The organism is Streptomyces microflavus, from assembly GCF_014650075.1.
GTDB lineage: Bacteria > Actinomycetota > Actinomycetes > Streptomycetales > Streptomycetaceae > Streptomyces > Streptomyces microflavus.
Map to the genome: position 1 here is coordinate 341,746 of NZ_BMUG01000003.1, position 115,343 is coordinate 457,088.

Annotated in this window: 91 protein-coding genes, 1 tRNA gene and 6 pseudogenes (2 of these 98 only partly in view); 44 read left to right on the forward strand and 54 right to left on the reverse strand. The window is 71.9% G+C overall.

The genetic code is table 11. The features are described 5' to 3' along the window. From IE264_RS10515 to IE264_RS10540, 6 genes are all read right to left on the reverse strand, one after another. Positions 1-592 carry the start of a CHAT domain-containing protein gene (locus IE264_RS10515; protein ID WP_051821809.1) on the reverse strand. 3,440 nt of this gene lie to the left of the window's left edge, so the window shows 592 of its 4,032 coding nt (coding positions 1-592); its start codon is at positions 590-592; the stop codon falls past the left edge of the window. Then, complete coding sequence (locus IE264_RS10520; RefSeq protein ID WP_190167620.1) at positions 589-3,948, reverse strand: protein kinase domain-containing protein; 3,360 nt, start codon at positions 3,946-3,948, stop codon at positions 589-591. The genes IE264_RS10515 and IE264_RS10520 overlap by 4 nt, the downstream gene beginning before the upstream one ends. A gap of 89 nt (positions 3,949-4,037) precedes the next feature. Beyond that, positions 4,038-4,592, reverse strand: a complete 555-nt coding sequence (locus IE264_RS10525; protein WP_158706525.1) for an FHA domain-containing protein — start codon at positions 4,590-4,592, stop codon at positions 4,038-4,040. Positions 4,593-4,807: 215 nt separating this feature from the next. Then, complete coding sequence (locus IE264_RS10530; protein ID WP_032756865.1) at positions 4,808-5,497, reverse strand: 4Fe-4S single cluster domain-containing protein; 690 nt, start codon at positions 5,495-5,497, stop codon at positions 4,808-4,810. Continuing rightward, entirely contained in the window at positions 5,488-7,764 is a 2,277-nt protein-coding gene (locus tag IE264_RS10535; protein WP_032756864.1) for an AAA family ATPase, read from the reverse strand. The genes IE264_RS10530 and IE264_RS10535 overlap by 10 nt, the downstream gene beginning before the upstream one ends. After that, positions 7,754-9,103, reverse strand: coding sequence for a hypothetical protein (locus IE264_RS10540; RefSeq protein ID WP_032756863.1), 1,350 nt, complete (start codon positions 9,101-9,103; stop codon positions 7,754-7,756). The genes IE264_RS10535 and IE264_RS10540 overlap by 11 nt, the downstream gene beginning before the upstream one ends. A 305-nt stretch (positions 9,104-9,408) precedes the next feature. Here IE264_RS10540 and IE264_RS10545 point away from each other — a divergent pair, with 305 nt between their 5' ends. The 3 genes from IE264_RS10545 to IE264_RS10555 all read left to right on the forward strand — a co-directional run bounded on the left by IE264_RS10545 (position 9,409) and on the right by IE264_RS10555 (position 13,167). After that, positions 9,409-10,224, forward strand: a complete 816-nt coding sequence (locus IE264_RS10545) for a serine/threonine-protein kinase (RefSeq protein ID WP_051821808.1) — start codon at positions 9,409-9,411, stop codon at positions 10,222-10,224. Between the two features lie 4 nt (positions 10,225-10,228). Further along, a complete protein-coding gene (locus tag IE264_RS10550) occupies positions 10,229-10,921 on the forward strand; it encodes an RES family NAD+ phosphorylase (protein ID WP_032756862.1) in 693 nt (230 codons plus the stop codon). A gap of 185 nt (positions 10,922-11,106) precedes the next feature. Beyond that, the gene (locus tag IE264_RS10555) at positions 11,107-13,167 is read left to right on the forward strand and encodes a phosphocholine-specific phospholipase C (protein WP_190167621.1); all 2,061 of its coding nucleotides are present in this window, start codon (positions 11,107-11,109) and stop codon (positions 13,165-13,167) included. Between the two features lie 128 nt (positions 13,168-13,295). Here the strand turns inward: IE264_RS10555 and IE264_RS10560 are convergent, their stop codons facing one another. From IE264_RS10560 to IE264_RS10570, 3 genes are all read right to left on the reverse strand, one after another. Then, the gene (locus IE264_RS10560) at positions 13,296-14,216 is read right to left on the reverse strand and encodes a DUF2510 domain-containing protein (RefSeq protein WP_078657456.1); all 921 of its coding nucleotides are present in this window, start codon (positions 14,214-14,216) and stop codon (positions 13,296-13,298) included. A gap of 119 nt (positions 14,217-14,335) precedes the next feature. Further along, on the reverse strand, positions 14,336-15,025 hold the full coding sequence (locus tag IE264_RS10565) for a response regulator (RefSeq protein ID WP_032756858.1): 690 nt from the start codon (positions 15,023-15,025) through the stop codon (positions 14,336-14,338). Positions 15,026-15,027: 2 nt separating this feature from the next. Next, positions 15,028-15,981 carry a HAMP domain-containing sensor histidine kinase gene (locus IE264_RS10570; RefSeq protein ID WP_015612758.1) on the reverse strand — a complete coding sequence of 318 codons (954 nt, stop codon included), beginning with the start codon at positions 15,979-15,981 and terminating at the stop codon, positions 15,028-15,030. A gap of 409 nt (positions 15,982-16,390) precedes the next feature. Between IE264_RS10570 and IE264_RS10575 the strand changes: the two genes are divergently transcribed. The 5 genes from IE264_RS10575 (at position 16,391) to IE264_RS10595 (ending at position 20,757) form a co-directional block, all read left to right on the forward strand. Continuing rightward, entirely contained in the window at positions 16,391-16,732 is a 342-nt protein-coding gene (locus IE264_RS10575) for a DUF3040 domain-containing protein (protein ID WP_015612759.1), read from the forward strand. 203 nt (positions 16,733-16,935) lie between these two features. Continuing rightward, positions 16,936-17,667, forward strand: a complete 732-nt coding sequence (locus tag IE264_RS10580) for a FadR/GntR family transcriptional regulator (protein WP_032756856.1) — start codon at positions 16,936-16,938, stop codon at positions 17,665-17,667. 95 nt (positions 17,668-17,762) lie between these two features. Beyond that, positions 17,763-18,530 (forward strand): (Fe-S)-binding protein, encoded by a 768-nt coding sequence (locus tag IE264_RS10585; protein WP_032756854.1) that lies wholly within the window; start codon positions 17,763-17,765, stop codon positions 18,528-18,530. Beyond that, on the forward strand, positions 18,527-20,128 hold the full coding sequence (locus tag IE264_RS10590; protein WP_032756852.1) for a lactate utilization protein B: 1,602 nt from the start codon (positions 18,527-18,529) through the stop codon (positions 20,126-20,128). Before IE264_RS10585 ends, IE264_RS10590 begins: the two co-directional genes overlap by 4 nt. Beyond that, positions 20,125-20,757, forward strand: a complete 633-nt coding sequence (locus tag IE264_RS10595) for a LutC/YkgG family protein (RefSeq protein ID WP_032756850.1) — start codon at positions 20,125-20,127, stop codon at positions 20,755-20,757. The genes IE264_RS10590 and IE264_RS10595 overlap by 4 nt, the downstream gene beginning before the upstream one ends. A 49-nt stretch (positions 20,758-20,806) precedes the next feature. Here IE264_RS10595 and IE264_RS10600 read toward each other — a convergent pair whose 3' ends face one another. The 3 genes from IE264_RS10600 to IE264_RS10610 all read right to left on the reverse strand — a co-directional run bounded on the left by IE264_RS10600 (position 20,807) and on the right by IE264_RS10610 (position 24,000). Continuing rightward, the gene (locus tag IE264_RS10600) at positions 20,807-22,723 is read right to left on the reverse strand and encodes a DUF2264 domain-containing protein (protein WP_032756848.1); all 1,917 of its coding nucleotides are present in this window, start codon (positions 22,721-22,723) and stop codon (positions 20,807-20,809) included. 158 nt (positions 22,724-22,881) lie between these two features. Next, a complete protein-coding gene (locus tag IE264_RS10605) occupies positions 22,882-23,433 on the reverse strand; it encodes a hypothetical protein (RefSeq protein WP_032756846.1) in 552 nt (183 codons plus the stop codon). 87 nt (positions 23,434-23,520) lie between these two features. Continuing rightward, positions 23,521-24,000, reverse strand: a complete 480-nt coding sequence (locus IE264_RS10610; RefSeq protein WP_015612766.1) for a DUF309 domain-containing protein — start codon at positions 23,998-24,000, stop codon at positions 23,521-23,523. A 111-nt stretch (positions 24,001-24,111) separates the two neighbouring features. On the opposite strand from IE264_RS10610, the gene IE264_RS10615 reads away from it, so the two are divergent. The 4 genes and pseudogenes from IE264_RS10615 to IE264_RS10630 all read left to right on the forward strand — a co-directional run bounded on the left by IE264_RS10615 (position 24,112) and on the right by IE264_RS10630 (position 28,981). Beyond that, positions 24,112-26,766, forward strand: coding sequence for an ATP-binding protein (locus IE264_RS10615; protein ID WP_190167622.1), 2,655 nt, complete (start codon positions 24,112-24,114; stop codon positions 26,764-26,766). A 50-nt stretch (positions 26,767-26,816) separates the two neighbouring features. Then, positions 26,817-26,890, forward strand: a tRNA-Pro gene (locus tag IE264_RS10620). Positions 26,891-26,927: 37 nt separating this feature from the next. After that, positions 26,928-27,786, forward strand: a pseudogene (locus IE264_RS10625) (cryptochrome/photolyase family protein). A gap of 19 nt (positions 27,787-27,805) precedes the next feature. Further along, positions 27,806-28,981, forward strand: a complete 1,176-nt coding sequence (locus tag IE264_RS10630) for a spore photoproduct lyase family protein (RefSeq protein WP_032756843.1) — start codon at positions 27,806-27,808, stop codon at positions 28,979-28,981. 33 nt (positions 28,982-29,014) lie between these two features. Here the strand turns inward: IE264_RS10630 and IE264_RS10635 are convergent, their stop codons facing one another. The 7 genes from IE264_RS10635 to IE264_RS10665 form a co-directional block, all read right to left on the reverse strand. Next, positions 29,015-29,509: an ATP-binding protein gene (locus IE264_RS10635; protein ID WP_015612770.1), complete on the reverse strand. Its 495-nt coding sequence runs from the start codon at positions 29,507-29,509 to the stop codon at positions 29,015-29,017. A 115-nt stretch (positions 29,510-29,624) separates the two neighbouring features. After that, positions 29,625-30,029, reverse strand: coding sequence for an SHOCT domain-containing protein (locus tag IE264_RS10640; RefSeq protein WP_015612771.1), 405 nt, complete (start codon positions 30,027-30,029; stop codon positions 29,625-29,627). Between the two features lie 86 nt (positions 30,030-30,115). Then, a complete protein-coding gene (locus IE264_RS10645) occupies positions 30,116-30,616 on the reverse strand; it encodes a nucleotide triphosphate diphosphatase NUDT15 (protein WP_032756840.1) in 501 nt (166 codons plus the stop codon). Between the two features lie 138 nt (positions 30,617-30,754). Continuing rightward, entirely contained in the window at positions 30,755-31,654 is a 900-nt protein-coding gene (locus IE264_RS10650; protein WP_015612773.1) for a hypothetical protein, read from the reverse strand. Continuing rightward, the gene (locus IE264_RS10655) at positions 31,651-32,664 is read right to left on the reverse strand and encodes an SPFH domain-containing protein (RefSeq protein ID WP_015612774.1); all 1,014 of its coding nucleotides are present in this window, start codon (positions 32,662-32,664) and stop codon (positions 31,651-31,653) included. Before IE264_RS10655 ends, IE264_RS10650 begins: the two co-directional genes overlap by 4 nt. Positions 32,665-32,729: 65 nt before the next feature. Then, positions 32,730-33,527 (reverse strand): SDR family oxidoreductase, encoded by a 798-nt coding sequence (locus IE264_RS10660; protein ID WP_032756837.1) that lies wholly within the window; start codon positions 33,525-33,527, stop codon positions 32,730-32,732. Between the two features lie 327 nt (positions 33,528-33,854). Further along, positions 33,855-34,484, reverse strand: coding sequence for a TetR/AcrR family transcriptional regulator (locus IE264_RS10665; protein WP_032756836.1), 630 nt, complete (start codon positions 34,482-34,484; stop codon positions 33,855-33,857). A 160-nt stretch (positions 34,485-34,644) separates the two neighbouring features. Between IE264_RS10665 and IE264_RS10670 the strand changes: the two genes are divergently transcribed. Further along, positions 34,645-35,544: a phosphatase PAP2 family protein gene (locus tag IE264_RS10670; protein ID WP_032756835.1), complete on the forward strand. Its 900-nt coding sequence runs from the start codon at positions 34,645-34,647 to the stop codon at positions 35,542-35,544. After that, positions 35,541-36,521: a DMT family protein gene (locus IE264_RS10675; RefSeq protein WP_032756834.1), complete on the forward strand. Its 981-nt coding sequence runs from the start codon at positions 35,541-35,543 to the stop codon at positions 36,519-36,521. The genes IE264_RS10670 and IE264_RS10675 overlap by 4 nt, the downstream gene beginning before the upstream one ends. 43 nt (positions 36,522-36,564) lie before the next feature. Here IE264_RS10675 and IE264_RS10680 read toward each other — a convergent pair whose 3' ends face one another. Continuing rightward, positions 36,565-37,098, reverse strand: coding sequence for a PadR family transcriptional regulator (locus tag IE264_RS10680; protein ID WP_032756833.1), 534 nt, complete (start codon positions 37,096-37,098; stop codon positions 36,565-36,567). Between the two features lie 68 nt (positions 37,099-37,166). After that, complete coding sequence (locus IE264_RS10685) at positions 37,167-39,182, reverse strand: NADPH-dependent 2,4-dienoyl-CoA reductase (RefSeq protein WP_032756832.1); 2,016 nt, start codon at positions 39,180-39,182, stop codon at positions 37,167-37,169. A 204-nt stretch (positions 39,183-39,386) separates the two neighbouring features. Between IE264_RS10685 and IE264_RS10690 the strand changes: the two genes are divergently transcribed. Together IE264_RS10690 and IE264_RS10695 are read left to right on the forward strand one after the other, a co-directional pair. Next, positions 39,387-39,932 carry a DoxX family protein gene (locus IE264_RS10690; protein WP_015612781.1) on the forward strand — a complete coding sequence of 182 codons (546 nt, stop codon included), beginning with the start codon at positions 39,387-39,389 and terminating at the stop codon, positions 39,930-39,932. Further along, positions 39,929-40,381, forward strand: a complete 453-nt coding sequence (locus IE264_RS10695; protein ID WP_190167623.1) for a DUF7144 family membrane protein — start codon at positions 39,929-39,931, stop codon at positions 40,379-40,381. The genes IE264_RS10690 and IE264_RS10695 overlap by 4 nt, the downstream gene beginning before the upstream one ends. Here IE264_RS10695 and IE264_RS10700 read toward each other — a convergent pair. The 3 genes from IE264_RS10700 to IE264_RS10710 form a co-directional block, all read right to left on the reverse strand. After that, a complete protein-coding gene (locus IE264_RS10700) occupies positions 40,345-42,468 on the reverse strand; it encodes an MMPL family transporter (RefSeq protein WP_032756831.1) in 2,124 nt (707 codons plus the stop codon). The two genes, IE264_RS10695 and IE264_RS10700, sit on opposite strands and share 37 nt — an antisense overlap. Positions 42,469-42,667: 199 nt before the next feature. Continuing rightward, complete coding sequence (locus IE264_RS10705; RefSeq protein ID WP_015612784.1) at positions 42,668-43,183, reverse strand: MarR family winged helix-turn-helix transcriptional regulator; 516 nt, start codon at positions 43,181-43,183, stop codon at positions 42,668-42,670. A gap of 106 nt (positions 43,184-43,289) precedes the next feature. Beyond that, the gene (locus IE264_RS10710; protein WP_015612785.1) at positions 43,290-43,868 is read right to left on the reverse strand and encodes a fasciclin domain-containing protein; all 579 of its coding nucleotides are present in this window, start codon (positions 43,866-43,868) and stop codon (positions 43,290-43,292) included. A gap of 556 nt (positions 43,869-44,424) precedes the next feature. On the opposite strand from IE264_RS10710, the gene IE264_RS10715 reads away from it, so the two are divergent. After that, positions 44,425-45,267, forward strand: coding sequence for a DUF1206 domain-containing protein (locus IE264_RS10715; protein WP_190167624.1), 843 nt, complete (start codon positions 44,425-44,427; stop codon positions 45,265-45,267). A 9-nt stretch (positions 45,268-45,276) separates the two neighbouring features. Here the strand turns inward: IE264_RS10715 and IE264_RS10720 are convergent, their stop codons facing one another. Next, entirely contained in the window at positions 45,277-45,858 is a 582-nt protein-coding gene (locus IE264_RS10720) for a DUF4383 domain-containing protein (protein WP_015612787.1), read from the reverse strand. A 101-nt stretch (positions 45,859-45,959) separates the two neighbouring features. Continuing rightward, positions 45,960-46,574: an RNA polymerase sigma factor gene (locus tag IE264_RS10725; protein ID WP_032756829.1), complete on the reverse strand. Its 615-nt coding sequence runs from the start codon at positions 46,572-46,574 to the stop codon at positions 45,960-45,962. 135 nt (positions 46,575-46,709) lie between these two features. On the opposite strand from IE264_RS10725, the gene IE264_RS10730 reads away from it, so the two are divergent. Next, a complete protein-coding gene (locus IE264_RS10730; RefSeq protein WP_032756828.1) occupies positions 46,710-47,756 on the forward strand; it encodes a MerR family transcriptional regulator in 1,047 nt (348 codons plus the stop codon). Here IE264_RS10730 and IE264_RS10735 read toward each other — a convergent pair. Then, on the reverse strand, positions 47,743-48,735 hold the full coding sequence (locus IE264_RS10735) for a helix-turn-helix domain-containing protein (protein WP_032756826.1): 993 nt from the start codon (positions 48,733-48,735) through the stop codon (positions 47,743-47,745). The genes IE264_RS10730 and IE264_RS10735 overlap by 14 nt on opposite strands. A 153-nt stretch (positions 48,736-48,888) precedes the next feature. On the opposite strand from IE264_RS10735, the gene IE264_RS10740 reads away from it, so the two are divergent. Beyond that, on the forward strand, positions 48,889-49,947 hold the full coding sequence (locus tag IE264_RS10740) for a saccharopine dehydrogenase family protein (protein ID WP_032756825.1): 1,059 nt from the start codon (positions 48,889-48,891) through the stop codon (positions 49,945-49,947). A gap of 27 nt (positions 49,948-49,974) precedes the next feature. On the opposite strand, the gene IE264_RS10745 is transcribed toward IE264_RS10740, so the two are convergent. Beyond that, the gene (locus IE264_RS10745; protein ID WP_032756824.1) at positions 49,975-51,180 is read right to left on the reverse strand and encodes a cysteine desulfurase-like protein; all 1,206 of its coding nucleotides are present in this window, start codon (positions 51,178-51,180) and stop codon (positions 49,975-49,977) included. 608 nt (positions 51,181-51,788) lie between these two features. Between IE264_RS10745 and IE264_RS10750 the strand changes: the two genes are divergently transcribed. From IE264_RS10750 to IE264_RS10780, 7 genes are all read left to right on the forward strand, one after another. After that, positions 51,789-52,730 (forward strand): sterol desaturase family protein, encoded by a 942-nt coding sequence (locus IE264_RS10750; protein WP_032756823.1) that lies wholly within the window; start codon positions 51,789-51,791, stop codon positions 52,728-52,730. A gap of 60 nt (positions 52,731-52,790) precedes the next feature. Continuing rightward, positions 52,791-62,171 carry a non-ribosomal peptide synthetase/type I polyketide synthase gene (locus IE264_RS10755; RefSeq protein WP_032756822.1) on the forward strand — a complete coding sequence of 3,127 codons (9,381 nt, stop codon included), beginning with the start codon at positions 52,791-52,793 and terminating at the stop codon, positions 62,169-62,171. Then, complete coding sequence (locus IE264_RS10760) at positions 62,161-63,861, forward strand: phytoene desaturase family protein (protein WP_032756821.1); 1,701 nt, start codon at positions 62,161-62,163, stop codon at positions 63,859-63,861. Before IE264_RS10755 ends, IE264_RS10760 begins: the two co-directional genes overlap by 11 nt. Continuing rightward, positions 63,858-65,555 (forward strand): phytoene desaturase family protein, encoded by a 1,698-nt coding sequence (locus IE264_RS10765; RefSeq protein WP_032756820.1) that lies wholly within the window; start codon positions 63,858-63,860, stop codon positions 65,553-65,555. The genes IE264_RS10760 and IE264_RS10765 overlap by 4 nt, the downstream gene beginning before the upstream one ends. Beyond that, complete coding sequence (locus IE264_RS10770; RefSeq protein ID WP_015612797.1) at positions 65,552-66,607, forward strand: MDR family NADP-dependent oxidoreductase; 1,056 nt, start codon at positions 65,552-65,554, stop codon at positions 66,605-66,607. The genes IE264_RS10765 and IE264_RS10770 overlap by 4 nt, the downstream gene beginning before the upstream one ends. A gap of 56 nt (positions 66,608-66,663) precedes the next feature. After that, complete coding sequence (locus tag IE264_RS10775) at positions 66,664-67,860, forward strand: cytochrome P450 (protein WP_015612798.1); 1,197 nt, start codon at positions 66,664-66,666, stop codon at positions 67,858-67,860. Positions 67,861-68,013: 153 nt separating this feature from the next. Beyond that, on the forward strand, positions 68,014-68,817 hold the full coding sequence (locus IE264_RS10780) for a phosphatase PAP2 family protein (protein ID WP_051821806.1): 804 nt from the start codon (positions 68,014-68,016) through the stop codon (positions 68,815-68,817). Between the two features lie 22 nt (positions 68,818-68,839). On the opposite strand, the gene IE264_RS10785 is transcribed toward IE264_RS10780, so the two are convergent. Further along, a complete protein-coding gene (locus IE264_RS10785; protein ID WP_015612800.1) occupies positions 68,840-69,421 on the reverse strand; it encodes a TetR/AcrR family transcriptional regulator in 582 nt (193 codons plus the stop codon). 199 nt (positions 69,422-69,620) lie between these two features. Here IE264_RS10785 and IE264_RS10790 point away from each other — a divergent pair, with 199 nt between their 5' ends. From IE264_RS10790 to IE264_RS10805, 4 genes are read left to right on the forward strand one after another with little or no spacing between them, the layout of a single operon-like run. Further along, positions 69,621-70,199 carry a (2Fe-2S)-binding protein gene (locus IE264_RS10790; protein ID WP_015612801.1) on the forward strand — a complete coding sequence of 193 codons (579 nt, stop codon included), beginning with the start codon at positions 69,621-69,623 and terminating at the stop codon, positions 70,197-70,199. Then, the gene (locus IE264_RS10795; protein WP_032756817.1) at positions 70,196-71,188 is read left to right on the forward strand and encodes an FAD binding domain-containing protein; all 993 of its coding nucleotides are present in this window, start codon (positions 70,196-70,198) and stop codon (positions 71,186-71,188) included. Before IE264_RS10790 ends, IE264_RS10795 begins: the two co-directional genes overlap by 4 nt. Further along, a complete protein-coding gene (locus IE264_RS10800; protein ID WP_032756816.1) occupies positions 71,185-73,380 on the forward strand; it encodes a xanthine dehydrogenase family protein molybdopterin-binding subunit in 2,196 nt (731 codons plus the stop codon). The genes IE264_RS10795 and IE264_RS10800 overlap by 4 nt, the downstream gene beginning before the upstream one ends. Beyond that, positions 73,373-74,503: an XdhC family protein gene (locus IE264_RS10805; protein ID WP_032756813.1), complete on the forward strand. Its 1,131-nt coding sequence runs from the start codon at positions 73,373-73,375 to the stop codon at positions 74,501-74,503. Before IE264_RS10800 ends, IE264_RS10805 begins: the two co-directional genes overlap by 8 nt. 37 nt (positions 74,504-74,540) lie before the next feature. Here IE264_RS10805 and IE264_RS10810 read toward each other — a convergent pair whose 3' ends face one another. The 5 genes and pseudogenes from IE264_RS10810 to IE264_RS10825 form a co-directional block, all read right to left on the reverse strand. Continuing rightward, entirely contained in the window at positions 74,541-74,813 is a 273-nt protein-coding gene (locus tag IE264_RS10810; RefSeq protein WP_032757063.1) for a DUF3253 domain-containing protein, read from the reverse strand. A gap of 147 nt (positions 74,814-74,960) precedes the next feature. Beyond that, positions 74,961-75,062, reverse strand: a pseudogene (locus IE264_RS38795) (DUF5655 domain-containing protein); the annotation flags it as partial. A gap of 471 nt (positions 75,063-75,533) precedes the next feature. Continuing rightward, positions 75,534-76,181: a class F sortase gene (locus tag IE264_RS10815; protein WP_032756811.1), complete on the reverse strand. Its 648-nt coding sequence runs from the start codon at positions 76,179-76,181 to the stop codon at positions 75,534-75,536. Between the two features lie 52 nt (positions 76,182-76,233). Next, entirely contained in the window at positions 76,234-76,866 is a 633-nt protein-coding gene (locus tag IE264_RS10820) for a hypothetical protein (RefSeq protein ID WP_032756810.1), read from the reverse strand. Positions 76,867-77,270: 404 nt separating this feature from the next. Continuing rightward, positions 77,271-78,596 carry an APC family permease gene (locus IE264_RS10825; RefSeq protein WP_032756809.1) on the reverse strand — a complete coding sequence of 442 codons (1,326 nt, stop codon included), beginning with the start codon at positions 78,594-78,596 and terminating at the stop codon, positions 77,271-77,273. A 129-nt stretch (positions 78,597-78,725) separates the two neighbouring features. Between IE264_RS10825 and IE264_RS10830 the strand changes: the two genes are divergently transcribed. Both IE264_RS10830 and IE264_RS10835 read left to right on the forward strand, forming a co-directional pair. Beyond that, complete coding sequence (locus IE264_RS10830; protein WP_015612809.1) at positions 78,726-79,181, forward strand: SRPBCC family protein; 456 nt, start codon at positions 78,726-78,728, stop codon at positions 79,179-79,181. A gap of 72 nt (positions 79,182-79,253) precedes the next feature. Continuing rightward, positions 79,254-80,870: a phytoene desaturase family protein gene (locus IE264_RS10835; RefSeq protein WP_032756807.1), complete on the forward strand. Its 1,617-nt coding sequence runs from the start codon at positions 79,254-79,256 to the stop codon at positions 80,868-80,870. Between the two features lie 37 nt (positions 80,871-80,907). Here IE264_RS10835 and IE264_RS10840 read toward each other — a convergent pair whose 3' ends face one another. Continuing rightward, positions 80,908-81,804 carry an SDR family oxidoreductase gene (locus IE264_RS10840; RefSeq protein ID WP_032756806.1) on the reverse strand — a complete coding sequence of 299 codons (897 nt, stop codon included), beginning with the start codon at positions 81,802-81,804 and terminating at the stop codon, positions 80,908-80,910. Positions 81,805-82,069: 265 nt separating this feature from the next. Here IE264_RS10840 and IE264_RS10845 point away from each other — a divergent pair, with 265 nt between their 5' ends. Beyond that, positions 82,070-83,548, forward strand: a complete 1,479-nt coding sequence (locus IE264_RS10845; RefSeq protein ID WP_032756805.1) for an aminotransferase class I/II-fold pyridoxal phosphate-dependent enzyme — start codon at positions 82,070-82,072, stop codon at positions 83,546-83,548. Positions 83,549-83,640: 92 nt separating this feature from the next. Here the strand turns inward: IE264_RS10845 and IE264_RS10850 are convergent. The 3 genes and pseudogenes from IE264_RS10850 to IE264_RS10860 form a co-directional block, all read right to left on the reverse strand. Then, positions 83,641-84,777 (reverse strand): annotated as a pseudogene (locus IE264_RS10850) (FAD-dependent oxidoreductase); the annotation flags it as partial. Between the two features lie 4 nt (positions 84,778-84,781). Further along, positions 84,782-85,249: an MSMEG_6728 family protein gene (locus tag IE264_RS10855; protein WP_015612817.1), complete on the reverse strand. Its 468-nt coding sequence runs from the start codon at positions 85,247-85,249 to the stop codon at positions 84,782-84,784. A gap of 290 nt (positions 85,250-85,539) precedes the next feature. Further along, positions 85,540-85,683 (reverse strand): annotated as a pseudogene (locus IE264_RS10860) (glutathione-dependent formaldehyde dehydrogenase); the annotation flags it as partial. Positions 85,684-85,806: 123 nt separating this feature from the next. Here IE264_RS10860 and IE264_RS10865 point away from each other — a divergent pair. Continuing rightward, positions 85,807-85,959 (forward strand): annotated as a pseudogene (locus tag IE264_RS10865) (cysteine hydrolase); the annotation flags it as partial. Between the two features lie 97 nt (positions 85,960-86,056). On the opposite strand, the gene IE264_RS10870 reads toward IE264_RS10865, so the two are convergent. Next, entirely contained in the window at positions 86,057-86,452 is a 396-nt protein-coding gene (locus IE264_RS10870; RefSeq protein WP_032756802.1) for a VOC family protein, read from the reverse strand. Between the two features lie 229 nt (positions 86,453-86,681). Next, a pseudogene (locus tag IE264_RS10875) lies at positions 86,682-87,292 on the reverse strand (LLM class flavin-dependent oxidoreductase); the annotation flags it as partial. Positions 87,293-87,934: 642 nt separating this feature from the next. Here IE264_RS10875 and panD point away from each other — a divergent pair. Both panD and IE264_RS10885 read left to right on the forward strand, forming a co-directional pair. Next, complete coding sequence (gene panD, locus IE264_RS10880) at positions 87,935-88,360, forward strand: aspartate 1-decarboxylase (protein WP_031124841.1); 426 nt, start codon at positions 87,935-87,937, stop codon at positions 88,358-88,360. An 87-nt stretch (positions 88,361-88,447) separates the two neighbouring features. Then, a complete protein-coding gene (locus IE264_RS10885) occupies positions 88,448-88,801 on the forward strand; it encodes a GNAT family N-acetyltransferase (protein WP_015612838.1) in 354 nt (117 codons plus the stop codon). A 60-nt stretch (positions 88,802-88,861) separates the two neighbouring features. Here IE264_RS10885 and IE264_RS10890 read toward each other — a convergent pair whose 3' ends face one another. The 7 genes from IE264_RS10890 to IE264_RS10920 all read right to left on the reverse strand — a co-directional run bounded on the left by IE264_RS10890 (position 88,862) and on the right by IE264_RS10920 (position 96,812). Further along, positions 88,862-89,632 (reverse strand): PIG-L family deacetylase, encoded by a 771-nt coding sequence (locus IE264_RS10890; RefSeq protein WP_032757062.1) that lies wholly within the window; start codon positions 89,630-89,632, stop codon positions 88,862-88,864. 84 nt (positions 89,633-89,716) lie between these two features. Beyond that, positions 89,717-90,685 carry an NUDIX hydrolase gene (locus IE264_RS10895; protein ID WP_032756801.1) on the reverse strand — a complete coding sequence of 323 codons (969 nt, stop codon included), beginning with the start codon at positions 90,683-90,685 and terminating at the stop codon, positions 89,717-89,719. A gap of 536 nt (positions 90,686-91,221) precedes the next feature. Then, positions 91,222-92,643 (reverse strand): type III PLP-dependent enzyme domain-containing protein, encoded by a 1,422-nt coding sequence (locus tag IE264_RS10900; RefSeq protein ID WP_051821803.1) that lies wholly within the window; start codon positions 92,641-92,643, stop codon positions 91,222-91,224. Positions 92,644-92,678: 35 nt separating this feature from the next. Beyond that, positions 92,679-93,476, reverse strand: coding sequence for a family 1 encapsulin nanocompartment shell protein (locus IE264_RS10905; RefSeq protein WP_032756800.1), 798 nt, complete (start codon positions 93,474-93,476; stop codon positions 92,679-92,681). Further along, positions 93,476-94,546 carry a Dyp-type peroxidase gene (locus IE264_RS10910; RefSeq protein ID WP_032756799.1) on the reverse strand — a complete coding sequence of 357 codons (1,071 nt, stop codon included), beginning with the start codon at positions 94,544-94,546 and terminating at the stop codon, positions 93,476-93,478. Before IE264_RS10910 ends, IE264_RS10905 begins: the two co-directional genes overlap by 1 nt. 117 nt (positions 94,547-94,663) lie before the next feature. Further along, positions 94,664-96,106, reverse strand: a complete 1,443-nt coding sequence (gnd, locus tag IE264_RS10915; protein WP_015612845.1) for an NADP-dependent phosphogluconate dehydrogenase — start codon at positions 96,104-96,106, stop codon at positions 94,664-94,666. Positions 96,107-96,236: 130 nt separating this feature from the next. Next, positions 96,237-96,812, reverse strand: a complete 576-nt coding sequence (locus tag IE264_RS10920; protein ID WP_032756798.1) for a DUF5709 domain-containing protein — start codon at positions 96,810-96,812, stop codon at positions 96,237-96,239. Positions 96,813-97,228: 416 nt separating this feature from the next. On the opposite strand from IE264_RS10920, the gene IE264_RS10925 reads away from it, so the two are divergent. The 3 genes from IE264_RS10925 to IE264_RS10935 all read left to right on the forward strand — a co-directional run bounded on the left by IE264_RS10925 (position 97,229) and on the right by IE264_RS10935 (position 100,815). Further along, positions 97,229-97,369 (forward strand): hypothetical protein, encoded by a 141-nt coding sequence (locus IE264_RS10925; protein WP_158706524.1) that lies wholly within the window; start codon positions 97,229-97,231, stop codon positions 97,367-97,369. A gap of 295 nt (positions 97,370-97,664) precedes the next feature. Next, the gene (locus IE264_RS10930; RefSeq protein ID WP_032756797.1) at positions 97,665-99,140 is read left to right on the forward strand and encodes a UDP-N-acetylmuramoyl-L-alanyl-D-glutamate--2,6-diaminopimelate ligase; all 1,476 of its coding nucleotides are present in this window, start codon (positions 97,665-97,667) and stop codon (positions 99,138-99,140) included. A gap of 133 nt (positions 99,141-99,273) precedes the next feature. Next, positions 99,274-100,815, forward strand: a complete 1,542-nt coding sequence (locus IE264_RS10935) for a carboxylesterase/lipase family protein (RefSeq protein ID WP_032756796.1) — start codon at positions 99,274-99,276, stop codon at positions 100,813-100,815. 49 nt (positions 100,816-100,864) lie between these two features. Here the strand turns inward: IE264_RS10935 and IE264_RS10940 are convergent, their stop codons facing one another. After that, on the reverse strand, positions 100,865-101,980 hold the full coding sequence (locus IE264_RS10940) for a MerR family transcriptional regulator (RefSeq protein WP_032756795.1): 1,116 nt from the start codon (positions 101,978-101,980) through the stop codon (positions 100,865-100,867). Positions 101,981-102,081: 101 nt separating this feature from the next. Continuing rightward, positions 102,082-102,357, reverse strand: coding sequence for a hypothetical protein (locus IE264_RS10945; RefSeq protein WP_078657443.1), 276 nt, complete (start codon positions 102,355-102,357; stop codon positions 102,082-102,084). 150 nt (positions 102,358-102,507) lie between these two features. Here IE264_RS10945 and IE264_RS10950 point away from each other — a divergent pair, with 150 nt between their 5' ends. After that, positions 102,508-103,167, forward strand: a complete 660-nt coding sequence (locus IE264_RS10950; protein ID WP_032756794.1) for an MSMEG_1061 family FMN-dependent PPOX-type flavoprotein — start codon at positions 102,508-102,510, stop codon at positions 103,165-103,167. Between the two features lie 82 nt (positions 103,168-103,249). Here the strand turns inward: IE264_RS10950 and IE264_RS10955 are convergent, their stop codons facing one another. Further along, positions 103,250-104,281: an SCO7460 family lipoprotein gene (locus IE264_RS10955; protein ID WP_051821802.1), complete on the reverse strand. Its 1,032-nt coding sequence runs from the start codon at positions 104,279-104,281 to the stop codon at positions 103,250-103,252. A gap of 296 nt (positions 104,282-104,577) precedes the next feature. Between IE264_RS10955 and IE264_RS10960 the strand changes: the two genes are divergently transcribed. The 3 genes from IE264_RS10960 (at position 104,578) to IE264_RS10970 (ending at position 109,094) form a co-directional block, all read left to right on the forward strand. Continuing rightward, a complete protein-coding gene (locus tag IE264_RS10960) occupies positions 104,578-105,726 on the forward strand; it encodes a S1 family peptidase (RefSeq protein ID WP_032756793.1) in 1,149 nt (382 codons plus the stop codon). A 371-nt stretch (positions 105,727-106,097) separates the two neighbouring features. Beyond that, positions 106,098-107,204, forward strand: coding sequence for a DUF1996 domain-containing protein (locus IE264_RS10965; RefSeq protein WP_032757059.1), 1,107 nt, complete (start codon positions 106,098-106,100; stop codon positions 107,202-107,204). A 120-nt stretch (positions 107,205-107,324) separates the two neighbouring features. After that, a complete protein-coding gene (locus tag IE264_RS10970; protein WP_032756791.1) occupies positions 107,325-109,094 on the forward strand; it encodes a discoidin domain-containing protein in 1,770 nt (589 codons plus the stop codon). Positions 109,095-109,377: 283 nt separating this feature from the next. On the opposite strand, the gene IE264_RS10975 is transcribed toward IE264_RS10970, so the two are convergent. The 4 genes from IE264_RS10975 to IE264_RS10990 are packed head-to-tail and all read right to left on the reverse strand — an operon-like array spanning position 109,378 to position 113,975. After that, the gene (locus IE264_RS10975; protein ID WP_032756789.1) at positions 109,378-110,736 is read right to left on the reverse strand and encodes a GH1 family beta-glucosidase; all 1,359 of its coding nucleotides are present in this window, start codon (positions 110,734-110,736) and stop codon (positions 109,378-109,380) included. A gap of 20 nt (positions 110,737-110,756) precedes the next feature. Then, positions 110,757-111,650, reverse strand: a complete 894-nt coding sequence (locus tag IE264_RS10980; protein ID WP_015612856.1) for a carbohydrate ABC transporter permease — start codon at positions 111,648-111,650, stop codon at positions 110,757-110,759. After that, the gene (locus IE264_RS10985) at positions 111,643-112,653 is read right to left on the reverse strand and encodes a carbohydrate ABC transporter permease (RefSeq protein ID WP_015612857.1); all 1,011 of its coding nucleotides are present in this window, start codon (positions 112,651-112,653) and stop codon (positions 111,643-111,645) included. Before IE264_RS10985 ends, IE264_RS10980 begins: the two co-directional genes overlap by 8 nt. Positions 112,654-112,664: 11 nt before the next feature. Then, positions 112,665-113,975, reverse strand: a complete 1,311-nt coding sequence (locus IE264_RS10990) for an ABC transporter substrate-binding protein (RefSeq protein ID WP_015612858.1) — start codon at positions 113,973-113,975, stop codon at positions 112,665-112,667. Positions 113,976-114,116: 141 nt separating this feature from the next. On the opposite strand from IE264_RS10990, the gene IE264_RS10995 reads away from it, so the two are divergent. Further along, positions 114,117-115,343, forward strand: partial view of an ROK family transcriptional regulator gene (locus IE264_RS10995; RefSeq protein ID WP_078657442.1) — the 5' portion only. It continues 120 nt past the right edge of the window; only the first 1,227 of its 1,347 coding nucleotides appear in the window; it begins with the start codon at positions 114,117-114,119; its stop codon lies off the right edge, out of view.

Consider the following 115,343-nt stretch of genomic DNA (forward strand, 5'->3'; position numbering starts at 1 on the left):
GGTGGGGGGCCTCGTCGAGCAGGGGCACGCCTTCGTCGAAGGCGAGGACGGCCTCGTCCAGGTCGTCGTCGCGGGCGTCGGCGCCGCCCACCGCGTGCGGGCCCTCCCCCTCGCCCTCGCCGTCGTCCTCGGCATCATCGCCCTCGAATCGGTCGTGCAGCAGCAGACCGTGGCGTACGCAGGCGGTGGCGTACGCCGGGGTGTCCTGCGGCAGGGTGGCCCGGGCGAGGGCGAGCAGCCCGGCCGCAGTACTCCGTACGCCGAGCCGGTCGCTGACGCCGTAGGCCTCCGCCTGACCCGCCGAAGCCTGCCAGTACCCCACCGACAGGGTGAGACCCAGCAGGAACCGGGCGCGGGCCAGCGCCGCCGGATCGGCCCCCGCCGCCTCGTCCTCCAGCAGGTCGCGGGCGCGCAGCAGCACCTCACGGCACCGCTGCCAGGCGTTGCCCGCGTCCTCGGGCCGCTCCTGGGCGTCGTGGTGCTCCAGCAACTGCTCGGCGTGGTCAAGCAGTTCGGCGGGCCCGGCCCCGGGCGGCGGCTCCGGCGGGCCGGCCGGGGGAGGCGGGGCGGTCCCGTAGTCCTGGGCGGTCATCGCGCGGCCCGCCGCGAACGGTGTGCGGCGAAGCCACCCGCGTACAGGCTCAACGGCAGGGCCAGGAGCAGCGCCGCCCAGAACGCGCCGTGTCCCCAGGTGGCGGCGAACTCCGCGAACAGCTGCGGGGTCACGGGGAGGCTCACCGAGCGCGCGGGCTGCACCGGCGGCGGCCAGAAACCGAGCACCATGACCACGACGGCGGTCGATCTGAGCATCCGGCGGGCCCCTTGAGGGGAGAAGAGCGCGGCGACCACGCAGACGGCCGCGCAGGCGAGGACGTACTGCGACTGGTACGCGGCGCCCTGCTGGCCGGTGCCCCACGAGGCGAGCGTGGGGTGTTCCCCGGTGTGCGCGACGCGGATCTCGACCACGGCCCACAACAGCGTGACCAGCGCGAGGAGGGCGGCCACAGCGAACAGGAGACGGTCCAGCAGGCCCGGCCGGCCGGTGCGCCACCGCTCCGGGTTCTGGTACGGACGCCGGGGCAGACCCATCCGGGCGCGGCGCTGCTCCGCACGCTCGCGGCGGAGGCCGGCCTGCTCCGTCTCGGCGACCCTGGCCGTCTGCAACTGCCGGGCGGCCAGGGCCAGCAGCAGGCCGGCCGGCACCACGAGCGCGAAGGCCGCCAGACCGTTCCAGCTCTGCCAGCCGCCCAGAAGGTCCCGCAGGCGCTCGACCACCCAGTCCGGCGCGTGCAGCGGGGTGAGCGGCGGAAGGTCCGGGCGCGCGTAGCCGACCCAGGCCACGAGAGCCGCCGCGGCCACGAACATCCGCGCGGAGGCCCTGGCCGGGGCGGCCGCGAAAGCCACGGCACCGGCCAGGGCCACCGCACACAGATCCGCCTGCGCCCGGGCGGCCGCGTCGGCGGCGCGTGCGAGCGGGACGACGTTCCCCTCCTCCGAGGACAGCAGTGCCCAGCCGCCGCCCATGTCCAGGACGGCCCGCACCAGCGCGCCCGACCAGATCAGCAGCCAGAACGCGGCGAACAGCACGGCCCCGGCGGCCAGCCGCCGCACCAGCGGCCGCCACGAGGCCGACCACCGCTCCCCGAGGGTGATCTCGTGGTCCTGCCCGATCGCGTCGGCGCGCAGCGCCCGGGGCAGCAGCACCGCCGCCGCGACGAGCGCCGCCCGGCCCCGCACCGTACGGACGTCGCCGTGCGCCGCCCCCCGGTGCAGCGCGGCCCACCGCCGCAGGAACGCGGCATCGGGCGATCGGCGGCCCAGCACCGCGCCCACCCGGTGCAGCAGCGCCCGCAGCAGGGCCAGGAGCACGACCACAGCGGCTGGAGCCTTGGCCACGAGCGAGGCAGGCAGGCCTGGCAGCCCGGTGAGGGGCAGCAGGACCTGCCGGCGCTGCTCGGGGTGGACGATCAACGCGGCGGCCACACCGTAGGTGGCGTCCGTCTCGCGCTGGTCGAGTTCGCCGTCGGCACTCCCGCGACGCCGCAGGGAACGGGCGCGGCCACGCACCGCATCGACCGTGTCGGCCAGTTCCGCGGCCAGGGCGAGCAGCACCGCGCAGGCGCCCTCGTCGCAGCCGGAGTGGTAGCAGCGGAAGCGGGACGCGACGGCCGGGACGTTCGCCCCGAGCAGTTCGTCGACGAACGCGACCGAGCCCTGCCCCTGGGCGATCCGGGCGATCCCCTCCGCGTCCACCCGCCTGCCCCGGTACTGCGGGGTCGCGGTCGGCGCGAACACGGCGACGAAGGAGAGCGCCGCGAGCGCGGCGCGCACGGGCCGGTCCCGGCCGCTCCGGAGGGCCAGCAGCTGGCTGTCGTCGTACGAGGTGTCCTGGAGGTCGTCGCGCAGCCAGGCCGCGAGGCGCGGGCCGCCGTCCCCCTGCAGCCAGTCGGCGGCCTCCTGCGAGTGCCGGGCCATCTCCGCCGCGAGGTTCTCGGCCTCGTGGTGGGCGACCCCGCGGAAGGAGATGGGACGGTGGGCATGGCGGGCGGCGGCCGACGGCTGGTCCACCGGGCCCGGAGGCCGGACCACGGGCGGATCCTCGCCCTTCAGCCAGCGGCGGACCTCGGGTGCCGTCCAGCGGTCGTCGGGGTCCTTGGTGAGCAGCCCCTGGAGCAGCAGGTTCTGCCGTACGTCCGTGACGGCGGACAGGTCGACCTCGTTGTTGAGGATCAGTCCCCTGGTCCAGGCCTCGTCGGTGATCAGGGCGTCGTCGCCCAGGACGTAGAGCGGGCGGCCGGTGAACACCTGGTACAGGATCAGGCCGAGGGTCCACCACGGGGTGGCCTTGAGGTTCTGGTGGACGATCTGCTCGGGCGCCATGTAGAGGGCGGTGATCTGGAAGTCGCGGTAGCTCTGGCTGGCCGTGAACCGCGCGATGCCGCCGAAGTCCGCGACGACGAACTCGTGCGGGCCCGCGCTCCGCCGGACGAGGATGTTGGCGGGCTTGAGGTCCAGCGGGTTGCGGTCGATGCGGGTCTGCCAGAAGTCCAGCAGATCGGCCAGCTCCCGGACGGTCCGCTCGGTCTGCTTCCGGTCCTGACGCGGCTTCCCGTCGCGCAGCCGCCGCGACAGCAGGTCCTCGAACGTCTCGGGCAGGTACTCCATCGCCACCCAGCCGCAGACCGAGGGGCCGACCGCGACATCGCCGAACTCATGGATGCGGGGCGTGTGCCGGCTGAACTCCGGGGTCGCCAGGTGCTCGAGGGTGTCCATGTCCATGGACTGGCCGGGGTGTGCGATCTTCACCGCCGCGTTGCTCCCGTCGGCGAGCCGCCGTACGTGCCACACGGTGCCCTCGCTCCCGGCTCCGGCGATGTTGTAGGGCTCGTAGCGGTCGAGGAGGCCCTGGGGGAATTCGGCGCGGGCCCGGTTCCCGCTCTCGCGACGGGTCGGCGGATCACTGTGCCGGGAACCGCCCGAGGGCGTCGGCGCCTGGGCGTGCTGGTGGCGGGTGGGAGGACTGGGCGGCGGTCCGGCGGCGGCCTTCTTGGCGCCGGACCGCTGGGCGCGGGTGGGCGGACTCGCGGGCGGGGAGTCCTGGCGCGGTAACGGAACCGGGTCGCCCTGGGATACGGAGTCCTGGCGCGGTAACGGAACCGGGTCGCCCTGGGATACGGAGTCCTGGCGCGGTAACGGAACCGGGTCGCCCTGGGATACGGAGTCCTGGCGCTGGACGCGGGTCGGCGGGCTTGGCGGGGCGGCGTCGGGCGTCGGGTCGGGCGTCTGCTTGCGTGTCGGGGAGCTCGGGGGTGTGGCGGCTTGGGGCTGGACGCGCGTAGGCGGGCTCGCCGGCGTGCGCCGGGAGTCCTGCTTGCGCGTCGCTGGGCTCGGGGGTCTGTTCGGCGGTTGGGCGTCGTTCGCCGGTCCGTCGGTCGCGTTGTCGGCCATGCGGGTCCTCGAAGGGGGCTGTTGCCCGGCTCGGTGCCGGGCGTCCTGCGGCTGGGGAGGGTTCTGCGGGCGCGGTGGGGACGTACGGCTCAGAGCGGTGCGCCGTACTCGTCCAGTTCGACGACGGTCACGTCCACGCCCTCGGGGTCGTCGGCCAGCCGGAGGCGGTGGCCGCCGGGCCAGAGCTGGGCGGGGCGGCTGATGCGGAGGCCGTCGACGTAGGTGCCGTTGACCGAGTCGGTGTCGGCGACGTAGAGGCGGCCCGCGTGCCAGTACAGCTCGGCGTGCGCCCGGGAGACCTGGTCGAGGGCGGCCAGACCTGGCACATGGGCGCAGTCGGGGGCCTCCCGGCCCAGCCGGGTGGGGTCCTGGCCGGCGCCGCGCACCGGGATCAGGGCGCCGGCCAGCACGAGCGCCAGGCAGGGGGCGGCGGGGGAGGGGGCCGGGGTGGGGTGGGGGCGAGTCAGGTCGGCCGGCGGCGCGGCCGGGGTCGGGCGTGGCCGACGGGCGCCGGCGGGGGCGGCGGCCTCCGGCCGGTCCCGCCGCTCGGTGTCCGAGGTCCGCAAGGCGTCCGAGGCCCGCACGGCATCGGCCGTCCGGTGCCGCAGGGGGTCCGAGGCCCGCACGGCGTCTGTTGTCCGCACGGCATCGGCCGTCCGGTCCGGCTCTCCCGTTCCCTCCGGCCCCCGTGTCCCCTCGGCCCCCTCAGGCCCCTCCGCGCCCGTCCGTTCCTGGTCCGTTCGCTCAGCCGTCAGATACGCGCGGTCCGGTACGAGCCGTTCCCACTCGTGGTTGGGGCAGAATCCCCGCCGCGGTGACGACGGGCACTCGCCCGGGGCCACCGGGCACAGGTAGCGGTTCACGGTCGCCATGTGTTCTCCCGGAAGGTCACGCCCCGAGCGGCCCATTCCCTTTCCAGGCGCCCGAGTTCGCCCGGCATCGGGACGCCGACGATGTGCACGGCATCCTCCGTCACCCGCACCTGGACATCCGGGCGTTCGGCCCGGCGTCGCAGATGAGGGGCGTAGCGGCGGCGGCCGAGCGGGGTCTGCGGGATCAGGTTCTGGTTGGCCGAGCCGCGCCAGACCAGCCGGGTCGGCTCGCCCGCGCGGTAGCGCCCGGTGATGACGGCGTCGGCCAGGCCGAGAACCGCCTGTGCGCGGGGCGACGCGCCGACCTCGGCGTCCTCCCAGCCGGTGTAGACGAGGAGGTCCGCGTCCGGCCGGTCCGCCTCACGTCGGGCCCGGTCGGCCGCCGCCAGCAGCGCGCCCAACGCCTCGGGCTGTTCCAGGGGTTCGCCCCCGCTGACCGTCAGGCCGTCGTAACCGTCGGCCAGCCCCCGGCTCCAGAGCCGGACCAGCCGCTCGACGCTGACGTCCTGCCCGCCCGCCGGGTCCCACGTCTGGCGGGACATGCACCCGGCGCAGGCGAGCGGGCAGCCCTGCACCCATACGCCGAGGCGCCTGCCCGGCCCCAGGGCCGTAATGGGCCCGAGCACCTGGGACACCCGCAGCACCGGCCCGTCCGGCGGGCCGTCCTTCACATCCATCGCCGCACCTTCAGGGTGTACGCCTCGTCCTGGCCGTCCACCGCCTCGATCTCGATGTGCTCCCCGGGCCGGGCCGGCTGGTGGAACAGCTCCCGGGAGAGGGGGTTGACGAGCGCCGACTCCACGGCGGTCACCACCCCCCGACCGCCGTGGTCCAGGCGCCGGTTGGCCTCGACCCGCAGCACCTCCCAGGGGTCGTCGGCCACCGTCAGCTCCGCGCCGTGGACCTCCCTGACCCGCCCGGTCACCGACTCCAGCGCCTTGTCGAGGATCGGCGGCACCGACTCGGGCTGGATGAAGTCCATGGGCACGAAGCTGTCCCCGAACCGGTTGCGCAGCTCGGGCCGCCCGATGTGGTCGTTGAAGAAGGAGTCGAACGCGCCCCGCAGCGCCTCGCGAACGTCCTCGGGCTTGTCATGTCGGCTCAGGCGCGACCGCCGGGAGCCACCCGCCGCCTCCTGCTCGCCGGCACTCTCGCCGTCGCCACCCGGACCGCCTTCGCCGCCGTCCGTGCTGCCCGGCGTGTCGGCACGCGCACTGCGGCGTTTTCTCGGCCGGATCACTTCCGCCGACACTCCCAGGTTCGACGTGAAGATCAGCACGCACTCGGTGAAGTGGACCGTGGCGCCCTGCCCGTCGGTGAGCCGGCCGTCCTCCAGGATCTGGAGGAACAGGTCGAACAGGCGCGGGTGCGCTTTGTCGATCTCGTCGAAGAGCAGCACGCTCATCGGGTGCGCCCGCACCGCGTTGGTCAGCTCGCCCCCCGCGCTGTGTCCGACGAAGCCGGGCGGCGCCCCGATCAGTCGGTCCCGGGCGTGCTCCTCGGCGAACTCGCTCATGTCGAAGCGGATCGGCCGGGCGTCCTCGCCGAGGATCATCTTGGCCACGCCCTTGGCCAGTTCGGTCTTCCCGACGCCGGTGGGCCCGGACAGGAAGAGCGTGCCGCGCGGCCTGCTGGGCGAACTGGACGACTGGGCGCCGGTCAGCCCGGCCGCCGACCGCATGAAGATCTCGATGGTGCGGCGCACGGCGTGCGGCTGCCCGATGACCTGGCCGTTGAGGTAGGCCTCGCCGTCGAGGATGTTCTCGCGCACGGCCCGGGTGGCCCACGGATTGTCGAGCACGCCCACCCGGTACAGCCGGGCGGCCTCGTCCAGACGGCTCAGGGGCAGCCCCCGGTCGGCGGCCATGCGGCCGACCGCGAGGATCTCGCCGACCCCCATGCCGTACGAGGAACGGGCCAGCGCCTCGGCCGCCTGCGCCCGCTCGGCCTCCGAAGCCTGCTCCCCGGCCTCCGCCCGTCTGCGCCTGGCCAGCAGGTCCACCACGTACCGGCCCGCCGCGCGGCGCTGGTCCTGCGGCGGCTCGGGCACGGTGATCACCCGCAGGGCCCGGCTGCCGATGGCGAATTCGAGCGGCAGGTCCTCCTGCTTCTCGACCACCCAGAAGACGGTGTTGTACGGGGTCACGCCGGTCCCGTCGCCACGGACCGGCCGTGCGGTGTGACCCAGCTCCTCGGCGGTGGCCAGCAGGCGCGCCGCCTCACCCGCCACGGGGCCGCGCGGTGAGCCGAGGCGGGCGGTGTACGGGATGATCAGGCCGATCGCCGGGCCGGTGTGCCGGACCGTACCGATCATGATTTCCCTGATACGGGAGATGCCCGCCTCGATGTCGTCGTCCTCGTCGTCCTCGTCCTCGTCCGCGCGACGGGCCGCCGCAGGCCCTCCGTCCCGCTGGGCACGCTCCCGCTCGGCCCGTTCCCGTTCGTTGCGGGCGTCCTCCTCGGCCATGCGGCGCAGGGCGTCCGGCATGGTGAAAGGGCCTTCGGTGAGCTTCCAGGCGATCACCCGGTCGTCGACCATGCTCTGCCGGGCCAGGGCGCCGTACCCCCGGGCCCGGCAGAGGGATTCGACGACCTCCTCCAGGCTGTACGGCATGATCGGGCGGTCGGGTTCGGCCGCGACCACACCGTCCTCGTCGTCCTCGGGCAGCAGGAACACATCGCGGACGTTGCCCGTCAGCAGGATCTGCGGATACACCGTCAGCGCCATGTCCAGTTCACGGATCCAGGCGGGGGCCGGGGCCGCGGGCTGCGGAGGCGGCGCGTCCTCGGGGGCAGGCTCCTCCGGCGCCCCGTACTCGTAGGCCGTCCCTTCGGGTGTCGCGTACCCGTGGGCCGCTTCATCGGAGGGCCCGGCCGCGGACGGTGTGTGCTCCTTGCGGAACGGCCCGCCCGGGGCGCCCGTCCCACCGGTGTCAGCGGCCACGCGTCTGATCCTGTCCGTACGTCGTGGATCGCGAGGGTCTGACCTTCTTCTTGCCGCGTCGCCTGCCCGCCGGGACCGCCTGGTCCTCCTCGTGCTCCGCCCGCTCATCGGTGGCCGGACCGCCGTCCGGAGCGCGGTCGTGGGCCAGGCCGTTGTCGGGCCAGGAGCCGTCGGGGGCGACGGCTGTAGGCCGCACCCCCGGCGGCAGCGCGGACGTACGCGCCAGGTCGACCCCGTGTTCCCGGGCCGCGTCCTCGATCGTCGGTAACTGCGTATCGCAGAACCAGCGTTGGACCTCGCCGTCGGCCCTGTCCTCCGCGTGCCCCGCGCTCCCGCCGACCCGCTCCCGGTCCTCCGCACCGGACTCCGGCGCGCGCACCAGCACGGTGGTGAGCCCGCGCCGGTCGGCCGCCAGCGCCACGCGGACGCCGTAGCCGTCGGGGACCACCCCGTCGCCGGCCGTCCCGGCCGCTTCGCCGAAGGGCACCACCACACTGCCGCTCTCCGCGAGCAGGTCGGCGAAGTCCTCACCCACCGCGTAGTCCCGCTCGCGCAGTACCTGCATCAGGGTGTCCGCGACAACGGACCGGCCCCGGGCGGCGTCGGCCCGCGCCACGGCCCGGGCGACCTCACCTTCCAGCCCGGCGGGGTCGTCGGCCTCCGCCACCGCCGCCGCCAGCCGCCGGCGGTCCTCCGGCGCGGCGTCCTCCAGCGCGTCGAGCAGCCCGGCCCGCAGCGCGGACGTGCGGGCGGCGGTCCGTTGCCGCTGTGTGGACCGGTGCACCCGCACCCCGAGATCGTGGAGGAGGGTGCGCGCCTCCTCGGCGCTCCGCGCCTGCCGTAACGCCTCCAGGCGGCGGGCGAAGAGCGGCAGCTCCTCCGGCTCGCAGGCAGGCCCGTCCCGTTCGAGGAGCGCCTCGGCCTCCACCAGGGCCGCCGCCCTGACCTGCGTGGCGCGCTCCTCTCCGGCACGGGCCGTCCGGCCGTCACCCGCCGCGGCGCGGGCCGTGGCGGGCCGTGCGGTGGGCTGCTCCTCGGTCTCGGCGGGCACCAGGGACCAGACGTCGGCGGCCGCCCGGCTGAGCTCGGCCTCCGCCTGCTGGTTGATCCTGCGGGCGGAGTCCAGGGCGAGTGCGAGCTCCGTGGAGTCGGCGGAGGCGGGCACGGTGATCACGTCCACGTCGATCTTGGCCGTGCGGTACGCGCGTCGCAGGGACTTGGCCTGCCCGCGCAGATGGTGCGAGCGGGCGGTCTCCTGGGCGAGCTGGGCGCGCAGCTCTCGCCGCCGTTCCGCCTCGACGTCGACATAGGACCACTCATACGCGGCTGAGTTGCTCAATGACCCTCCCCCGGAGCCACATGGTGAACCGCGCGGGAAGGGGGCTCCTCGTCGGTGGCCGGCCGACCGGATGCGGTCGGCAGGCGAGCGACGGCGGGCGCCGGCTCCCTCGGGCGGTATCTGCCGCCCATGATGCATCAACGGGCAGAACGGCGCTCGCCATTCGGCGATCTCCCCGCCTCCCCGCCACCCCGTTCCTCGTTCCCCGTTCTGCGTGATTCCCGCGCGGAGCACCGAGCGCGCTGTTACGGTCGCTCCCAGCGCGGGAGAGGCGGCGGAAGAGCTCGCAGGGAGGGGGTGCCGGTATGTCCTTCCTGACGGACGTGGTGGAGGCGATCCGCGCCCATCGGGCCGAGCTGGAAACCCTGTTGGACCCGCCGGCACGGGCCGAACTGCTGGAGATCCTGGCGGACGCCGAGTCCGACCCGGTGGTGGCCGCCGCCGATCTGCGGGAACTGATCAAGCCGTTCACCCCGCCGGGTCACCCGCTGCGGGCCGCGCTGACCCCCTCCGGAGTGCGCTTCCAGCCCGGTACGGCAGTGCCCCCGGACGGCGACGCACTGCTGGCGCTGCTCGTGCACCTGCGCTCGGAGGTGGAGATCGAGGGAAGCCCGGCCGACGCGCCCCGGGACGTGCACCGGCCGGCCCCCGAGAGCCATGCCGGAGATGAGAACCACCCCACCCGTGAGGGCCACACCGCGGATGACAGTCGCTCCGCCCCTGCGGACCACCCCGCCGCCGAGAACCGTTCCGCCCTTGCGGACCGCGCCGACCCCCCGTACCGCCCCGACGCCGACGACGCCTGGCTGCTCGCCGAACCGGCCCTCCAGTCGGCCTCCTTGGACCTCGTACCGGAGCAGGCCCGGGACCTGATCCGGCTGACCGTGGCGGACGAGGAGGAGCGTGTTCCGGCCTTCCAGCTCGATCCGGCGTCCGGGACGCCCTATCCGGTGGTCGTCGAGATCAACCGGCTGCTGTCGGCCGACGAGGACCCGTGGGGGGCGGCGGACTGGTGGCTCGGTCCCAACGTATGGCTGGACGCCGCGCCCGCGAGGCTGCTGGGCACCGGGGTGGACCACACCCTGCTGTCCGCCGCACGAGCAGAGATCCCGGAGTGGTGAGTACGTGCCCGACCAGATGATCCCCGCCCCGGCCGTCCGGGCGAAGCCGCACCGCCACGTGGTGCCCGCCGGAACCGAACTGTGGCGGGTCCACAGCACCCGCCGTGGCTCCACCGAGTTCAAGTCCCTCCCGGCCGACCTCCATTGGGGCGGGGGCCGGTTCTGCGACATCAGGGACGGGCTGAGCGCCGAGCCGCGCCCGTATCTGTACGCCGGACTGTCCCCGCTGACCGCCGTCCGGGAGACCCTGGCCCGCGATCTCGTGATGCGGCCGGACGGCCGGCGCCGCATCACCCGGCCCCGGGTGCGCGACATGCTGCTGTCCAAGGTCGTCGCGGCCGGTGACCTGCCGCTGGTGGACCTGACCGACGACTCCCACTTGGCAGCCGTCCACCAGGACATCTGGCTGGTCCAGTCACCGGCGCCGGAGTATCCGCGCGTACGCCGCTGGGGCTCCTGGATACGCAGCCAGGCCGACTGGGCGGTGGGCTTCCGCTGGCCGTCGCGCCAGGACTCGGGTCTGGTCTCCGGCGAGGTCGTCGCCCTGTACGACCGCCCGGACGGCCCGGCCCTCCTCAAGCCCTCATCGGATGCCCCGCTGGCGCTCGACACCCCCGAAGGCCGCGACTACCTGAACGGTGTCCTCGCGCCGCTGCGGATCCGGGTCGAACACCCCCGCCCCCGCCGGGTGACGTAAGCCCCGCTCTTCAGGACGGCCCGCGCTCGGGTCGGGCCCGCTCTTCAGTCGGGTCCCCCTTCTCGGTGCCGGACGCGGGCCGTACGCCCCCCATTCACCGGTCCGTCACAGCCCCTTCCTTTCTGTTCGGTTCTCTTGGAACATTCTGTTCGCTTCTGTTCCCCCACTCCAAGAGGCCCCCACGCATGACTGAGATGAATAGGCGCCGGTTCCTCCAGATCGCCGGTGCGACCGCGGGATTCTCCGCCTTGTCGGGCAGTATCGACCGGGCTGCCGCCATCCCCGCCCACCGGGCCGACGGGACGATCCAGGATGTCGAGCACATCGTCGTCCTGATGCAGGAGAACCGTTCCTTCGACCACTACTTCGGGGCGATGAAGGGGGTCCGAGGGTTCGGCGACCCGAGGCCTGTGACCCTGCCGAGCGGAAAGTCCGTCTGGCACCAGGCGGACGCGGCGGGCAAGGTGACGCTGCCGTTCCACCCGACCGCCGACGACCTGGGCATGCAGTTCCTCCAGGGCCTCAACCACGACTGGCCGGGCGGCCACCGGGCGTACAACGAGGGCCGATACGACCGGTGGATACCGGCCAAGACCCCGACGACCATGGCCTACCTCACCCGTGAGGACATCCCCTTCCACTACGCGCTCGCCGACCGCTTCACCGTCTGCGACGCGTACCACTGCTCCTTCATCGGAGCCACCGACCCCAACCGCTACTACCTCTGGTCGGGCCACACCGGCAACGACGGTACGGGCGGCGGCCCGGTGCTCGGCAACGAGGAACGCGGATACGGCTGGAGGACGTACCCCGAACGGCTGGAGGAGGCCGGGGTCTCCTGGAAGATCTACCAGGACATCGGCGACGGCCTGAACGCGGCGGGCCACTGGGGCTGGATCAACGACGCCTACCGGGGCAACTACGGCGACAACTCCCTCCTCTACTTCAACAACTACCGCAACGCCCAGCCCGGCGACCCGCTGTACGACAAGGCGCGCACCGGCACCGACGTGTCGGCCGGCGGCGGGTACTTCGACGCGATCACCGCCGACGTACAGGCCGGAACGCTCCCGCAGATATCCTGGGTCGCCGCCCCCGAGGCCTTCACCGAGCACTCCAACTTCCCCTCCAACTACGGTGCCTGGTACATAGCGGGCCTGCTCGACGCCCTCACCTCCGACCCCGAGGTGTGGAGCCGGACCGCCCTGTTCATCACGTACGACGAGAACGACGGCTTCTTCGACCACGTCGTCCCGCCCTACCCGCCGGCCTCGGCGAACCAGGGCCTGTCCACGGCGGACACCACCACGGAGATCTACCCGGGCGGACCCTCGTACGGAGCCGGCCCCTACGGCCTCGGGCCCCGCGTCCCCATGCTGGTCGTCTCGCCCTGGAGCACCGGCGGATACGTCTGCTCCGAGGTCTTCGACCACACCTCCGTGCTGCGGTTCATGGAACAGCGCTTCGGCGTCCACGAGCCGAACATCTCGCCCTGGCGGCGGGCGATCTGCGGCGACCTCACCTCCGCTTTCGACTTCGGCCGGTCCGCCCCGGCCCCCGGCGACCTGCCGGACACCTCGGCGTACGAGCCCCCGGACCGCGAGCGCCACCCCGCCTACCGGCCCACCCCGCCGGCGGTGGGTGCCATGCCCTCGCAGGAACCGGGCAGCCGGCCCACCCGCCCGCTCCCGTACGAGCCGTACGTCGACGGGGCCCTCAACCCGGCCACCGGGAAGATCGCGCTGACGTTCAGCCCGGGGACGGCCGCCGGGGCACAGTTCTACGTCACCTCCGGCAACCGCACCGACGCCCCGTGGACGTACACAACAGACGCGGGCAGGACGCTGACCGACAGCTGGAACTCCGCCTACTCCGGCGGCAGCCACGACCTCACCGTGCACGGCCCGAACGGCTTCCTGCGTACGTTCCGGAGCCCGGGCGCCACCGCGGGTCCCGAGGCCACCGCACGCCACAACGCCACCAACGGCAACCTGGACCTCACACTCACCAACTCCGGCCCCACGGACGGCGTACTGACGATCGCCGACGCCTACGGGGGAGCGGAACAGAAAGTCACCGTACGGGCGGGAGCCACCGTTTCACGCACGGTGGACCTGCGGGCGGGGCGGCGCTGGTACGACGTGTCCGTCACCGTCGACGGGGAGCCGGGCTTCCTGCGCAGGTTCGCGGGCCATGTGGAGACGGGGGCCGCCGGGATCAGCGATCCGGCGACCGTCACGGGCTGAGGCCCGGCGGGAGACAGGCTGAGGCCCGGCGGGAGACCGGCTGAGGCGCGGTCGGCCACCGGCTGAACGCGGCGGGAGCAGGGCGGGACCCATCGGTCCCGCCCTGCTCCCCTCGTCCAGGATGGGGCTCAGGCGGCTCCGCCGTTGCCCGCGCCCGCCCCCGACGCGGCCTTGATGCCCTTGACGATCTCGTCCAGGACGGACAGCTTCGGCGCGTCCTTGTTGATGTCGAAGCCGGACCGGACCACCACGAGCATGTCCTTGGAGGAGGGGGAGGGGAACACCAGCGATTCGACGTAACCGTCGTCGCCCTTCTCCGTCACCACCTTCCAGCGCACCGCGTAGCCCTTCTGGCCCGCCACGGTGACCGCACCGGACTTCAGCTCCTCGTGCGAGGTGATCTTCCCGTACGAGTCCCCGCCGTAGGACTCCTCGGCGTTGACGGCGATGTCCTTCTTGGCCGCCTCCTCCGGCGACCCGCCCGTGAGCTTCAGGGCGACAGCGGGGGCCGAGAACACCCCTCCGCGCACACACGTCTTGTCGGCGCCGCCGGGGCAGGCGTGCTCACCCGTCGTCAGACCGGCGCCGACCGGTGCCGACTTGCCCGTCCACCCCTTGGGCACCGGCAGGCTGATTCCGGCGGCCAGGTCCGTGGCGTAGCCAGGCTCCGTCGGCGGGAGCTGCTCGCCGGGACCCTGGCCGCCGTCCTCCTCGCCGCCGCCGTTCCCGCCGCTCCCGTTCTCGCCGTCCTTGTTCCCGCCGTCCGGTGCGCCCGAACCGTCGGGGGCGGAGGGGGTGGTGGACGGGGAGGCGACCGCGATGCCCGGCCGGCCGCCGTCGTCCTCGCCCAGCAGATACACCCCGCCCCCGATCGCGGCGAGCACCACGGCGCCGACGGTCACGCCGACGCCGATACGGATCCCACGGCGGCGGGCCGCGGCGGGCGACGCGCGGACGTGGCCGGACCACTGCGCTCCGTCCCACCAGCGTTCCTGAGCGGGGCCTTTACCTGAATGCCCGGGGTCTGGGTGCCAGCCGGGCGGGGTCATCTGGGTCACGGGTGCACTTTATGCGGGTCGAGTGAGAATCGTATGAACCGACCGCCGCGCGACGGCCTGTGCGGGGGCGAGGGGCTGTGCGGGAGTGGCGTCCTGTGCGGCGGTGGCGGTCACGGTTCGATCAGGCCCGCGCGGATCGCGTACCGGGTGAGCTCCAGACGGTCGCGCAGCCCGAGCTTCTGGAGCAGGTTGGCGCGGTGCCGCTCCACGGTCTTGACGCTGATGACCAGCAGCTCCGCGATCTCCTTGGAGGAGTGCCCCTCGGCGACCAGCTTGAGGATCTCCTCCTCGCGCTCGGTGATCGCCCGCGCCGGCAGTTCCTCGCCGTCCTTGGCCCGGTCGAGGAAGTTGCGGATGAGCGCCGTGACCGCGCCCGGGTAGAGGAACGGCTCGTCGCGCATCGCTGCCCGGCAGGCCTCCACCAGGTCCCGGTCGGCGACCGACTTCAGGACGTACCCGGCCGCCCCCGCCTTCAACGCCTCGAAGAAATACTGTTCGTTGTCGTACATGGTGAGCATCAGGATGCGCAGGCCGGGCATGACCCGGGACAGCTCGCGCGCCGCCTGCAGACCCGTCAGCCGGGGCATGGCGATGTCCAGGATGGCTAGATCCGGCCGTTCGGCGCGAGCCATGTCGATGGCCTCGGCGCCGTCGCCCGCCTCGGCCACGACCGTGAGGTCCGGTTCGCCGTCAAGGATCAGCCGGACCCCCCGGCGCACCAGGGCGTGGTCGTCCGCGAGCAGGATGCGGGTCGGCGCAGCGGTGCTGCCCCGGGAAGGGGGCGGGTAGGAGAGGGGCATGGTCACCGGCTTCCGTTCCGGACGGGCACATCGAGACGTACTTCGGTACCGCCCTGCGGGCCGGGGCCGAGGAACAGCTCGGCGCCGATCAGCAGAGCGCGCTCGCGCATGCCGCGCAGGCCCGCGCCCTCGGGGGTGTCCCCGAGGCCCCGGCCGTCGTCGCGGATGCGCAGCTCCACCCCGCAGGGGCTGCGGCGCAGGGAGAGTTCGAGCCGCGACGCACCGGCGTGACGGACCGTGTTGGTGAGCGCCTCCTGGGCGATCCGGTAGACGACCAGCTCGGCCTCGGCGTCCAGTTCGGGCAGGTCCTTGCCCATCTGCCGGCGGATCGTCAGCCCGTCGGGCGTCGGTGTCTCGGTGATGAGAGCCGTGAGCGCGCTGACCAGACCCAGCTCCTCCAGCACCCCGGGGCGCAGCCGGCGGGCGATCCGGCGGATCTCGTCCAGCGAGCCGCGGGTGATCTCCTGGACCTGGCGCAGCTCGCCGCGGAGCGGCTCGGGCGCGTGGTCGGCGACCCGCTTCAGTTCGAGGAGGACCGCCGTGAGCGTCTGCCCGACCTCGTCGTGCAGCTCCTGGGCGACCCGGCGGCGCTCGGCCTCCTGGGCGGAGAGCGCGCGGGCGCTGCTGGTGGCGCGCTCGGCCTCCAGCCGGTCCAGCATCGTGTTGAACGTCTCGATCAGCGCGGCGATCTCGCCGTGCCCGGCCACCTCGGGGCGCGGGCTCGGGCGCAGCAGGTCGGTCGTGGTCATCGCGCGGGTGACCCGCTGGAGGGGGAAGAGGCCGAGCCGGAGCAGGGCCGCGTTGGCCGCGAGCATGAAGGCGATCCCGCCGGTCAGGATCATCGCCTCCGTCAGCAGGACCGGTGTGGAGATGGTGATCGGGCCGAGCAGCAGCAGGGCGCCCGCGGCGACGAGCACCGCGGCGTTGAGCAGAAAGATCCGCCAGAACAGGGACAAGGGAGCACGGCCTCCATCGGGCGTCGGAACGATTGCGGGCGGTGAAAGGGCTGTGGGGTCGGGTCGGGGCGGGGCGGGATGGGATGGGGACGGGGACGGGGTAGGGAAGGCTGGGTGTCGACAGCCTCCACTATCGTCGCTGTGCGCGGGAAACACGCCGTCGCCCGGATACCGCCGCTCCTGCGGCTCCCGTCGCCCCCTCCACGCTTGCCGTCTCCACAGCCGGCAGGGCGCGCGGCCTGTCCCGCATCTACATGGTGCACACCCCCGGATATGGGTGCTGCCCCCGATGGTTCTTCCGGATGCCCCCGTCGACCATGAACTCAGGGCCCGGGGGGCCCTGCCCGTGCCGCATCACGGGGCCGGCGCCGGAGAGGCCGAGAGGTCTCCGTACCGGGAGGGAGACACCATGCCCACGTACGACGAACGGCTGCGCGCCCTTGAGGAGCAGTTGCATCGCGACGACCCCGGTTTCGCGGCGGCGATGTCCGACGGCACCCCGCGCAGCCCGCGCGAGTACCGGCGCCGCAACGCCTGGCTCTGCATGGCTTTCGGGCTCACAGCCCTGGGCATGGGCATCGCCATCGGCCACGGCCTCCTGATCGCCACGGGCCTCGTGGTGGCGGGAGCGGCCGCCCACCTCTTCGACCCGCAGCGCGGCCGGCTGCACGGCCGAGACATCCCCGGAGCCCCCGGAGCCCCCGGAACCCCTGGAACCCCTGGAACCTCAGGTTCCCCCAGCACCCCCTGACGCGCGGCGCCCGCACCGCCGCATCCCCGGCCCCTCCGCACGGGCCGACCGAAGGCCCCGACCGCCGAACCGGTCGGGGCCTTCGCGTGCACGGAGAATGCGACCTCAGTTCGGTCCTACCTCTGGGACTTGTACGGTCCGACCACACCGTATGTGTGACATACGCTGAACGTCCCGGAACCGGCCGAGGCAGGGAGTTGCGGATGTCCGTCGAATGGCAGCCCGTGCGGCAGTCCCGTACCCACGAACTCGTGCTCCGCTCCATCGAGGAGCGGGTCTTCGCGGGCGAGCTGAAGGCGGGCGACCGGCTCCCGCCCGAGCGGGAACTGGCCCCCGTGCTCGGCGTCAGCCGGTCCGCCCTGCGCGAGGCGCTGCGGGTGCTGGAGACGATCGGTGTCCTGGTGGCCCAGCCCGGCCGGGGCCCGGACGCCGGGGCCCGGATCGTGCGCAACCCCGACGACGCCCTGGGCCGGCTGCTGCGGCTCCACTTCGCCCTCGGCAGCTACAGCCTCCAGGACGTCCTGGAGGCCCGGATCATCCTGGAGAGGTCCAGCTTCGCGGCCGCCGCCTGTCACGCACCGTCCGAGGACCTCGACGAGGCGGAGGAGCTGGTACGGGGCATGGCGGCGCCCGGCATCGGGGTGAGCGCGTTCAACGACCTGGACACCCGCTTCCATGTGCTGATCGCCCGCAGCTCCGGCAACGCCCTGACCTCCACCCTCACCTCCGCCGTACGGGAGTCGGTGCGCCCGCTGATTCTTCGGGCTCTGGAAGAGGCCGAGGACTGGCCCGCCACCGCCCGCGCCCTCAACGCAGAGCACGACACCCTCCTGATGCTGGTGTGCGAGGGGCGGGGCGCCGAGGCGGCCGACCTGGTGGAGCAGCACATCCACGGACTGCACGGAACGCTCGTGGACGGGCCGGCCGGACCGTAGCGGTTGGTGTGGCGTCATTCCTTCGGTGGACCGAGCCTAGTATGGTCCGACCATAGAAACGTCGTAGTGAACCGGAACCCGACCGGGGAGACCTCATGCGCATCGGACTCTTCGCCACCTGTCTGGGAGACACGCTCTTCCCCGACGCTGTGCGTTCCACCGCCGTCCTGCTCACGCGCCTGGGACACGAGGTGGTGTTCCCGCCGGGGCAGACGTGCTGCGGACAGATGCACATCAACACCGGCTACCAGCGCGAACCCGTCCCCCTGGTCCGCAACTTCGCCGAACAGTTCGGGGACGGGTCCATCGAAGCGATCGTCATGCCGTCGGGCTCGTGCGCCGGTTCGGTCCGCCATCAGCACGCGATCGTCGCCGACCGCTACGGGGACGCCGCCCTGCGCGCCGGGGTGGCCACGGTGGCGGCGAAGACGTACGAGCTCTCCGAGCTCCTCGTCGACGTCCTCGGCGTGACCGGGGTGGGCGCGTACTTCCCGCACCGGGTGACGTACCACCCGACCTGCCACTCGCTGCGGATGCTCCGCGTCGGTGACAAACCGCTACGGCTGCTCCGCGCCGTCGACTCCATCGACCTGGTCGAGCTGCCGGGCGCCGACTCCTGCTGCGGGTTCGGCGGGACCTTCGCCCTGAAGAACGCCGAGACCTCCACGGCGATGCTGCACGACAAGCTGGACGGCATCGCCGCCACCGGCGCCGAGGTGTGCACCGCCGGCGACTCCTCCTGCCTGATGCACATCGGCGGCGGGCTCTCCCGCATCCGCTCCGGGACCCGCACCCTGCACCTCGCCCGCATCCTCGCCGCCACCCGCACCACGCCCGACGCCCTGACGGAGGCCGCCGCATGAGCACTTTCCTCGGCATGCCCGCCCGGCCGCCCCGCTCCCCGTACGGCACCGGCAACCTGCGCGGCGACGAGCCGTTCCCCCGCGCCGCCCACCGGGAGCTGGGCAACGGACAGCTGCGCCGCAATCTCGGCAAGGCCACCACCACCATCCGCACCAAACGCCTGAACGTCACCGGCGAACTCCCCGATTGGGAGGCCCTGCGCGACGCGGGCTCCGCCATCAAGACCGACGCGATGAACCGGCTGCCCGAACTCCTGGAACAGCTGGAGCGCAAGGTCACCGAGCACGGCGGTACCGTCCACTGGGCACGCGACGGAGCCGAGGCGAACGAGATCGTCGCCCGGCTGGTGAAGGCCACCGGCAGCAGCGAGGTCATCAAGGTCAAGTCGATGGCCACCCAGGAGATCGGGCTCAACGAGCACCTGGAGTCGGTGGGCATCACTCCGTACGAGACCGACCTCGCCGAACTCATCGTGCAGCTCGCCCACGACAAGCCGTCACACATCCTGGTCCCCGCGATCCACCGCAACCGGGACGAGATCCGGCAGATCTTCCTCGACCGCATCCCCGGCGTCGACCCGGAGCTGGACAACGTTCCCGCCCACCTCGCGGCGGCCGCCCGGGCCTATCTGCGGGAGAAGTTCATGGCGACGAAGGTCGCCGTGTCCGGCGCCAACTTCGGCGTCGCCGAGACCGGCACCCTCTCCGTCGTCGAGTCCGAGGGCAACGGCCGCATGTGCCTCACCCTCCCCGACACGCTGATCACCGTGATGGGCATCGAGAAGGTGCTGCCGCGCTATCAGGACCTGGAAGTCTTCCTCCAACTGCTGCCGCGTTCCTCCACCGGTGAACGCATGAACCCCTACACCTCGTTGTGGACCGGAGTGACACCCGACGACGGTCCGCAGGACTTCCATCTGGTGCTGCTGGACAACGGGCGCACCGCCGCGCTCGCCGACGCCGTCGGACGCGCGGCGCTCAACTGCATCCGCTGCTCGGCCTGTCTCAACGTCTGCCCGGTCTACGAGCGGACCGGCGGCCACGCCTACGGTTCGACCTATCCCGGACCCATCGGCGCCGTCCTCACCCCGCAGCTCGCCGGAATGCACGCTGCTGACGACGACCCCAACAGCTCGCTGCCGTACGCCTCCAGCCTCTGCGGAGCCTGCTTCGACGCCTGCCCCGTGAAGATCGACATCCCCTCGTTGCTGGTGGAGCTGCGCCACCAGAACACCGAACAGAGCGGCACCACACCGGAGAAGCTGGCGATGAGGGCGGCCGCCGCCGTGATGAAGCGTCCCGCGCTGTACACGGGCGCGCAGAAGGCGGCCGGACTCGGCCGCCTCGTCGCCGGACGCGACAGGACGATCTCCCGGCTGCCCCCGCCGTTCGCCGGCTGGAGCGACAGCCGTGACACCGAGGCCCCGCCCCGGCAGACCTTCCGCGCCTGGTTCGCCTCCGACGAGGGCCGGGCCGCACTCCGGGCGGCCGCCGACGAACACGACGGGAGCCACGCAGAACACGACCCGGGCGACGGCCGGCACGACCCGGGCGACGAAGGGCACGACCACAGCCACGGAGAGGGCGAGAAGAAATGACCGATGCCCGCGACACCGTGCTCGGCCGGATCCGCGCCGCCCTGGCCCTGGCCCCGACGCCCGCCACCGTCGTACCGCGCCGCTACCGCACCGGCCGCGTCCTGCCCGACGGCGAACGCCTCGCCCTCTTCACCGACCGGCTCCTCGACTACAAGGCCGAGGTGCGCCCCTGCACCGCCGACCGCACGGCGCAGGTCGTCGCCGACGTGCTGCGCGACCACGGCGCCCGCCGGATCGGGGTCCCGGCCGGGCTGGATCCGCGCTGGCTCGACGCGTACGACGGGGATGTGAGCCCGGACGCGGCCGACATCCCCGCCCCCCGACTCGACGCCCTGGACGCGGTGGTGACCGCTTCGGCAGCCGGCTGTGCCGAGACCGGCACGATCTTCCTGGACGGATCGCCCGACCAGGGACGCCGGGCGCTCTCCCTCGTTCCCGATCTGCACCTCTGCGTCGTCGACCTCTCCTCGGTCGAGGCGGGCGTGCCGGAGGTCCTGGCCCGACTGGTGCCGGAGCGGCCGACGACGCTGATCAGCGGACCGTCTGCCACCTCCGACATCGAGCTGGAGCGGGTGGAGGGCGTGCACGGACCCCGCACCCTGGTGGTGGTGATCCGTAAGGACGTGTGACCTGGATGTGGTCCGACCTATGAATGGTCGACCGCAGTCGTCTCCCGACCTATGAATGGTCCACCGCGACCGCCTCCCGGCCGAAGACGATCCGCGTCCGTGTCCCGTCCTCCGCCCAGCCGGCCTCCACCGTGTCACCGTCCGGACCGGGCCGTACGTCCACGTGGTCCACGACCGCCTCCAGGGGCCCGGCATCCGGCTCGGCGGTGAGCGAGGCGAGGGCCACCAGGACCACCGTCCCCGCCACGCCGACGCCCAGCCGGGGCAGCACCGCCCAGCGGGTGAACGCCGTGCCCTGCGGGGCCCGTACCTCTTCGGGCACCTCCCAGCCGTGGAGCCCGTACAGCTGGGAACGCACCGGCCCCCCGGGCTCCGCCGCCCAGCCGGTCAGCTCCGCCCGCGCCCCGTCGGGCGCACCCAGCACCCGGTGGACCCGTAGCTCGTAGCGGCCCCGCGCCACCGTCACGCTCTCCACCCGGAGGCCGGGAACGGTGGAAGGGCCCGCCGGGAACACGGGCACATGCCAGGACCCGGCCCAGCCCCAGCCGTCGCCGTGCCCGGCCCCGAGCGGATGGATCCGGCGCCGGGTGCTGCGTACGGCGGCGACCGTCACCGACAGATGGTTGTCCGCCGGGTTCGCCGCAGCGGTCGGGCCGGTCACGGTGGAGTAGGCGAGCCGCGCGTAGTGCGGGTCCGTGTCGCGCGCCGACTCGCCCTCGTCCGGCCGCACATGGTCGCTGCCGTGGTTGTGCAGCCGTACCACGCCGTCCGCCCGCGTCGACTGCACCAGGAACCCCGGTGCCGGCACGGACAGCACCCGGTCGGGGCCCTCGCTCGGAGCCTCCTCCTCCACCGACGTCCACAGCGGATGCCCGGCGGGGGCGAGCAGCGCGACGAACGCCTTCGACGCCCAATAGGGCGACGCGGGACCGGAATAGGACTGCAGTGTCGCCGGGTGCGGGCCGTGCCAGCCCAGGCTCAGCAGTCCGTCACCGCCGCTCGCGCCCCGCTCCAGGAAGTACCGCAACGACCCGCTGACCAGCCGCCGAGAGGCCCCGGGAGAGAGCGGCGTGTGCCCGGACACCGCCCCCAGCGCGATGCCGGCGCTCGCGGCGAAGCGGTAGGTGAGCGAGCGCCCGAAGTGCAGCGGGGCCCCGTCGCCGCCGAACATCAGCGAGAAGCTCTCCAGATGCTCGCGCAGCCGCGCCCCGTGCCGGGCCGACGCGTGCTCGTCGCCCGCCAGATAAGCGTCCAGCAGCGGATAGAGGTGCAGCGCCCAGCCGTTGTAGTGGTCGAAGGCGCGCCCGTCCCCGTCGGCGTACCAGCCGTCGCCCCGGTACCAGGTCTCCAGCAGCTCCAGCGCCCGCTCCCGCGCACGAGCGGTCTCCGCGTCACCCCGGCCCACCGATTGCAGGAACCCGGCGACGGTGTACGGGAAGAGGTACCAGTTGTTGCCCGCCGGAAGGTGGCGCAACGCACCTCGCAGCCAGTGCTCCGCCCGGTCCTGCACCCCGGGCTCCAGCCGGTCCCAGAGCCAGGGCCGGGTGAGCCGCAGCCCGAGTGCGACGGAGGCGGACTCCACCATCGGCTGCCCCTGCACATGGTGGTCCAGGATGAGGGGCCAGGACTCCGCGTCGTCCCGCCCGGGTGTACGTGTCCCGGAAGCGAGCCCGCGCCCGTAGCGTTCCAGCCATTCGTACGGGTCCTTCCCCTCGGCCCCGGCGACCCGGAAGGCGGCCGCCAGGAACGTCCGCGCGTACCCCTCCAGCCCGTCGGAGCGCACTCCGGAGTGCGACGGGGGCCCAGGCAGGTCGAGCAGCGCCCCGCCGGGGGTGGCCCACCGCCAGGCGGCGTGCAGCAGCCCGTCGGCGGCGGCCTCCCAGTGCGCTCTGGTGTACCCGGTGTACGGGCTCGACGCCCGGTCCTCCGGGGGGAGTTCGAAAGAGGGGGACGGGAAGGTCGTCATACGGGGAGGCCAGGCCCTTCGTGGTGGACACGGTCGGCACCCGAAATCCTGATCGAGCGATCGCAAGCGGTCAAGAGAACGACCAGAAGACGGCCAAAGCGATCAAACGATCAGGGGGTAAGGCCGACCGGGAGTCCAGGCTGACCGGGAGGCGAAGCTCAGGGAAGCAGTAGCCAGTCCGCACCGACGGCGGCCACCAGGCCCGCCCCGAGCAGCCAGCTGCCGAGCCTGGTGCGGCCGTTCCTGCTGAGCTCGATCACCAGGCCGCACAGGATGAGCGCGAGCCCGTACACGCCGACGACCAGCACCGACGACCGGCTCGCGATCCGCAGGGCGAGGACGACGCCCATCGCGACCATGCCCACGGAGGAGAGGACGATCCGCAGGCGCCGGGCCTGACGCGGCGTCAATCTCTTCCCGGTCTCGGGATCGGCACCGGCCCCGGCCCCGGCCCCGGCCCCGGCCCCGGCTTCAAGGTCGGCCCCGGCTTCAAGGTCGGCCCCGGCTTCAAGGTCGGCCCCGGCCTCAAGGTCGGCCCCGGCTTCGGGGGCGGCCTCGGTGTCGGTCCCGGTCTCCTCGACGTCGTACGCGTCCTCGGCGGGCTTCGCCACCGTGGCTCTTGCCGCCGCGGCCTCGGCTATCGGGGTGTCGGTGCCCCGGTCCTGGCCCTCGCGCTGGTCCCGGTCCTGGTCCTGGTCAGAAGTGCTCATGGAGCCGGATCGTAATGGCTGCGCGGCAGGCCCGTTCCCGGACCCGGGCGTTCCGCCGCCGGTCCGGACGGCGGGAGGCCGCCCCGGCTACCCCAGCAGGCGGGGCGCCTCGGCCCCGGCGTCCACCGTGCGGCCCGTCTCCACCCGGCCGGCCAACTCCCGGGCCCACTCCGCCAGCCCGTCGATCGCGATGCCGTGCGGCCCGGCTCCGGCGTACGGGGAGATCGCGCCCGCGCCCCGGCGCAGCAACCGCGCCCCGCCCGCCGTGTTGCCGCGCGCGGAGTGCGTCAGCCCCACCGCCATCTGCGCGAGCCCCCGCCACAGCTCGCGCTCGCTCTGGGGCCCCGACTTCCAGGCGTCCTCGAACACCTCGTGCGCATGGAACGGCATCCCCGCGTCCAGCAGCCGCTGCGCCTCCCGCAGCGTCTCCCGCGGCGTGCGGACGACCCCCTCGGGCTGCCGCTCGACCCCGGGCGTCCCGTAGGGCAGCGGGCGCCCCAGTCCGTCCCGGGGGCGTGCGTTGCGCGCCCGGCCTTCGGTGTCACGGTCCCTGCGCGTCTCGTTCACTACTCGATTGTGCCTCGTACCTGCAAGGAATCAGCCGAACCCTGTCGGTGAGCACCCGCGCACGACTAGGCTCGACCGTCGTCACTGCATGCCATTTGGGGAAGGGTGGGCATGAAGCCGTCCCGGCCGTTGTACGAGCGTGAACCGGAACTCGCCGCCGCCGCGAGGGCGGTGGACGACCTGTGCGGAGCCCAGGCCGTCGGCGGGCTGCTGGTCTTCAGCGGGGAGGCGGGGCTCGGCAAGACCGCCCTGCTCGCCGAGATCCGGGCGATGGCCGCCGACCGCTGCACCGTCTGGTCCGCCAGAGGCGGCGAGACCGTCACCTCCGTACCGTTCCACGTCGTACGGCAGTTGCTGCAGCCCGCACTGGACCGGTTCCCGCCCGACGAGACCCGGGCCCTGTTCGGTGACTGGTACGACACCACGGCGCCCGCGCTCGGACTGGCCGAGCCCAGCGGTCCGCAGCCCGACCCGCAGGGTGTCCGGGACGGCCTCGACTTCGTCGTCGCGCGGCTCGCCTCCCGCCTCAGCCACCGGCCGCTGCTGCTCATGGTGGACGACGCCCACTGGGCGGACGGCGAATCCCTCTCCTGGCTGGCCTCGTTCACCGCCCGCCTCGGTGAACTCCCGCTCCTCGTCGTACAGGCGCACCGCCCGCAGGAGCTGGCCGAGCGCAACGCGAGCTATGTCGCCGACCGGGACGCCGAGCGCGGTTCGGACGGCCAGGGCGCCACGACGCGGGTCGCCCTGCGGGCGCTGACCCCGGACGCCACCGCCGAACTGGTCCGCGCGGCCCTGGGCGAGCACGCCGACGACCCGTTCTGCCGCGAGGTGTGGGCCGTCACCGGCGGCAACCCGTACGAGGCCGTCGAGCTGGTCGCCAAGGTCCAGGACCAGGAGCTGGCGCCGGTCGAGGAATCGGCCGGACAGCTCAGGGAGCTCGGTGCCTCCGCCCGGGGCAGCGGGCTCGTCGCCCGGCTGGAGCGGCTCGGAACGAACGCCAACCGGTTCGCCTGGGCCGCCGCCGTGCTCGGCACCGACATCTCCCAGGAGCTGGCCGCCACCCTCGCCGGGATGAGTTCGGCGGAGGCCGCCGACTGCACGGCCCGGCTGCGCGACGCCCGTATCGTCAGCGGCTTCGACCCGCTGGAGTTCGTCCACCCGCTGATCGCGACCGCCGTCTACCGCTCCATCCCGCCGGCCACCCGCACCGCGATGCACGGCCGCGCCGCCTGGGCCATCACCCGGGCCGGCCTCGGGGCCGCCGCGGCCTCCCGCCACCTGCTGGAGGTCCACCCGGACGACGACCAGGAACTGGTCGCCCAGCTCCGCGAAGCCGCGGGCCAGCACCTCGCCGTCGGCGCCCCCGAAGCGGCCAGGCGCTGTCTGGAGCGGGCCCTGGAGGAGCCGCCGCGGCCGAAGGACCGCGCGGTCCTGCTGTACGAACTCGGCTGCGCCACCCTGCTCAGCTCCCCGCCCACCACCGTGCAGCACCTGCGGGCGGCCCTGGACATGCCGGGGCTCGACGACGGGCTACGGGTCGACGCGACGTTCCGGCTCGCCGCCGCGCTCGCCCACAACAACCAGCTGAAGGACGCGGCGATCTCCCTGGCCGCCGAGGCGGCCCGTACGGCACCGGGCCCCGGCCTGATGCGGCTGCAGGCCGCGCACTTCATGTGGGAGGGCATGCAGGCCACCGAGGACGACGGCCCGGCCCGCTCCCGGCGCCTCACCCGCAACGCCGACCACCTCAAGGGCCGCGACAACGCGGAGCGGGCGCTCCTCACGCTGCGGGCCTTCGACGCCATGCTGCGCGGCGAGAACGCCCAGCTCATCGTCGACCTCTGCGAACGTGCCCTGATCGACGGCAGCCCGGCCCGCGGCCTCGGCTGGACCGACTCCGAGTGGGGCTTCGAACTGCCCACCATGGTCGGCATCACCTACGCCTTCACCGACCAGCTGGACCGTGCAGAGAGCCTCTTCGGCGAAGCGGTGCGGGCCTTCGAGATCTCCGGCTGGAGCGGCGCCCACCTGGCGTTCGCACACACCCTGCTCGGCATGGTCCACCGCCGTCGCGGCCGTCTCGCGGAGGCCGAGGGCTTCCTCCGCGAGGGGCTCCGCCTCGCCGACCGTGTCGGCTCCGGCCTGCCCGTCCACTGGGACGCGGCGTGCCTGCTCATCGATATGCTGCTGGCCCGCGGCCGGGTCGCCGAGGCCCGCAAGATCGCCGACCGCTACCACTTCGGACCGCCCTACCCGAGCGCCATGGTCCTGCCGGACGGCCCGTGCGTCCGGGGCCGCCTGCTGCTGGCCGAAGGCCGTAAGGAGGAAGCGGTCGCCGAACTCGAAGCGGCGGGTGCCGCCCTGGAGCCGCGCGAACGGTTCAACGGCATCTGGGCACCGTGGGCCGGTGACCTCGCCCGCGCCCTGGCCGACGACGATCCGGGCCGTGCGGCCCACCTCGCGGCCCGCGCCCGGGTGCACGCCGAACGGTTCGGGACGGACACCGCCATCGGCGAAGCCCTGCGCTGCGTCTCGCTCTTCGCCCCGCCGGAGGAGGCCGAACAGCTCCTCGCCGACGCGGTGCGTCACCTGGAGAAGTCCTCCTCCGCCTACGAGCACGCGCTCGCCCGCGTCGACTACGGCGTGGCGATCGGCTCGCACCGGGAACTGGCCAGGGCCCAGAAGCAGGCCATGGCCTGCGGAGCCGAAGGGCTGGCGGCCCGCGCCCAGCAGGCACGGGCGTCGATCCGGTCTGCGGAGTGAGGTAATGTTCCTTCTGCGCGGTCGCCCTGGGGAACCAGGCGGAAACGCATCGGGACGTGGCGCAGCTTGGTAGCGCACTTGACTGGGGGTCAAGGGGTCGCAGGTTCAAATCCTGTCGTCCCGACTCGTAGGAGTCGTAGGTGAGGGCCGGTTTCGGAGAAATCCGAAACCGGCCCTCACTCGTTCCTGGAAGGGCGTCGGCGTGTGCCGAGCGCGGCCCCCATTTCGTCGACCCGGCCCGGGGCGGCCCGCACCGGGACGCGCCGCTGCTGATGATCGAGACGAGGAGCGTCTTCCGTCGGCGGCGGTTCCACCGGGCCAAGGCGCACCTGATCCTCTCGGCGATGCGCCACCGGGCCGCCGAACTCGGTGACCGCGTGCGGTACGTCAAGGCGGACACCTGCCGCCAGGGGCTGCGCGAGGCCGTGGGGGACACCGAGGTGACCGTGCACCACCCCACCTCCCGCGCGGCTCACGGGTTCGTGAGCGCGCTGCGCCGCTTCATGGAGCACCGGCTCGTCACCTTCGACGCACACGAGGACGCGGTTCTCTGCGGGGACGCGACGATGAGCCACAGCCTGCTCTCCTCCTCGCTCAACCTCGGACTGCTGGACCCCGCCGAGTGCGTGGAGCGGGCCGAGGCACGATGGCGGTCGGGCGACGTACCGCTCAACAGTGCCGAGGGGTTCGTCCGGCAGATCGCCGGATGGCGCGAGTTCGTCTGGCACCTCTACTGGTACTTCGGCACCGGGTACCGCGAGAGCAACGCCCTGCGCCACCACGAACCGCTGCCCGACTGGTTCCGACCGGATGAGCGACCTCTGCCGCCCCTGCCGGTACAAGCCGTCCGTGCGGGTCGGTGAGGACGCCTGCCCCTTCACCGCCGGATACTGGAACCTTCTGCACCGCCACCGCGACCGGTTCGAACACAACGCGCGGATGACCCGGGCGGTGCGGGGCCTGGACCGGCTCCGCGATCTCGACGCCCTGCTGGAGCAGGAGCGGGACCGCAGCGACTGAGACGCGGAAGGGAAGGCACGTGGATCAGCCGCCGACGGAGTCCGCCCCGGGAGAACCCGAGCAGCAGGCGCTGTTCGGATGGCCGGACACGGCACAGGAACCCGATCCACGCCCGTCGTTCCGGGACAGTCCTGCGGCACGCCGGATGCTCGACGTACGGGAGGTCTACGCGGAGCCCGCCGCGCTCGACTCCCCGCGCGGTCGGCAGATCATGGCCCGCTTTCCGGAAGCACGCGTGACCGAGGTCGCCGGCCACTGGCGGATTCCCTCCCTCCACGGCAACGAGGGCAACATCGCCCAGTGGGTCCGTATCAAGTCCGGAACACTGGTCCTCGGCGTGAAACAGACGCTGCGGACGCGCCCCAACGGCAGGTCGGCCGACTGGATCGCCCCAGGGCCCTCCAACGGATGTGCGATGGCCTGCGCCTACTGTTACGTCCCCCGTCGCAAGGGCTACGCCAACCCCATCACGCTGTTCACCAACATCGAGGCGATCGTGGCCCATGTCCGGCGCCATGTACGGGCCCAGGGCCCCAAGACGGAACCCAACCAGTGCGATCCCCGGGCCTGGGTCTACGACATCGGCGAGAACGGCGACTGTTCCGTCGACGCCCTGGTCTGCGACAACACGGCGGACCTCATCGCCGCGTTCCGCGGCCTGCCGACGGCTAAGGCGTCCTTCGCGACCAAGTTCGTCAACCCCGACCTGCTCGCACTCGACCCTCAGGGGCGTACCCGTGTGCGCTTCTCCCTCATGCCGCCCGACGACGCCCGGCTGCTGGACATCCGCACCAGCCCCGTCGCCGAGCGGATCGCCGCTGCCGCCGACTTCCTCGACGCCGGCTACGAGGTCCACTTCAACCTCTCGCCCATCGTCCTGCGCCCGGGATGGCAGAGGGACTGGGCCGCACTGTTCACCCATCTCGACGACGTCCTGCCCGACCGGGTGAAGGACCAGGCGGCGGCCGAGATCATCATGCTGACCCACAACCGGTCGCTCCACGAGGTCAACCTTGGCTGGCACCCCCGCGCCGAGGAGGTCCTGTGGCAGCCGGACGCCCAGGAGACCAAGCGCTCGCAGAACGGGGCCCTCAACGTCCGCTACGCCCAGGAGATCAAGCGGCAGGCGCTGACGCGCATGCGGCAACTGCTGGCCACCCACGCGCCATGGCTGCGCGTCAGGTACGCCTTCTGAGGAGGGGGGAGGAGCGAGAGGAGGGAGGAGGCGCTACCAGGACGTGGGGTCGGCCGGTCCGCCCTGCGCGTCGTCGAGCAGCGAGATCTCCACGCGGACGCGCTTGCCCACCGGCTCGCGGCGCACCTCGAAGCTCTGGCAAACCATGAGGACGATCTCCAGACCGTGCTGACCCGCGCGCGTGGGGTCGGCCTGCGCGGCGGAGGGGAGTACGGAACCCGAGTCCCACATGGTGATGGTCAGCGTGCCGTCGCCCGCTTCGAGGTCGAGAAGGCAGGGGCCCGGCGCGTACTTGCAGACATTCGTGGCCAGCTCGCTCACGACCAGCTGCGCGTCGTCCATCGCGCGCGAGGTCATCACGACACCGTGCGTCGACTGCGCGTCGACGAGGAAGTCCCGGGCGAAGGCGCGGGCCCGGGCGATCCCGCCCGAGCCCATGTCGTACGCGGCGCTGCCCTTCACGGCGGACGTGCCGGACTCCTGACCGTCCTGCTCGGTCTCGCCGTACGTCGTCAGCAGCTGTTCCATGACACATTCCCCCGTTCGGGACGGCTGCGCGCGCAGCCGTCGCACCACCCGTCTACCCTCGCCCGCACGGTTCAGGCCAGGGCGGGGGAAGAATATTCCGGGTGCCGCCGCTGCCTCAGGCGAGGAGTTTCGCCTTCGCCCGCTCGTACTCGTCCGGGTTGATGGCGCCCTTGTCCCTGAGCTCGGCGAGCTTCGCCAGATCGTTCACATGGCTGGTGCCCGCCGCCGATCCCTCGCTGTTCGCCGCCTCCCGCACGTACTGCCGGAAGGCCGCTTCCGAATCCTTGGCCACCTTGGCGTCACGCTCCTGCATGCTGCGGCCCCGGACGATGAGGTAGACCAGCACGCCCAGGTACGGCAGGAGGATGACGAAGACCAGCCAGCCGGCCTTGGCCCAGCCGTTCAGCGAGTGGTCGCGGAAGAGGTCCGTGATCACCTTGAACAGCAGGAAGAACCACATGACCCAGAGGAACAGGTAAAGCATGGTCAGGAAGAGGTTCAGGAGCGGGTAATCGTCCATGGGGCCAACTCCGTTCGCGCGGATGGTCCCTTATTCATACGCCCTGTCCCTTTTCTCCGCATCCGTAGTCGGGACTCGGGCCCCGGTCAGCTCCGAGCCCCGTCGGCGGCGATCCGCAGGAGGTGGGCGGGCGGATGGGTGAGGCCGAGGTCCGGGCGCCAGGCCGTCAGGATCTGTGCCGACGGGTCGAACAGCGGCGTGGGCAGTTCCTCGGGGATGGTCCACCGCCAGGCGCTGATCAGATGGGGTTCGGTGACCTCGGGATCCCCGGAGCCCAGGCGGACGAGGGCCGCCATGCTGATCCGGTTGATCCCGCCGATCACGTCGTGGACCAGGGCGAAGACGTCCACCGCGCTCTCGTCCACGGCCAGACCGGTCTCCTCACGCAGCTCACGCGCGGCGGCCGCCGCGACCGACTCGTGCGTCGGATCGACCTTGCCGCCGGGCAGCTCCCACGTACCGCTGTGGTGCCTGCCCAGGAGTATGCGCCCCTGCCCGTCCTGGACGATCACGCCGACCCCGAGGGCCGCCTGCGCCGTGGGCGGGCGCGTGTTGCGGGCGGGGCCGTCGAGGGCATCGGTGGTCATGGCGCTGGGTCTCCGCTCTCCGGGATGTCTCTGGACCGGTCGTACGGAAACACCGTAACGACATCGTGGGACCCCCAGGACCGGATCGTGGGACACCCCTCAGGACCGGATCGTGGGGTACCTCAGGACTGGTTCCGCTCAGACGACCAGGCGCAGCGCGGTCGCCGAGATGCCCAGCCGTACGCTCTGTCCCCAGGTCAGCTCCAGGGCGTCGGACTCCATCCCGTCCCCGAAGACCACGATCCGGTCCGACTCCACGGTGAGCCGCAGCCCCTGGCCCCGGCCCAGTTCGCCGGAGACCAGGGATGTGCCGGTGGCGGGTGAGGGCCAGGCCTCGCGGACGAACCAGAGCAGCCGGGGGTCGCCCGGGGCGGGCAGGGGAGTGGTGCCGCCGCGCTCCAGCCAGAGCGAGCGCAGCCAGCCGGTGGCGCCCGTTCCGGTGCCGACGAGGACCCCGGAGGAGGCCTGGGCCTCGCCGGGGGCCTCTGTCGTGTCGGGGCCCAGCCGGTAGCGGGCCGTCTGGTGGCCGGGCGGGCCCAGGTAGATCTCGTTGAGCGCGACCAGCCGCTGGGTGTCGTCGGCGACCGCCTCGACCATGGTCAATGCGTCCACTGCGGATCCGGTGGCCGTCGCGGCGCGCAGCAGGGCGGCCGCGTCGGCGCAGCGGTGGCGGACCAGGACGCCGGGGTTGCGCCCGGGGTCGGTGTCGATGCCCACCACCGGCTGCCCGGACAGGTACTTCGCGGCGTTGGCGACCAGCCCGTCCTGGCCGACCACGACAACCACGTCCTCCGGAGCGAACAGGAACCGGTCCAGGTCGGCCCGCTCCACCCGGGACCTGCGCCAGGTGAGCGGCACGGCGGCCGCCACGTCCCGCAGGGCCTGCTGCGTACGTTCGTGGCGCCGGGACACCTCGTCGATCGAGCGGCCCCGGCTGGACAGGAAGAACGCGGCCTGCCCGTGCGTCCCGTGCCGGGCCAGCAGCTCCTCGTACTCGGTCCTGCGGTGTACGAGGACGGCCCGGGGTGCCAGGCTCACGCTCCCGCCCCGCCGTCCGGCCGGCCGAGCTTCGCGAGGAGCCCGGTGAGGATGTCGGGGGAGAGGGTCAGGCTCTCGATGCGCGGCACGTTCTCCGCGAGCCGGGTCGCCGCCAGGGCGTGCAGCGTGGCCGGATCGACCTCGCCATGCACCCGCAGCCAGGCGGCCTGGGCCTCCGCGCGCGCCGAACCCGTCTCGCGCGCCGCCTCGGCGTCCGCCCGGGCCAGGCGCACCTTCCGGGAAGCCTCGGCCTCCGTGCGTACGCCGTCGGCCGCGGCCTTCTCCTCGGCCTCCCGGCGTGCGTTGGTGCCGCGCTGGTCGACCAGCTGCTCCTCGCGCCGGGCGAGCTCGATCTGGCTGGCCAGCTCGTTCTCGGCGATGGTGCGCTCGCGCTCGACGGCCACGGCCCGCCGTTCGTAGGTGGCCCGGTCCGCCTCCTGCTGGATCTGCTCGCGCGCCGGGGTGCGCAGGGCGCGCTCGACCTCGGCCTCGGGGCGGATCGCGACGACGCGCACGGCCACCACGTCGATGCCGGTGGCCGGGAGCCTCGGCTCGGCGGCGAGACCGGTGGCGACCCGTTCACGTACCGAGGCGACCCCGTCCACGAGGGCGGCGGCGAGCGGGGTGCGGGCCAGGACGTCCAGTGTGTGCTGCTGCGCGGTCTCGGTGAGCAGGGTCGCGATCTGCTCCAGCGGTGCGCTGCGCCAGCTTCCGGTGTCCGGGTCCACGGAGAAGTCGAGCCGGTCGGCCGCCAGGGCCGGGTCGCTGACCCGGTAGGTGACGGTGGCCTGGACGGTGACGTCCTGGAAGTCCGCCGTACGGGCGTGGAACGCCATGGCCAGCTCCCGGTCGTCGACCGGCACCTCGGAGAGCGCCGCCGACAGCGACCGGTACCAGAAGCTCAGCCCCCGCCCGTCGTGGGCGAGCTCGCCGCGCTTGTGGTGGCGGATGTGGGCGGTGGGCGCGGAGCGCAGATGGCGCCAGCCGAAGCGCCGGGTGATGTCGGCCATGGGGTCCCCCTCGAACTCGAACTCAATCTCGTCACCACGACGATAAGGGGTGAAGGTGTAAATGGTCAAGGTGACGAGAAGGGGGGCTCGGGCTCTCCGCGGGCCAGCTCCCTGGCCGGGATCTCGCCGCCGCCGTGCACGGCCAGGTCGGCGCCGTTGACGTACGAGGAGTGCGGGCCGGCGAGCCAGAGGCAGGCGTGGGCCACGTCCGCCGGAACCGCCAGCCGTCCCATCGGGATGATGCCCGCCACCGCGGCCCCGTCGTCCTCGCCGTACAGCGCGGTGGCGTTCGCGGTGCGGATGAGCCCCGCGGTGATGTGGTTGACCCGCACCTTCGGCGCCCATTCCAGGGCCAGTGCCCGGGTCAGCCCGAGCAGCCCCGCCTTCGCTGCCGAGTAGGCGGCGGTGCCCGGCTGGGGGTCATGGGCGGAGACGCTGCCGATGTTGATCACGCTGCCGCCCTCCGGCTGCTCCCGCATGACCAGATTGGCTGCCTGGGCCACGTAGAAGGGGGCGAGGAGATTGAGGGCGACGACCTTCTCGACGAAGCGGGGGGAGGCGGTCGCCGCGTCGGCGTCGGGGGAGCCGCCCGCGTTGTTGACCAGGACGTCGAGCCGGCCGAACTGCTGGACCGTCGACGCCACCAACGCAACCGCCGCGGTGGGGTCCCGGACGTCCGTCGACAGGAAGGCGGCCTGCCGCCCGCCCGACGACGGCAGCGCGACGGGGGTGCTGCGCCCGCACACCATGACCTCGGCGCCCGCGGAGAGGAAGGCCTCCGCGATGGCGGCGCCGACGCCCTTGGTGCCGCCTGTGACGATCACCGCCCGCCCGGTGAAGTCGATCGGATTGCCCAGCTCCATGGTCCGCCCCTTGTCGGTGGCTCCTCGGTGCGCGGAGTTCTGTGCGTGTGAGGGCGGAATCTACCAATCGCTTGTTAGGTCCGACAGGGGTTTCCCGTGCTCGGAACACGGCCGGCCGGTGACCTCCGAAGAGATCACCGGCCGGCCGGGCGGTGCGCCGCCCCCGTCCCCACGGTGCGGCGCCGGGTGGACCGCCCCCATCCGCTGGGACGGACGGTCCACGTCTGTCGGGACGCGAGAGTGTGTCGCGTCCCCGTCTGTCGGGGCGCGGGGCGTGCCCGCGTCCACGTGTGCCGGGATGCGGGGGTGTGCCCGCGTCCGTATCTGTCAGGGCTCCCGTGTGTCCGCCGTGAGCCCGAGTCCGGGGAGGATCGCCCTCTCGACGAACCTGCTGAGATACGCCGCGTCCGCGTAACGCCCCTCCAGCAGCGGCCGGGCCCGCATCACGCCGAGCAACTGGGCCGCCACGTACTCCGCGCCCGGCAGGTCGGCGGCGATCTCGCCGCGCCCCTGGGCCCGCCGGACCATCGCGTCGATCGCCGCGATCTCCGGCACGATCAGCGCCTCGCGCAGGGCGCACAGCAGCTCGGGGCTCTGGAGCGCCGCATGGCTGAGCGCGTGCATCAGGGGGGTGTCGCGCCCCGAACCCTCACCGATCGCCCGCGCCGCCTCGCGCAGGTCGCCGGCGAGCGTGCCGGTGTCGATGTGCGAGAGCAGCATCCGCCGGGTGCCGTGCAGCGCGGCGACGACCAGCTCCGGCTTGGAGCCCCACTGGCGGTACAGCGTCGACTTGCCGCAGCGGGTGCGGGAGGCGACGCCCTCCATGGTCAGCGACTCGTAACCGCTCTCCCTCAGCAGGTCGAGCACCGCCGTGTAGAGCTCCTGCGCCCGCTCCGGTGTGATCTTCGACCGGGGCGAGGTGAGGGCTGACTCCTGGACGGAATCGGGCGACGGCATGGACTGTCCCTCCTGCGGCGGTGCGGCGAGGCTCTCGATACGCCAGTGTACCGATACGCGCGTGTACCGATACGCCGACGTATCGGTACACTGGCGTATCGATTCGGCATGGAGTTGGCCATGCCGTCCTGACACCGCTTCGCATCCAAGGGGGCACCGGGTGACGTACGCCCGCACCGAGCCCACGGACCAGGAGCCGGACATACGTGCCCGACCGCCCCTCGTCCGCGAGTTCCTTCTCGTGGCCGGACTCTTCCTGGCCTACAAGTTCGGCCGCCGGGCGGCCAACGGCCATGTCGAGGAGGCGTTCCGCAACGCCGGGAACGTCTGGGACCTCGAACGTGCCCTGCGCCTTCCGGGCGAGGGCGCCGTCCAGGGCGTGCTCCTGCACAGCCAGACGCTGATCCACGCGGCGAACACGTACTACGCCACCGTGCACTTCCCCGCCACGGTCCTCTTCCTGGTCTGGCTCTACTGGCGCCGCCCGCTCCACTACCTCTGGTCACGGCGGATCCTTGCCGTGCTCACCGGGGGAGCCCTCGTGCTCCACCTGCTCTTCCCGCTCGCTCCGCCCCGGATGCTCCCGGATGCCGCGCTCGTCGACACCGGCCAGGTCTACGGACCGACGGTGTACGGGGTGACGCCCGCCACCGACACGATGGCGAACCAGTTCGCCGCGATGCCCTCGCTGCACGTCGGCTGGGCCGTGATGGTCGCCGTCGGCCTGATCGTCGCCACCGGCTCCCGGTGGCGCTGGCTCTGGCTGCTGCACCCGGCGATCACGCTGCTCGTCGTCGTGGGCACGGCGAACCACTACTGGCTCGACGCGATCGTGGTCGTGGCGCTGCTGGCGGTGGCGTTCGCAGCGCTGCGCCTGCCGCGCGCAGCCCGGAACGTACCGGCGCACGTGCCTTGGCCGGTGGGTGACGGGGCAGTGCCCGGCGGAGGCGCGCACGTACCGGCGTACGCCGTCCGGCGCGCGGACGCGGCGGTGGATCCGTACGTCGTCGGCGCCGCGCATCCGGTTCGGACCCCCGCAGGTTCCGGAGCCGGCCGGTGAACGCCACGCTGATCGCCGTCGCGCTCTCCCTCGTCTCCGCCGGCGCCTACGCGGCCGCCGCCGTCGCCCAGTCCCGGCTGGCCGGACGCACCGACCCCTCCACCGGGATCCTGCGCCTGCTCGGCCGGGGAGCCTGGTGGTCGGCGGTCGGGCTGAACGCCGGGGGAGCACTGCTCCATGTCGCCGCGCTCAACTACGGCCCGCTCACCCTGGTCCAGCCGCTCGGCGCGCTCACGCTCGTGGCCGCCGTCCCGCTCGGGGCGCGCGCCGCGGGACGCCGTGTCGGGCGTACCGAGTGGCGGGGCACGGTCCTCACCCTGCTCGGCCTCGGCGCGCTGCTCCTGACCGCGGGCGGCTCCGCCCCGCACGAGACCCTCACCCTCCCCGAGGCCCTCGGCGTCGGCGCGGCCACCATGGCGGTCGTCGCCGGGCTCAGCCGGCCGGGGGCCCGCCCGGGGCTGCGGCACGCGGCGGCCTCCGGCATCACCTCGGGTGTCGCCTCCGCGCTCACCCAGACCCTCACGGTCGCCGGCACCGACCACTCCGGCGGCCCGCTGTTCAGCTGGCGGCTGCTGACGGTGGCGCTGCTCGTCTCCGCCTTCGCCATGGGCGGCCTGCTGCTCTCCCAGACCGCCTACCGGGGCGGCCTCGGCGCCCCGCTCGCCGTCGTCACCCTCGCCAACCCGGTCGCCGCCGCCGCGATCGGCCTGGCCCTCCTCGGCGAACGGCTCCAGGGCGGGCCGGTCAGCCTGGTCCTGGCGCTGCTCGGTACGGCGGCCGCCGTACGCGGGGTGATCCTGCTCAGCCGGGCCCAGGCACGCGCCACGGACCCGGGCGAAGTGGCCGCACCCCCGGTGCCGGTGGTGGATCCGGTTCCCTCCCGGGTCGTCATCGGCAGCCCCCGGCGCGCGGACGGTACGCCGCTCGGCGCGGAACCCCTCGCCGCCGTACGGGCGGGCGGTCCGAGCCACCCCTAGCCCGTACGGCGGCGAGGACCGGACGCCTTGCGGAAGGCGAGAGTCAGGGGGCGTCCAGCTCACCGATGGCGCGGGTCAGCCACCCGATCCAGAACGTCTCCAGGTCGATACCGCCCCGCAGCACCAGATGGCGCAGCCGCCCCTCATCCGTCGTCGGAGCGGGGGTGAAGTCCCGCTCCTCGATCCCGCGGTACTCCTCCAACTGGCTTTCGTGCAGCGCGAGATGGCGGCGCAGTTCCGCGCCCATCCCGTTCACTCCGACGACCGCCGCCGCCCGCATCCGCAGCAGCAGCGGATCCCGGACCGGCCGCGGATCCTCCGGGAGCGCCACCCAGGCCGCCAGTTCCTCGCGGCCCGCGGGCAGCACCTCGTACTCCTTCTTCTGCCCCCGGGCCGGTGCCGCCGCGGGCAGCGCCCTGATCTGTCCGGCCTGCTCCAGTTTTCCCAGCTCGCGATAGATCTGCTGGTGGGTCGAGGACCAGAAGTAGCCGATCGACCGGTCGAACCTGCGGGTCAGCTCAAGACCCGAGGACGGCTTCTCCAGCAGAGCGGTGAGAATCGCGTGCGGCAGTGACATGACGTGCATCCTAGGGACGAGGGCTCCCAGGCCTGAGGACTAGGGCTTTCAGGCCTGAGGACGAGGGCTCACAGGGCGGCGGCCAGCTCCGTGCCCTGGCGGATCGCCCGCTTCGCGTCCAGCTCGGCCGCCACGTCCGCGCCGCCGATCAGGTGGACCGGGCCGCCCGCCGCGCGCAGCTCCTCGTACAGCTCCCGGCGCGGTTCCTGGCCCGCACAGAGCACCACCGTGTCCACCGGCAGTACCCGCCGCTCACCGTCGACGGTGAGGTGGAGGCCTTCGTCGTCGATCAGGTCGTAGGAGGCGCCCGCGATCATCTCGACGCCCCGGTGGCGCAGTTCGGTGCGGTGGATCCACCCCGTGGTCTTGCCGAGGCCCGCGCCGACCTTGGTGGTCTTGCGCTGGACCAGGTGGACGGTACGGGGCGTCTTGGGGCGCTCGGGGGCACGCAGACCGCCGCGCTCCGCGTAGGAGGTGTCCACGCCCCACTGCCGGAAGAACGTCTCCGCGTCCAGGCTCGCCGCGTCGCCGCCGTCGGTGAGGAACTCTGCGACATCGAAGCCGATGCCGCCCGCTCCCACGATCGCGACCCGGTCGCCGACCGGAGCCCCGTCGCGCAGCACGTCCAGGTAGCTGACGACGTTCGGGTGGTCCGTGCCGGGGATCGCGGGGGTACGCGGCTCGACGCCGGTGGCGAGGACGATCTCGTCGAAGCCGTCCAGGGTTCCGGCGTCGGCCCGGGTGGAGAGGCGCAGTTCGACGTCCAGCTCGGCCAGTCGCGTACGGAAGTAGCGGAGCGTCTCGTTGAACTCCTCCTTGCCCGGCACCCGGCGGGCCACGTTCAGCTGTCCGCCGATCTCGTCCGCCGTGTCGAACAGGGTCACCGCGTGGCCCCGCTCGGCCGCCGTGACCGAGCACGCGAGACCCGCCGGACCGGCGCCGACCACAGCGACGCGTTTACGGGTCCGGGTGGGCGAGAGCACCAGCTCGGTCTCATGGCAGGCGCGCGGGTTGACCAGGCAGGAGGTGATCTGGAGGCTGAAGATGTGGTCCAGGCAGGCCTGGTTGCACCCGATGCAGGTGTTGATCGCGTCCGCGCGGCCGGCCGCCGCCTTGGCGACGAACTCCGGGTCGGCGAGGAAGGGCCTGGCCATGGAGACCATGTCCGCCCGGCCCGAGGCGAGGACCTCCTCGGCGACTTCGGGGGTGTTGATGCGGTTGCTCGTCACCAGCGGTACGGAGACGGCCCCGCGCACCTTCTCGGTCACCCAGGTGAAGGCGGCGCGCGGCACGGAGGTGGCGATGGTGGGGATCCGCGCCTCGTGCCAGCCGATGCCAGTGTTGATGATCGTGGCGCCCGCCGCCTCGATCTCCTTCGCCAGCGTCACGACCTCCTCCAGCGTGGAGCCGCCCGGCACCAGGTCCAGCATGGAGAGGCGGTAGATCAGGATGAAGTCGCTGCCGACCCGTTCGCGGACCCGGCGAACGATCTCGACGGGGAACCGGATGCGGTTCTCGTAACTGCCGCCCCAGCGGTCGGTGCGGTGGTTGGTGGCGGAGACGATGAACTCGTTGATCAGATAGCCCTCGGAGCCCATGATCTCGACGCCGTCATAGCCCGCGACGCGCGCCAGCTCGGCCGCCCGGACGAACTCCTCGACGGTCTCCTCGACCTGCTCGTCGGTCAGAGCGTTCGGGGTGAACCCGCTGATGGGGGCCTTGAGCGCGCTCGGTGCCACCAGGTCCGGGTGGTGTGCGTACCGGCCGAAGTGCAGGATCTGCATTGCGATCCGGCCGCCCGCCGCGTGCACCGCCGAGGTGATCTCCCGGTGCTGCTCCGCCTCCGCCCCGGTCGTCATCTTCGCGCCGCCGGGGAAGGAGCAGGCCCGCTCGCTGGGCGCGATGCCGCCGGTGACGATGAGGCCGACACCGCCCCGGGCGCGCTCCGCGTAGAAGGCCGCCATCCGCTCGAAGCCGCGCTCGGCCTCCTCCAGGCCGATGTGCATCGACCCCATGAGGACCCGGTTGGGGAGGGTGGTGAATCCGAGGTCCAGCGGGCTCAGCAAGGTCGGGTACAGGCTCATCCGGGGTCTCCTCCGCACAGGGTCGTCGCGTCAGTTGTAGACCACCCCGAGCAGGTTATGCAACAAGTTGCACAATGATCTGCGTCGCATGCCGGGCCTTGGGGCGCCCGGCCCGTGCCCCGTACGGCGTACTCGGCCGGGCCCGCCCGCCGCCTGCCGACGAGAGTGGGACCGCCAGCGAAACCCCTCACCCCGGGAGTCCCCATGGTCTGCGTCAACCGGCGTGATCTCGGTCTGCTCGCCCTCCGCGTCGGCACCGGCGCGGTGCTCGCCGCCCACGGCAGCCAGAAGCTGGCGGGCTGGTTCGGCGGCGGAGGCATCCAGGGCACCACGGCCGCGATGGAGGCCATGGGCTTCCACCCGCCGAAGCACAGCGCCGTGGCCGCCGGACTCGGTGAGGCGGGCGGCGGAGTGCTGCTGGCCCTCGGGCTCGCCACCCCCGCCGCCGGTGCCGCCGCCGCGGGCGCGATGGCCGGTGCGGTGGCCGTGCACGCCCCGGCGGGCTTCTTCGCCCAGGGCGGCGGCTACGAGTACCCGGCGTTCCTCGGCTTCACCGCCGCCGCCATCGGGCTGACCGGCCCCGGCCGCTACTCCGTGGACCATGTCACCTGCCACATCTTCGACCGGCCCTGGATGGTCGCCCTCGCCTTCGCCGGCAGCGCGGCCGCGGCGGTCGCGGTGGTCGGCAAGCGCGCCAAGGGGCAGTCCGGCGGGGAGCAGTCCGGCGAGAAGCAGGAGGCGGACCGATGAGCGTGGACCCGGGCCTGTACGACGGCACCTCCGGCCCGCCTCCGGCGCCCGACCCGGACAGCGCCTGGGTCACCGGAGGCATGCTGTTCGCCGGGGTGCTGATGCTCTGCCAGGGCGTCGTCGCGGCCCTCCAGGGCATCGCGGCCCTCGGCGACAGCGACATCTACGGCACCGTCGGCGACTACGCCTACCGGTTCAGCCTCACCAGTTGGGGCTGGATCCACCTGGCGGTCGGCCTCTGCGCGGCGATCACCGGTGCCGGGCTCCTCAAGGGTGCCGGGTGGGCCCGGGTGACCGGAATCGTCATCGCCTCCCTCGCCCTGTTCGCACAGTTCCTCTTCCTGCCGTACGCGCCGGTGTGGTCGGTGCTCATGATCGGCGTGGACATCTTCGTGATCTGGGCGCTGAGCGCCTACCGGCCCCCGGCCGCCGACCTCGTTGCGCGCTGACCCTCCGCGTCCTCACGGCTCAGCGCACCCGGCCACCAGGACTTCGGCCCGATGTCCCTGACCAGCGCGGGGACGAGGAGCGAGCGTACGACCAGGGTGTCCAGCAGGACGCCGAACGCGACGATGAAGGCGATCTGGACGAGGAACGCCAGCGGGATCACGCCCAGTGCGGCGAAGGTCGCCGCGAGCACGACGCCGGCCGAGGTGATGACCCCGCCGGTCGTGGTCAGCCCGCGCAGGATGCCCTCCCGGGTGCCGTGCCGCAGCGACTCCTCGCGGACCCGGGACATCAGGAAGATGTTGTAGTCGACGCCGAGGGCGACCAGGAACACGAACCCGTACAGCGGCACCGAGGAGTCCGTACCGCTGAAGCCGAACACATGGGTGAAGACCAGCGAGGAGATCCCCAGCGTCGCCAGGAAGTTCAGCGCGACCGTGGCCACCAGCAGCACCGGCATCAGCAGCGACCGCAGCAGGAAGACCAGGATCACCAGGATGATCGCCAGCACCACCGGCACGATCAGCATGCGGTCGTCCTCGGCCGTCCGCTGGGTGTCGTACTGCTGGGCCGTGTAGCCGCCGACCAGGGCGTCCGAGCCCGGCACCGCGTGCACTGCCTCGCGCAGGGCGGCCACCGTCTCCTTGGCGTCGTCGCTGTCGGCCGCGGCCTTCAGGGTCGCGTCGATCCGGACCTTGCCGTCGACGACCAGCGGTTCGCCGCCGGGCCGGCCGCCCTCGCTCACCGGCGCGACCGAGGCCACCCCGTCGGTACGGGTCGCGGCCTCGCTCACCTCGGCGAGTTTGCCGGCCGCCGCGATGATCACCGCCGGATTGCCGGAGCCGCCGGGGAAGTGCTCGCCCAGCGTCTCCTGGGCCGCCACGGACGGGGCGTCGTTGACGAAGATCTCGTCGAGCGGCACGCCCTTGGAGGTGAGGGTGGGGGCGAAGGCGGCACAGGCGATCAGGACGGTGAGGGTGATCGCCCAGACCTTGCGCGGAGCCCGGTCGACCAGGGCCGCGACCTTGCTCCAGATGCCGTGGCCGCCGGTCCCGTCCTCGGCCTGCCTGGGCTTCGCCGGCCAGTACGCCCTGCGGCCCAGCAGCACCAGGGCGGCGGGCAGGAAGGTGAGAGCGCTCAGCACCGAGCAGACGATGCCGATCGCGCCCACCGGACCGAGCGCCCGGTTGTTGGTGAGGTCGCTGAGCAGCAGGGCGAGCAAGCCCGCGGCCACCGTCGCGGCACTGGCCGTGATCGGGCCGAAGGACTCGCGCAGCGCGATCCGCATGGCGGTGAACCGGTCGCCGTGGACGGCGAGTTCCTCCCGGAACCGGGCGGTGAGCAGCAGTGCGTAGTCCGTCGCGGCGCCGATCACCAGGATCGACAGGATGCCCTGCACCTGGCCGTCCACCCGGACGATGTCGTGGTCGGCGAGCACATAGACGATCGCGCAGGCCAGCCCCAGGGCGAACACGGCACCGAGAATGATGAGGAAGGGCAGCAGCACACTGCGGTACACGAGCAGGAGGATCACGAGCACGGTGATCAGGGCCACCCCGAGGAGCAGCCCGTCGATGCCCGCGAAGGCGTCGGAGAGATCGGCCTGACTCGCGGCCGGGCCCGCGAGCTGCACAGTGGTGTCGGGTACGGCCGCGCCGGCCTTCTCGACCTCCTCCAGCACCGTCGGCAGCTCGTCCCCGAGGCCGGGGCTCAGCTGCACGATGCCCTGGAGCGCGAGACCGTCCTCGGAAGGCAGCGCGGGGGAGGCCTCACCGACGACACCCTCGGTGCCCGCGAGTGAGGCGAGAGCGCCGCTGGCCGCTTCCCGCTGCGCCTCGCTCACCGGTGTGCCCTCCTCCTTCGACGTCCATACGAGGATGGCCGGGAGGGTCTCGTTCTGCTGGAACGCCTTCTGGGCGTCGATGACTTGGGTGGATTCGGCGTTCTGGGGCAGGAAAGCGGCCTGGTCGTTGGTGGCGACCTCGCCGAGCTTGCCCGCGTACGGACCGAGCCCGCCGCCGATGCCGAGCCAGGCGATCAACAGGACGACGGGGACCAGCCAGCGGGCCGACCGTGCAGGGGTGAACATGCCTCTCCCGGGGTGCGAACAGTATCTCAACGGTGAACAATCTCAATCGTTGAAATAGATTAGCGGAGTGCTCGCACGGGGAGCCGGCCGGGCTCCTTCGGGGATGCCCGTCGGGGGCGTACGGGGAGTGCTGTCGGGAACGTACGGGGAGTGCTTCGGTGGGTCACCCGCTCATGGATGCACCCGGCGGCGGAAAATCTCAGCGCCGCGCCGGAGGAGCCTCGGCGAGTTCCTCGTTCATGGCGGCGAGGAAGCGCAGGACGGTCGTGAGCTCCGCCTCGCTGAACCGTGCCCGCGCCCGGGCGGTGGCCTCGGCGAGCGGCATGAAGTAGTCGCGGGCGGCCATCCGGGCGCTCGCCTCGTAGTGGATGTGCACCACCCGGCGGTCGGTGCTCTCCCGGGCCCGCCGGATGTGGCCGGCCCGCTCCAGCCGGTCGAGGCAGGCGGTCACCGCGCCCGAGGTGAGGCCCAGGTGCTCGCGCAGCCCGCCCGGGGTCATGGGGGCGGGCGCGTCGAGGATGGCGGCCAGGGCGCTCACGTCCGTGGGGTGCAGCTGCTGGTGCGCCGCGAAGCCGTGGGTCATCCGGTTGATCTCGCCGTTCATCCGGCGGAGCTCGACCGCGAACGCCTGGAGGCTCGCGGCGGATCCGGGTTCCGGGGCCGCCGCGGGTTCCGGGGCGCCGCTCCGGGTCGGTCGGCTGTCAGCGCTGGTCACGTCCTCAGCGTATAGAACCCGCGACCGTGGCCGGTGCCCGGACCTTCACTCGGTCCGGGCACCGGCCACGGGCAGGGGCGCCGTCACGGCGACTGCCCTGCTCCTGTCATGACGTCGGCATGAGCACCGTGTCGACCAGGTTGACCGTGGCGTTGGCCGTCGGCACATTGCCGCAGACGATCTTCGAGGAGTCGTTCACCGTGAAGTCGGTACCGGATCCCTTCACGGTGAGGTCGCTGCCCTGCAGGGTCTTGTACGTGCCGTCCTCAAGCTGCTTCGTCGTGAGCTTCTCGCCCACCACGTGGTACGTCAGCACCTTGGTGAGCTCCTCCTTGTCGTTGAGGAGCGCGTTGAGGTCCGCCTGCGGGATCTTCTCGAAGGCGTCGTTCGTCGGTGCGAACACCGTGATGTTCTCGGCGTTGTTGAGGGTGTCCACCAGGCCGGCCTTCTGCACCGCGCTGACCAGGGTGGAGAGTTCGGGGTTGTTGGAAGCGGCGGTGGCGACCGGGTCCTTCGCCATGCCCTCAAGGCTGCCCGCCCCCTCCTTCGGGACGGAGGCGCAGGCCGGACCGAACGGTTCCGCTGGGGCCTCGGCCTGCGCCGACGGCGCGAAGAACGCCATGGAGGCGGGGAAGGCGAGCGCGGCGGCGGCAGCGGCGGTGCGCTGCAGTCGGGTGATGGTCATGATGTCTCCTCCGGCGGGTGGGGTGAGATATTCGCGCCGTACGGGCACTGGGCTCCGTAATTCCAGTAGCACACAGAAGGTGATCCGGGTCAAATTCTGGGCCCGCCGGTAAAAGTAATTCGGTGACAATTTTCTGACGCTGGTAAAAGCCTCTCCGGGAGGCGCCCGTACTGTCGGCGGGTGCCTGCCGACCGGTGCCTGCCGACCCGGTCCGCGTGGGGTTGGGCCAGGTTTCGAAGCAGAAACGACGCGAGAGGCGCAGCGGGAGGATGTCCGGCACTGTGGAGCCGTGGATGGCCCTGACCCCAGGGCGGTATTCGGTCGGCAGCGGTCGGATGTGAGTGATCGATCGTCGTGATATCGACCGTACGGTAAAGGCTCTGCGTATTTACGGAAAAGACGCGCGAGTCGCATTTATCGCCTGCCGTGCATTTCGCGAAATAGAACCGCGCCCTGTGGCCGGTCGTTCCGGGAAGCCATGGTCACGGCTGGGTCGTCGTCGGCCGGGCCCGTTCAGGCAGGAGTTGATCCGCCGGACCGGGGCAATCGGCATGGCATGAATACCCGTTCAGTAGCATCCCAGGGGCGCGGCCAGGCCGAGCGAGCCGCCAACAGCAAGGCGATGGAGGTCGGAGCCCGTGCCGGGTTCGCGGCCCGAGGGCTGATCTACGTCCTCGTGGGCGCCCTCGCCCTGCAGATCGCGTTCTCCGGAGGGGGCGGCAAGCAAGCCGACCGGGGCGGCGCGATAGCCGAGATAGCCGAGAAGCCGTTCGGCATGATCGTGTTGTGGCTGCTGGGCATCGCCCTGATCGGCATGGCCCTCTGGCGGCTGTCCGAGGCCCTCTTCGGCCAGGCCGGCCCGGACGGCGACAAGCCCACCAAGCGGGCCATGGCTGCCGGACGCTTCGTCTTCTACGGTTTCGTCGCCTACTCCGTCCTGTCCTTCGCCGCAGGTGACTCGGGCAGCGGCGGCGGCTCGTCCGACCAGCAGTCGCAGGACGTCACCGCCAAGGCGCTGGGCTGGCCCGGCGGCCAGTGGATCGTCGGCATCGGGGGCGTCGCGATCGCCTGTGCCGGTATCTGGATCGCGGTCCGGGCCATCATGCGGAAGTACCACAAGCACCTCAAGATGTCGGAGATGTCGCAGAAGGTGCGCCGCGCGGTCGACTTCACCGGAGTCTTCGGCGGCGCGTCGCGTGGTGCGGTCTTCGCCACCGCGGGCGGGTTCGCCATCGCCGCGGCGGTCAAGCACAACCCCGATCAGTCCAAGGGGATGGACGACACCCTGCGCTCCTTCACCCAGACCCCCGTCGGCCCGTGGCTCCTGGTGGTCATAGCCCTCGGCCTGGTCGCCTTCGGCGTCTTCTCCTGGTTCAACGCCCGCTACCGCAAGGTCTGAGCGGGGCCGTCAGGCCCCGGGCAGCCGGGGCCCGGTCTCCCGGGTGACCGGCCGCGCACCCGCGCCGCCGGTCAGCCGGGGAGGCCCGCCGGCCGCCGCTCCCCGGCGGGCCTGGTCCTCACGGGCGGCCTGCTCCGGGTGGCGGCTGCGCCAGTACGGGTTGTCGTGCGGGAGCCCGCCGGTGACCCGCCCGTACATCCCGAACGTCAGGATCAGCAGCCCCATCACGAAGCTGAAGATCACGTTGGACATACCGAAGTCCAGGATGTTCGCGCCCTTGTCCAGGATGAAGATGTGGACGAACCCGCTGAGGAGGAAGAGCGAGCCGACCGTCATGTTCACCATGGACGCCACGTTTCCGCCGATCACGGCCCCGGCGATCAGCACCAGGCCGACGACGACGGAGATCAGGCTCAGGAGGCCGTTCGTCGACAGCCCGGCCACCTGCGTGCCGCTCGTGTCGAAGAAGCCCAGCTGGTTGGTGAAGCCGAGGATTCCGAAGACCAGCAGGATGGCCCCGCAGAGCCCCGCTCCGATCCGGTACACGGCCGCGAGCCGGTGGTCCACGGGGAGTTCGTCGCTCAGTTTCATTGCCGTCTCCTGTCGGTGGCTGATGCGAGAGCCCTCACGGGCCCTGATATCCGCCCCCCATTCCGTGCGCGGTCCGTGCGGCCCCGCTTTCCCCCGCCGCGTCACTCCACCGGGGCGGAGCTCTCCGTCACGGAGCGCCGGATGCGCAATATCGCGCGTCTGGCGTGACTCTTCACTGTGCCCAGCGGCAGGCCGGTCCGCTCGGCGATCTGGACGTGGGTGAGGTCGTCGAAGAACGCCAGACGGAGAATGTGCCGCTGGACCGGGGGCAGCTTGCGCAGCTCCTGCGTCACCAGCACGCGGTCCAGCGCGGCCTCCGGCCGTTCGGCCGGACCGGGGACGCCGGACCCCTCGCGCGCCGCGTGGGCCGCAGCCAGCTCCGTACGCCGGGAACGGGCGGCGTGGGCGTCCGCGATCTTCCGGCGGGCGATCCCGACCAGCCAGCCCGGCAGCGGGCCCCGCACCGCGTGGTAGCCGTGACGGCCCCGCCACGCGGCGAGGAACGTCTGCTGCGCCACGTCCTCGGCCTCCCGGGCGTCCCCCAGGGACCGGGCCGCCAGCGAGTACACCAGGGCGGCCCACCGGCGGTACACCAGGGCGAAGCTCTCCTCGTCGCCGCGCACGAACCCCGCCGCCAGCCGTTCCGACTCGGCCCGGTCCTCGGCCGGGGAAGGCACCGCGGCCACCGGGCCGGCCGGGCTCGGGAGAGCCGTCATGTCCGTCCGTCCTCTCCGCTCCGCCACCGGTGGGCCGGTCGCCCCGCCGATCTCCGGGCGACCTGTGATCTCCAGGCAACCGGGCGGCGCCGAGCCGGGCAACATGCATCGTTTCTGCGTCGTATGGTGGGCGGTATGGACGACGCGGTCGGCACGCTCACCCGGGGAACAGCCGAGGGGGGCCTGACCACCGGGGCGGTGGCCCGGCTGCTGGGGGTGGCGCCGACGACCCTGCGCTCGTGGGACCGCCGTTACGGGATCGGCCCGGCCTCCCGCGAGGGCGGCCGGCACCGGCGGTGGACGTCGGCCGACATTGGGCTGCTGGAGTGCATGTGCGGCCTGACGAACGCGGGAATGCCCCCGGCCGAGGCCGCCCGCGCGGCCCTGGCCGCCGCCTCCCGGGACGCCCCTGCCCGGCCGGACGAGCCGATGAGCCGCAGCCGGACGCCGTCCTCCCGCACCCCCGGAGCGTCTTCCCCCACCCCCGGAGCGTCTCCCCCCACCCCCGGAGCCTCCTCCCACGCCCCCGGAGCGCTCCCGGTCGGCCGGGCACGACGGGAGTGCCGCGGGCTGGCCAGGGCGGCCGTCCGGCTGGACGCGCAGGCCATGGACGAACTGCTGGACGCGGCCATCGACAAGTACGGGCTGCTTGCCGCCTGGGAGTCGGTCATCATGCCGACGCTGCACGCCGTCGGCCGTAAATGGGAGACCGTCGGCGAACGGTACGTCGAGGTCGAGCACCTCCTGTCCTGGCACGTCTCCAGCGCGCTGCGCCGGGCCGCGGCGCAGCGCGCGCCCACGGCCGGTTCCGGCGTCTCCCTCCTCGCCTGCACCCCGGGCGAGAGCCATACGCTGGCCCTGGAGGCGCTCGCCGCCGGACTGGCCCAACAGGGCCTGCCCGTCAGGATGTTCGGCGCCGCTCTGCCGGTGGAGGCGATGGAGGAGGCGGTGCGCCGCACAGGACCCGCCGCCGTCGTGCTCTGGGCCCAGTCCCGGTCCACCGCGAGCCGCGCTCTGGTGGTGCGGGTGGAGTCCATCGAGTGGGGTGTACGGGGTGCCCGCAGGCGGCCGGCCGTCCTGGTCGCCGGACCGGGCTGGGCCGGGCAGTTGCCCTCCCGGGCGCTCCATCCGTCCGGCCTGACCGAGGCGTTGGACGTGCTCGCGGCCATCAGCCGACGATGACCCCCTTTTCCCCGGGGAGTTCGCCGTCCGGGGCGGGGCGGCTCCGTGCGCGGAAGGTGCGGCGGTAGGCGTCCGGCGGCACCCCGACCGTCCGGTGGAAGTGGCGGCGCAGGGTGGTGGCGGTGCCCATGCCGGTGGCCGTCGCGATGGTGTCGACGGTGTCGTCCGTGGTCTCCAGCAACTCCTGGGCGTGGCGGATCCGTTGGGTGAGCAACCACTGCAACGGGCTGGTGCCGGTGACCGACTTGAAGTGGCGGCCCAGATGACGTGAGCTCATCCGCGCCTGCCTCGCGAGGTCCTCCACGGTGAGCGGCCGGTCCAACCGCTCCATCACCCAGGGGAAGAGCTCGGCGAGCGGATGGTTGCCCGGCGCGGGGACCGGGGTGGTGACGAACTGGGCCTGTCCGCCGTCCCGGTGGGGCGGCACGACCAGCCGGCGGGCGAGGCTGTTGGCGATCGCCGAGCCGTGGTCGAGGCGGACGAGGTGCAGGCACAGATCCATGGCGGCGGCCTTGCCCGCGGAGGTGAGCACACTGCCGTTGTCGACGTAGAGCACGTCCGGGTCGACCGTCACCCGGGGATGGCGCTCGGCCAGCACCCCGGTGTGCGCCCAGTGCGTGGTGGCTCGTCCGCCGTCCAGCAGACCGGCGGCGGCCAACACGAAGGCGCCCGTGCAGAGGGAGGCCACGCGTGCGCCCGCCTCGTGGGCCGCGCGCACCGCGTCGACCAGCTCGGCGGGCGGCGGCCGGTCGATGTCGACCCAGCCGGGGACGATCACCGTGTCGGCGCCGACGAGGCGGTCGAGCCCGTGGTCGGGCTCCAGCAGGAACCGGCCGGCCCGCACGGCGCCCGGCCCGCAGAGCGAGAGGCGGTACCAGGGGTCCGCCCCGCGGGGCGCGTCGGATCCGAAGACCTCGCACGCCAGGGCCAGTTCGAAGGGCAGCATGCCGTCGGTGACGGCCAGCGCGACAGCGGTCATGTCCGAAAGTGTACGGGGCGTGGCGTTCCGGACCGTCGCGGTGGGCGGCCTGCCCTCGCCAGGATGTCGGTGACGGATCGCAGCGAACCGGCGAACCGGGTGGGCCCACGGAACGGTGGGCCGGCGGGCCGTTCGCGTAACAGGGGAGAACTCATGGGATCGGGCCAGATGGTGGCGGTGTTCGGTGCGTACGGGCACACCGGGCGGTTCGTGGTGGCGGAGCTGAGGGAGCGTGGCTTCCTCCCGATCCTCACCGGCCGCGACGCCGACAAGCTGAAGGCGCTGGCGTACGGGACCGGGTCGGCCACCCGTACGGCGTCGGCCGACGACCCGGCCTCGCTCGACCGCGCACTGGCCGGTGCGGCAGCCGTCATCAACTGCGCCGGGCCCTTCGCCACGACGGCAGCCCCCGTGATCGAAGCGGCCCTGCGGGCGAAAATCCCCTATCTGGACGTGGCGGCCGAGATCGAGGCCAACCGCGACACCTTCGCGCACTTCGTCGGCCGCGCCCGGGACGCGGGAGCGGTGATCGTCCCGGCGATGGCCTTCTTCGGCGGCTTCGGCGACCTGCTGACCACTGCGGCGATGGGTGACTGGGCGGCGGCCGACGAGGCGCACATCGCGTACGGACTGAGCAGCTGGCACCCCACCGCCGGGACGCGTACGGCGGGCGCGGTCTCCCGGGAGCGCCGGGGCGGCCGGCGCATCGTCCACACCGGCGGGCGGCTGGAGTACCGCGACGACGCCCCGCCGGCCCTTCAGTGGCCCTTCCCCGACCCGATGGGCCTCCGGCCGGTCATCGGGGAGTTCACGATGGCCGACGTCGTGACCGTACCCAGCCATCTGGCCATCCCCGAGGTGCGCACCTACATGACGGAGGAGGCGGCCCGGGACCTCGCGGCCCCGGACACGCCGTCACCGGCGGTGGTGGACGGACGCGGCCGGTCCGGCCAGACGTTCCTCGTCGACGTCGTGGTGCGCTCGGGCGGAGCCGAACGGCGGGCCGTGGCCCGGGGCCAGGACATCTACGCCGTCACCGCGCCCCTCGTGGTGGAAGCGGTCGACCGCGTACTGACCGGACGGACCCGGGTGGCCGGAGTCGCCTCGGCGGGCGAGATCTTCGACGCGCCCGACTTCCTCCGCGCACTGTCCCCGCACATCACCGTGGAGTTGTCCGGCTTCCCGGCCGAGGGGCGGTCAACGACTCCTTGAGCCGCCCCCTGCGGCCCGCCGTCCCCGTCAGCGCAGGAAGTCCGCCAGCCCCGTCAGCAGGCGCTCGACGTCGTCCGTGTCGTTGTACGGGGACAGCCCCACGCGCAGGCCGCCGTCGTCGCCGAGGCCCAGGTGGCGGGAGGCCTCCAGGGCGTAGAAGGAGCCGGCCGGGGCGTGGACGCCGGAGCGGGCGAGGAAGCGGTACGCGTCCGAGGCGTCCCGGCCCTCGAAGGTGAGCAGCAGCGTGGGCGTCCGGTCGGCCGCCCGGGAGTGCACCGTCACCCCGCCCAGCTCGCCCAGCGCCTTCTCGGCAAGCTCCAGCAGGGCGCTCTCGTGGGCGCCGATCGCCGCGTAGGCGGACCGCAGCCGGTCCCGACGCCCGGCCGTCGCGCCGCCGATGCCCAGGTCCGCGATGAAGTCGACGGCGGCTCGGGTCGCCGCCAGTGCCTCGTACGGGAGCGTGCCCAGCTCGAAGCGCTCCGGCACGGCGTCGCTGGACGGCACCAGCTTGTCCGGCCGCAGGGTTTCCAGCAGCTCGGGGCGGGCGGCGAGCACACCGTGGTGGGGGCCGAAGAACTTGTAGGGCGAGCAGACGAAGAAGTCGGCGCCGAGCTGCTCCACATCCACGAAGTCGTGCGCCGTCAGGTGCACCCCGTCGACGTGGAACAGCGCACCGGCACCGTGGACCAGCTCCCCTATGGCGGCCACATCGGGGCGGGTGCCGATCAGGTTGGACGCCCCGGTCACCGCGACCAGCCGGGTCCGCTCGGTCAGCAGCGCGCCGACGGCCTCCGTGGGCAGCTCCCCGGTGGCCGGGTCGAACTCCGCCCACCGCACCACCGCACCGGCCCGCTCGGCCGCCTGCACCCAGGGGCGGATGTTGGCGTCGTGGTCCAGCCGGCTCACCACCACCTCGTCCCCAGGCTCCCAACTCCTCGACAGGATGCGGGAGATGTCGTACGTGAGCTGGGTCGAGCTGCGTCCGTGGACGATGCCGCCCGGGTCCGCGCCCAGCAGATCCGCCAGCGCCCGTCTGAAGTCTCCGACGATCGTCTCGGCGTGGACCTCCCCGGGCAGTGTGGCGCCCCGGATCGACAGCGGCCGGCTCAGCGCCTCGGTGTAGGCGGCGATGACGGGCGCCGGGGTCTGTGTGCCGCCGGGGCCGTCGAAGTGCGCCGTACCGGCCCTGAGGGCGGGAAACTGCGCGCGCAATGTGCTGACGTCGTACGTCAAGGGGACTCCCTCGCTCTGGGCGCCCGGGGCCGGGTGACGGTCGTGGCGCCGACAGTCCGTCGCCGCGGCTCCGCCCGGGGCGGGTGCGCGGTTCGGCGCCGATCATCGCAGGGTGTCCCCACCGGTGAAAGGACGCCTCGCGCCGACCGGTACGCGGGCGCACCGCCCCGGCCGGCCGTGCGCCGCCGCGCACGCACGCACAACTCGGCGCAGTTGCATGCGCCCGTCACGCGGCACAGGGATGATCCTATGAGGGAATTCCTCGTACAAATTAACTCGACCAGACGCTGCGAACGATTTCCCGCATTCCCTCCGTCCCGGAAATCCTCTGCATGGATGGCGTGCGGCGAACGCCCGGGAAGAGCCCGCCAATTCGGCGACGAGGTGGTGGTTAAAGCTGTGGGAATCGGAAATGAATGATCTGGGCCGATGGAGCTGGGGGGCATCGGTTCACGCCACGGCCCGTTTCATCGGAGCCGGGTGTCCGGAATCGATCGGTACATGAGCAGCTGCTCACGCCCCGGGGTGCCCATCAACCCCTCGGGCGACCTTGACCTGCATCGATGCGATGTTCTCTCCTAGATCACATCTCCTGTGGAGGGTCACGGATGGACGAGTGCGAACGGTCCGCCGATGGCGAGATCGATTCGGTTGGCTATTCGGGCGGCGGGAAGAGCACGGTCGGAATCTCCCCGGCTTCCGTTCTTCGGGTCACCGCCTATCCGCTGCTATTGCTGGCCGTCGTCCTTGTCGGCGCGTCCGCATTGGTGCTGCGCTGGGATCCGGCCATCGTGAGTCCGCTTTTCCTCGTCGGGACCCTGGTGTATCTGGCCATTCTCGAACAGCTGATTCCCTATGACCGGACCTGGCACCCGGGAAAGGACGAGTGGCGCTGGTACGGCATCTACTTTCTGCTCACCATGGCCGGAAGTGGACTCGCGCAACTTCTGGTCACGGCCGCCGTGGGATGGCTCTCCCCCCACGGGCAGACCCATCGCCTCTGGGCCGAGATCCCGGGCGCCCTCCTGGCCGGATCGCTCGTCAGCTACCTGGTGCACCGGCTGGGCCACACCAGCGCCCTCCTGTGGCGCCTGCACGGGGTGCACCACGTGCCGCAGAAGGTCAACGTCGCCAACAACGGTGTCAACCATGTGCTGGACATCGTCCTCGCCCAGAGCCTCGTCCAACTGACCCTGGCCCTGGCCGGATTCTCCCGCTCGGCCGTGCTGGTGACGGGGCTCTTCGTCGTCGCCCAGGGCTATTTCGTCCACGCCAACATCGACGTCCGCATCGGCCGCTTCAACCATCTGCTGGCCAGTCCCGAACAGCACCGCCTCCACCACAGCACCGACCTGTCCGAAGCCGGCCACTACGGCTCCGACCTGTCGTGCTGGGACCACCTCTTCGGCAGCTTCACCTGGCGCCCCGGCCGCGAACCAGCAGCCGTCGGCCTCCACGACCCGGCGTCCTTCCCCGGCACGGGAGAGATCCTCGCCGGCCTTCTGCACCCCTGGCGGCGACGGCCGGGGCCCGGACCGGGGACCGGCTGACCGCGACGCACCCCGCCGCAGCCATCTCCCGCCACACCACGACCACTTGAGGAGTTCGACATGGCCGAAGCGACCGACGCGACCACAGACGCGTTACGTCAGAAGGTGGCGATCATCGGCATGGGCTGCCGCCTTCCCGGCGGCGCCTCGGACCACCGGACCTTCTGGCGGAACCTGATGGCGGGCAAGGACTGCATCACGCCCACCCCGCCCGACCGGTACGACGTGACCACGCTCGGCAGCCGGTTCCGCGACAAACCCGGGCGCCTCGTCGGCGGCCGCGGCGGCTATATCGACGGCTTCGACGAGTTCGACCCCGCGTTCTTCGGCATCAGCCCCCGCGAGGCCGACCACATGGACCCCCAGCAGCGGAAACTGCTGGAAGTGGCCTGGGAGGCGCTGGAGGACGGCGGTCAGCGCCCCGCCGACCTGGCCGGCGAGAACGTCGCCGTCTACGTCGGCGCGTTCACCCTGGACTACAAGATCCTTCAGTTCGCCGACCTGGGCTTCACCTCGCTGGCCGCGCACACCGCCACCGGCACCATGATGACGATGGTGTCGAACCGGATCTCGTACTGCTTCGACTTCCGCGGCCCCAGCCTCTCCATCGACACCGCGTGCAGCTCCTCCCTGGTCGCCGTCCACCTCGCCTGCCAGGCCCTGGGCCGGGGCGAGACCGATCTCGCGCTGGCCGGCGGCACCCTGCTGAACATGGCCCCGCAGTACACGATCGCCGAGACGAAGGGCGGCTTCCTGTCGCCCGGGGGCCACTCCCGTACGTTCGACGCCGCCGCCGACGGCTATGTACGGGCCGAAGGCGTCGGCCTGGTCGCGCTGAAGCGGCTGGAGGACGCCGTCCGCGACGGGGACCGGATCCACGCGGTGATCCTGGGCAGCGGGGTCAACCAGGACGGCCACACCAACGGCATCACCGTGCCCAACCCCGACGCCCAGGTCTCCCTCATCCGCCGGGTCTGCGCCGAGGCCGGCATCGCGCCCGGCGACCTCCAGTACATGGAGGCGCACGGCACCTCCACCCCCGTCGGCGACCCGATCGAGGCGGGAGCCCTGGCCCGCGCCCTGGCCGTCGGACGCAAGCCGGGGGCCCGCGCGTACGTCGGATCCGTGAAGACCAACATCGGGCACACCGAGTCCGCCGCCGGAATCGCCGGGCTGATCAAGACCGTCCTCTGCCTCGAACACCGGCACATCCCGCCCCACATCAACCTGGAGCGCCTCAACCCCGCCATCGACCAGGCCTCGCTGCCGTACGAGATCCCCACCCGGCCGACCCCCTGGCCCGAGCACGAGGGCCCCGCCCGGGCCGGTGTGAACTCGTTCGGATTCGGCGGGACCAACGCCCACGTCGTCCTGGAGGAGGCCCCGGCACCCGCCCAGGACGCAGCCGCTCCCGAGGAACGGGCCTGGAGCATCCTGCCGCTCAGCGCCCGGCACCCGGACGCCCTCCCGGAGCTGGCGGCCGGCATCCGCGGCGAACTGGCAGGGGAGAACGGCCCTGCGGTGGCACTGCCCGACCTCGGCCACACCCTGGCCCACCGTCGCCAGCACCTGCCGCACCGGCTCTCCGTCGTCCACTCCTCGCGCGCCTCCCTCGACGAGGCACTCGCCGCCGTCCAGCGGGGCGAGACCCACCCCAGGGTCGTGCAGGACCGCGCACGGGACGCCGAAGCGCGGCGCCTGGTCTGGGTCTTCACCGGTATGGGACCCCAGTGGTGGGGGATGGGCCGCCAACTCCTGCGGGACGAACCCGTATTCGGAGAGGCGGTCACCCGATGCGACCGCGCGCTGCGGGAGTTCGCCGACTGGTCCCTGATCGAGGAGCTGTCCGCCGACGAATCCGCCTCCCGCATGGGCGAGACCTGGCTCGCCCAGCCCGCCAACTTCGCCCTCCAGGTCGGTCTCGCGGCCCTGTGGCGGGCGCACGGCGTCACCCCGGACGCCGTCGTCGGACACAGCACCGGGGAGATCGCCGCTTTCTACGAGGCGGGCGTCTACTCCCTCCAGGACGCGGCCCGGATCGCGGTGCACCGCAGCCGCCTCCAGCAGACCCTGGCCGGGACGGGCACCATGCTCGCGGTGAGCCTGACCGAGGACGAGGCGGAGCGCCGGGTCCGCCCCCACCGGGACCGGGTCTCGATCGCCGCCGTCAACAGCCCCACCTCGATCACGCTCGCCGGAGAGGCGGACGCCCTGGCCCTGCTGGCCGAGGGGCTGCGGGCCGAGCAGTTGTTCGCCAAGTTCCTCACCGTACAAGTTCCGTACCACAGCGTCGGCATGGAGCGGATCAAGGATGACCTGCTCACGGCACTGGCTCCCTTGGAGCCGCGCCCGGCTCACCTTCCGCTCTACCTCACGGGTTCCGAAGGCGTGGCCCGGGGCGGTGAGCTGGACGCCGACTACTGGTGGAAGAACGTACGCGAACGGGTGCGGTTCCGGGCCGCCGTCGACCGCCTCGCCGCCGACGGCCACCACGTCTTCCTGGAGATCGGCCCCCATCCCGTCCTCGGCCACGCCATCCGCGAATGCCTGGAGGCCACGGGGGCGGCCGGGTCGACGCTGCCCTCGATCCGCCGCCAGGAGGACGAGAGCGAGCGGTTCGCGCTCTCCCTCGCCTCGCTCCACAACCTGGGCGCCGACATCGACTGGGACCTCCTCCAGCCCTCCGGTCGGCCGGTCACCCTGCCCCGCCACCCCTTCCGGCGCGACCGGCACTGGACGGAGCCCCGGGCGGTCGCCCAGGTCCGTCTGGGCCACATCGACCACCCGCTCCTGGGCCGCCGCACCGACCGCACGGAACCGGTCTGGCAGGCCCGGCTGGACACCGAGTCCCTGCCCTACCTCGCCGACCACCGCATCCAGGACACCGTGGTGTTCCCCGCCGCGGGCTACATCGAGATGGCGACCCAGGCCGCCCTCCGGCTCACCGGCGCCACCACCGCCGTCCTCGCCGACATCGACCTGCGCAAGGCGCTCTTCCTGCCCGACGGCGAGGACCGGAACGTGGAGGTGGCGCTCTCCTCACAGGACGCGTCCTTCACCGTCGCCTCCGCCGCGACGGGGGACGACGGGGAGCGGACCGTACACGCGAGCGGGGTCGTCCGCACCGGACAGCGCCGCAGGGCGAAAGCCCCTCTTGACGCCGCCGCCATCCGCGCCCGCACCGTCCGCCGGCTCGACGGCCCCGACTGCTACACCGCGCTGGCCGCCCTCGGCTACCACTACGGCCCCGCCTTCCGCGCCATCGAGGAGGTGTGGATCGGCGCCGGGGAGGTCCTCGCCCGGATCCGCCCGCCCGAGGGGGTCGACGCCTCCGGCCACCACCTCCACCCGGTCCTGCTCGACGCCTGCTTCCAGGCGCTGCTGACCCCGCAGCTCCTCGGGGACCCGGCACCGGAGGCCGGCATCAGGCTGCCCCTCTCGCTGGAGGAGGTCGCCCTCGAACCCATCGGCGACCAGCCGCTATGGGTGCACGCGACCGTGCGCCCCGCTGACGCGGACACCACGCTCGGCGACATCGCCCTGTACGCCGACGACGGTGCCCCGCTGGGCCGGATCCAGGGGTTCCGCGCCGCCGACGTGGAGAAGGCGGCGACCGCCGTCGCCCGGACCACGATCGACTCCTGGCTCGCGGAGACGGTCTGGACGGAGTGCCCGGAGCCGGGGGAGGAGGACCCGCTCGCGCCGGCCGCCATAACGGCCCGGGACCACGGCTGGCTGGTCCTCGCCGACACCCAGGGCGTCGCCGACGCCTTCGCGACGCTCGCCGCCGCCCGGGGCGAACGCTGCCACCTGGTGCGCCGGGGCGAGGCGTACGCCGGGGCGGGACCGGACGGCTCGTTCACCGTGGAGCCGGGGTCCACCGCCGACCTGGAGCGCCTCTTCGCCGACCTGGACCGGGGCGGTGAGCCGTTCCGAGGGGCCGTCCTGCACCTGTGGAACCTCGACCGGCCCTCCCTCGCCGTCTGCGACCCGCAGGCCGTCCGCGACCACACGGGCCCCGGCTCGTACTCCCTGATCGCCCTGGCCCGGACCCTCCTCGCCCGAGGCTCCGCCGGCCGGCTCCACATCGTCACCCGGGGCGCCCAGCCCGTCCTGCCCGACGAGCCCGTCGAACCCCTGGGAGCCCCCGCCTGGGGCGTCGGCCGGGTCCTGCGCCACCAGGAACTCATCGACCACCCGGGCAAGTTGATCGACCTCGACCCCGAGCGCCGGCCGGGCCCCGCCGGGGCCGTCGCCGAGGCGGAGGAGATCCTGCGCGAGGCGCTGACCGACGACGAGGAGGAGATCGCCCTGCGGGCGGGCGTGCGCCGCACCAGCCGCCTCCGCCCCGCCGAGGGCCTGACCCGGCCGCTGCCGCTGCGGCTGCGCGCCGACGGCAGCTACCTGGTGACCGGCGCCTTCGGCGCACTCGGCCGGCTGCTGTGCCGCACGCTCGTCCGGCGCGGGGCCCGCAGGCTCATCCTGGTGGGGCGCACGCCGGTGCCCGCCCGCGAGAAGTGGGGCTCCACCGACCCCGCCACCGCCGAGGGCCGCGCGGTCGGCCTGCTCCGCGAGCTGGAGAACCTCGGCGCCCAGGCCGTCCTGGCCCCGCTCGACATCACCGACGAGGACGCCCTGACCGGCTGGCTCGACGCCTACCGGCGCGCCGGCTCCCCGCCCGTGCGCGGGGTGTTCCATCTCGCCGGACAGGTCCGCGACACCCTGGTCACCGAACTGGACCGGCCCGCCTTCGACGCCGTCCACGACCCCAAGACCGTCGGCGCCCACCTCCTCCACCGGCACCTGCGGGACGAACCCCTCGACCACTTCGTCCTCTTCGCCTCCATCGCCTCCCTCCTCACCACCGCCGGACAGACCAACTACGCGGCGGGCAACGCCTTCCTGGACGCCCTCGCCCACCACCGCCGGGCCCAGGGACTGCCCGCGCTCAGCCTGGACTGGGGCCCCTGGGCCACCGGCATGATCGAGGAACTCGGCCTGGTCGACCACTACCTGCACAGCCGCGGCATGAGCTCCCTGGCCCCCGACGCCGGCATGGCCGTCCTGGAACGCGTCATCGGCCAGGAGCACGCCCAACTGGTCGTCGCCACCGTCGTCAACTGGCCCACCTTCCTGGCCTGGTACCCGTCCCCGCCCCCGCTCGTCACCGCCCTCGCCGCGGCGGCCGCCCCGCCCCCGGCCGCCGCACAGGGCAACGGCTTCCTCGACACCTTCCGCGCCGCCGACGAGGAGACCCGCCGCTCCCTGGTCGGGACACGCTTCGCCGCACTCTCCGCCGCCGTCCTGCGCACCGGCCCGGACCGCATCGACCCCGCCGAAGGGCTCGGCCGGCTGGGACTCGACTCCCTACTGGCGATGGAGCTGCGCGCCCGCATCCACGCCGAGCTCGGAGTCGCCCTGCCCGTGGTCGCCCTGCTCAGCGGAACCCCGGCCGGAGAGCTGGCCGCACAGCTCCACGACGGCCTGGCGGAACTGGCCTCGGCCGATGACCCCGGCGCTACGGCACGGGCCGTCGCACTTCACGACGACCCCTCGCGCTATCCGCTGACGCAGAACCAGAAGGCCCTCTGGTTCCTCAAGCACCTCAACCCCGACGGGTACGCCTACAACATCGGCGGAGCCGTCGAGGTGAACGTCGCCCTCGAACCGGACCTGATGTTCGAGGCCGTCCGCCGCCTCATCGCCCGCCACCCGGCCCTGCGCACCAACTTCCTGCTGGAGGACGGGCAGGCCGTACAGCGGGTCTCCGAGGACGCCGAACCCGACCTCGCCCTCTTCGACGTGCAGGGCGAGGACTGGGACACCATCCACGCCACCATCGTCGCGGAGTACCGCAAGCCCTACGACCTCGCCCACGACCCCCTGGTCCGCTTCCGCCTCTTCAAGCGCGGGCACGACCGCTGGGTCATCATGAAGGCCGTCCACCACATCGTCTCGGACGCCATCTCCACGTTCACCTTCATCGAGGAACTCTTCCAGGTCTACGAGGCCCTGCGCCAGGGACAGGCTCCCCAACTGCCCCCGGTACAGGCCCGCTACCTGGACTTCCTCAACCAGCAGAACACCTTCCTCGCCGGCCGCGAGGCCGCCGGAATGCTCGACTACTGGCGCTCCCACCTCCCCGCCGAGGTCCCCCTCCTGGACCTCCCCACCGACAAACCGCGCCCGGCCGTCCAGACCCACAACGGGGCCTCCGAGTTCTTCGTGCTCGACGCCGAACTCAGCGCCCGTGTCCACGCCCTGGCCCGCGCCCACGACGTCACACCGTTCATGGTGCTGCTCAGCGCCTACTACCTGCTGCTCCACCGCTACTCCGGGCAGGACCACATCGTCGTCGGCTCCCCGGTCACCGGCCGGACCCGGCAGGACTTCGCCTCCGTCTACGGCTACTTCGTCAACCCGCTCCCGCTCCACGCCGACCTCACCGGCGACCCCACGGTCGCCGCACTCCTGGAACAGGTCCGCCGGACGGTCCTGGGCGGCCTGGACAACCAGGAGTACCCGTTCGTCCTCCTCGTCGACGAGCTGGGCCTCCAGCACGACCCCAGCCGCTCGGCCGTCTTCCAGGCGATGTTCATCCTGCTCACCCACAAGGTCGCCACCGAGCAGTACGGCTACCGGCTGGAGTACATCGAACTGCCCGAGGAGGAAGGCCAGTTCGACATCACCCTCTCCGCGTACGAGGACGAGTCGGAGCACCGCTTCCACTGCGTCTTCAAATACAACACCGACCTCTTCCTCCCGCAGACCATGCGGCGGATGGCTGCCCACTACACCCGCCTGCTCGACCGGATGACCCGGGCGCCCGGTGAACACCCCGCCTCCCGGCTGGAGATGCTCGACGACCGGGAACGGGAACAACTGGTGGGGGAGTGGAGCCGCCCCGCCCTGCCCCCGGCCACCGAGGATTCGCCGTTCACCGCGGTCCACGAGCTGATCGGCGAGGTCGCCGCCACCCATCCCACCTCCGTCGCGGTCACCATGCCGCTCCCGGGCGGCGGCGCACGCCGGCTGACCTACGGGGAGCTGGAACGGCGGGCCGCCGAGGGGGCCGCCCGGCTGCGGACCCTGGGCGTCACGGCCGGCTCGGTGGTCGTCGTCTGCCTGGACAAGTCGCCGGAGCTGATCGTCACCCTCCTCGCCGTGCTCAAGGCCGGCGGCGCCTACCTGCCGCTCAGGCCCGACCAGCCCGCCGAGCGCATCGCGCACCTCGTCCGGACGACCGGGGCGGACCTCGTCATCGTCTCCGGCGAACCAGCACGCGAGGGGACCGCGGCGCTGCCGGTCATCACCCTCACCCTCGACGCGCTGCACGCGACCGAGCCGCACCCGGACGGCCCCCGGCAGGACGCCGCCCCGGACTCACCCGCGTACGTCATCACCACCTCCGGCTCCACCGGCCGCCCCAAGGCCGTCCGCGTCAGCCACCGCAACCTCGCCTCCGCGTACGGCGCGTGGCGCCAGGAGTACCGGCTGGAGTCCGACGTCCGGGTGCACCTCCAGATGGCCGAGCCGTCGTTCGACGTGTTCACCGGCGACCTGGTCCGCGCGCTCTGCTCGGGCGGCAACCTCGTCCTGGCCGACCGCGACCTGCTCTTCGACACCGCGCGCCTCTACCGGGCGATGCGTCAGGAACGGGTCGACTGCGCCGAGTTCGTACCCGCGGTGGTGCGGGGCCTGATGGACCACTGCGCGCGGGAGGGGCTGCGGCTGGACTTCCTGCGGCTCCTGGTGGTCGGCTCGGACGCCTGGAAGGTGGGGGAGTACCAGCGGCTCGGCGAGCTGTGCGGTCCCGCGACACGGCTCGTCAACTCCTACGGCCTCACCGAGGCCACCATCGACAGCGCCTTCTTCGAGGGGCCCGTCGACGACCTGGAACCGGGCCTGATGGTCCCGATCGGCCGGCCCCTGTCCAACAGCGCCCTCCACGTCCTGGACGCCCACGGCGAACCCGTCCCGCCCGGGGTCCCCGGCGAACTCTGGATCGGTGGCGAAGGCGTCGCGCTCGGCTATGCCGGGGACCCCGGGCAGACGGCGGACCGCTTCGTCACCCGTACGCTCAGCAAACGACCGGGCGCCCGCCCCGAACGGCTCTACCGGACCGGGGACATCGCGCGCTGGGACGCCCACGGCCGCGTCCACCTGCTCGGCCGCACGGACGGCCAGGTCAAACTGCGCGGCCACCGCATCGAGATCGGCGAGATCGAGGCCCACCTCGCCCAGTGGCCCCCGCTCGCCCGCGCCGTCGTCACCGTCACCACGGACACCGGGGGAGAGGCCGCGCTCTGCGCCTACTGCGTACCGGCCCCCGGCGCCGCGCTCGACCGGCGGGCCCTGCGCCGCCACCTGGCCGGCTCGCTGCCCTCGTACATGATCCCGTCCTACTTCGTCGAGCTGCCCGCCCTGCCGCTCACCGCCAACGGCAAGGTCGACACCGCCGCGCTGCCCGCACCCCGGGCCGAGACCGGGGAGCGGCCCCACGAGGAGCCGGTGACGCTCTACGAGATCAGCGTGGCCCGGCACTGGAAGACCCTGCTCGGCCTCGAACAGGTGGGCCTGGAGGACGACTTCTTCGAGGTCGGCGGCTCCTCCATCAAGCTCATCGAGCTCCTCCACCATCTGCGCACCGAGTTCGGCGTGAGCGTCCCCGTCAGCCGCCTCTACCAGGTCACCACCTTGCACGGTATGGCCGCCACCATGCAGGAGGTCCTGCACAGCACCAGCACCGACGAACTCCCCTATCTGACCTTCAACTCCGGGCAGGCCCCGCACCTCTTCTGCTTCCCGCCCGCCGGCGGCCACGGGCTCGTCTACCGGGGCCTCGCCGCCCAGCTCCCGGAGTACGCCGTCATCGGCTTCAACTACCTGCCGGGCGACGACAAGGTGGCCCGGTACGCCGACCTGATCGAGGCAGCCCGGCCCGAGGGGGCGTGCCTGCTCCTCGGCTACTCCCTCGGCGGCAACCTCGCCTTCGAGACGGCCAAGGAGCTGGAGCGGCGCGGACGCCGGGTGGGCCACGTCGTCATCCTCGACTCCCGCCGCATCATGGAGCGTTACGAGCCCGGGGACGAGGGGATCCGCGTCTTCGAGGCCGAACTCGCGGAGCACCTGCGCAAACACACCGGGTCGGACGCCGTCGCTCGCGAAACCCTCGCCCACGCCGCGGAGTACCTCACCTTCTGCGGCCGCACCCCCAACACCGGAACGGTCGCCGCACCGGTCAGCGTGATCACCGACCAGGAGAAGACCGCCCTGTACGCGGCCGGGGAGCACGGCACGTGGCACGGCAGCTCCACCGGCACCACCGTCGTGCTGCGCGGCTCCGGCCTCCACGCCGACATGCTCGACCCCAAGCACCTCACCCGCAACGCCGCCCTGGTACGCACCGTACTGACGGGAGACGCGGCCCATGGCGGATGACACCCGCACCACCCCGGACACGGCCGACGACTGGAGCAGCCGCGAGCGCACCCCCGGCACCCCGCCCCGCGTCATCGTCATCGGCGCGGGCGTGGCCGGCCTCTCCACCGGCTGCTACGCCCAGATGAGCGGAGCCAGGACCCGGATCTTCGAGAAGCACGTACTTCCCGGCGGCTGCTGCACCGCCTGGTCCCGCGACGGCTACCTCTTCGACTACTGCATCGAGTGGCTGATCGGCACCGCGCCCGGCAATGACGCCCACCAGGTGTGGCGGGAGCTGGGCGCACTCGACGGCAAGACGGTCACCAACTTCGAGCTGTTCAACAAGGTCGAGGACGAGAGCGGCCGCTCGGTCACCTTCTACAACGACCCGGACCGGCTCGAAGCCCACCTGCTGGCGGTCTCACCCGCGGACGCGCCCCTGATCCGGGCCTTCACCCGCGACCTGAAGCGGTTCATCGCCATCGACCTGTACCCGTTCCTGACGGCACCCGCGCTGCGGACCGTACGGGAGCGGGCGGCGACCCTGCGCACGGTGCTGCCTGCCTTCCGGCTGTTCTGGCGGACGGCAGCCACCCCCATGCACGTCTTCGCCGACAAGTTCCAGGACCCGCTGCTGCGGCGGGCCTTCCGCAACATCTTCTTCCAGGACCCGGAGGGCTTCCCGCTCCTGCCGTACCTGTTCAACATGGCGGCGGCGTACCACCTCAACGCCGGTTTCCCGCAAGGCGGTTCGCTGGGCCTCTCCCGGTCCGTCGAGGAGCGCTACCTGGGCCTGGGCGGGAACGTCACCTACCGGGCCCGTACGGAGAAGGTCCTGGTCGAGAACGACCGCGCCATCGGCATCGAACTCCGCAACGGGAAACGCTACTTCGCCGAACACGTCGTCTCCGCCGCCGACGGCCACACCACCGTCTACGGGCTGCTCGGCGGCCGGTACACCGGCCCCAGGATCGACAAGCTCTACACCGACCTCCTCCAACGGCCCGGCACCCTCTTCCCCGCGGTCGTCTCCGCCTTCGTCGGACTGCGCGGCGACCTCGACCCCGGCGAGGCCCACAGCACCACCCACCTCCTGTCCGACGAGGACGGGAAGGGCCTCCCCGGCGCCCTGCAGAACAGCCTGGTCGTCCAGGCCCGCTCCCGGTACTCCGACGGCTTCGCACCCCCGGGCCGCTCCGTCCTGCACTGCACCTACTTCAGCGACTACGCCTACTGGAAGGAGCTGCGCACCAGGGACCGCAAGGAGTACCGCCGACGCAAGCAGGAGGTGGCCGACTTCGTCCGCGCCTTCCTGGAGCGCCGCTCCCCGGGCATCGGCGACCGCATCGACCTCGTCGACGTCGCCTCGCCCGCCACCACCCACCGGTACACCGGCAACCACAACGGCTCCATCCTCGCCTGGAAGGCCTTCTCCGACGCCGACGACGTCGCCGCCCGCCTGGTCGGGCGGGACCGGATGCGGCTCCCCGGCCTGAGCGGCTTCTCCATGGCGGGCCAGTGGGTCGGCATGGGCGGTCTGATCCGCGCCGCCTCCACCGGCCGCTTCGCCACCCAGTACCTCTGCCGCGAACTGGGCCTGGAATTCCGGGCGTGGGAGAGCGAAGCCACCGAGCCCTGGCACACCGGGAAGCTGGGCGACCTGCCCCAGCTCGACCGGTGGTCAGCACGGGAGGACACCAGTTCATGACCGACAGGACCAGTCGCGACCCCCGCCGCCCCCGGGAATCGATGATCATCATCGGCGCCGGCCTGGGAGGCCTCTCCACCGGCTGCTACGCCCGGATGAACGGCTACCGCACCCACATCCTGGAGATGCACGAACTGCCCGGTGGCTGCTGCACCGCCTGGGAGCGCCGCGGATTCACCCTGGACGCCTGCGTCAGCTGGCTCCTCGGCAGCGGCCCCGGCAACGAGATGCACCAGATCTGGCTGGAGCTGGGCGCCTTGCAGGGCAAGGAGATCCGCCACTTCGACGTGTTCAACGTCGTGCGCGGGCAGGACGGCCGGGCCGTCCACTTCTACTCCGACCCGGACCGGCTGGAGGCCCACCTCATCGGGATCTCGCCCGCCGACGCCCGTACCGTACGCAAGTTCTGCGCCCAACTGCGCAGCTTCCGCAAGGCGCTTGCGGTCTACCCGTTCCTCAAACCCGTCGGGCTGATGGGCCGCGTGGAGCGCTGGCGGATGCTCGCCTCGTTCCTCCCGTACTTCAACGCCGTCCGTACCACGATCACCGTCCTGATGACCGAGTACTCGGCGAAGTTCAAGGACCCGCTCCTGCGGGAGGCGTTCAACTTCATCCTGTACGAGAAGCACCCGAACTTCCCCGTCCTGCCCTTCCACTTCCAGCTCGCCTCCCACGCCAACCTCTCCGCGGGTGTCCCCGAAGGCGGCTCCCTCGGTCTCGCCCGGTCGATCGAGGCCCGCTACCGGCGGCTCGGCGGGGAGATCTCGTACAACACGAAGGTCGAGACGGTGATCGTCGAGGACGACCGCGCGGTGGGCGTCCGGCTCAGCGACGGCCATGAACTGCGCGCCGACATCGTGGTGTCGGCCTGCGACGGCTACACCACCACCATGAAGTTCCTGGAGGGGAAATACCTGGGCGAGGAGTACCGCAAGCTCTACACGCGGACCATCCACGAACCGGGCATGGTCTTCCCCGGCTACTTCACCCTCTTCCTCGGCCTCTCCCGCCCCTTCCCCGAAGGGGACCCCTGCACGACGTACCTGCTCGACGAGGCCACGGCGGCCGAGCTCACCGGCATCCGCCACGCCAGCATCAACGTCCAGTTCCGCAACCGCCATTTCCCCGAACTCTCCCCGGACGGCACCACCGTCGTCTACGCCACGTACTTCTGCGACATCGCCCCCTGGCGGGCCCTGGACGAAGGGCCCGAGCAGGTCACCCGCACCCGCGGCGGCCAGGAGCTGCACACCCTGCCCGTACGTCACGGCCGCGGCTACTACGCGGCCAAACGGCGAGCACGCGAGACGCTCGTGGACTTCCTGGAACAGCGCTTCCCCGGCATCCGCGACGCCATCGTCGTACGCGATGTCTCCAGCCCGCTCACCCAGGTCCGCTACACCGGCAACTACGACGGCACGGTGCTGGGCTGGCAGCCCTTCGTGGAGAGCGGCGAGACGCTCGAAGAGCTCGTCAAGAAGCACGGCCCGGGGCTGCCGGGCCTGACGGACTTCTACCAGTCCGGCGTCTGGGCCACCACCGGCGGGCTGATCCGGGCCGCCGCCGCCGGACGCCACGTCATGCAGTTCATCTGCCGCGACGACGGCAAACCCTTCACCGCGTCGGTCGACCGCACCGCGCCCCCGCCGACCCACCGCGTCATCCCCGTACCGACGTCAGGGAAGAGCACATGAAGATCGAGAAATGGGTGGTCCGCGAGCACGTCGAGGGCGTGCCCGACGTGGACCGCGTCTACGAGAAGGTCGTCGAGAACGTCGACGTGACCCTGGCCCCCGACGAAATGCTCCTGCGCACGCTGTACGTCTCCGTCGACCCCTACCTCCAGGGCATCGCCCTCGACACCCCGATCGGCACCCACATGGGCGCCGACTCGATCATGGAGGTGGTCGAGGCCGGGCCGCGCGCCGCCCACCGCGTCGGCGACCTCGTGCAGGGCTTCGGCGGCTGGCGCTCCCACGTCGTCTCCACCGGCGCGGCCGAGCTCTGGCAGACCGGCACGTTCCCCATGGTCTTCCCGGCCTACCGCAGACTCGACCCCGGGTGGTACGACGACGCCCTGCCGCTCCCGACCGCGCTGAGCGTGATGGGCGGGCCCGGGATGACGGCCTGGGGCACCCTCGCCAAGTACATGACCATCAGCCCCGGGGACACCCTCGTCATCAGCGGGGCCTCCGGAGCGGTCGGCGCGCTCGTCGGCCAGCTCGCCGCGCTCGCGGGCGCCCGGGTGATCGGGACCACCTCGTCCCCGCAGAAGGCTGAGTACCTCCTCGGCCTCGGCTTCGACACGGTCATCGTCTACCGGCACACCGACAGCGCCGGCACCGTCCGCGAGGCGCTGACCCGCGCGGCCCCCGACGGGGTCGACCGCTACTTCGACAACCTCGGCGGCACCGTCACCGACGTGGTGTTCTCCATGCTCAACGTCGGCAGCCAGGTGGCGGTGTGCTGGCAGTGGGCGACCCAGGTCGGCAACGAGGGGACCGGCCCGCGCCTCCTGCCCTACCTGATGTTCCCGCGCGCGACGGTCCGCGGGATCTTCTCGCTGGAGTGGTTCACCGAGCAGAACTGGAAGGACCTCCACGCCGAACTGGGCGGCCGGGTCCGGCGCGGCGAGGTCGTCTGCGACCACACCCTCCACCACGGCTTCGACGCCATCCCCGCCGCCTACGGGAGCCTCTACCGCGACCGGGCGGAGAGCCGGGGCAAGGTGCTGGTCGCGCTCTGAGGTCTGCCGCCGCTCCCCATCCTTCCCCCCTTGTACGCCCCGTCCCGGGAGGCACGTTGACCACCACCGATCCCACCGGCACCGACCCGTCCCTGATCCCCCTGCACTGCCTGCGCTTCGAGGAACCGGGCCCGCCCCGCCTCGATGAACTGCCGGGCGGCGCCCCCGCCTGGCTGGTCAGCCGGCACGCCGACGTCCGCCAGGTGCTCTCCGACCCCCGCTTCGGCCGGGCCCAGCTGTACGCCGCCGACGCACCGCCCCTCTCCGACGTACCCGACCTCGTGAACAACCCCGACCTGATGTTCAACCAGGACGGCCCCGACCACCTGCGGCTGCGCCGGACCCTGCGCCGCGCGTTCACCCCGAGGGCCGTCGCCCGCTGGCGGCCGTGGATCGCCGCGATCGTGGAACAGCTCCTGGACCGGCTGGAGGGCCGGTCGGGACCGGTCGACGTGGTGGAGGAGTTCACCCTTCCGCTCCCGGTGGCGGTGATCAGCAGGCTGATGGGCCTGGACGACTCCGCCCGCGACCGGATGCGCCACTGGAGCGAGCACGCGTTCTCGGACGGCTCCCACTCCGGGGAGGAGGTGGAATCCGTACTGAAGGAGTTCAGCGCGTTCGGCGCGGAGCTCCTCGCGGAGCGGCGGCGCGACCCCGGCGACGACCTGATCAGCAGCCTGGTGAGGGCCGCCGACGAGGAGGGCGGGCTCCCCGAGGCGCAGCTGGTGAGCCTGGTGTGCGGGCTCGTCGTCGGGGGCCACGACAGCACGATGACCATGCTGGGCAACGCACTGCTCTTCCTCCTCGGCGACCGCCCGGAGAGCTGGCCCCGTATCGGCGCGGACGGGGAGGCGGCCGGAAGGGTGGCGGACCGGCTCATCCACCTCATCCCGCTGGGCGACGACAGGGGGACGGCACGCCACGCCTCCACGGACGTCGAGGTCGGCGGGGTGACGATTCCCGCCGGTGCGGTCGTCCTGGCCGACTGTGGGGCTGCCAACCGGGACCCCGAGGTCTTCCCCCGTCACACGCTCGACGACCTGTTCGCCCCGCTGGAGGCCCCCACCCTCTCCTTCGGGGCGGGCGCCCACTACTGCCTGGGCGCCTGGCTGGCCCGTACGGAACTCCAGATCGCCCTGCACCGCCTGGCCGCCCGCTTCCCCGGCCTGCACCTGTCGGAGCCCCCGGACTCGGTCGTCTGGCGGACCGGAACGACGTCACGCAGCCCGCGGAGGCTCCATGTGAGCTGGTAGATCCGTTACGGGCCCGGTTCTGGCAGGCCTGACCTACGGCTGCGCGGGCAGGCGGGGTAACGCCGGGGAAGCACACGCTTCCCCGGCGCCGCCGCCCGGTGGGAAGCCGCCCGGCCGAGGCCCGGTCCGACCACCGCCGATCCAGGAACCCGAATGCCCGCACCCACCATGACGCCGCACGCCGACGGCCCCCGCGCCCGCCGCGCCGACCGCCGCTTCGGCATCCGCCTGCTGGCAGCCGTGGCCGCCGCGGCCGCCGCCGCGATCCCCTTCGCCCTGCTCCTGGTCCTCGTCGAGGCGAGCTGGCCCCCGCTGCGGCGCATCGACGCGGGGGCCGCCCGCCGACTGCACGGCATCGCCCTCGAACACCCTGCGTGGACCGGTACGCTGCGCGTCCTGTCCGACTGGGTGTGGGACCCGGCGACCCTGCGGATCGCCGTCGCCCTGCTCACCCTGTGGCTCCTGCACCGGCGCGCCTGGCGCCTCGCCGCCTGGGCGGCGGTGACGGCGACCGGCGGCGCGCTGACCGGGGTGCTGGTCAAGGTGGTCGTCGAGCGGGCGAGGCCGTCCCTGGAGGACCCGGTGGCCCAGGCGCCCGGCTACTCCTTCCCCTCGGGGCACGCGATGACGGCGACCACGTCGTTCGCCGTGCTGCTCCTGGTCCTGCTGCCGATGGTGCCGCGCGCCTGGCGTGCGCTGTGCTGGGCCGTGGCGGTGGTGTCGGTGCTGGGCGTGGGCTTCACCCGGATCGCGCTCGGTGTGCACTGGTTCAGCGACGTCATCGGCGGCTGGCTGCTCGGCGCCGCGGTCGTGGTCCTGACCGGCTGGGCCTTCGAGGCCTGGCGGACCGATGCGGGGCGCCGCCGCAGCGACGTGACCGAGGGCCTCGAACCCGAACTCACCGACGAGGACCCGGAGTCGCCGGCCCCGGCCCGACCCGGGCCCGCCGACGGATGACCGGCCCGGTCGGCCCGGCCGGTCAGCGGCCGGGCGCCCCCGCGCGCAGTCCGTCCATCACGAAGTCCAGCAGCCGGGATGCCCTCGGCCGCCAGTCCTCCCGCGGATCGAGCTGCCAGAGGCCCGCGATGGCGAGAAAGAAGTCCTCCGGCGTCACTCCGGTCCGGATGGTGCCGGCCTCCTCGTTGGCGCGGAGCAGTGCTCCGGCGGCGGCCATCACCGGGGCCGGGCCGGGCTTGGCCGGGCCGCCCGGCGCGCTCGTGACCAGCCGGATGGCGTCCGCGAGGCCCGCCTTGGTCATCGCGAAGAGGGCGAGCCGGTCCATCCACTCGCGCAGGGCCGCTTCGGGTGCGCGGGCGCACAGCAACTCGGCGGCCGCGTCGGCCACCTGCTGCATCTCGTAGCGGTAGATCTCCAGGACGAGCGCTTCGCGGTGCGGGAAGTTGCGGTAGAACGTGCCCTGCCCGACGCCCGCCTTCTTGGCGATCGTGCTCAGAGGGACGTCCGGACGCACCGTCAGTTCGGCCATGGCGACGTGCAGGATGCGCTCGCGGTTGCGCAGCGCGTCCGACCGCAGGGGAACGTCCTTCTTCGGCTGGGACACGCGTCCTCCTCACGGGTTCGTGGCCGAATCCCGTCCTTGTGAAAGCGGACAGCTGTCCGTTACGTTGGCGAGTGAAGCGGACAGTAGTCCGGTTAGGTCCACCTTAGCGCGGCGCGCCCCCGGCATGCACCGGGCGGCCGCCCCCGGACCGCTGCCGCAGCGCCGAACTCCCGTCACCGGACACCGAAGAAGGCTGATCATGGCCCCAGCGCCCGCGTCGACCACCAGCCCGATCACTCTGCACATCAACGATGAGAAGCACCACCTGTCCGTGGACCACCGCACCACGCTGCTCGACGCCCTGCGCGAGCGCCTCGACCTCACCGGCACCAAGAAGGGCTGCGACCAAGGGCAGTGCGGGGCCTGCACCGTCCTGCTCGACCGGCGCCGCGTCGTCTCCTGCCTCACCCTCGCGGTCGCGGCCGAGGGGCGCGAGATCACCACCATCGAAGGCATCGCCGACGGCGACGACCTGCACCCCGTCCAGCAGGCCTTCCTCGACCTCGACGGCTATCAGTGCGGCTACTGCACACCCGGCCAGATCTGCTCGGCCATCGCCGTCATCGAGGAACACGCGGCCGGCTGGCCGAGCGCCGTCACGGACGACGTACGCCCCGAGACACCACCACTCCCGCTGACGCCCGACGAGATCCGCGAGCGGATGAGCGGCAACCTGTGCCGCTGCGGCGCCTATGTCTCGATCGTCCAGGCGGTCGCCCGTGGCGCCGAGGCCCACGAAGAGGCCCGTACCGCAGCCGTCGAGGAGGCCGCCGCATGAGGGAGTTCGACTACCGGCGCGCCCACGACGTCACCGGCGCGGTCGCCCTGCTCGCGGCCGACCCGGAAGCACGGTTCCTCGGGGGCGGCACCAACCTCGTCGACCTGATGAAGGCCGGCGTGGAACGGCCCGGCCGACTCGTCGACGTCCGCGAACTGCCCCTGGACCGCATCGAACCCACCGCGGACGGCGGCCTGCGCATCGGCGCCACCGTCACCAACAGCGACCTCGCCGCCCATCCCGAAGTCCGGCGCCGCTATCCGGCGCTTACCCAGGCCGTCCTGGCCGGTGCTTCCGGTCAGCTGCGCAACATGGCCACCATCGGAGGCAACCTGCTCCAGCGCACCCGCTGCGGCTACTTCTCCGACGTGAGCAGTCCATGCAACAAGCGCGTCCCGGGAAGCGGCTGCCCGGCCATGGCCGGTGAGCACCACAACCACGCGGTCCTCGGCGCCTCCGACCACTGCGTGGCCACGCACCCCTCCGACATGGGCGTGCCCCTGACGGCGTTCGACGCCCAGGTGGCGTACGAGAGCCCCGACGGGCCGGGCGAGGTGCCGCTCACCGATCTCTACCTCCCCGTCGGTGACACCCCGCACCGCGAGACCACCCTGCCGCCGGGCGCGCTGATCACCCACATCGGCCTGCCGGCGGCGCCCGTCGCCGCCCGCTCCCGTTACCGCAAGGTGCGCGAACGGGCCTCGTTCGCCTTCGCCATCGGCTCGGTCGCCGCCGCTCTGGACATCGAGGACGGACGCGTACGAGAAGCCCGGCTCGCGCTCGGGGCCGTCGCCTCCCGGCCCTGGCGTGCTCGCGCGGCCGAGTCCGTCCTGACCGGCGCTCCGGCCACCGGCGCCACGTTCGCCGCCGCCGCGGACGCCGAACTCGCGGCCGCCAGGCCGCTGCCCGACAACGGATACAAGGTGACCCTCATGCGCAACCTCGTGGTCTCCGTCCTGACCGAACTGGCCGAGGGGGACCTCCGATGACCACCACCACGCCGGGCCCCCGGGCGCTGCGCGGCGCCGTCGGCACCGCCCACACCCGCGTGGAGGGCCGCGACAAGGTCACCGGCGCGGCCCGCTACGCCGGTGAGATCCCCTTCGCCGAGCTGGCCCACGGCTGGCTGGTCCTCTCCACCGTCACCCGCGGCAGCATCCGTACGATCGACACCGCCCCGGTCCTCGGCATGCCGGGCGTCCTCACCGTGCTGCACCACGGCAACGCCCCGCGCCTGCACACCGACTACATCGGCATGCTCGGCACCCCGCCGGACCCGGCCTCCGCCGTCTTCCAGGACGACCGGGTCCCCTTCGCCGGCTGGCCGGTCGCCCTGGTCGTCGCCGAGACCCCCGAGCAGGCCAGGGAGGCGGCCGAGGCGCTCGTGGTGATGTACGACGAGGAGCCGCACGACACCGTGCTGGTCGCGGACGACCCCGCAGCCTACGCCGCCGCAGGCCATATGCCCGCGGAGACCGGAAAGGGGGATCTGGAGGCCGAACTCGCTGCCTCCGCGGTCGTGCTGGACGAGGAGTACACCACTCCCGAGGAACAGCACAGCATGATGGAACCGCACGCCGCGACCGCCCGGTGGGACGGTGGCCGGCTGGAGGTCGTCGACTCCAACCAGGGCACCACCTGGGTCCAGTCCGAACTGGCCACGATGTTCTCGCTCGACGCGTCCTCGGTGCGGGTGCGCTCCGAGCACATAGGCGGCGGCTTCGGCAGCAAGGGCCTGCGTGCTCATCAGGTGTCCGCCGTCATGGCCGCCACCGCGCTGCACCGGCCGGTGCGGGTGGTGATGACCCGCCGCCAGACGTTCTCGCTGGCCGGATACCGCAGCCCCACCACTCAGCGGGTCAGGCTCGGGGCCGACCCCGACGGCAGGCTCCGGGCCCTGGAGCACCGCTCGCTCAACCAGACGTCGACCGTGTACGAGTTCGTCGAGCCGAGCGCGGGAGTGGCCCGGGTGATGTACGACGCCGACGCCCACCGCACGGCCAACCGCGTCGTACGGCTCGACGTGCCGTCCCCGACCTGGATGCGGGCCCCGGGGGAGGCACCGGGGTCGTTCGCGATCGAGGCGGCCCTCGACGAACTCGCCGAACGCACCGGCCTCGACCCGATCGAACTGCGCCTGCGCAACGAGCCGGATGCCGGGCCCGTCTCCGGGCTCCCGTTCAGCAGCCGCAACCTGGCGGCCTGCTTCCGCGAAGGGGCCCGCAGGTTCGGCTGGGCCGACCGCGACCCGCGCCCCGGCGTGCGCCGGGAGGGACGCCGACTGCTGGGCACCGGAACGGCGGCGGCGTCCTTCGGCGCCGGAGCGGGCCCCTCCACGGCCCTGGTGACGGCGGAGGCCGACGGTTCCTTCACCGTACGGATCGCCGCCGCCGACATCGGCACCGGCGCCCGCACCGCGCTCACCCTGATCGCCGCCGACGCCCTGGAGACCGTGCCCGAACGCGTCCGGGTCCGGATCGGTGACAGCGACTTCGGCCCCGCGATGATCGCCGGCGGATCGATGGGAACCCGCTCCTGGGCCTGGGCGATCACGGCGGCCGCCGCCGAACTGCGGGAGCGGCTCGCGGTGACGAGGACCATCCCCCCGGAGGGGATCACGGTGCGCTCCGACACGACCGAAGCCCTCCGCGCCCTCGCGCAGAAGGAGCGGCACTCCTTCGGGGCCCAGTTCGCGGAGGTCGCCGTGGACGTCGACACCGGCGAGGTCCGCGTGCTGCGCATGCTGGGCATCTTCGCCGCGGGCCGGATCGTCAACCCGCTCACCGCCCGCAACCAGCTCGTCGGCGGGATGACCTGGGGTATCTCCATGGCCCTGCACGAGGAGGCGGTCCGCGACCGCAACACCGGCCGCCACTACGCCCCCGACCTGGCCGGCTATCACGTGGCGACGCACGCCGACGTTCCCGCCGTCGAGGCCGACTGGGTGGACGATCACGACCCGGACGACCCGGTCGGCATCAAGGGCGTCGGGGAGATCGGCATCGTCGGCGCGGCGGCGGCCGTCGCGAATGCGGTGTGGCACGCCACCGGCGTACGCCACAGGAATCTGCCGATCCGCCCCGACCGGATCCTCGCCGCGTCGGCGTCGGCGTCGGCGTCGGCGTCGGACCGGGCGGGCACGGGCACGGCCCCGGCGGACGGCGGATCGGCCGATGCTTGACATTGCCGACGAGCTGCACCGCTGGATGGCGCAGGGGCGGGAGTTCGCCGTCGCCACCGTCGTCTCCGTCGGCGGCAGCGCCCCGCGGGGGCCCGGCGCCGCCCTCGCCGTCGACAGCGAGGGTACGGCGATCGGCTCGGTCTCCGGCGGCTGTGTGGAAGGCGCGGTCTACGAGCTGTGCGCCCAGGCCCTCCAGGACGGCCGGGCCGTGCGCGAACGTTTCGGCTACAGCGACGAGGACGCTTTCGCCGTCGGCCTGACCTGCGGTGGAGTCATCGACGTCCTGGTGACGCCGGTCCGGGCGAACGCGCCGGGGCGGCAGGTGCTGGGGGCCGCGCTGTCCGCCGCGGCATCCGGAGCGGCAGCGGCCCTGGCCCGGGTGGTGCGCGGTCCGGACGGCTTCCTGGGACGGTCCCTGCTCGTCCGCCCGGACGGCACCCAGGAGGGCGGGCTAGGCGGCCACGCCGAGCTGGACCGTACGGCGGCGGCCGAGGCCCGGGCCCTGCTGGAGACCGGCCGCACCGGCACCGTCACCCTCTCCGAGGACGGCTCGCACTGCCCAGGCGGGCTCACCCTGCTTGTCGAGACCAGCGTGGAACCGCCCCGCATGATCGTGTTCGGTGCCGTCGACTTCGCCGCGGCGCTGGTGCGGGCCGGCAAGTTCCTGGGCCACCACGTCACGGTGTGCGACGCCCGGCCCGTCTTCGCGACCCGGGCCCGGTTCCCCGAGGCGGACGAGGTCGTCGTCGACTGGCCGCACCGCTATCTGCGCCGCACCCGGACCGACGGACGCACGGTGCTGTGCGTGCTCACGCACGAGGCCCGGTTCGACGTGCCGCTCCTCGCGGAGGCGCTGCGGAGGCCCGTCGCCTTCGTCGGTGCCATGGGCTCACGCCGGACCCACGAGGACCGGCTGCGGAGACTGCGCGAGGCCGGGCTGGGCGAGGGGGAGTTGAAGCGCCTGCGGTCGCCCATCGGCCTGGACCTCGGCGCCCGTACGCCCGAGGAGACGGCCCTGTCCATCGCCGCGGAGATCGTCGCGGCCCGGCGCGGCGGCACGGGCCTGCCGCTGACCGGCGGGGCGGAGCCCATCCACCGGGACCTGTCGGGGGCGGCGGCCTGAGGGTACCCACGCTCGGTGGCGCCCCCCCCGGGCGGTCTCAGCGCACGCGGCGAATGCGGATCGGGCCACGCGCCTCGGCCGGCGCGACGGGACGGCCGCCCTGGGTGATCTCCACTTCGCCGGCCGCCACCAGCCGCCGTGCCGCCCGGCGGGCCGGCTCCATGAGCGCACGCCAGCCGTCGTCGTCCCCGGCGTGGACCGCACGTGCGGCGTCGGAGGGGCAGATGGTCGCGGCGGGCGCGCGTGCGTCCAGCAGTTCCAGGATGGCTCGTTCGAGCTGCTGGTCCGTCTGCTGCCCGGTTCCGGTCATGTTGCGAGTGTCGCATTCGCCCCGCGACGCAGCACCGAGAACGGCAGGGCCATCGCCGCGACGGACATGGACCCGCCGGCCCTGCGCGGCAAGGGCCCGGTCGATCGACTCGGCGGCCTCCGCGCCCAACACCTTCCGGACGAGCACCTCGAACTCGATCATCACCGGACTGCCGTTCTCATCCAGCCCCAGGGTGTCGACCCGCCTCCGGTGCCACGCACCGGTCGGATACTCCGACGCCATGAACCGCCGATCGACGGAAAGCCCTGGGTCTTCCGCATTCGCGGTCCGGATCGGCCTCTCTCGGATAACCGCGTTCAGAGCGAGGAGGGCGGATGTACACCCACGCCTGCCGGGTCGTGGCCGGCCTGGACGTTGCAACCGCATGTCCTCCATGAGGAATCACGCCACGACGAAGGACGAGCGATGGTTCGGAAAACCCGTGCCTCAGCTCGTCCGGCGGCGGCTGCGGTCGAAGAGCAGGGCGCTGGTGCGGGAGGAGGCATCGCGGCTCGGCGACGCGGGCGTCGTCCTGATGGCGCACTCCTACTTCCTGCGCATACTCACCACCCACTACCTGCGGCCGGCTATCAAGGCGCTCAACATGGCGTTGCCGGAGCGGTTGTTCGCGGCGAGGAGGGTCGGAGCCAGTCTCCGCTTCGGGCGTGAGGGCGGCCGGTACCTCGTCTCCGAGGTACCGGCCGAGTCCGGGCGCGGCGTTCAGGCCGCTGCTTTCTTCAGTGATGTGAGGTGGGCGAAGACCACCACATTCGCCGAGTATCCCGCCTTCTCGTCGAAACGCCCGCCACAGGTGAGCAGCCGGAGTTCGGGCCGCCCGGTCTCCCCGTACACCTTGTCGTCGGGGAATTTATCCTTCGTGTACGTATTCACCGCGTCCACCGTGAACACCGCGGTTCTGCGGTCCGCGCGCACCACGTTGACCTTGTCGCCCCGGCGCAGTGCGTTGAGGTTGAGGAAGATGGCGGGGCCGGTCCTGGTGTCCCGGTGGCCCACGAGCAGGGCCGTGCCGTTCTCACCGGGCGACGGCCCCTTCTCGTACCAGCCCGTCAGCTTGGGCTTGCTCAACGGCGGGGCTTCGAGCCGGCCCTTCGTATCGAGGCCGAGTCCGGTGACCGCCGCCTCGATGAAGATGGCGGGAATGGCGACCTTCAGGGGGCGGGAGGGCACCAGGGGGGTGTGCGAGGCGGGCACGTGCTTCTCTGGTTTGTGCGGTGCCCGTCGGAACGACTCCCGCCCCCCGCCTGCGGCGTCGCTGCCGCGGGCGGCGACCGCCTGGGTGTCCTCGGCGGAGTCCGAGGACACCCAGACGATGCCGGCCACCAGAGAGAACGTCACGCACAGCGTCATGGTGAGACGGCACGCGCGCGACGGTCCCCGTCGTCGCCGTCGGCAGCGGACGTTACGCCTCGCCACGGGCACGGCGACGTGCGGACCGGCGCATCATGATCAGGCCCGCGGCGCCTGCGGCCCCGGCTGCCAGCGCGGCGGCGGCTCCGACGTTCGAGTCGCCCTCGGAGCTGATGGGCTCCATGTCCGGGACACCCCCGCCGCCCGCGGGGACCCCGCCGATGGGCCTCTGCGGCTTGTGAGGCTTGCCGCCGCCGTGACCGCGGTCGGGGCACTCGACCTTGAAGCTCTTCTGCTTCGGGCCCGCCGGGACGACCCACACCAGCTGGTACGTGCCCTCCGGGAGCCGGTACTGCTCACTGCGCGCACTGCCGTTGATGAGCGGAAGGGTGTCCAGCAGGGTGGTGCCCGGCGGCACGGTCGGGGGCTGCTCGGTAATCGTCCAGGGGACCGAGGGGAACGACTCGAAGTTGCTCGCCGACAGCACGAACTTGCAGACCTCGACCCCGTCGCGGTCACCGCGCGAGTGCCAGCTGACCGAGCGGATGTCGATGTCACCGCTGTCGCCGGGGAGGGCGTAGGCGGCGGGTGCTCCGGCCAGAGTGGCACCGGCGACTGCGACCGCGACGGCCACCTTGGCGCCCGTGCGGGCACTGCGGGATCGGACGGAACTGGGGATGCGCATGAAGGCTCCTTCAAACCGGGATGATTGTCGTACTGATCACCTGATCGCCTAAGGGATGCCATGAATCGTCGTAAAAGTCAGATAAGACACGGGAATATTCCAGAAGTGCCCTGATCGGCAGACAGCACATGAGTGGCACCCGGGGCACGGACCGGATCGCGGGCCGAGAAGCAGCAACACGAGGGAGCCGAAAGGCTGCGGCCCGCTTCTCCGCATCCGGCCTGCCCGGGACGGGCACGACCGACGCCGCGTCCTCCCGCGCCTCCTGCGTACGGACTTGTGCTCAACCTGCCGCAGCCGGCAGGCGGGGAAGCCCTGGGCGATCCGCGACCCCTCCAGCGAGGCCGCAGGATGGGTCATCCGGAGAGGACGTACGGCTACGGCAGGAACACTGAAGACACCCGTCAGGAGGACCGTCGTGACCGTACCGCGGCGATGACGCCGAGCCCGGCGCCGACGGCCATGACGAGAAGTGCCCTCAGCCAGACGTCGTGTTCGATCTGGGTGGCGAGCACGACGCAGGACACGGCTCCGAGGACCGGAACGAGGGTCGGCGCCCGGAAATGGTCCCGGGACACCGCGTCGCGACGCAGCACGAGGAGTGAGGTGTTGACGAGGAAGAAGACCGCCAGGAGCAGCACGACCAGCGTGGAGGCGAGCGTCGCCACATCGCCGGTCAGCGCGAGGAGCAGCGCGAGCGCGGTGGTCGTGGCGATGGCGGCCCAGGGGGTGCGCCGGCCGGGGAGGACCTTCGTCAGGAAGCGGGGCAGGAGACCGTCCCGTGCCATGCCGTAGGCCAGGCGCGAGGACATGATGCCGGTCAGCAGCGCTCCGTTCGCGACCGCCACCAGGGCGATGGCGCTGAAGAGTTCTGTGGGGACTCCTCCCGCCGTGCGGACGACTTCCAGGAGCGGCCCGCTGGACTCCGTCAGCTTTGCGGTCGGCACGGCCACCGCTGCCGCCACGCCGACCAGGACGTACACGGCGCCTGCGGTGAGGAGCGCGCCGAAGAGCGCCCGGGGATACGAGCGACGGGGGTCACGGGTCTCCTCGGCCACGTTGACGGACGTTTCGAACCCGACGAACGAGTAGTAGGCGAGCACCGCACCGCTGAGCAGGGCTGCCACGGGGCCCTCACGCGAGGTGCCGAGGTCCGTGAGCCTTGCCGTGTCTCCGTCGCCGCGCAGCACGATCCAGGCGCCGAGCCCGATCACCAGGAGCAGTCCACCGACTTCGATGACCGTGGCGACGACGTTGGCCCGGGTCGACTCGCTGATGCCTCGCGCGTTCAGCAGCGCCAGCGCGGCCAGGAAGACCAGCGTCACCAGCACCACGGGCAGGGAGACGAACTCGGACAGGTAGTCGCCGCCGAACCCTCGGGTGAGGGCGGCCACCGACACGACGCCGGCCGCGAGCATGCAGAATCCGGCGAGGAACCCGAGGAACGGCCCGTAGGCCAGGGTGGCGTAATGCGATGCGCCGCCCGCGCGCGGATATTTGGTGACCAGCTCCGCGTAGGAGGCGGCTGTCAGCAGAGCCAGGCACAACGCCGCGAGCAAGGGGGCCCATACGGCACCGCCGGACTCGGCGGCGACCTGGCCCACCAGGACGTACACGCCTGCTCCGAGGACGTCTCCCAGGATGAAGAAGTAGAGCAACGGCGTGGTCAGAGCCTTCTTGAGAGGTGTCGAAGAGTCCGTGGCCGGGGGAGTCGTGGGAAGTGGCTTCACGTGGTACCACGTACCCGGCCTGCCGCTCAGCAGACGGCGGGCCCCTCGTATGCCTGCGAAGGTGGAGCGTAGGGCAGAAGAGGTCGGGTACGTGAGGGCCTGCGGATTCGACGAGAGCTGGAGAAACCGATGGCTGTACGACACCGATTGATCGAACGTCCGGTCGAGGACGTCTGGGCGGTCCTCGCCGATCCCACGCGCTACGGCGACTGGGTGGTGGGAACATCTGAGTCGACGCCCGACGAAGGTACCTGGCCCGAGGTCGGCGCCGACATCACGTACACGGTCCAGCTGGGCTGGTGGTCCGCCCAGGGACGCACCGTCGTCCGGCGCTGTGAGGCCCCGCACGTGCTGGAGCTGGAGGCCGAGAGCGGATGGCTGGGCACCGCCCGGATCGCGCTGAAGGTACGTCGCTGGGGACGGAACACGCTGGTGATCATCGATGAGCATCCCTTGCGAGGGCCCGCCGCGAAGCTCCACAACACCGCCATCGACGCGTTCGTCCAGGTGCGTCACCGCACCATGCTCGCCCGTCTGGCGGAAGTGGTCGAGAGGACCCCAAGGCGCGAACACCAGGTCGCATGACCGTCGCACCCGCCCGTAGGACGACAGAGTGGCCGGCCAGTAGTGGCTCGGCGGGAACATGAGGAGGCAGCGATGCCGGATGCGGTGGTCATCGGCGCGGGACCCAACGGGCTCGTCGCGGCGAATCTTCTCGCCGCCGCGGGGTGGAGTGTGGAGGTGCTGGAGGCGCAGCCGGAACCCGGTGGTGCGGTCCGCAGCGATCGTGGAGTCCATCCGGATTACGTGAGCGACCTCTTCAGTGCCTTCTATCCACTGGCCGCGGCGTCACCCGTACTCGGCGGGCTGGAGCTCCAGGAGGAGGGGCTCGAATGGAGCCGCGCCCCTCGGGTGCTGGCCCACCCGCTGTCGGACGGCCGGTGTGCGGTGCTCGAACGGGAGTTGCGGGAGACGGCGGCGGGTCTGGATACGTTCGCGGCGGGTGACGGGGCGGCCTGGCTCGATCTGTACGGCACCTGGACCCGTCTGGGCCCCGACATCCTGCGCGCGCTGTTCACCCCTTTCCCACCCGTACGGGCCACCGTCCGGCTGGCCGCCAAGCTCAGGGCGGCCGGGGGACTTCGTCTGGCGCGGACGATGGTCCTGCCCGTGCGTCGCCTCGGTGAGGAGGAGTTCCGCGGCGAAGCGGCGAGGCTCCTCCTTGCGGGGAACGCGCTGCACGCGGATCTCGGCCCCGAGGCGGCAGGCAGCGGAGGTTTCGGCTGGCTGATGTCCATGCTCGGCCAGACCTACGGATTTCCCGTGCCGGTCGGAGGGGCCGGGGCGCTCACAACGGCCCTGGTGCGCCGACTGGAGCGGCACGGCGGTGTCGTCCGGTGCGGGGAGCGCGTGGACGAGATCGTCGTACGCGCAGGACGCGCGGTCGGCGTACGCACCGCGAGCGGTGAATCCGTTCCGGCCTCCCGTGCCGTGCTCGCCGATGTCTCCGCACCGGCGCTCTACGGCGGACTGGTCGACCCCCGGTTCCTACCTGATCGGCTGCTGAACGATCTGCGTCGCTTCCAGTGGGACTTCGCTACCTTCAAGGTCGACTGGGCGCTGAACGGACCGGTGCCGTGGACCGCCGGTGAGGCGTCCACGGCGGGGACGGTTCACCTGGCCGACGGGGTCGACGGTCTCACCCGGTTCGCCGCGCAGATCGCGACCGGGCAGGTGCCCGACCGTCCCTTCCTCCTCTTCGGGCAGATGACCACGGCGGACGCCACACGCTCACCCGCCGGCACCGAGTCGGCCTGGGCCTACACCCATGTTCCGCACCGCATCAAGGGAGACGCCGGCGAGGACGCCCTCACGGGGCGGTGGGACCGGCGCGAACAGGAAGCCATGGCCGACCGGATGGAGCACGAGATCGAGCGCTGGGCGCCGGGGTTCCGATCGCGTGTCCTCTCCCGTCGGGTTCTCGCTCCTCCGACCATCGAGGCCATGGATGCCAACCTGCTCGGCGGCGCGATCAACGGCGGCACCGCCGCCGCGCACCAGCAGCTGGTGTTCCGCCCGACCCCGGGCACGGGACGGCCCGAGACACCGGTGAAGAACCTGTACCTCGCCTCCGCCTCCGCACATCCCGGTGGCGGCGTGCACGGGGCCCCCGGCGCGAACGCGGCCCGCGCCGCGCTGCGCGCCGGGAGCGTATACCGCCTGCACACCCCTGCGATGCCCTGGGCCGCCCGGGCGGGGAAGCCCACCAAGTGACGGCCTGGCTCTGCTGACAGGGTTTCGCTCCGGGCCCTCAGCGCGGATCTGCTGTTCTTCCGCCATTCCGAACGGTCGCGCGCCGTGCTGCTCGTCCTCCGGCTCCCAGCAGCCCCGTCGCTGTATACCGGGAGTGCGTCAACTTCCTACGGGCTACCTGAGTGATTACTCCCGGCAGAACGCCGCGCACCAACTGGCTGCTCCGAAGCCACCCCGGTGCGTACACGGAGGACGCACGTCTCTCTACCGAGGTGACCACGCGGTGGGCCATATGTTCGACGGAACTGACGGCGCGGGCGGGCTGCGGCATATGGCTTCGGAGTTTCCTCATCACCGTGTAACGGTCGGCGTCGCGAATCATGTCTGTGTCAATCCAGTTGAGATACGCGATCCCGACGCTCACCCCGCAGGGGGCCGTTTCGGCACGCAGGGAGTTGGCGAAGGATTCCACGCCGGCTTTGGACGCGCAGTAGGCACTCATCATCGGCACCGCTCCGATGGACGCGATCGATGCGATCTGGAGGTAGTGGCCGCGAGTGTCGAGCAGCTGCGGCAGGAACGAGCGGGCGGTGACTGCGCTGCCGATCAGGTTGACCTCGATCACGCGTCGCCAACTTGCCGGATCCGAGTCGAGGAAAGGGCCGGCTTCGGCCACTCCTGCGTTGGCGACAACGATCGAAACGGGGCCCATGAGACGGTGCACGTCCTCAGCAGCGTGGACCATCGCGTCGTCGTCGGTAATATCCACGGGCCAGGACCGCGACACTGTCGGGAGTTCGGTGGCCGTCCGAGCGAGGGCGTCCTCCTCCAGGCCGAGCAGAGCCACGTTGACCCCACGGGCAGCCAATTCCTTGGCGATGGCCTTGCCGAGCCCACGTGCGCCACCGGTCACGACGGCCGTGCGACCGCTCAAGAGCCGCTCGTGGTCAGTCATGGGTCATTCTCCAGGTGTACGCGGCTCGTTTCCGTAGCCTGACGATGTGCGGTAGAGCCTGACGCCGTAAAGACCGGGAGGTCTTCATCGGCGTGCTCATATGTAGTTGGCGTTTCGCTCAGATCAGGGAATTTTCCCAAGATGCCATCGTCTCACTGCCACGGGTTCGTGTGCTCCCAAAGGGCGTTCTCGGGTGTCGGCATTTTCCCTTTCGGCTGTGCCCCCCTCCTCGTTTCCTCACTCCTTCAGTGGGAAGCTGCGCAGTATGGACCATTCGCAAGTTCCTGTACTGGACGCTCTGAAGGCGTACCACGCACGAAACCTCATGCCGTTCACACCGCCCGGCCACAAGCAGGGCCGGGGAGCTGACCCCAGGGTTCGGGCGGTTCTGGGAGATCCGGTCTTCGACGCGGACATGCTGGCCGTGTCCGGCTTGGACGACCGCACCTCGTCACAAGGGGTCCTGAAGCGAGCGGAGGAGTTGATGGCCGACGCCGTCGGCGCCGAGCACACGTTCTTCTCCACCTGCGGCAGCTCACTGTCCGTGAAGGCCGCCATGCTCGCCGCCGCAGGACCGCACGAGAAGCTGTTGGTCAGTCGAGACGCGCATAAATCAGTTGTCTCGGGCCTGATCCTTGCGGGTATTCGTCCGGTATGGGTGGAGCCTCGGTGGGACCCCGCCCTCCGCCTGGCTCACCCGCCGGCTCCCGAGGCACTCCTGTCGGCGTTCGCGGAACATCCGGACGCACGGGGGGCCTTGATCACCAGTCCCACCCCTTACGGCACCTGCGCCGACATTCAGGCCATTGCGGCGCTGTGCCACGAGCGAGGTGTGCCGCTGATCGTGGACGAAGCCTGGGGTGCTCATCTGCCTTTCCACCCTGACCTGCCCACCTGGGCCATGGACGCCGGCGCGGATGTGTGCGTGACTTCGGTCCATAAAATGGGTTCGGGCCTTGAGCAGGGATCGGTCTTCCACCTGCAGGGCGAACTGATCGATGTGAAAACGCTCGCCTCCCGCGCCGACCTGCTGGACACGACCAGCCCCTCGGTCCTCATCTACGCTGCTCTGGACGGTTGGCGCCGTCAGATGGTGGAACACGGCCGTGAGCTCCTGGACGACGCTCTCTCGAGGGCCCGCCGTGTACGTGCGGAGATCGAGAACATCGAGGGCCTGCACGTCAACGACCGCGAAGACTTCTGCGCGCCGGGGCGAGCGTTCGACATGGACCCGCTACAGGTCTTCATCGATCTGAACGGTCTCAAGCTCAGCGGATATGACGCAGCCGACTGGCTCCGCCGACACCACCGGATCAATCTGCACACCTCCGACCACAGGCGTATCAACGCCCAGCTCACCCACGCTGACGACGACACGACGACGGCACGCCTCCTTGAGGGCCTGCGTGACCTGGTTGCGCACGCCGACGAACTGCCACCCGCTCCAGATATCCGCGTTCCGGACCCCGGCGAACTGCGTCTCCGGCAGGCGACACTGCCACGCGACGCCTTCTTCGGTGCCGTTGAGCAGGTACCGGCAGAACGAGCGGTCGGCCGGATCTGCGCCGAAATGCTCACGCCGTACCCGCCCGGAATCCCCGCCGTTCTCCCGGGCGAAGTCCTCGACCAGGCCGTAGTTGACTACCTGCGGACCGGCGTGGACGCAGGAATGCTTGTTCCCGACGCCTCCGATACCACCATGGCTACCATTCGTGTCTCCACACGCGATGTCGGCGCCGACTGACTGAACTGCACGTCGAGCGCTGGAGAGGCAACTGCCCTGTCTGCCCGTGGCAGTCGCCTCCAGAGCGCTGCTATGACCTGCCTTGACGGTGATCAGACTTTCCGGGGAGACAACGGCCGCAGGGCGGGGCCGTGGAGCACCTTGCCGTCGATGCCGAACCGCGATCCATGGCAGGGGCACTCCCATGCCGTTTCGGCCTCGTTGAAGGAGACCAGGCAACCGAGATGGGTACAGCGCGCCGACACAGCATGGGCAGTTCCGTCCTCCTCGCGATAGACGGCGCAATGGCGCCCCTCGATTCGGACGACCGCGCCTGATCCCGGGGCGATCTCGGCGACCGAATCCACATGCGTGGTCTTTGCCCTGTCGCCCACGAAGTGCCGAACCACCTCGACCTGCTGCTTGAGCAGGGCAGGTGCCTCCCTCAGGGTGCTCCACAGGCGGCGGGGGTCGTACAGCCCGGCCCATTCGGGTTGCGCGCCGGTGACCAGCGCCGCAAGCAGCTGTCCGGCCATGGCGCCTCCGCTCATGCCCCAGCCGCCGAATCCGGTGGCCACATACACATGGCGCGCACCCGGGTGGAAAAGGCCGACCAGCGGCACACCGTCGCTCACATCGTTGTCCTGAGCGGCCCACCGGTACGCCGTCTCGCCGACCGGGAAGTGGTCGTGCATCCAGCGGTCCAGCCGCAAGAACCGTTGGTGGCTGTCACCCGCGCCGGGCGTAAAACTTTCACCCGTGACAACGAGCAGCCGTCGGCCCCCGTCGAGAGGCGCGGTACGGACCGATCGCTTTCCCATGTCGTCGGTGACGCACATATGCTTCGGCGCCCTACCGACCGCAATGGGGGCGGCGACAACCAGTTCCCGGCGCGGTGACAAGCGAGCGAAGTGGAGTGCCCGGTCGAACACCGGAAAGTGAGTGGCGACGATGACGTCCTCCGCGGTGATCGTCACACCCCCCTCGGTGGTCACCTTGCAGGGACTGCCCTCGCTGAGCCCGGTCACGCGGACTCGTTCGTAAATGAGGCCGCCTTGTGCCGTGATGTCGTCGGCCAGAGCCAGAAGGTACTTGCGGGGGTGGAACTGCGCCTGCGGAACCATTCCACCGGACGTTGGGCTCTCGGCCCCGGCAGCGAGTGCCGGCCCGAGGGAATGGAGTGACCCGGAGCACACCCGTGGGTGACCACGTTGTGCCGAAGATTGCGATCCTCGGAATTGCGGAGTCCTTCAGCTATCCGGAGCGGTCCGAAGCCGGCCAGACGTAGGGCAGGCCGTCGGGGTCGTCCGGGAAGAGAGGGACGTAGATGGCCGGGTCCTTGCTCCGAAGCGCGGACCGGTGACTACGGTGGAAGGCGGGGTTCCCCAACCACGGCGGCAATTCGTGGTCCGCTGCGAGTTCAGCCTGCGAACGCACACCCAGATCCGTTCCTCGGGGCGGCAAGCCGGCCACGAGTGAAACGGCGCACGTATCCGCGCGCCCGGTAGCCGTCCACACCCGGCAGACCTCGAGCCCGTACCGCACCAGCGCCTCCTGATAGCCCGTCCACATGCGAACAGCCGGGTGGTGACGCCACCCGTAACCAGGGACCGTCAGGCCGCGCAACACCTGAAGTGCTTCGACGCGCTGCTTGCCCAAGCGCCGGGAGTCGAGCGATGCGGCGGAAGCGACGAAGTCGGGATAGGGCAAGAACGTCTGCATGCCAGCTCACCCCTTGGTCGATGCTGCCGGTCGCCGAGGCCAGAAGGGACGAGTCCCGAATGCCAGGGCTTCAATCTCGCACAACAGCACGCGCCCAGCCTCTGGAGCGAAACAACGACCTCGGTGACCGGAAGCGGGCGGGGGCCCAACCCGCGACGAAGGAACCCGTTCTTTGCCGGCCTCGTCCGGCCGATGCCTGAGCATTCCCTGTCATCCGTCCGAACCGGTGACACGCATCTTCAGGGATTTCGCCACGAGGTGCGCAAAGTCGGCTTCGGTGATCCACGTGAAAGGGCCTCGCACAGGTGAAGGTCGGATCCGCAGATCCCGGTGGACGTGATCTTGACAATGACGTCCGTCGGATCCTGGATTTTCGGGTCCGGGACCGTCTCCACCCGAACATCCCGCTTTCCCTGATAGGTGAGTGCGCGCACAGTCCGCTCCCTACTTCGTCGGCATTCGCGAACGAGTGTGCCGGGTTCCCACCCTGTCAATCGCGAAACACACAGACAGGTAGAGGGCCGGGACACGAGCGGCCCCTTTGCGATGATGCAGCCATGAAGAGCAACGCGCTCATCGTGGTCGACATGATCAATACATACGATCACCCCGATGCCGACCTGCTCGTTCCATCCGTCCGGAGCGCACTGCCCCACATCGCGAGGCTCATCGCCCGCGCCCGATCGGAGCATGTCCCGGTCATCTATGCCAGGATCACCCCAGCGGACGACGTCGACTTCTGACATCGGTACGCGAGGGCGCTGCGGTACCGTCCCGCCCGCAGCGGGCCGGGCCGAACTGCAGAGTTCAATCGAGGTAGTGGGCGTGCCCCTGGTCATCGAGGCCGACGGAGCCCGGGCCCTCGGGGATGATGCAGAACTCGTTGCCCTCGGGGTCGGCCATCACCAGGAAACCGCCGTCGGCGTACTCTTCCAGCCGTCGCCCTCCGAGTGCCTCGACTCGCTGCCGCTCGGCTCCCGGGTCGGGGGAGGTGATGTCGAAGTGCATGCGGTTCTTCCCGGCCTTGGGCTCGCCGGCCTGTTGAAAGCCCAAGCCCAGCCCCCTCTCCCGCCGCAGCCAGACGTAGGGGCCGGTACGGTTCACGATCGGACGGCCGAGCAACTCGGACCAGAATGCGGCGAGCCGCTCGGGGCCGTCAGCGTCGATGATGAGGGCGTTGATCTGCAGAGGTGCCTCTGTCATGGGTCGATCCTTTATCACCGGGCGACCTCGCGAAACACCTGTGGTCGCCGCCTCGGACAATGGCTCGCCCGGCTCGCCCATCTCGGCTGTTTCGGTCGGCTCCATACGCGGATGGGCACTTCGTCGAGGGCGAGTGGCCGCAAAGGGTCTCCTCCTTCCAGGCGCTGTGCGGGCGTGCCTCCGGCGGAGGCGCCGACAACGGACCCCGGGGCGTACGGGGCCACAGCTTTCAGGCTCGCGCGTTGTTCGGCTTGGGCTGTCGGATGCGCGCGTCGAGCTCACGCTGGTAGAAGTCGATGGAGCCGGCGGGGCCGGGGCCCGCGACCTGCATGACCAGCCTGTCGAAACCCGGGTCGATGTAGCTCTGGGCGGCCTCGATGTAGCGTCCGGGGTCCGCTCCGCAGGTCAACCTCTCCAGAATATCCGCACGGTGGTGGTCGCAGCATCGAAATCGCCGTCGTACGGGCCGGTTCCGCCGGCGCCACGGTAGTGCTGGACGATGCTCGGCTTGTCCTCCGTGGCAAACAGGCCGTCGCCCAGTTCGGCGACGATGCGCCTCGACATGTGGCCGCTGGCGGCCACCGCGACCAGAGGCATTTCGCCGGGGAGGTCGAAGGCCCCGTCGTCCTGCAGCCGCAGATGCTTCCCCTCGTAGAACCGGTACCCCCGCTCCAAAGCAGCGTGTTCGTTGAGCCGCTTCCCCGAGCCGACTCCTAGGACGAAGCGGCCTTCCGAGAGGGCGAGTGTCGCGGCCGCCTGAGTGATGATGGCGGGGTGGCAGCGCACGGTGGGGCACGTGACCCCGGTCCGCAGACCGATCCGCGATGTCTTGGCCGCGATACACTCGGTGATCTCATTCACTGCGCCAGGCGAAGCCGTCCTTCTTCGTGTCGCACGAGCTGCCTCTTTCGGAGGCAGCCGACGTCTACCGTCACTTTGATGATCGCGACTCCGGATGAACCAAAGTGGTGCTCAAGCCCTGATTGTTCTTTCAAGCGCAAGACCAGGGAGGGGCGCACCAGTCCGTTGCGAGGCCCGCTGAGTTTGAGTTCGGTGGCGGTCGGCCGTCGCACCTCACGTGAGACGGCACCCCCTGCACCCCTCCAGGGCGCCCCCGCTGTCCCGCTCACCGGACCGGGAACCTCGGTGTCCGCAGCACGGAAGCCCTTTACCAGCGCCACACTTGAACACCACCGCTACGTCGGACAGCCCAGAGCCGTGCAAGGGCCCTTCGGCCGTCTTGTACAGGACTTTAGTGTTCCGGCCTCGGCTGCATCCATGAGTACTCGCTCGACAGGGCGGTCTTCGTGCGACTGGAGCGCCGGAGAGCTTGGCCGAAGTGTCGATTCACGCAAGATGACTCCTGATCAGTCCTCAATGAACCCAGTGAAAGCTGACCGAACCTGCGAATCGTTGTAGGGTGCGAGAACAGCACTTGACCTGCAAAAACGCAGGCAGGGAGCCTAGCCCAGGAGTACCTCGATGCTGCGCACCATGTTCAAGTCCAAGATCCACCGGGCCACCGTCACCCAGGCCGACCTGCACTACGTCGGTTCCGTGACGATCGACGCCGACCTGATGGACGCCGCCGACCTGCTGCCCGGCGAGCTGGTCCATATCGTCGACATCGACAACGGCGCCCGTCTGGAGACGTACGTCATCGAGGGCGAGCGAGGCTCCGGTGTCATCGGGATCAACGGCGCCGCCGCACACCTCGTGCACCCCGGCGACCTGGTCATCCTGATCAGCTACGCACAGGTCGAGGACGCGGAGGCCCGCGCGCTCACCCCGAAGGTCGTCCACGTCGACGCGGACAACCGGATCGTGGCGCTCGGCACCGACACGTCCGCGCCGGTGCCCGGGACCCGTACGGAGCGGAGCCCGCAGGCTGTCGTAGCGGGCGGCTGAACCGGCCGCCCGCGCCCCAACGGAAACGACTCCACGGAAGCGACTCCGCGGAGACGGCTCCACCGGAGACGAGGAGAGCAGGAGCCCATGGCGGAGAACGCTGCTGTAGAGATCAGTGACGACCGGGAACGCGGCACACTGACGGCCCACGAGGACGGGAAGGCCGCCGGCACCATCGCGTACTTCGTCATGGAGCCCGCCCCGGGCGCGCTCGTGGCCGTCCACACGGTCGTCCGCCCCGAACACGAGGGCAAAGGCATCGCGGGAGCCCTCGTCCGCGAGTTCTACGCCATCGCCGCCCGGGAAGGTGTCCCCGTCGTGCCCCTGTGCCCGTACGCGGCGAAGTGGGCACAACGCCACCCGGACGAGGCCCCCGAGGCTCCGGAGGAGCTCGTCCGGGAGGCGGAGCGGCAGCTGCGGAACCATCCCGAGCTGTTCTGACGCGCCCGTGCGGCGGCGGGCGCCCGGACGGTTCCCGGGAGCCCGCCGTTCCGCTGTGCCTCAGGCGCTCAGCGCCGTCTCCGCCGCGCCGCGGAGTACGAGATCCCGGCGGATGTACCACTCGGTGCCCAGGATCCGGCGCTGCACGTCCGGCGGCAGAGCGGCGATCCGGCCGGGAGCGGCCCCCCGTTCCACCTCGCTGCGATGGGCGAGGATCGCGGCCAGCTTCTGGGGCAGCCAGGGGCCGACATCGACCTTCGTGGTGATCCACGCGTCGTCCGAGACGTAGAACGCACCGGTGGGAGTACCCTCGCGGCCCAGGCGCCCGCCCACCTCCTCGGCGGCCGAGTGCGGGTGCGTGGCCAGGTAGAGGGCGCTCGGCTGCCAGGGGTCACCCGCCTCGGGGAAGAGCCGGGCGAGCCCCGCCGCCCGGACGGCCAGGGCGGTGACCCGGTGGGTGTGTACGTGGTCGGGGTGGCCGGTCATACCGCCGTAGGCGTCCGGGGCGATCACGACCTGCGGCCGGACGGCACGGATGTGGCCCACCAGGGCCCCCACCGCCTCGTCCAACGGCGCGTCGACGAACCGGGGCCGCCCCGGGGCCGACTCCGGAACCCGTGCGTCCGCGTAGCCGAGGAGCCGGGGCGCTCCCGCGCCCAGGATCTCCAGGGCCCGCGCGAGCTCGATGACCCGGTGACTCCCTTCCACCCAGGTCGTGGTGACCACCGCGGTCCGCGCCCCGGCGGCCGCGTGCTGGGCGAGCACGCCACCCGAGAAGAGGGACTCGTCGTCCGGATGGGCGTGAACGGCGAGCAGGCTCGGCAGGGACACGCTCGGCAGGGGCATGTTCGGCAGGGTCATGATGGACGCCTTCCTGTCGGTGTATGGGAGGGGCGGGCCGGTGTGGGCGGGGCCTCACTCCCACCCCAGTTCGCTGTACGGCACCCCGGCCCGGATGGACCCGATGGCCGCACGGGCGTACGGGACGATCGGTTCCGGGAGGTCGTCGGGGTGCCACCAGTCCCAGCCGACGCACCGGTCCGGCTCCAGGACCTCGGGGGTGCCCTGCCAGTGGCGGGCCCGGAAGACGAGCTGCAGCCGTGGCTGCGCCTGCGGGGTGTCGGTGAGATGGACGGCGTGGGCGAACTCCACGTCGGCCGGGTCGATCACCAGACCGGCCTCCTCCGCCGCCTCCCGTACCAGGCAGGCGACGGCCGACTCCCGCTCGCAGTGCCCGGCGAGGAAGTGGTGCATCCCTCCGGCGTAGGCGGACCCCGGGTGGCGCAGGCCGAGGAGCACCCGGCCGTCGGCGTCCTCCAGGTAGAGGTGGACGCCGATGATGTGCGGGACGGTCGTGCTGTGCGCCGCACGTGTCGCCGTCGCCGGTGGCGGTGGCGGTGGCGGGGGTTCCGCTTCGGCCGCGTGGCGGAGGACCAGGTCGAGGGTCGAGCGGCTCATCCGCAGGCGGGGGAGGTCCTCGGGGGCGAACCAGTGCAGCATCACCCCCTCCGTCAGCGTGAGCTCCGCGGGGTCCCCGTTCCAGCGGCCGGAGTGGACCGCCACCGGGACCGTCGTGCCGTCCATGCCCGTCGCGTTCTCGACGGCGTACGACTCCAGTACGGGCAGGTCGAGGCCTGCCTCCTCCCGCAGTTCCCGCCGTACCGTCTCCTCCAGCGACCGGTCCTGCGGTTCGCGGCCGCCGCCCAGGAGCGACCAGGCACCCGGTTCCCGGATCAGGCCCGGCAGGTGGTCGCGCAGGTGCATGAGGTACTGCCCGGCGTCGTTGCGGATGAGCGCCGAGGCGTTCGTCGGCTCGGGGGCGGGGGAGTCGCGGACGGGTGTTCGGCTGGGGGCCCCGGTCGTGCGAGGCGGCTGCTCGGTCACGTGCCGACCGTAGCGCCGGCCGGGTGGGGGTTCGCGGGGTTCGGCGATGGACCGTCCCGGTGAGTGAGGGGCGGCCCGCGGTCCCTTCGGCCCGTGCGTACGTGTGGACTCGGCAGGCGGGGGCAGCCGCACCGGGAGACGGTGGAGGAAAGCTCCATCTGTCCGTTTCATGTCGTTGTGGAGGATCGAAATGACCCACCCGTACCCCGACCCCGTACCGCCGTCGCCGACGCCTCCGCCCGTGCCGGGTCCGCCGACCCCCGTGCCGAGCCCGCCGCCCGTGCCGCCGGGCCCCGCCCCGGTACCCCCGGGCCCGGCTCCGGACCCGATCCCGCAGCCCCCGGCGCCCGGCCCGGACCCCGTGCCGGACCCGGAGCCGCAGCCCGAGCCCGCGGGGCCGTAGTAGCGCTGCGCGGGGGCCGGTGACGAGAGCCGCCCCCGCGCCGCCCGGGCCGTACGGAACGGAACCGGTCCGGCCGGCTTTCACCGTACGAAGCCGCACCGCGCCGCCAAGGCCGTACGAAACGGATCCGGGCTCAGCCCAGCCCCGTCAGCGCGTCCGCGTGCGCCAAGCCGCTCTCCGCGGCGATCGCGTCCATCGTCTGCGCCTCCCGTACCGTCGCGAACCGCACCTCGCCGTCCGGCGCCGAGGAGCGGAAGCCGTACACCGCGGGGCGCGGCAGGCTGTTGTACGCCCACGGGGTGGAGAAGTAGTACGCCCCCGTGTCGTACAGCACCACGAAGTCACCCTCGGCCAGCTCCGGCAGCTCCCGGCCGTGCGCCACCACATCGCCCGCGAAGCAGCAGGGGCCCGCGATGTCCTGCGCCAGCGCCGGGCCCGGCTTCGGTGAGCCGTCCGCGGTGAACGCCCCGACCCGCAGAGGCCAGGAGCCGGGCATGAAGACGGTACGGGTGGCGGTCTGCGCCCCCGCGTGGGTGAGCGCGATCCGGCGGCCGCCCGCGTCCTTCGTGTACTCCACCCGCGCCCCGATGAAGCCGTTCTTCGCGAGCAGCGACCGGCCGAACTCGGTGACCAGCGCGTACCGCCCGGAGAAGAGCCCGGGGGCGGCCGCCGTCAGGGCGTCCACGTAGGAGGCGTAGGTGGGGTGCACGGTGTCGCCGGTGAAGTTGACCGGCAGCCCGCCGCCGATGTCCAGGCTGGTGACCTGCCGGGTGCCGAGGCGTTCGTTGATCTCCTCGGCCAGCTCGTACGTGTCCGCCACGCCCGCCGCGATCAGCTCCAACGGGCAGCCCTGGGAGCCGATATGGGCATGCAGGCGGGTGAGCCACGGGCGGGCTTCGAAGGCGCGTACGACCGCCTCTCGGGCACCCGGGTCGCGCAGCGCGACCCCGAACTTCGAGGTGTCCGTCGCCGTGCTCATGGGCCCGATCGCGCCGCCGCCCACCTGAGGATTGACCCGCAGCCCGAGGACGGAGGCCGAGTCCCGGTTCCGCAGCGCGTCGATGCGGCGAAGTTCGTCGATGCTGTCGGCGTTGACGGCCACCCCGAGGGCCAGCGCCAGCCGGATCTCCTCACGGGTCTTCGCGGGGGAGTCCAGCACGATCGTCCCCGGCGCGAAACCGGCCTCGACGGCGAGCCGCAGCTCACCCGGGCTCGCCACCTCGCACCCCATCCCGCAGTCGGCGAGCAGCCGCAGGACCGGGATGAGGGAGGAGGCCTTGGCCGCGAAGGTGTGCAGTACGCCGGGGCTGTGGGCGAACGCCTCCCGCAGCGCGGCGACGGACGAGCGGACCCCGTCCGTGTCGACGAACCCGGCCACCGGGCGGGACTCGCTCAGCAGCCCCTGCCCGACGGCCGCCCGGACGGCTGCGTCGAAACGGACGGCGGGCCGTCCGACGGGCCCGGGAGGACCAGGGGGCGCAGAGGGCGCAGGGAGTGCGGAAGGTGCGGAAGGTGTCTGTGTCGTACGGCCGGAGTCGGTGATGGCTGCCCCCACAGGTCTTCGGCGGATAACTCTGGAACGGCCGCCTCTCAGGCGATGAGCCCGACCACCGCCTCCGGCGTCAGCATCCGGAAGGTGAACGCCTGCTGGAAGTAGAGATGGACGCTGGTGGCGTCGTGGTCCGCGTACCCGATCGACAGGTCCTGGCCCAGGCAGAGTTCGAAGTCGCCACCCCGGGTGGAGAGCAGCACCCCGCCCTTGACCGCGGGCGCCCACAGGATCTCGTCGTCCACGATACGGCTCAGATGGGTCTTGACCGGATACCCGTGGTCGGACGTCTCGGCGGCCTCGGTGAACGCGTCGGCGCCGAGCAGCAGCCGGTACGGTCCGTCGACACCGGCCAGCCGCAGCCGCGTCACCGCCTGGCTGACCGCCACCGGGTAGTCCCGCGCATCGGCGGGCAGCGGCAGCGGGTCGTGCGAGGAACCGTCCCGCAGACCGGTGATCCCGGCCGCCGCGTACCCGTCGATGACCGCCATGTCCTCCGCGTACGCACAGGTGCGCGCCGCGTCCTTGACGGGCTGCCAGTCGCTGTCGGCGGAGCCGCGCTCCACGTCGTCCACGGCCTGCCGGGTCACCGTGAACGGCACCCGCCACTCGATGACCGGCATCGACGTACGCGCCCGGGCCACCACGTCCGGCGTGGGCGGGTCGATGCCGCGAAGGTGGCCGTCACCGACCGCCGACAGCGTCGGGCCGTCGGGATCGGAGACGTCGACGACGCGGCGGCCCGCGACATGGCGTCGGAACGTGCGCCGGGCCTCCTCCTCGATCTCGTCCCAGGCGGCGGGGGTGACCGGTGCGAGTTCGCGGTGCAGATTGTTCATCACTGGGCGCTTTCTTGCAGGCTGCCGATGCGCAGCGAACCGTGGTCCGACCCGGCCGGGACGGGCTCCTGCCGGACCGGCGCGGGCACCGGTTCCGGCCGGTCCCCGGTACGGATCAGGGCGGGCGGGGGCGGCGGGGCGTCGAGGAAGTCGGCGTGGGGGGCGAAGAAGAGGGTGCCGGTGACCGCCGTGGAGAAGTCGAGGATGCGGTCGTGCGTGCCCGGCGGGTCACCGAGGAACATGTTGCGGAGCATGCGTTCGGTGACGTCGGGGTCGGCCGCGTAACCGATGAAGTACGTGCCGAACTCGCCCTGCCCGAAGTTCCCGAACGGCATGTTCGCCCGCAGGATGTCGCGTTCGGTGCCGTCCGGGTCGGTGATCGTGTTGAGCGCGAGGTGCGAGTCGGCGGGTTTCTCCTCGTCGGGGAACTCCACGTCGTCGAACTTGGTACGGCCGATGACGCGTTCCTGCTCCTCCACGGAGAGCGCGTTCCACGAGGTCAGGTCGTGCAGGTACTTCTGTACGACGACATAGCTGCCGCCCTCGAACTCCGGGTCCTCCGCGCCGACGAGCGCCGCCGAGCGGGCGTCGTCGCCCACCGGGTTCTCCGTACCGTCCACGAAACCGAGCAGGTCCCGGTGGTCGAGATAGCGGAAGCCGTGCGTCTCGTCCACGATGCGCAGCGCCCCGCCGAGCTTGGTGAGCAGCTGCGCCGCCCACTCGTAACAGACGTCCATCCGCTCGGCCCGGATGTGCAGCAGCACATCGCCCGGGGTCGCCGGGGCGTGGTGGAGCCGGCCGCGCAGCTCGGGGAACGGGTGGAGGTGGGCAGGGCGCTCCCCGCCGAACAGACGGTCCCAGGCGGCGGAGCCGAACCCCGTCACACAGGCGAGGCCGGCGTCCGGGTAGCGGAAGCCGAGGGAGCGCGCGACGGCGGCCAGGTCCGGCAGCACCTCCCGTACCGCGTCCTCGCCGCCCGGCTCGATCGTGCCGACCAGGAAGAGCGCCGCATTGGTCAGCGGAGCCACGACGGGCTGGACCGCGACGGGATCGGGGACGGCGTCGGGCATGCGCGCACACTCCAGGAATCGGGGGGATCTCGTACAGGGCTCGCAGCCCACTAAGCCACGTCCCGTGGACGCCCGCACCCGGGGTGGCCCGGCCGGGCCACCCCGGCTGCGTACGCCTCAGCCCGCCTCGACCTCGGACCGGTCCCCGCCCCAGAGCGTGTGGAACGACCCCTCCCGGTCCGTACGCCGGTAGGTGTGCGCCCCGAAGAAGTCCCGCTGCCCCTGCGTGAGCGCCGCCGGCAGCCGGTCCGCGCGCAAACCGTCGTAATAGGACAGCGCGGCGGCGAAACCGGGCGTCGGCACGCCCTGGCGCGCCGCCTCCGCCACCACCGCGCGCCAGTCGTCCTGGGCCTCCCCGATCTCCCGCCCGAACTCCTCGTCCGACAGCAGGCTCACCAGCTCAGGCCGGGAGTCGTAGGCGGCCCGGATGCGGTCCAGGAACGCCGCCCGGATGATGCAGCCCGCACGCCAGATCGCCGCCACGGAACCGAGGTCGATGTCCCAGTCGTACGCCTCGCTGCCGGCCCGGATCTGGTGGAAGCCCTGCGTGTACGAGACGATCTTCGACGCGTACAGGGCCTGCTCGACCCGGTCCGCGAACGCCGAGGCCTCCGCCCCCTCCAGCGGCTTCGCCACCGGGCCCGGCAGCTCCCGCGACGCCTCGCGCAGGTCCACGTGGCCCGACAGCGAGCGCGCGAAGACCGCCTCGGCGATCCCGGAGACCGGAACGCCCAGGTCGAGCGCGATCTGTACCGTCCAGCGCCCGGTGCCCTTCTGCTCCGCACGGTCCTGCACGATGTCGACGAACGGCTTGCCGGTGGCCGCGTCCGTATGGGCGAGGACCTCCGCGGTGATCTCGATGAGGTACGAGTCCAGCCGCCCGGTGTTCCAGCTCCGGAAGGTGTCGGCGATCTGCGCGGGGGAGTACCCGGCGACCCTGCGCAGCAGGTCGTACGCCTCCGCGATCAGCTGCATGTCCGCGTACTCGATGCCGTTGTGGACCATCTTCACGAAGTGCCCGGCCCCGTCGGGACCGATGTGCGCGGTGCAGGGGGTGCCGTCCTTCGCCTGCGCGGCGATCTTCTCCAGCATCGGACCCAGCGACGCGTAGGACTCGGCGGAGCCGCCCGGCATGATGCTCGGCCCGTGGAGCGCTCCCTCCTCGCCGCCGGAGATGCCCGCCCCGACGAAGTGGATCCCGCGCTCGCGCAGCTCCTTCTCCCGGCGGCGGGTGTCCTCGAAATGGGCGTTGCCGCCGTCGATGATGACGTCGCCGTCCTCCAGCAGCGGTGCGAATTCCTGGATCACCGCATCCGTGGGATCTCCGGCCTTCACCATGATCACCAGGCGCCTGGGCCGCTCCAGGGCCGCGACGAACTCCTCGGGGGTGTGCGCGGCGACGAAGGTGCCCTCCTCGCCGAACTCCTTCACCAGGGCGTCGGTCCGTGAGGTCGTGCGGTTGTGCACGGCGACGGTGAAGCCGTTGCGGGCGAAGTTCCGGGCCAGGTTGCGGCCCATCACCGCGAGGCCGGTGACGCCGATCTGAGCAGTGCCGCTCATCTGTGTGCTCCTGCGATTCCGGGGGCGTTGGGTCAGGGGGTACGGGACGGGGGGCGGCGGTGTTCACCTGCCTGCCCGGGCTCCGGCGATACGTGCTCGCGCGTGGGCGGTCGGGTCACGGTGACGGCCGTCATGCGCCTTTTCCGGGGCCCTTGGCGTTGCCTTCGCGGGGGACCTTGCCGGGGCCGTCGTCGGCCGGATGGCCGTCGACGAGCGCGCCGTCGGGGAGCGAACCGTCCAGAAGGGTCTCGTCGTCCCCGTCCTCGGGGATCACATGCATGGCGGCTTCCTCGGCCGACGCCGCGGCGCCGTCGATGCCCACATCGCTGGCGGTGAGCGTGGCCGGGACACTGCCTTCCGCCTGCTGGGTCAGCCGCCCGGCCCGGGTGATACCGACTTTGCCGTCCCAGAGTTCGCCGTCCCCGCCCGCCAGGTCGCCCACGCCGTCGCCGGTGAATCCGGGCGTCTCGGGCAGTTCCCTGGTCAGCCGGGCGTCGAGCGACTCACCCGTGAGGCTTTCGGCAGCCGTGGTGCCGAGACCCTCGACCACCCAGGGCCGGTCCGGCGGCGAGTAGCCCTCGTCGAGGGGATCGCCGGTGCCGGACGGGTCCAGCAGCGTGTCCTCGGCGCCGAGCTGTTCGTCGGGATCGGAAGCCTCCTGCTCCTGGGGCTGGTAGACGTCGTCCCCCCAGTCGGTGTCGCTCATGGCGCGTCCTTTCCTCGGGAGAACCGCTGTCCCCTGTACGCAATTCCACTCCGGTCCCGCTCCGGCCGCAAAGGGAAGATCGGATCGCGGGGCCGGGCCGTGGCGCGTCGGCCGGGTCCGTACGGAGGCCGAGGCCCCTGCCGTACGGGGGCGGGGAGCCGGAACACAGGGTGTGCGTACCGTCCAGCCGGCCCGCAGGCAGGGATGGCTCCCCGGACGCACGGACCCCGTTCGTCCGGCGGCGGGCAGCTGCCCCCCAAGGGCCGGCAGCGTCGGCGGGCACTCCGTACCCCCACCAGGGTCAGCAGTGGTACGGAGTGGCCGCACCCCCCGGCCGACGGCCCTGACGTGGCCGGACCTGTCCCGGCCCGTCCCGAGCGGGCCGGGGCACGCCGGGCCGGACGTACACTCGGCTCATGGGTCGTAGCGCCGAACTGAGGAAGTGCCCGCACCGGGCCGCCTCCGTGCTGCCCCCGCTCGCGGCCGTCTCCGCCGCACCCGCGCCCGCGGACGCGGCGCCCGGAACGGGCCGTACGGCGCTGCACGGCCACGGCTAGCGATCTTCGGCGTTCGCGGGACCGGGCCGACGCCCCGGCCCGCCGCCCCCTCCCACGAACGACTCCGGCCTCTCCGCGCCGGAGGGAGCCGTCGCCTCCGGCGCGCGCGAAAACCGGACCCGCGATCCGGCACCGGCTCCCCGGCACCACGCACGACTGATCACGTCACCCACGACTGATCGCATCACGCATCACGCATCACGCATCACGCATCACGCGGCACTCGGCGCACCGCCCGTGCCGCTGCCCGGCGACGGCCGCAGAGACGGGCCGAGCCGCACTCGAAGGGACCATCGTGAAGCTGAGCGACCTACTGGCCGGGCAGGACCACCACGTGCTGCAGGGAGACCCCGAGCGCACGCGGATCACCGCCGGCACGACGTTCGACGCGGACCGGGTCACCCCCGGCTCCCTCTTCGTCGCGGTGCCCGGCCACGCGGCCGGTGGTCCGGACGCCGTGGCCCCGGCCGTGGCCCGCGGCGCGGCAGCCGTCATCGTCGACGCCCTGGCACCACCGCTCCCCGCGGCGGCGGGCGACGTGTGCGCGATCCGGGTGCCGGATGCCCGCAGGACCGCGGCCGTCATCGCCTCCCGCTACTTCGGTGAGCCGGGGCGGGCGATGGACCTGATCGCGATCACCGGGACCAACGGCAAGACCTCCGTCTCGTACATGGTCGAGTCGGTGCTGCGGCTCGCCGAGGGCGCCCGGGTCGGGGTGATCGGCACCGCGGGGAGCCGCGTCGGGGACGAACCGATCCCGATGCCGCCCTCGGCGCTCTCCACCCCCGAGTCGCCCGATCTGCAGTATCTGCTGAGCCGCATGCGCGACAGCTCGGCCGGCAGCGTCGTCCTGGAGGCCACCTCGATGGGCCTGCTGACCCACCGTCTGGACCGGACCTTCATCGACGTGGGCGTCTTCACCAACCTGTCGCAGGACCACCTCGACGACCACGGCACCATGGAGAACTACCGGGACGCCAAACTCCGCCTCTTCCAGGGGCTCTGCCGGCGCGCGGTCATCAACGCGGACGACCCGGTCGGCGCCGGCATCCGGGAACTGATGCCCGACGCGGTGACGACGTACGCGCTCGACGGCCCGGCGGACTACCGTGCGACCGATCTTGAGGTGGATGCCTCGGGGACCCGGTTCACCCTGCACCACGACGGCCGGAAGTACCCGGCGGCGATCCCCTCCCCGGGCCGGTTCTCGGTCTCCAACGCCCTGGCGACGCTGGCCGCGTGCCATCTGCTCGGCCACAGCCTGGCCGGACTCGTCCACGCGCTGGAGCGCATGCCGCAGATCCCCGGCCGCTTCGAGCGCCTCCACACCCCTGAGGGCACCTCGGTGATCGTGGACTACGCCCACTCGCCGGACTCCCTCAACAAGGTCCTGACCACGGTCCGGGGCTTCGCCAAGGGCCGGGTCATCACGGTCTTCGGCTGCGGCGGCGACCGCGACACCACCAAGCGCGCCGAGATGGGCACCATCGCCGGCACCCACTCCGACCTGTGCGTCCTCACCTCGGACAACCCCCGCCACGAGGACCCCGAGGCGATCCTCGACCAGATCGCACCGGGCATCGCGGCGACCGGGACACCGTTCGAACGGTTCACCGACCGCCGTCGGGCCATCGCCTCCGCCCTCGCCTCGGCGGGACCGGCCGACATCGTGCTCATCGCGGGCAAGGGCAGCGAGCCCCACCAGATCGTGGGCGACGAGATGCTGCCGTTCAGCGACATGGCCACCGTGCGCGAACTGATCGGCCAGTAGCCGGCCGGTCCACCCGACCCCCTCGCTCACCTGCGAAAAGGTGTTGGTGCGAGGGGCAGTCCGGCTGACATGCTGCTCACCGCACGCCCGAACGCCGGGCGGGCGGGCGGAGCGGGGCGGGGGAGCGGCAGCCGTGGACGTGTTCACCACGAAGGCGGGGCAGGTTCGGGGCCGGCGCTCCGAGCGTGGCCCGGAGATCGCCGCCGTACTCGGACTCCCTTACGCCGCCCCGCCGTTCGGCGCCGACCGGTTCCGGGAGCCGCGTCCGGCGCAGCCCTGGGACGGCGTACGGGAGTGCACCGCGTTCGGCCCCGTGGCACCCCAGTCCGCCGAACTGCCCGGCTCTCCGGCCTGGTCGCCCGGCGAGGAGGACATCCTCACGCTGAACATCTGGGCACCGGCGGACGGACCCGGGGGCCTGCCCGTACTCGTCTGGATCCACGGCGGCGCGTACGTCTTCGGCTCCTCCGCCCAGCCCGACTTCGACGGCACCGCGCTCGCCGCCCGGGGACTCGTCGTCGTCACGCTCAACTACCGCCTGGGCTTCGAGGGGTTCGGCCATGTTCCCGCCGGCGGCGAGGGGCCCGCCCGACCCGACAACCGGGGACTGCTCGACCAGATCGCCGCCCTGGAATGGGTACGGGACAACATCGCCGCCTTCGGTGGCTCACCCGACCGGGTCACCGTGGCCGGACAGTCCTCCGGGGCGACCTCCGTGGCCTGCCTGATGGTGAGCGACCGGGCGCGCGGACTGCTGCACCGCGCCGTCCTGCACAGCGCCGTCAACGCCTGCGCCACACCCGCCCGGGCGGCCCGCACCACCGCCGAGGTCGCGGCGGCGGCCGGAGTGCCCGCCACCCGGGCGGGGCTGCTCGCCGCCTCACCGCAGGCGCTGGTGGCCGCGTCGGACCAGGTCGTCGACCGCTACCGGCAGGACCCCCGCTCCGGGCAGCGCCATTACGATCCGGCGATCTACGGTCCGGTCGCCGACGGGGACCTCCTGCCCGCCGACCCGCTGGAGGCGCTGGCTGCCGGAAGGGGCGCGGAGGTGGAGCTGCTGGTCTGCCACACGACCGAGGAGTACTGGCTCCTGGACGCCGTGGGCAGCAGCGCCAAGATCACCACGGAGCAGCAACTCGCCACGTTCGCCGGGGACTTCGGCCTGCCGCCGCAGCTCGTCGACGGCTACCGCAGCCGACTGCCGGACGCGCGGGCGCTCGATGTCCACCTCGCCCTGTACGGAGACCTCCTCTTCGCCGAGTACAGCAGCAGGCTCGCCGAGGCCCACGCCGGCGCAGGCGGCCGGACCTTCCTCTCCCGCTTCGACCGCCGACGCGGCGGGCCCGGCCGACGGGTGCGGGCCTGGCACTGCGCGGACATCCCCTTCGCCTTCGGGAACCTCCACGACGAGAGCGTCCACTTCCTCACCGGCGGCCCGCCCGGTCCGGCCGACCACGAACTGTCGCACCGCATGGCGGGAGCCTGGGCCGCGTTCGCCGCCCACGGTGAACCGGGCTGGGCGCCTCTGGGCGGCGGTGCAGGCGGCGCAGTAGGGGGAGGAGGCGCAGAAGGGGCGGCGGTGCGGGTCTGGCGTACGGCCGGCGAGGAGGCCCGGGCGACCGACGGCTTCCGCGACCTGTGGGGTGCGGCCGGGCTGCCTCTGCTCGCGCCCTGACCGCATCCCCGGCCTTCTCCCGTACGACGGTTCAGAGCACGAACAGGGTTCAGGCCACGAGCAGGCGGAGGCCGAGCTCCGCCGTATCGAGGGCGACCAGGTCGCGATTGCGCTCGGCCCACCGGCCCGAGGAGAGGTCGTCGCGGAGCCTGTCCACGGCCCGCTGCTCGGCCTCCGGCCCGACTCTGGTCCATACGGACACCGCGCGGCGCACCTCTTCGTCCAGGTACGCCTCGGGCCGGCGCCAGTGCGCCTCGAAGAAGCCGTCGGCGCAGTCCCACGGGATGAGCACCGGCTCGGCGCTGCCCCCGATCGCGCGGGTCATATCGGCCGGCGACGGCCAGTCGACCAGCAGTCCGGCGAATTCCGGCAGGTAGTCGCGCGTGAGCCAGAACCGCTCCAGCCACCCGGTCGTACTGGCGTCGTAGGTGAACACCACCACGCGGCGGGCCACGCGCCGCATCTCGCGCAGGCCCGCGATCGGGTCCTGCCAGTGATGCACCGTGCTGAAGGCCATCGCCGCGTCGAAGGCCCCGTCCTCGAACGGGAGGCTCTCCGCAGCGGCGGCCACGCACCGGGCCGCCCCCGCAGGACGCTGCGCCCGCATGACCGCCGACGGCTCCACCGCCGTGACCTCGCGGTCCGGGGGTTCGTAGGAGCCGGTGCCGGCCCCCACGTTCAGTACCGTGCGCGCATCCCCGAGCGCCTCCCAGACCTTCGCGGCAATACGCGGCTCGGTGCGCCGCGTCGCCGGGTAGGCCGACCCGATGGCGTCGTACAACTGGGCTCCGAACACTTTGAGTTGCTCCTCCGGTGCTGTCCTGATCCCCACGGCCCGTGCCTCCAGTTCCCTGTCGATGGCGCGCACCATGGCGCCGGCGCTGTCGCGCTGGTCCAGCAGCAGGCCGCGCAGCCGGCGCAGGTGCGCGACCGCGTCGGTGGCCGGGTCGTCGACCAGCTCCGTGATCTCGCGCAGTCCGAAGCCCAGCCGCCGGTAGGCGAGCACCTCCCGGAGCCGCTCCACGTCGCCCGCCGAGTACGCCCGGTACCCGGCCGAGGTCCGCGCGGACGGTCGCACGAGGCCGATGTCGTCGTAGTGATGCAGCGTGCGGACGCTCACGCCGGCCAGTTCGGCCACGCGCCCCACGGTCAGTTGCTCCTCCATGGCGCAGACTGTGCGGCATCACGCCACGTGAGGGTCAAGCGCGCCGCCCCGGAAACCGCGCACGGCTCCACCGCCGCGTCGCCAGGAGCTGGCCGGCCCGGTCAGGGCTGCGGCAGCCGGTCCGCGGCCGTGGGCGAGCGCCGCTCGTCGAGCCAGAAGAGATAGGCCCGGAGATGCGCGGCCAGTTCTCCGTCGAGGTACGCCGCGCAGGCTTCCCCCGCAGCCGCCGTGCCCTGGCCCGACTTCTCGTCGTCGGCATCCCAGACCGGGCGCCGGGCTGCCAGATACGCCGTGACCCGGGCCCGGTCGCGCCACCATTCCCGTACCGTTTCCGGCGTCCAGTGGTCATCGCCGTCACAGCCGTAGGCGGAGAACACCTCTCGTGAAGCACGAGCGCCGGGGCAAAGATCCGGCCGGTACCGCAGTTGTCGGTGTCGGCCCCGTAGAACGCACCGGGCACGTTGAGCCACTGCCGGGCCGCCCCACGGTTCCGGATCGACCGCAGATCGGCCCGTTAGGGTCGAGGTATGACGACAACCCTTGCCGACAGCGCCTTCGACTCGCTCCGCCTCGACGCCGTGTCCGACCTGGAGGCGCTGCGCCGGGCCTACGAACTCCCCAAGGCCACGGCATTGCGCAAGCAGATGACCGAACTCACCGATCAGACGCGGCGGTTGATCGGCTGCTCGTCGCTCGTCCTGGTCGCCAGCGCGGACGCCGAGGGCAACTGTGACGTCTCCCCGCGCGGCGGCCCCGCCGGGTTCGTCGCCGTCCTGGACTCACGGACGGTGGTGATACCGGACGCGACCGGCAACAAGCGGCTGGACACCCTGCAGAACGTCATCGCCACCGGACGGGCCGGGCTGCTGTTCGTCATCCCGGGGCGCACCACGACGCTCAGGGTGAACGGCCGGGCCTGCGTCTCCACCCGCCCGGAGCTGCTGTCGCAGCTGACCGCCGTGGGCAAGCCGCCGGCCAGTGCGCTGGTGCTGGGGATCGAGGAGGTCTACCCGCACTGCCCCAAGTCGCTGCTGCGCAGCGGGGCCTGGAAGCCGGAGCAGTGGCTGTCGGCCGATGCCCAGCCGACCTCGGCCGAGGTGACGCTGGCCCAGCTGCGGATGCCGGAGCTGGCGATCGCCGACATCGAGCGGACGGAGGCGGAATCGCTGAAGTACCGGTACGAGTAGCGGGCCCGCCGGTGATCCCGGCACCAACAGCGTTGCGGGGCGGTGCACCCGGTATATCGATGCACCTGGTACGTCGGTGCACCTAGTACGGCGGCAGCCGCAGTGCCCCCGTGCCCTCGCGTACGTCGTGCACGATGCGGATCTTCCCCACCGGGTTGCCGTGCTCGTCCGCGGTCACCAGGACCGCGTCGTCGCTGTTGTCGCAGCGCCCCCGCTCGCCCGGCTCGGGGCAGAAGAGCAGATAGCCGGTCTGGCGGTCGATCCGGCCCGGCTCCAGGCGCCAGACCCACTGGTAGGTGCTCATGACCACGTTCGGGTAGGTGGCGCGCAGCTCCTCCCGTACGGCGTCCTGCACCGTCTTTCCGAACGCCTGGCTCTCCTTGAACGGGCGGACCGCCCGGGCGCTGCCCGCCGTGTCGACCTGTCCGTCCGCGATGTCGTAACTGGCCGAATAGTAGGAGTGCTTGGTGAGCGAGCCGACCAGTTCGCTGCGGGTCAGGCGCATCATGGTGGGCCAGGAGTCCTTGCCCCGGCTGCGCTTCCCGGCGACGGCGGGGGAGACCACGTTCACGTACGAGGCCTTCGCCTTCGCGAGCGGGCTGTCGGCTCCGCTCGCCGTGACCCAGCGCTGGACGCAACCTCCGATGTCGGCGAGGACCCGCTCCACGGTGGCATTGGTGAGTTCGGCCACGACGTACGGCGGCGTGCCGGTCGGGCCCAGGGCGATGACCTCGTAGCCGCACGCGTCGAACGCGTCCCGCAGGGTGCGGAACGCGGCCGCGTCCGACCGCCCGCGCGCCACGGCTTCGGTCAGCGCCCCGGCGCAGTCCTTGCGGTCGCAGGTGCCCTTGTCCGCGTCGATGCGCAGCCGGACCACGGCGTCCCGGTCGTCGGCCACCGCGAAGGTGACCTCGGAGCCTCCGGTGCCCGGGAAGAGCGTGCGTGCCCCGATCGCCTTGATCCGGCCGGGGAAGTGCTTGTCGGCCAGTTCCTCCGCCGCCCGGCGGTCCTCCTTGGTGGTCACCACCCCGCAGGCGCCGGCCAGTGCGAACAGCGACCCCGCCAGTACGCAGGTGACGGCGGCTCTCCACTGCTTGCGGCGTGATCCGGCCATGGTCTGCTCCTCGGGGTGGTGCTGCCTGTGTTCCTGTGACAGTAGGACCGGCCTCCGCGGGCGGGATGAGTACGCCTACTCAAACCGGGGTGCGGGGCGTCTCCGCCGCCCGTGCGGGACGGCCTCCGTACAGCTCCTCCGGACCGCCTCGCGTCATTGGCATGGACCTGCCTATCGAACTCCGCTACAGTCCGGGACGGCGCATGAGAGCGCTCTCAAGGACTCGTTCCGGATGCGCTCCCGGATGCCTCCCGTTCCACCCCCACGTCGCTGGAACAACAGGAAGGGTCACTCCCTTGAGACACGCAACCGTTCTGCGGACCGGTCTGTCCGCGCTCCTGGTCCTCGGTGCCTGGACCGCCGTCGGCCCGACGACCGCCTCCGCCGCCCCCACCGACTCCGTCGCGGAACTCCCCGCCTCCGCGGCCCTGCTCTCCGCCATGCAGCGCGACCTCGGCCTGACCGAGGGGCAGGCCCGCACGCGGCTGGCCGAGGAGAAGGCGGCGACGGCCCTGGAGCCGAAGGCCCAGCGCGCCGCGGGATCCGCCTACGGCGGGTCCTGGCTAGACCCGGCGACCGGCGAGCTGACCGTGGCGATCACGGACGCCGGCAAGGCCGGTGCCGTACGGGCCACCGGCGCGCAGACCCGGATCGTCGAGCACTCGGCGGCCCAGCTCGACGCCACCATGAAGCGCATCGACGCCCTGAGCGCGCCGGACGGGGTGGCCAGTTGGCGCGTCGACCCCGCGACCAGCCGCGTCGTCGTGAACGTCGTCGCCTCCGAGCAGGGTGACAACGATGTCCGCGACTTCGTGGCCAAGGCCCGCAAGGCTGGGCCCGTCACGGTGGAGCGGACGGCCGAGGCCCCGCAGACCTTCGCCGCGGGCACGGTCGGCGGCGACCCGTACTACACCGGCAACGTCCGCTGCTCGATCGGCTTCTCGGTCCACGGCGGCTTCGTCACCGCCGGGCACTGCGGGGGCACCGGTCAGCAGGTCCGGGGCTGGGACAACTCCTACATCGGCAACTTCCAGGGCTCGTCCTTCCCCGGTGACGACTACGCCTGGGTGAACGTCGGCAGCGGCTGGTGGACCGTCCCGGTCGTCCTCGGCTGGGGCACCGTCTCGGACCAGCTGGTCCGCGGTTCGAACGAGGCCCCGATCGGCGCCTCGATCTGCCGCTCCGGCTCCACCACGCGCTGGCACTGCGGTCGCGTCCTCGCCAAGAACGAGACCGTCAACTACAGCCAGGGTGCTGTGCACCAGATGACCAAGACCAGCGTCTGCGCCCAGGGCGGCGACTCCGGCGGCTCGTTCATCAGCGGCGACCAGGCCCAGGGTGTGACCTCGGGCGGCTGGGGCAACTGCACCAGCGGCGGTGAGACCTGGTATCAGCCGATCAACGAGATCCTCAACCGGTACGGGCTGAGGCTGCACACCGCGTGATCCGGGGGAGCCGGCCGTCCGGCTCCCGACGGTGAGTGCGACAGGTCCACGAGCGGCCCCGCCCCCGGGCGGGGCCGCTTCCGTGTGCCGGTCGCCGGTCGCTTCCCGGGCAATTCGGCACCCACCGCCGCCATCTGCTCCCCGCCCCAACGCCCTTTGTGCAGCGCATCGTTCACAAGCTATTGACACCCTCTCAGCCTCGACGCAACACTGACACCGCCTTGGAGAGCGCTCTCCCAGTCAGTCTCCGGCGGATTTCCCGCCTCGGGGACGCAAGGGGGCGGCGCCTCTTCCCGGCTGCACCGCCCAGCTCAACTCTCCCCCCACCGTGCACCCGATGTGCATGGATGCAGAGCGGCATGGAGGTCCGCATGACGGCAAGATTCAGCAGAACGACCCTGGTGTCCGCGCTGATCGTGGCGACCGCCCTGGCCCTGGTGGCCATGGGGCTGACCGCGATCACGAACGCCGGGGCCACCGCCCCCGACTCCGCGGCCGCTCCGCCCGCTGCGGCGTCCCACGTCATGAAGGGGCACACGATGGCGGCGGCCAAACCCGTGGCCTTCGGTGACGACCCCGACGGAGACGGGTACATCCCGGCGAACCCGCCGGTCACCGGTGTGGAACCGTCCCAGGAGATACCCCCGCACCGCTACTTCCACGAGTTCCAGGCCAACTGTTCGGTCACCCACACCGCCCCGGACGACCCGATCGTCTACCCGGGCCGGGCCGGTGCGTCCCACGACCACACGTTCATGGGGAACAGGACCACGAACGCGAGCAGCACGACCGCCTCGCTCGGCGCGGGCGGGACGGCTTGCGTGGCGCCGGGTGACCGCTCCGCGTACTGGATGCCCACCCTCTTCAACGGGAACGAGGAGATCCGCCCGACCGGACCGCAGGTCATCTACTACAAGGCCGGAGTCACCGACTACCGCACGGTCCGGCCCTTCCCCAAGGGTCTGCGGTTCGTCGTCGGCAGCCCGACCCAGACCAAGGAGGAGTTCCGCGACCACCCCGGCTCGGTCGAGGGGTACGAGTGCGGCGAGAGCTTCCACAACTACGACATCCCGGCGACCTGCCCCACCAGCCGGGACACCCAGCTCAACCTCCGTATGCAGGCGCCCAGTTGCTGGGACGGCAAGTACCTGGACACCCCTGATCACAAGGCCCACATGGCCTATCCGATCGTGATGGGTGCCAACCAGGACGTCTGCCCGACGAGTCACCCGGTCGCCCTGCCGATGATCGAGTTCAAGATGGCGTGGCCGGTCAACGGAGACATGTCGCAGGTGAGACTGGCCAGCGGGGCCGGCCACTCCTTCCACTACGACTTCTTCAACGCCTGGGACGACGCCACGCTGAACGCCCTGGTCGGCCACTGCGTCGTCGGTGGTCTCCAGTGCAACGCCCGCGGTTACGACGAGAACAACCCGGGCCGGGGCGCCGCTCTGGACGAGAACTACGAGCTGCCCTGACCCACCCGTAGGCGCTCTCCCGCATGGGTGCACCCTGCCCATGGGGGAGAGCGCTCTCCCGCATCCGCCCCCCACCCCCACCTCCTTCCCCCCTGCACTTCTGTGAGGAGTCCTTCCCCCATGAACAACCTCCCCCCTCTCCGGCGTTCATCCCGTATACGGCGCCGAGCCACCGCCCGCCTCGCCGCCGCCGCTCTCCTGGCCGGCGCCGTGGCCGCCCTCCCGGTGCCCGCCGCCCACGCGGCCGGCAGCATCGTGAAGGTGACCGGCTCCCAGGGCGACTGGCAGCTGACCGTGGACGGTTCGCCGTACACCGTGAAGGGCCTGACCTGGGGCCCGTCCGTCGCGGATGCCGGGCAGTACATGCCCGATGTGAAGTCGATGGGTGTCAACACGATCCGTACGTGGGGGACCGACGCCACCACGAAGCCCCTCCTGGACACCGCGGCGGCCAACGGCATCAAGGTGATCGCCGGGTTCTGGCTGCAGCCCGGCGGCGGCCCCGGCAGTGGCGGCTGCGTGAACTACCTGACGGACACCGCCTACAAGAACGACATGCTCGCCGAGTTCCCCCGGTGGGTGGAGACGTACAAGGACCATGAGGGTGTCCTCATGTGGAACGTGGGCAACGAGTCGGTGCTCGGGCTGCAGAACTGCTACAGCGGCGAGGCCCTGGAGCAGCAGCGGGACGCGTACACCTCGTTCGTCAACGAGATCGCCAAGAAGATCCACGACGTCGACCCGAACCACCCGGTGACCTCGACCGACGCCTGGACCGGGGCGTGGCCGTACTACAAGAAGAACGCGCCCGACCTGGACCTGTACGCCGTGAACTCCTACGACGCCGTCTGCGACATCCGCTCCACCTGGGAGAGCGGCGGCTACGACAAGCCCTACATCGTCACCGAGGGCGGGCCGGCCGGTGAGTGGGAGGTGCCGGACGACGCCAACGGCGTACCGGAGGAGCCCACCGATGCGGCGAAGGCCGCCGGATACAAGAGTGCCTGGGACTGTGTCGACGGCCACCCGGGGGTCTCGCTCGGGGCGACGCTCTTCCACTACGGCACCGAGTACGACTTCGGGGGCGTGTGGTTCAACCTGCTCCCCGCGGGCCAGAAGAGGCTCTCGTACTACGCGGTGAAGGAAGCGTTCGGCGCCGACACCTCCGGCGACAACACTCCGCCCGTCATCAGCGGGTTCGACGTCGACAACGCCTCCGCCGTCCCGGCCGGCCGGACGTTCCGGGTCAGCACCTCCGTCACCGACCCGGACGGCGACGCGCTCACCCACCAGGTGCTGTTCAGCTCCAAGTACCTCGACGAGAACGGCAGCCTGACGGAAGCGGAGTTCACCGACCGCGGCGACGGCACCTTCGACGTGACCGCCCCGGACCGGCTCGGCGTCTGGAAGGTCTACCTCAAGTCGACGGACGGCCGGGGCAACGTCGGCATCGAGACCAAGTCCTTCAAGGTGGTGCCGCCGCAGGTCGACGGGGTCAACCTGGCGCTCGGCAGGACGGCCACGGCCTCGACCCACCAGGCGGACAGCACCGGCTGCCCCTGCCCGGCGGCCAACGCCGTCGACGGTTCCTTCGACACCCGCTGGGCCAGTGAGTGGGCCGACCAGCAGTGGATCCAGGTCGACCTGGGCTCCACCACCTCCTTCGACCACGTCCAGCTGGCCTGGGAGGCCGCCTACGCCAAGGGCTACACCGTCCAGACCTCCACGAACGGCCAGGACTGGACCACCGTCCACACCGAGACCGCGGGCAACGGCGGCATCGACGACATCGGGGTGGCCGGAAGCGGCCGCTACGTCCGGGTGAACACCACGGAGCGCGGCACCCCGTGGGGCAACTCGCTCTACGAGTTCGGCGTCTACCGCGGCTGACCCTGCCGGGCGGCGAGACCTGCCGCACCGTTCTCTCCCCGCTGCCGGTGCGGTGGGACAGGCCGTGGCGGCCACGGAAATCCGTGGCCGCCACGGCCTTCCCCTTTGTGCCGGGACCCCTTCCAGCGAGCCCTCGGCCTCGTGGCGCTCAAGGCCGCCGCCGCGCAGCCGGTCGTCGCCACCACGTGAAAAGGCTCCCGGCCGTGGCGGCGAACCACCACGGCCGGGAGCCTTTCGGGCGACGCCAACAGTGTGACGACAGGCCCTGGGCAGGAAGAGGTACTCAGGCGACCGGCCCCGCCCGCCGCCCCGCGTGCTCCCGGACCAGCTCCGCGTACCGGCGGCCGCTGGTCTTGACCGTACGGCGCTGGGTCGCGTAGTCCACGTGCACCAGGCCGAACCGCTTGTCGTAGCCGTACGCCCACTCGAAGTTGTCCAGCAGCGACCAGGCGAAGTACCCCGCCAGCGGCGCGCCCTTGGCGACCGCGCGGGCGCAGGCGGCGAGGTGCTCCTCCAGGTACCGGACGCGCTCCGGGTCGTGGACCGAGCCGTCCGCCGCGACGGTGTCCTGGAAGGCCGAGCCGTTCTCGGTGACGTAGATGCGCTCCACGCCGTACTCCTCGGTGAGCCGCAGCAGCAACTGCTCCAGCCCGTCCGCGTACACCTCCCAGTCCATGTGGGTGTGGCGCGCGTCGGCCACGGGGACCTGGGTGAATCCCGGCGCCCGGCCGGAGGGGTCAGCGGTGACGATTTGCCGGAAGTAGTAGTTCAGGCCCAGCCAGTCCAGCGGGGCGGCGATGGTCTCCAGGTCGCCCGGCTGGACCGGGAGCTCGACTCCGTACAGCTCCACCATGTCCTGCGGATAGCCGCGCCCCAGGACCGGGTCGAGCCACCAGCGGTTGATGTGCCCGTCGGCGCGGCGGGCGGCTGCGAGGTCGGCCTCGCTCGTGCTCGCCGGCTCGATCGGGCTGAGGTTGTTCACGATGCCGACCCGGGCGTCCGAGGAGGCGGCGCGGATCGCCTGCACGGCGAGGCCGTGGCCCAGGTGCAGGTGGTAGGAGGCGCGTACGGCGGCGGTCAGGTCGGTGAGGCCGGGGGCCATCCGGCCCTCCAGGTGCCCGATCCACGCCGAGCAGAGCGGCTCGTTGAGCGTCCCCCAGTCCTTGACCCGGTCGCCGAGGCGCTCGACGACCTGGGAGGCGTACGCGGCGAAGTGCTCCGAGGTCTCCCGCACGGTCCAGCCGCCCCGGTCCTGGAGCACCTGCGGCAGGTCCCAGTGGTAGAGCGTGGCGAACGGGGTGACCCCGGCCTCCAGGAGCCCGTCGACGAGCCGGTCGTAGAAGTCCAGCCCCGCCTTGTTGACCGGTCCGTCGCCGTCCGGCACGACACGCGGCCAGGCGAGGGAGAAACGGTACGCCTCCGCGCCGACCTGCTTGATCAGGCCGATGTCCTCGGGGACCCGGTGGTAGTGGTCGCAGGCCACATCGCCGGTGTCGCCGTTGTCGATCTTCCCCGGGGTGTGCGAGAACGTGTCCCAGATGGAGGGGGAGCGGCCGTCCTCGGTGACGGCTCCCTCGATCTGGTACGCGGCGGTGGCGACGCCCCAGGTGAAGTCGGCGGGGAGGGCGTTGAGCTCGGTCACGTGCTGCCTTTCTGCGGGGGTCACTTGACGGCCCCCGCGGTGAGTCCGGCGACGAGGTAGCGCTGCAGCAGCAGGAACCCGGCGACGATCGGCACGCTCACCACGAGCGAGGCGGCCATGACCTGGTTCCAGTAGACGTCGTTCTGCGTGGCGTACCCCTGGAGGCCGACGGAGAGGGTGCGGGTGGCGTCGTTGGTCATGACGGAGGCGAAGAGGACTTCGCCCCAGGCGGTCATGAACGAGTAGACGGACACGGCGACGATGCCCGGCACGGCGGCCGGCACGACGACCCGGAAGAGCGCGCCGACCGGTCCGCAGCCGTCCACCAGGGCGGCCTCGTCGAGGTCCTTCGGGATGGAGTCGAAGTACCCGATCAGCATCCAGATGGAGAACGGCAGCGAGAACGTCAGATAGGTGAGGATCAGGCCGCCGCGTGAACCGTACAGAGCGACGCCGGTGGAGCTGCCGATGTTGACGAAGATGAGGAACAGCGGGAGCAGGAAGAGGATGCCCGGGAACATCTGGGTGGAGAGCACCGTGACGGTGAAGACCCGCTTGCCCCGGAACGAGTAGCGGCTCACCGCGTAGGCGGCGAACACCGCGATCGTCACCGAGAGCACCGTCGCCGAGAGGGCGACGATCAACGAGTTGACGAAGTACCGGGCGAGCGGAACGGTCTCCCAGATGTCGAAGTAGGGCTGGATCGTCAGCGTGGACGGGATCCACTGGAACTTCCCCGACACGTCCTGCAGCGGCTTCAGCGAGCTGCTGACCATCACGTAGACCGGCAGCAGGACGAAGCCGGCGAGCAGCGTGAGGACGATGCGCCGCGTCCACAGGAACGACTGCGGGGCGGCCATCGGGGAGCGGGTACGCGACCGGCGGGGACCGGAGGTCCGCGTGAGGCTAGACATCGGCGCCCTTCCTTCCGCGCGAGGTGAGGATCAGGTAGACGGCCGTCACGACCAGCAGGAAGAGCAGCAGGAGGACGGACATCGCGGAACCGGTCCCGAAGTTCCAGGTGACGAACGAGGACTGGTAGATGTGGATCGAGATGAGATCCGCACTCTCCGGCGCCGACTTCCCGAACAGGACGTACGGCGTGTTGAAGTCGTTGAACGTCCAGAGGAAGAGCACGAGGACCAGCACCTGGTTGACCGGGCGCAGCGAGGGCAGGGTGATCCGGCGGATCTGCTGCCAGATACCGGCGCCGTCGATCGAGGCGGCCTCGTACAGTTCACGCGGGATGTTCTGAAGGCCCGCCATCAGCATGAGGAAGGCGAACGGCCAGCCCTTCCACACCGAGACGATGATCAGCGTGTAGATGCTGTTGTCGCCGATCAGCCAGAACGACGGCTCGTCGGTGATCCCCAGCTGGTCGTGCAGCACGTGGTTGATCAGGCCGTTGTCCCGCTGGAACATGAACGCCCAGGTGATGACGGCGGCGTAGACCGGCAGGGCGTACGGCACGAGGAAGATCGCCCGCAGGACGCCCCGGCCGCGGAAGCTCTCCTGGAGGAGGATCGCCGCGGCCGTGCCGAGCAGCCAGGCGAACCCGACCGAGAAGAACGTGAAGACACAGGTGACGAAGAACGAGTGGAGCAGGGCCTCACCGATCGGCGCGTCGAAGTCGACGGCGATGCGGTAGTTGTCGAGGCCGGTCCAGGGCGCCGCACCCCAGTTGTTGATGAAGAACTGTGTGAGCTGACGGAAGCTCATCACGATCCCGATGATCATCGGGACGATGTGGATGAGCAGTTCCAGCAGGACGGCGGGCAGGAGCAGAAGATAGGGCAGTCCGCCTTGGCGGATCCGGTCGGGGATGCGCGGCAGTCTCCTGCGCGCATCCCCGGTGCCCCGGCTCTTACCCCCGGTGGCCGACTTGTCGACCTCGGGGTTGGTGACGGTGGCGGTCATGGATCAGGGCCTCACTGCTGCATCGTCTGCTGGGCCTTTTCGAGGCGTGCCTTGACGGACTCCTCCGTCACCGGACGTCCGGCGGCGGCGTCCGCCCACAGCTCCTTGACCGCGGTGCCGACCGCCGTCTCGAACTGCGACTCGTTGGGGACCTGGGGGAGCGGCGCGGCGCTGGTGGAGAGGGTGTCGCGCAGGACCTTGAGGTCGGGAGCGCCGAAGGCCGCGTCGGCCTGGGCCTCCTTGACCGGCGGGATCGACCCGTAGGTCTTGTTGAGGTGCTTCTGCTCCTCGTCGCTGGTCATGAACTTCACGAACTTCTTCGCGCCGTCGATGTTCTTGGTGTTCTTGAACACCGCGATGTTGATGCCGGCGACCATGGAGTTGACCTGCTTGCCCGCGCCCGGCGCGCCCGCGGGGACCGGCACCGGGGCCGCGCCCCAGTCCTCCGGCTTCATGCCCTGGGCGGCGAAGGTGGAGGCCGCCGCCTGCCACAGCACCATCGCGGTCCTGCCCTTGGCGAAGTCGGTCAGCGACTGGTTCTGGGCGTACTCCGCGTTGCCCGGAGCGATGATCTTGTCCTTGGCCATGAAGTCGATGTACTGCTTCACGGCGGCGACGGCACCGTCCGAGGTGAAGGTCGCCTTGCCGTCCTTGTCGAAGAAGTCGGCGCCGTGCTGCTGGCCCAGGACGAAGGTCTGGTGGATGTTGTTGGAGAGGTTGCCGCCCTCGGCGCCCAGCCCCCACTTGTCGCCCTTGGATATCTTCTTGCCGGCCGCGACGAGGTCGTCCCAGGTCGCCGGAGGCCCGTCGATGCCCGCCTCGGCGAACATCTTCTTGTTGTAGTAGAGGGCGTACGCCAGCGAGTACAGCGGTACGGCGGCGGGCGGCTCGCCCTCCTTGCCGGCCGAGGCGACCGCCGAGTCGACGAAGCGGTCCCGGCCGCCGATCGCCTCGAAGTTCTTCTCGTCCCACGGCAGGAGCGCGCCGGTCGCCTGGAGCGACGCCGACCAGGTGTTGCCGATGTTCAGCACGTCCGGGCCCTGACCGGACGCGGTGGCGGCGAGGATCCGGTTCAGCAGGTCGGCCCACGGCACGACCTCCAGCTTCACCTTGATCCCGGTCTCCTTCTCGAACTTCTTCAGTTCGGGAGTGAGGATCTCCTTGTCGGCCTCGATGCTCGGGCCCTGGTTGGAGGCCCAGTAGGTGAGGGTCTTCGGGGACTCGTTGCTCCCCGTACCGGCCGATCCGCCACCGCATCCGGTGGCGGCGGCGGTGATGGCGATCGCGAGGGTGATGGCGCTTGCGGCTCTGGCGTGACGCATGTGAGGTGGCCCCTTTCCGGGGATGGCTGCGTTCGGGAACCGAACGGCCTCCATGACTTAATTTATGCCGTGATTTAAGAGGTGAGAGAAGGTCGCGTCAAGGTCTGGGACCAGGTATGTTCCTGGACGGGAAGGAGCAACATGGCCGAGCGCAACAGACGGACCGTGCGTGACCTGCGGCGGGGCAATCGGGCGAGGGTATTGCAACGGTTGTATTTCGACGGCCCGCTGAGCCGTCAGGAGCTCGGACCCGCCACCGGGCTGAGTTCGGGTTCCATCAGCAACGTCGTGGCGGAACTCTCCGCCGAGGGGCTCCTCCAGGAGGCGGGCATCGTCGACTCCGACGGCGGCCGCCCCCGCACGCTGCTCCGGGTCGCTCCGGACGGCGGGCTGCTGGTGGGCATCGACATCGGGGAGACCCGGGTGCGCGTCGAGCTCTTCGACCTCTCGCTCACCGAACTGGCCCGCACCGAAAGGCTGCTCGCCCAGCACGGTTACGACGTCGACCGCATCGTCGCCCACGTCCGTACGGGCGTCGCCGACGTGCTGCGCGACGCGGGCGCCGACCCGCACCGGCTGCTCGGCATCGGCATCGGGGTCCCCGGCATCATCGAGCGCGAAGGACCGGAGGGCCCCGACGGGAAGCGCACCGCCGTGGTGCACGGCCAGACGATCGGCTGGCACGCGGTCCCCTTCGAGCAGCTGCTCCGCGAGGCCGTCGACGTACCGCCCGAGGTGCCCCTCTTCATCGACAACGGCGCCAAGACGCTCGGCCGGGCCGAGATGTGGTTCGGCGGCGGGCGGGGGGCGGGCGCCGCCGCCATCGCCCTCATCGGCTCGGGCGTGGGCGCCTGTGTCGACCACGGCGACATCCTCGCCGAGGACCGCACGAGCCTCGCCCTCGAATGGGGCCACACCACCGTCCAGTTGCGCGGCCGCCGGTGCCGCTGCGGCTCCATCGGCTGCCTGGAGGCGTACGCGGGCGCGGAGGCCCTGCGCGAGCGCTGGCGCGAGGCGGGCGGCCCGCTCCCCGAGGACGCCGACGACGAGACCGCCCTCGCCGCACTCCTCGCCGCCGCCTACCCGCCGCCCGGCGGGCCGGCCCCGGACCGGATCGCGCTCTCGCTCCTCGACGAGACCGCCGAATGCCTCGGCGCGGCCCTCGCGGACCTGGTCAACCTCTTCCTGCCCGAACGCATCCTGCTCGGCGGCTGGGCGGGCCTGCTGCTCGGCCCCCACCTGCTCCCCGAGATCCGCAGGTACGCGAACGAGTACGCCCTGCGCCACGCGGCGGCCCGCACCACCATCGAGATGGGCCGCCTCGGCCCGGACGCGGTCACCGTCGGCGCCGCCACACTCCCGCTGGCC

Excerpts from the sequence above, each read along its gene's own strand:
- panD (WP_031124841.1), top strand. The coding sequence starts at position 87,935 with ATGCTGCGCACCATGTTCAAGTCCAAGATCCACCGGGCCACCGTCACC.
- IE264_RS10815 (WP_032756811.1), bottom strand. The coding sequence starts at position 76,181 with ATGACGCTGTGCGTGACGTTCTCTCTGGTGGCCGGCATCGTCTGGGTG.
- IE264_RS10685 (WP_032756832.1), bottom strand. The coding sequence starts at position 39,182 with ATGAGCCTGTACCCGACCTTGCTGAGCCCGCTGGACCTCGGATTCACC.
- IE264_RS10660 (WP_032756837.1), bottom strand. The coding sequence starts at position 33,527 with ATGGAGCTGGGCAATCCGATCGACTTCACCGGGCGGGCGGTGATCGTC.
- IE264_RS10700 (WP_032756831.1), bottom strand. The coding sequence starts at position 42,468 with ATGTTCACCCCTGCACGGTCGGCCCGCTGGCTGGTCCCCGTCGTCCTG.
- IE264_RS10910 (WP_032756799.1), bottom strand. The coding sequence starts at position 94,546 with ATGCCCGACGCCGTCCCCGATCCCGTCGCGGTCCAGCCCGTCGTGGCT.
- IE264_RS10980 (WP_015612856.1), bottom strand. The coding sequence starts at position 111,650 with ATGTCTAGCCTCACGCGGACCTCCGGTCCCCGCCGGTCGCGTACCCGC.
- IE264_RS10725 (WP_032756829.1), bottom strand. The coding sequence starts at position 46,574 with ATGACGGCTCTCCCGAGCCCGGCCGGCCCGGTGGCCGCGGTGCCTTCC.
- IE264_RS10690 (WP_015612781.1), top strand. The coding sequence starts at position 39,387 with ATGGTCTGCGTCAACCGGCGTGATCTCGGTCTGCTCGCCCTCCGCGTC.
- IE264_RS10805 (WP_032756813.1), top strand. The coding sequence starts at position 73,373 with ATGCTTGACATTGCCGACGAGCTGCACCGCTGGATGGCGCAGGGGCGG.
- IE264_RS10925 (WP_158706524.1), top strand. The coding sequence starts at position 97,229 with ATGGGTCGTAGCGCCGAACTGAGGAAGTGCCCGCACCGGGCCGCCTCC.
- IE264_RS10845 (WP_032756805.1), top strand. The coding sequence starts at position 82,070 with ATGGACCATTCGCAAGTTCCTGTACTGGACGCTCTGAAGGCGTACCAC.
- IE264_RS10885 (WP_015612838.1), top strand. The coding sequence starts at position 88,448 with ATGGCGGAGAACGCTGCTGTAGAGATCAGTGACGACCGGGAACGCGGC.
- IE264_RS10800 (WP_032756816.1), top strand. The coding sequence starts at position 71,185 with ATGACCACCACCACGCCGGGCCCCCGGGCGCTGCGCGGCGCCGTCGGC.
- IE264_RS10585 (WP_032756854.1), top strand. The coding sequence starts at position 17,763 with ATGCGCATCGGACTCTTCGCCACCTGTCTGGGAGACACGCTCTTCCCC.
- IE264_RS10855 (WP_015612817.1), bottom strand. The coding sequence starts at position 85,249 with ATGCAGACGTTCTTGCCCTATCCCGACTTCGTCGCTTCCGCCGCATCG.
- IE264_RS10640 (WP_015612771.1), bottom strand. The coding sequence starts at position 30,029 with ATGGACGATTACCCGCTCCTGAACCTCTTCCTGACCATGCTTTACCTG.
- IE264_RS10970 (WP_032756791.1), top strand. The coding sequence starts at position 107,325 with ATGAACAACCTCCCCCCTCTCCGGCGTTCATCCCGTATACGGCGCCGA.
- IE264_RS10905 (WP_032756800.1), bottom strand. The coding sequence starts at position 93,476 with ATGAACAATCTGCACCGCGAACTCGCACCGGTCACCCCCGCCGCCTGG.
- IE264_RS10560 (WP_078657456.1), bottom strand. The coding sequence starts at position 14,216 with ATGACCCCGCCCGGCTGGCACCCAGACCCCGGGCATTCAGGTAAAGGC.
- IE264_RS10780 (WP_051821806.1), top strand. The coding sequence starts at position 68,014 with ATGCCCGCACCCACCATGACGCCGCACGCCGACGGCCCCCGCGCCCGC.
- IE264_RS10555 (WP_190167621.1), top strand. The coding sequence starts at position 11,107 with ATGACTGAGATGAATAGGCGCCGGTTCCTCCAGATCGCCGGTGCGACC.
- IE264_RS10795 (WP_032756817.1), top strand. The coding sequence starts at position 70,196 with ATGAGGGAGTTCGACTACCGGCGCGCCCACGACGTCACCGGCGCGGTC.
- IE264_RS10765 (WP_032756820.1), top strand. The coding sequence starts at position 63,858 with ATGACCGACAGGACCAGTCGCGACCCCCGCCGCCCCCGGGAATCGATG.
- IE264_RS10645 (WP_032756840.1), bottom strand. The coding sequence starts at position 30,616 with ATGACCACCGATGCCCTCGACGGCCCCGCCCGCAACACGCGCCCGCCC.
- IE264_RS10735 (WP_032756826.1), bottom strand. The coding sequence starts at position 48,735 with ATGACCGCTGTCGCGCTGGCCGTCACCGACGGCATGCTGCCCTTCGAA.
- IE264_RS10750 (WP_032756823.1), top strand. The coding sequence starts at position 51,789 with ATGGACGAGTGCGAACGGTCCGCCGATGGCGAGATCGATTCGGTTGGC.
- IE264_RS10615 (WP_190167622.1), top strand. The coding sequence starts at position 24,112 with ATGAAGCCGTCCCGGCCGTTGTACGAGCGTGAACCGGAACTCGCCGCC.
- IE264_RS10680 (WP_032756833.1), bottom strand. The coding sequence starts at position 37,098 with ATGTCACTGCCGCACGCGATTCTCACCGCTCTGCTGGAGAAGCCGTCC.
- IE264_RS10955 (WP_051821802.1), bottom strand. The coding sequence starts at position 104,281 with ATGGCCGGATCACGCCGCAAGCAGTGGAGAGCCGCCGTCACCTGCGTA.
- IE264_RS10605 (WP_032756846.1), bottom strand. The coding sequence starts at position 23,433 with ATGAGCACTTCTGACCAGGACCAGGACCGGGACCAGCGCGAGGGCCAG.
- gnd (WP_015612845.1), bottom strand. The coding sequence starts at position 96,106 with ATGAGCGGCACTGCTCAGATCGGCGTCACCGGCCTCGCGGTGATGGGC.
- IE264_RS10530 (WP_032756865.1), bottom strand. The coding sequence starts at position 5,497 with ATGGATGTGAAGGACGGCCCGCCGGACGGGCCGGTGCTGCGGGTGTCC.
- IE264_RS10965 (WP_032757059.1), top strand. The coding sequence starts at position 106,098 with ATGACGGCAAGATTCAGCAGAACGACCCTGGTGTCCGCGCTGATCGTG.
- IE264_RS10595 (WP_032756850.1), top strand. The coding sequence starts at position 20,125 with ATGACCGATGCCCGCGACACCGTGCTCGGCCGGATCCGCGCCGCCCTG.
- IE264_RS10715 (WP_190167624.1), top strand. The coding sequence starts at position 44,425 with ATGAATACCCGTTCAGTAGCATCCCAGGGGCGCGGCCAGGCCGAGCGA.
- IE264_RS10740 (WP_032756825.1), top strand. The coding sequence starts at position 48,889 with ATGGGATCGGGCCAGATGGTGGCGGTGTTCGGTGCGTACGGGCACACC.
- IE264_RS10760 (WP_032756821.1), top strand. The coding sequence starts at position 62,161 with ATGGCGGATGACACCCGCACCACCCCGGACACGGCCGACGACTGGAGC.
- IE264_RS10730 (WP_032756828.1), top strand. The coding sequence starts at position 46,710 with ATGGACGACGCGGTCGGCACGCTCACCCGGGGAACAGCCGAGGGGGGC.
- IE264_RS10920 (WP_032756798.1), bottom strand. The coding sequence starts at position 96,812 with ATGAGCGACACCGACTGGGGGGACGACGTCTACCAGCCCCAGGAGCAG.
- IE264_RS10655 (WP_015612774.1), bottom strand. The coding sequence starts at position 32,664 with ATGGCCGACATCACCCGGCGCTTCGGCTGGCGCCATCTGCGCTCCGCG.
- IE264_RS10545 (WP_051821808.1), top strand. The coding sequence starts at position 9,409 with ATGTCCTTCCTGACGGACGTGGTGGAGGCGATCCGCGCCCATCGGGCC.
- IE264_RS10990 (WP_015612858.1), bottom strand. The coding sequence starts at position 113,975 with ATGCGTCACGCCAGAGCCGCAAGCGCCATCACCCTCGCGATCGCCATC.
- IE264_RS10820 (WP_032756810.1), bottom strand. The coding sequence starts at position 76,866 with ATGCGCATCCCCAGTTCCGTCCGATCCCGCAGTGCCCGCACGGGCGCC.
- IE264_RS10575 (WP_015612759.1), top strand. The coding sequence starts at position 16,391 with ATGCCCACGTACGACGAACGGCTGCGCGCCCTTGAGGAGCAGTTGCAT.
- IE264_RS10835 (WP_032756807.1), top strand. The coding sequence starts at position 79,254 with ATGCCGGATGCGGTGGTCATCGGCGCGGGACCCAACGGGCTCGTCGCG.
- IE264_RS10665 (WP_032756836.1), bottom strand. The coding sequence starts at position 34,484 with ATGCCGTCGCCCGATTCCGTCCAGGAGTCAGCCCTCACCTCGCCCCGG.
- IE264_RS10590 (WP_032756852.1), top strand. The coding sequence starts at position 18,527 with ATGAGCACTTTCCTCGGCATGCCCGCCCGGCCGCCCCGCTCCCCGTAC.
- IE264_RS10985 (WP_015612857.1), bottom strand. The coding sequence starts at position 112,653 with ATGACCGCCACCGTCACCAACCCCGAGGTCGACAAGTCGGCCACCGGG.
- IE264_RS10870 (WP_032756802.1), bottom strand. The coding sequence starts at position 86,452 with ATGACAGAGGCACCTCTGCAGATCAACGCCCTCATCATCGACGCTGAC.
- IE264_RS10580 (WP_032756856.1), top strand. The coding sequence starts at position 16,936 with ATGTCCGTCGAATGGCAGCCCGTGCGGCAGTCCCGTACCCACGAACTC.
- IE264_RS10790 (WP_015612801.1), top strand. The coding sequence starts at position 69,621 with ATGGCCCCAGCGCCCGCGTCGACCACCAGCCCGATCACTCTGCACATC.
- IE264_RS10770 (WP_015612797.1), top strand. The coding sequence starts at position 65,552 with ATGAAGATCGAGAAATGGGTGGTCCGCGAGCACGTCGAGGGCGTGCCC.
- IE264_RS10695 (WP_190167623.1), top strand. The coding sequence starts at position 39,929 with ATGAGCGTGGACCCGGGCCTGTACGACGGCACCTCCGGCCCGCCTCCG.
- IE264_RS10635 (WP_015612770.1), bottom strand. The coding sequence starts at position 29,509 with ATGGAACAGCTGCTGACGACGTACGGCGAGACCGAGCAGGACGGTCAG.
- IE264_RS10520 (WP_190167620.1), bottom strand. The coding sequence starts at position 3,948 with ATGGCCGACAACGCGACCGACGGACCGGCGAACGACGCCCAACCGCCG.
- IE264_RS10940 (WP_032756795.1), bottom strand. The coding sequence starts at position 101,980 with ATGGAGGAGCAACTGACCGTGGGGCGCGTGGCCGAACTGGCCGGCGTG.
- IE264_RS10565 (WP_032756858.1), bottom strand. The coding sequence starts at position 15,025 with ATGCCCCTCTCCTACCCGCCCCCTTCCCGGGGCAGCACCGCTGCGCCG.
- IE264_RS10810 (WP_032757063.1), bottom strand. The coding sequence starts at position 74,813 with ATGACCGGAACCGGGCAGCAGACGGACCAGCAGCTCGAACGAGCCATC.
- IE264_RS10840 (WP_032756806.1), bottom strand. The coding sequence starts at position 81,804 with ATGACTGACCACGAGCGGCTCTTGAGCGGTCGCACGGCCGTCGTGACC.
- IE264_RS10755 (WP_032756822.1), top strand. The coding sequence starts at position 52,791 with ATGGCCGAAGCGACCGACGCGACCACAGACGCGTTACGTCAGAAGGTG.
- IE264_RS10710 (WP_015612785.1), bottom strand. The coding sequence starts at position 43,868 with ATGACCATCACCCGACTGCAGCGCACCGCCGCTGCCGCCGCCGCGCTC.
- IE264_RS10720 (WP_015612787.1), bottom strand. The coding sequence starts at position 45,858 with ATGAAACTGAGCGACGAACTCCCCGTGGACCACCGGCTCGCGGCCGTG.
- IE264_RS10950 (WP_032756794.1), top strand. The coding sequence starts at position 102,508 with ATGACGACAACCCTTGCCGACAGCGCCTTCGACTCGCTCCGCCTCGAC.
- IE264_RS10600 (WP_032756848.1), bottom strand. The coding sequence starts at position 22,723 with ATGACGACCTTCCCGTCCCCCTCTTTCGAACTCCCCCCGGAGGACCGG.
- IE264_RS10830 (WP_015612809.1), top strand. The coding sequence starts at position 78,726 with ATGGCTGTACGACACCGATTGATCGAACGTCCGGTCGAGGACGTCTGG.